The organism is Clostridium sp. (genome assembly GCF_050717635.1).
Classification (GTDB): Bacteria; Bacillota; Clostridia; order Clostridiales; family Clostridiaceae; genus Clostridium_AD.
This window is the reverse complement of record NZ_JBOITO010000037.1, coordinates 1-92,189: the sequence shown is the minus strand read 5'-3', so window position 1 is coordinate 92,189 and position 92,189 is coordinate 1. Positions and strand designations below refer to the sequence as shown.

Below are 92,189 nucleotides of genomic sequence, written 5' to 3'. Positions count from 1 at the left end.
ATTGGATTAACAACTATCCCAGAAGGATTTTTAACGGTTTATCTGCTAATATGATGGAACAGAAAACCTTTACAGCTTAACATTATTTTTTCTTGAAATTTTCGGACATTTTATATTGCAATCTACACTTTTTAAGACTATGCATAATTAATGTTGTTTATACGTATTAAAAAGTATATAATTATAAAGGTAGAATTCTTCAAAAAACCACTTTAGAGTGGTTTTTTGAGTTATTAAAAATAAATTAAGCTAAAAGTGATTTTTATATGACATTATTGTTTAAAATAAAGATATCAAAGTTTATTACTGGTGGGGGTGTATTTATGGCAAAGCTTAAAAATTTATTTATATGCCAAGAATGTGCATATAAATCACCTAAATGGTTAGGGAAATGCATTAGCTGTAATAATTTGAATACAATGGTTGAAGAGTTTAAAGAAACAATATTTATAAAATAGGGAGAAAAATATGAGAGAAGATAAAAGTAAGGAACTTATGAGTATATTAAAAATAATGGCTCCTGGGACTTCGCTTAGAGAAGGCCTTGAAAATATTTTAAGAGCTAAAACCGGTGGGCTTATTGTACTCGGAGATTGCATTGAAATATTAGACATTGTAGATGGTGGGTTTGGAATAAATTCAGACTATAGTCCAGCTTCTGTATATGAACTAGCAAAGATGGATGGAGCTATAATAATAAGCAATGATTTAAAAAAAATATTATATGCTAATACTCAACTTATGCCAAGTCCTACAATCCCAACTTTTGAAACTGGAACAAGGCACAGAACAGCTCAAAGAGTGGCTAAACAAACAGGTTATGTGGTTGTTGCTATATCACAACGAAGAACTATAATAACTGTATATAAAAATGATATAAAATATGTTCTGAGAGATAGTAGTGTAATTTTAGCAAGGGCAAATCAAGCTATCCAGACGTTGGAAAAATATGGATTTGTACTTGAGCGAGTAGTAAGGAATTTAAACCTTTTAGAAATACAAGATTTGGCTACTCTATTTGATGTAATAACTGCATTACAAAGAACAGAAATGGTTATGCGAATAGTTGGAGAAATAGAAAGGTATATATGCGAACTTGGGAATGAGGGTAGATTAATTTCAATGCAATTAAGTGAGCTCGTAAAAAGCGTAGAAGAGGATGGAATACTATTAATAAGGGATTATTGTCAAAGTGGTATGGATTATACTGAGGTTTATATGCAGATAGAAAATATGAGCTCCGAAGAATTAGTAGATTTAGATTTTATTTCTAAAATCATTGGATATATAGGTGTTCCACTAGTTGATACCTTAATTTCACCAAGAGGATATAGGATGTTAAATAAAATACCTAGAATACCTGCAAATGTTATAGAAAATTTAGTTGTGCACTTTAAAGAATTAAAAGCTATAATGGAGGCCTCTTTTGAACAACTTGATATGGTAGAAGGTATTGGTGAAGCCAGGGCCAAGGCTATTAAAAATGGCCTTAGAAGATTAAAAGAGCAATTTATGTTGGACAAACAAATATAAACACAAAATAAGTTTCGACTTATTTTGTGTTTATATTTTATCTCATAGTATATTTGCCCAAAGTGTTAATTTTGTCATATTCTTTTAAAAGAACATCATATAGATTAAGGTCCAAAAGGTTGCATAGTGAAGTAATATAAAAAAGATTATTTCCCAGTTCCCTTTCTAGTACTTCTCTACAGTTTTCACAAAGTTTACCGTCCATATGAGTATCAAGTGAGGCACTAAGCGTGTCTAAATCTAGATCATCTATATTTTCAGGTGAGTACTGTTTTTTTGCATCAACTTTAATACAACCACAATTAGTAACTGATTTTACAACAGCTCTACTGACCCTTGCCTCAGACTCTTGAAGTTTAGTAATTATATCTAAAATACTTCTATGGCGTAATAAAGATTCATCCACAGAATTTTGAAAATTATCAAATATACAATCTTTCATCAAATTCAACTCCTTGTAAAAATTTAAATAACTATACTATCTTAATTATAGGTTTTACAATAGCTTTTTGTCAATAATTAAGTACGAATTTTAGCTTATGAATATATAATAAATCAATAAGAGTTTTTTTAATAGGGGGATGGTTATGTTAAATATTGGTGAGAAAATATTCGTAGCAGATTATGGTGCTGGTTATATACAAGAAATAGATAGTAAAGAATTATCACATATAAAATGTGAATATATAAATATATATCTTTTATTAGATGATATGAATTTTATGATTCCATTAAATAATATACAAAATTATATGATAAGAGACCTTTTAAGTGAAATAGAATTAGAAAAAATATTGAAGACAATAGAAAATGATTGTGATTATATAGAAAGCAATTGGAATAATAGATATAGAATTAATAAGAAAAAAATTCAAAGTGGAAATACACTAGAAATGTGCGAGGTGATTAGGGATTTGTACTGTTTAAAGAAAAAAGATATGCTTCCGCCTGGAGAAGTAAAGATATTAGAACGAGTTGAAGGCATGGTAGCTAGTGAAATAATGTTAGTTTTAGGAGTGAAAATGGAGGAGGCATTACACAAAATACGTAATTTAATTTAATAAATTGTTAATTGTATGACTTATTTCATTGAAATACAGAAATATATAGTATATATTATATAATAACAGGATATAAAATCAAATAAGTGTTAATAATTTAAAGGGAGGTGAAATTTTTTGCTAAAAAAAATTTTAAGAGGACTTTTTACAATCATAGGACTAATTATAGGGTACTTAATTGCTGAGATGCTTTTAAGCACAAGTTATTTATCTGAACTTAATTATTTTAAAGGTGGTAATATTCAAGGAATAATATTTATTATTTTTTCTATTTTAATTTTTGGAGTTATATTATTTCTATTGTCTCCTATAATCGTATCTTTAATAATGAAGTTTATGGATTATGTGGAGAAAAGTACACAAAAGATGCCAACTGCTCAAATTATTTTTGGAACAGGTGGTGCAGTATTAGGTCTCGTAATTGTTTCTTTATTTACTGGATTATTTAAATACCAATCTCCTTTATGGAGTGCCATTGTAGCTATTTTATCAGTTATATTGGCAGCTCTAGGTGCGGATATTTGTGCTAGAAAAAGAGATGATATACTTTCATTTTTTACAAGTATTAAAAGAAAAGATGGATTCAAAGATAAAAAAACAAAGGGGTATACTAATGAAAACCCTAAAGTGCTAGATACATCCGTAATAATAGATGGCAGAATATTTGATATCTGTCAAACAGGATTTGTTGAAGGACCACTTATAATTCCAACTTTTGTATTAGAAGAGCTTAGACATATTGCTGATTCGTCAGATGGGCTAAAAAGGAATAGAGGAAGAAGAGGTCTGGATATACTGAATAAAATTCAAAAGGAATTAAACATTGAAGTTGAAATATGGGAGAAGGATTTTCCTGATATTGCAGAAGTAGATAGCAAACTTTTGAAATTAGCTCAAGTTTTAAATGGAAAGGTAGTTACAAATGATTTTAACCTAAACAAGGTAGCTGAATTCCAAGGGGTTCCAGTTTTAAATATTAATGAACTTGCAAATGCAGTAAAGCCCGTAGTTCTTCCTGGAGAAGAAATGAAAATTCAAGTTATGAAAGACGGAAAAGAATCAGGCCAAGGAATAGCCTATTTAGATGATGGTACAATGATTGTTGTTGAAGGTGGAAGACGGTATATTGGTGAAAATATAGTTGTTATTGTAACATCAGTACTTCAGACAGCAGCAGGTAGAATGATTTTTGCTAAAAATAAAGATACTGTTGTAAAGAGTTAGTTATTTAGGTAAGTGAGGTTTTTTATGAGTAAAAACTGTGCCATAATTTTAGCTGGAGGTAAGGGAAGCCGAATGGGAAAACCTATTAATAAGCAATACTTAAATATTAACGGTTATCCTATTTTGTATTATACTTTAAAAGCTTTTACGGAGTGCAAATGTATAGACGAGATTATAGTTGTTGTTGCAGAAGGTGAAATGGATTATTGTAAGGAAGAAATAATTAAAAAATATAGTTTTATAAAAGTTAAACAGATAGTTATTGGTGGAAAAGAAAGACAAGATTCTGTTTTAAATGGTCTAAAGGCACTAATAAATTGTGAGATTGTACTTATTCATGATGGGGCTAGACCTTTTATAGATGAATCTATTATTAGAAATGCTATTATTTATGCTGGTTTATATGGAGCGGCTGCTTGTGGGGTAGAACCTAAGGATACTATTAAGATTAAGGACTCTTTCGGATTTTCTGTGGAAACGCCTGAAAGAAAAACACTTTTTTGTGTTCAAACACCTCAAGCATTTAAGTATGATCTAATATTAGATTGTCACAGAAAAATTAAAAAAGATAGTATTAAGGTTACTGATGATACTATGGTGGTTGAGAGGTTCGGTAATAAGGTATATCTTTATGAAGGCAGCTATAATAATATAAAGGTTACAACACCAGAGGATTTAGAAATTGGAAAACAAATATTAGAGAGATTTTAATTTTGACAGGATTAAATTTAATGTGTATACTAATTAATAGTCATAAACAAAATTTTCATAAATTAAATAGTAGGCAATGATGAAGAATAGTAGAAACCACACTACAGAGAGAAAATACTAGGTTGAGATATTTTTAAAGGTTTTGAACCAACTTTGGAGCTGTAGAAAAACTACCGGTAGTATATACCGTTAAAAAATGAGTGCAAATTTAGGTGGTACAGCGATATAATTCGCCCTAAAATAGGGCGGATTTTTTTATTTTTTTGTAAGCTATATGTAAAACATAAATTATTAAAGATATGTAAGGAGGAATATTTATGAAATTATCAAAAATGCTAATAAGTACACTAAGAGAAGTACCAGCTGAGGCGGAAATAGACAGTCATAAACTAATGTTAAGAGCTGGTATGATGAGGAAAATGGCTTCAGGAATATATAATTATATGCCATTTGGAATAAGAGTCATAAAAAAAATTGAAAATATTGTAAGGGAGGAAATGGATGGCGCAGATGCACAAGAGTTTTTAGCATCAGCATTAATTCCATCAGAACTATGGATAGAATCTGGTAGGTGGGATGCTTATGGGGAAGAGATGTTTAGATTAAAAGATAGAAGTCAAAGAGAATTCTGTTTAGGACCTACACATGAAGAAGTATTTACAGATATAGCTAGAAATGAAATTAAATCTTATAAGCAATTACCGCTTAATTTATATCAAATTCAAACAAAATATAGGGACGAGAGAAGACCAAGATTTGGTGTTATGAGATCAAGAGAATTCATAATGAAAGATGCTTATAGTTTCGATGCAAACAATGAGGGGCTGGACATATCTTACAACAAAATGTATGATGCCTATAATAATATTTTTAAAAGATGTGGCCTTAAATGTAAGGCTGTGGAGGCTGATTCTGGAGCAATGGGTGGTTCGGGTTCAGCAGAATTCATGGTTAAATCTGAAGTTGGTGAAGATGAGGTAGTTTTTTGCAGTTCTTGTAGCTATGCAGCTAATATGGAGAAGGCATCAGGAACTCCGGAACCGCTTAAAAAACAGGAGTTTAAAGAACTTAATAAAATACTAACGACCGATGTAAAAACTATAGAGGATTTAGAGAAGTTCTTTAATACTACAGCTAAAAATTTTGCAAAAACACTTATATGTAAAGCAGATGACAAAGTAATTGCTGTTGTGATAAGAGGAGACAGACAAGTAAACGAAACTAAAGTAAAAAATGCAATAGGTGGAGCTGGGTCATTTGAAATGGCAGATGCAGAGACTGTAATGTCATCAACTTCAGCGGCAGTAGGATTTGCAGGGCCAATTGGTATTACGTGTGACGTACTCTTAGTAGATTCTGAAGTTTCTAATATGTATAATTTTATAATTGGAGCAAATGATACAGGATATCATTATGAAAATGCTAATTATGGAAAAGATTTCGAAGGTGTGGTTGGCGACTATAGGAAGGCGACTGAAGGTGATAAATGTCCTAAGTGTGGAGCACCAATTACTATTGCTAGAGGGGTAGAGGTAGGACATATATTTAAATTAGGGACTAAATATTCAGAGGCTATGGGTGCAACATTTCTTGGAAAGGATCAAAAAAAACAACCTTTAGTTATGGGATGTTACGGTATAGGTATCAATAGAACAATGGCAGCTATTATAGAGCAGCACCACGATGAAAATGGCATAAAATGGCCCATGTCAGTAGCTCCATATCAAGTTGTAGTAGTACCAGTAGCTATAAAAGATGAAAATCAGATGAAAATTGCTGAAGAAATTTATAATGATCTAAAAGCAATAGGTGTAGAGGTTCTTATGGATGATAGAAATGAGAGAGTTGGGGTTAAATTTAAGGACTTAGATTTAATCGGAATTCCAATTAGAATTACTGTAGGTAAAAAAAGTCCTGAAGGTCAAATCGAGTTTAAACTCAGACATGAGATAGATAATGAAATAGTAGAAACATGCTCAGTTATTGATAGGGTAAGAGAAGAATTTAAAAACAACAAAATAACATTGTAATATTTAAAAGGGAGAATAATAATGGAATTTAATATGTTAAAAGGTAAATTTACAACAGAGCAAGTTAAACAGTTAAACCCACTAGTTCTTGCCATAGTTGGAGATGCAGTTTATGAGGTATTTATTAGAACTTACCTTGTAGAAAAAAATAGAGATATGAATGCTCATAAGATTCATATTAAAGCAGTTTCATATGTAAAAGCACATGCACAAAGTGAGTATATGAAATTCTTTATTGAATATTTAGATGAAGAAGAATTAAGCATATTTAAAAGGGCTAGAAATTCTAAAAGTGGCACCATACCTAAAAATGCAGATTTGACTGAGTATAAATGGGCAACAGGGTTTGAAGCTTTAGTAGGTTTTTTATATTTAAGTGAAAAGAATGAAAGATTAAACTATGTATTTGAGAAAATCATAAACTATGATTTAGGAGAGAAGTAATTATACTGAGAAGAAATTTTTGTAAGCTCTATGAATTGTGTTCAAAAGGAGTATAATCAGTTAGTAGCGATATTATATGAAAATAAATTAAACGATGAACAAATCAAACAAAATAATATATAATTCTTCAAGATAAATGGAGAATAAGGTTGATATTAAAAAATAATTTGCAATGAAATAGATAGAATGAGAGAGGTATTTAAAATGAGTGATAACAAAAAATATCAAGGTAATAAAGTAAGCAATGGATTTTCAAAGAGCAAAGAAGATAAAAGTGGAGCGGGTTCTAGAAAAGCTAGAATCGGTGATCATGGATCAAAAGAAAGCAGAGGATTTTCAACCAGTAGAGACGGTAAGAAAAGAGTGGGTAATACTAAAACTAGACAAGGACAAGAAAATTCAGTGGAAAATAAAAAATTTCTTAGACCCAAAGTTGAAGGAAATGCTTCTACCAAAATTGTAAATGAAGAAAGTGAAACTAAACTTTTAAGAGATGATGTAATCGAAGGAAGAAATGCAGTTATAGAGGTGTTAAAATCAGATAGGACTATAGAATATATTCTTATTGCAAAAGGTGATATGGTAGGATCTATAAGCGTAGTGATAGCATTAGCCAAAGAAAATGGAATTGTTATAAAGGAAGTAGACAGAAGAAAGCTAGATGAAATGTCCCAAACAGCGTCACATCAAGGAGTTATTGCAATAGTAACACCATATAAATACTTTGGAATAGATGACATATTTAAAGCGGCAGAGGAAAAGGGAGAAAAACCTTTTATAATAATACTAGATGAAATTCAAGATCCTCATAATTTTGGTTCTATCATAAGAACTGCTGAGGTGTGTGGAGCTCATGGTATAATAATACCCAAGAGAAAAAATGTAGGCGCTACGCCAACTGTGTATAAAACCTCAGCTGGTGCAATTGAACATATGAAAATAGCAAAAGTAACTAATATAAATGCAACTATTGATGCAATTAAAGAGCGTGGGGTATGGGTCTATGGTGCTGATATGGATGGTGAAAATTATATCTTTGACACAGATTTAACGGGTGCAGTGGCCATTGTTATCGGAAGTGAAGGCAGAGGAATATCTAAACTTACAAAAGAAAAATGTGATGTGCTAGTAAAAATACCTATGGTTGGGAAAATAACTTCTCTAAATGCATCTGTTGCTAGTGGCATAATAATGTATGAAATTATGAAACAAAAAATCAGATGAGGTAAACAGTGAAAACAGTTTTTGTAGATGGTTATAATGTTATTAATAGTTGGCCAAATCTTAAAGAAATTAAAGAGTATAGCTATGAATCTTCCCGGCAGCAACTTATTGATACTCTACAAAGCTACTCTGAATTTAAAGCTTATAAATTGTTTGTAGTTTTTGATGCGCATATGGTTAAGGGTAGCGTTGAAAAGAAAGAAAGGCTAGGTAATATAGTTGTAGTTTTTACAAAAGAAAGTGAAACAGCAGATAGTTTTATTGAAAAGACGGTAAATAATATGGGGCGAAAATCTGAAATATGTGTTGTTACATCTGATTCTTTAGAGCAACAAGTTACCTTTCAAAGAGGTGCAACTCGAATGTCTTCTATAGAATTCTATCATGAAGTAATGGGCGTTGAAAAAAAAATTAAAATAAAGACAGAAAAGAAATATTTGGAAAACAAAAATTGGTTACAAGACAGATTAGATGAGAAAACATTGGAAAAACTTGAAAAAATACGTAGAGGTCGTTGAAATCTCTTGACTATAGAAATTCCTCTAAGGTATAATCATCTATATGACTCATGTTTGGTGTGGAGGGGATATTGTTGGAAAAAATTATTAGAGCCGGTGTGGAAGATTTATGCTTTGAAGAGAGATTGGATGAAGAAGTAGTTATTGAAGCACAAAAGAAGAACGTTAGAGCGCAAGAATATTTAATTAATAAGTACAAAAACTTTGTTAAAGCCAAGGCAAAGTCCTATTTTTTAATTGGAGCTGATAAAGAAGATATTTATCAAGAAGGAATGATAGGTCTGTATAAGGCTATTAGAGATTTTAAAGCAGATAGATTATCTTCCTTTAGGGCTTTTGCAGAAATTTGTGTTACAAGGCAGATAATTACAGCAATTAAAACAGCCACACGCCAAAAACACATTCCTCTTAATACATATATCTCTTTAAATAAACCAATATATGATGAGGAATCAGACAGGACATTATTGGATGTGTTATCAGGGGCTAAGATCACTGATCCAGAAGAATTAGTGATAAGCCGAGAAGAAGTAATAAGCATTCAAAATGAAATTGGGGAAGTCTTATCTGAGCTCGAGATGGAAGTACTTATGTCATACTTAGATGGTAAATCTTATCAGGAAATTGCTTGTGATTTAGATAGGCATGCGAAATCTATTGATAATGCATTGCAAAGAGTAAAAAGAAAATTAGAAAAATGTCTAAGTAAAAGATGAAAATGTATTGACAAGAAGAACAAACAATAGTAAAATTTATAACTGGTGTATAACTTTTAGTTGTACTTCAGCGGGAGTAGCTCAGTGGTAGAGCACCAGCTTCCCAAGCTGGGTGTCGCGGGTTCGATACCCGTTTCCCGCTCCAATACTAAGTGCCCATATAGCTCAGTCGGCAGAGCGTCACCTTGGTAAGGTGGAGGTCACCGGTTCAATCCCGGTTATGGGCTCCATAATTATTAAGGCTTTATAACACACTAGGATAAGTTTACTTGCACAAAAGTGTAATTATTTAAATAAGGAGGAATACAAAATGGCAAAAGCAAAATTTGAAAGAAGTAAACCACATGTTAACATTGGAACAATAGGACATGTAGATCACGGCAAGACGACCCTTACAGCTGCAATAACTGCAGTACTTGCAACAAAAGGATTAGCACAAGCATCTAAATTTGACCAAATAGACAAAGCACCAGAGGAAAGAGAAAGAGGAATTACAATTAATACAGCACATGTTGAGTATGAAACAGAAAATAGACATTATGCACATGTTGATTGCCCAGGACATGCAGATTATGTAAAGAACATGATTACAGGAGCAGCACAAATGGACGGAGCAATCCTAGTAGTTAGTGCAGCAGATGGTCCAATGCCTCAAACAAGAGAGCATATACTATTAGCAAGCAGAGTTGGAGTAGGATATATAGTAGTATTCTTAAACAAAGCAGATATGGTAGATGATCCAGAATTATTAGAACTAGTTGATATGGAAATCAGAGAACTACTAAGTGAGTATGACTTCCCAGGAGATGACATTCCAGTAATAACAGGATCAGCATTAAAAGCATTAGAAAATCCTACAGATCCTGAAGCATCAAAATGCATATATGAATTAATGGATGCAGTAGATAGCTATATCCCAACACCAGAAAGAGCTACAGATAAACCTTTCTTAATGCCAATAGAAGATGTATTTACAATAACTGGACGTGGAACAGTAGCAACAGGAAGAGTTGAAACTGGAATACTTAAAGTTGGAGAAGAAGTAGAAATCGTTGGACTAAGTGAAGATAAGAGAAAAGTTGTATGTACAGGAGTTGAAATGTTTAGAAAGCTTCTAGATCAAGCAATGGCTGGAGACAACATTGGAGCATTATTAAGAGGTGTACAAAGAGCTGATATTCAAAGAGGTCAAGTACTTTCAAAACCAGGTTCAATTCACCCACATGATAAATTTGTAGGTCAAGTATATGTACTTAAAAAAGAAGAGGGCGGAAGACATACACCATTCTTTGACGGATATAGACCACAATTTTACTTTAGAACAACTGATGTAACAGGATCAATTAAATTACCAGACGGAATGGAAATGGTAATGCCAGGAGACCACATTGACATGAATGTTGAATTAATCACTCAAGTAGCAATGGATGAAGGATTAAGATTCGCAATCAGAGAAGGCGGAAGAACTGTTGGTTCAGGAGTTGTTACTTCAATAGTTAAATAATGCTGTGAAGTATAAAATAAGATTAGGAGTTGCTTAATGCTTCTAAAAAAAAGATATCCATTGAGAATTAGAAGTAAAAGTAACGTTTAATGAAAAGTCATCTTAAACTAATTTATTGACATATGTATTAAGTTGTGATAAATTGTTTAAGTGAAATAAAATAATGCTAAAGATGGTATAATGCTTATTAAGCATGAGCTTTCTTAAATAGATGAAAAACCGGGAGGTGTAGATTGTGAGAGTAAAAGTAACTTTAGCATGTACTGATTGTAAGCAGAGAAATTACAATTCAATGAAAAACAAAAAGAATAACCCAGATAGAATAGAAATGAAAAAATACTGTAAGTTCTGCCACAAACATACACTTCATAAAGAAACAAAATAATACAGCATAAGCACAAAACGTTGGGGGATGTGAATAAAATGGCTGTTAATGGGAATCTTAAAGCGAAGAACAAACCAAACCAAAAAGGATTAGTAAATTTTTTCAAGGAACTTAAAGCAGAGGCGAAAAGAATAACTTGGCCTGCAAAAAAAGATATTAAAAAAACAACCATTGCAGTTGTAGGTTTTTCTTTTCTTTTTGTAGTATTTGTGGCTTTGTTGGATTATGGTTTTAATAACCTCTATAAACTAATCTTTAATTAAGGTAAAGGAAGGAGGTAGGGGACGGATTAGTCCACCCTTGAGATATGGCAGATAAAGCTAAATGGTATGTTGTACATACATATTCTGGTTATGAGAATAAAGTTAAAGTTAACCTAGAAAAAGCAATTGAAAATAGAAATCTTGAAGAGTTTGTACACGACATTCAAGTTCCTATGGAAGAGGTTGTAGAAGAAAAAGATGGTAAACAAAAAATAACTTTTAAAAAAGTGTTTCCGGGATATGTAATGGTTAAAATGCTTATGACGGATGAATCATGGTATATAGTCAGAAATACTAGAGGGGTAACTGGATTTGTAGGACCAGGATCTAAACCGGTTGCTCTTACTGAAGAAGAAGTTAGAACTATGGGAATAGCAGAAAAAAATATAGTTTCTAATTACGAAATAGGTGAGAACATCCAAGTTACTTTTGGACCTCTAGAAGGATTTGTTGCACTAATACAAGAAATTCATTTAGAAAAGCATAAAGTTAAAGCACTTATAAATATGTTTGGCAGGGAAACTCCAGTTGAACTAGAATTTAATCAAATACAAAAATTAGACTAGGTACTAAGTGGGAGGATTTTTAATCCGCATTACCACAATATAGGAGGTATAAACTCATGGCTAAGAAAATAACAGGAATGATAAAACTTCAACTTCCTGCAGGAAAAGCAACTCCAGCACCACCAGTTGGACCAGCACTTGGACAACACGGTGTTAATATCATGGGATTCTGTAAAGAATTCAATGCAAAAACTGCTGATCAAGCAGGTATGATAACACCAGTAGTTATAACAGTATATCAAGATAGATCTTTTAGTTTCATACTAAAAACTCCACCAGCAGCTATATTATTAAAGAAAGCAGTTGGACTTGAAAGTGGTTCTGGTGTTCCGAACAAAACTAAGATCGCTACAGTTTCTAAAGAAAAAGTAAGAGAAATAGCAGAACTTAAGATGCCAGACTTAAATGCAGCAACAATTGAAGCTGCAATGAGTATGATAGCAGGAACAGCAAGAAGTATGGGAATACTTGTAGAAGAATAATTTTTCACTAATCAGGTGGGAGGTAAAAACCGTTATTACCACGAAGGAGGATATTAATATGGGAAAAAATTACATAGAGAGCGCTAAACTTATTGATAAGACTGCTCTATATACACCAGCAGAAGCTATGGAACTTGTAGTAAAAACATCTAAAGCTAAATTTGATGAAACTATAGAACTTGCTGTAAGCCTTGGTGTTGATCCAAGACATGCAGATCAACAAGTTAGGGGTGCAGTAGTGCTTCCTCATGGAACAGGTAAAGTAGTTAGAGTATTAGTTTTCGCTAAAGGCGAAAAAGCTAAAGAAGCAGAACTTGCAGGAGCTGATTTTGTTGGAACTGATGAATTAGTTGAAAGAATCCAAAAGGATAATTGGTTTGGATTTGATGTTGTTGTTGCTACTCCAGATATGATGGGTGTAGTTGGTAAATTAGGTAGGGTGCTTGGACCTAAGGGATTAATGCCAAATCCAAAATCAGGAACAGTTACATTTGATGTTTCTAAAGCAATAGCTGAAATCAAAGCTGGTAAAGTTGAGTATAGAGTTGATAAAACTTGTATAGTTCATGTACCACTTGGTAAAAAATCTTTTGGCGCTGAAAAATTAGTTGAAAACTTCCATGCATTAATGGAAGCAGTAGTTAAAGCTAAACCATCAGCAGCTAAGGGCCAATACTTAAAATCAGTAACAGTTTCAAGTACTATGGGACCTGGAGTAAAGGTTAACCAATCTAAAGTGTTAGACTAGCATTGACAAATCAATTTAGGCATGATACAATGCTTAAAGTAAAATAGATTTTATTCCGTAGATAGTAGGTGCGAAAGCGTAAAAGACAACATGCCTACCGAGGATTCCAATAAATGTACTTTTGTACGGATATTAGGTCTCTTCGTTTCTGCGGAGGGACCTAATTTTTTATATAAAGCAGTTAAAAACTGTAAGGAGGTGGATACACAGTGATAAGTAATAATAGACAATTAAAAGAAGCAAAAGTAGCAGAGATAAAAGAAAAATTAGAAAAAGCCCAAGGATTAGTACTTAGTGAGTATCAAGGACTAAATGTAGAAGATGATACATTATTAAGAAAAAGTCTTAGAGAAGCTGGAGTAGAATATAAAGTTTACAAAAATACTTTAGTTATTCTTGCAGCTAGAGAATTAGGAATTGAAGGTATTGTAGAACATCTTCAAGGACCTATATCAATAGCTTTTGGATATGAAGATCCAACTGCTGCAGCTAGAGTTTTAAATGAGTTTGCAAAAACACATAAAAAATTAGAGCTTAAAGCAGGTATAATTCAAGGTCAAGTATTTGATGGCGCTAAGATTAATGAATTAGCAGCAATACCACCAAGAGATGTTCTTATTGCAAGATTACTTGGAAGCTTCAAAGCTCCATTATCAAATTTTGCTTACCTATTGAACTCAATTAAAGAACAAAAAGAATTAGCTGAGTAAGATTTTAAGTATTAGGCTGAATACATAGTAGTTTATTTTAATTGATTCCAATATAGCCTTTTGTGAAGGCTAAGATATATATATATGAAAAAAATTCGGAGGTGCATTTATAATGACAAGAGAAGAAATTATTCAAGCTATAAAAGATATGAGTGTTTTAGAATTAAATGAATTAGTAAAAACTTGCGAAGAGGAATTTGGCGTAAGTGCTTCAGCACCAGTTGCTGCTGCAGGAGCTGCTACAGCTGCTGTTGAAGAAAAAACTGAATTTGACGTTATTTTAACTAGTGCAGGCCCTAACAAAATTAAAGTTATTAAAGTTGTTAGAGAATTAACTGGACTAGGACTCAAAGAAGCTAAAGATGTAGTTGATGGAGCTCCTAAAGCAGTTAAAGAAGGTATAACTAAAGATGACGCTGAAGCAATGAAAGCTAAGATAGAAGAAGTTGGCGGCGGCGCAGAAATAAAATAATTATATTTAAAAATAGGGGCACTTTTACATAAAAGTGCTCTTTTTTTCAAAATGTTATATTGACAGACAATTATAATTATGTTAATATATCATAATGCATGGAAATTCAGTAGTTTAGCAAATAAATGTGAATAAAATTAACAATTTTGGTTAGAATGATATGAAGAAATGTGTGAATCCAGAAACACAAAGTCCTAGGGGAAGGTGTGTTTTTGGTTATTTTAGTTTATGCAAGGGGTGAAAGCTGATGGTACATCCTGTCCAATTAGGTAAAAGAACAAGAATGAGTTTTTCTAAAATAAGAGAAGTAACTGATATGCCAAATTTAATTGAGATACAGTTAGACTCTTATAAATGGTTTCTAGAAGAGGGACTTCAAGAGGTTTTTGATGATGTAAATCCTATTCAAGATTATACGGGAAATCTCGTTCTGGAGTTTGTAGGATACAAACTTGACAAGGATAATATTAAGTACTCTGAAGAACAATGTAAGGAAAGAGATACAACTTATGCAGCACCTTTAAAAGTTAAGGTTAGATTGCGTAACAATGAAACTGGTGAAATCAAAGAGCAAGAAGTCTTTATGGGAGATTTCCCGCTTATGACAGACCAAGGGACATTTGTTATCAATGGTGCAGAAAGAGTTATAGTAAGTCAATTGGTTAGGTCACCAGGGGTTTACTACAACTATTCCGTTGATAAAACAGGAAAGAAACTTTACTCTGCAACGGTAATTCCAAATAGAGGAGCTTGGCTTGAGTATGAAACAGATTCTAATGATATTGTGTATATTAGAATTGACAAGACAAGAAAACTTCCTATAAGTGTTTTGGCTAGAGCTATGATGGATAATGGTAGTGATTTAGACTTACATGAGTTATTAGGTGAAGAAGAAAGATTAAATGCATCAATTGAAAAAGACAACACTAAAACAAGAGAAGAAGCATTAATAGAAATATATAAGAGATTAAGACCGGGTGAACCACCTACAGTAGATAGTGCTGTATCTCTCATTGATTCATTATTTTTTGATGCGAAAAGATATGATTTGTCAAGAGTTGGTAGATATAAATTTAATAAGAAGCTAGCAATTAATCACAGAATTGCAAACCAAATTTCTGCTGAGAATATTGTGAACCCTGTAACTGGTGAAGTTATAGTTGAAAAAGACCAAAAGATAGACAGAGAAATTGCTCTAGATATTCAAAATTTGGGAATTAATGTAGTAGATCTTCAAGTTGAGGATAAAGTGATAAGAGTTATAGGTAACAATTTTGTTAACATCAACAAAGTAATAAACTTTGACATTTCTGACCTTAAAATAAGAGAAATGGTTCATTATCCAACATTAAAAGAGATATTAGATAATAATACTGATGAAGAATCAATTAAAGAACAAATAAAAATTAATAAAAGTAGATTAATACCAAAACATATAATTAAAGATGATATGTATGCTACAGTGAGCTACGAGTTAGGACTAACTTATGATATCGGTTATATTGATGATATTGATCATTTAGGAAATAGAAGAATTAGATCTGTAGGAGAACTTTTGCAGAACCAATTTAGAATTGGCTTGTCTAGAATGGAAAGAGTTGTAAAGGAAAGAATGACAATTCAAGACCAGGAAGGCATAACACCACAAGCCCTTATAAACATAAGGCCAGTAGCTGCGGCTATAAAAGAATTTTTTGGAAGTTCGCAACTATCTCAATTTATGGATCAAACAAATCCATTATCAGAACTTACCAATAAAAGAAGATTATCTGCACTAGGACCAGGTGGGCTTTCTAGAGAACGTGCTGGGTTTGAAGTTAGAGATGTTCATTACTCACACTATGGCAGAATGTGTCCTATAGAAACGCCAGAAGGACCCAATATAGGACTTATTAACTCACTTGCAAGTTACGGTAAAGTTAATGAATATGGCTTTATTGAAACTCCTTATAGGGTTATAGATAAGAAAACATCAATAGTTACAAACGTAATTAGGTATATGACTGCGGATGAAGAGGATAATTACTTAGTAGCACAGGCTAGTGAACCAATTAATGAAGATGGTACTTTTACAGATAAAAAAATTACTGTAAGAGCTAAGCATGAAGTAATGGTTGTTCCAAGAGAAGAAGTAGACCTTATGGATATATCACCAAGACAGATAGTTTCAGTTGCTACAGCAATGATTCCCTTTCTTGAAAATGATGATGCCAGTCGTGCATTAATGGGATCTAACATGCAACGTCAAGCAGTACCGCTACTTAAAGCACAAGCACCATATGTAGCTACTGGTATAGAATACAGAGCCGCAGTAGATTCAGGTGTTCTTCCTAAAGCCAAAAATGCAGGTGTGGTTGAGTATGTAAGTGCTAATGAAGTTAGGGTAAGAAGAGATTCAGACAATGAATTAGATGTTTATAAAATACTTAAGTTTAAAAGGTCTAATCAAGGTACATGTATAAATCAACGACCTATAGTTAATAAAGGTGAAAAGGTTGAAGTAAATAGTGTTATAGCTGATGGACCTTCAACAGATCTTGGAGAAATAGCATTAGGTAAGAATATCCGTATTGGGTTTGTAACTTGGGAAGGTTATAACTATGAGGATGCAATGCTAATATCTGAGGAACTTGTTCGTGATGATATATTTACTTCAGTTCATATTGAAGAATATGAATCTGATGCAAGAGATACAAAGCTTGGACCAGAAGAAATTACAAGAGATATCCCAAACGTTGGAGAAGATGCACTTAAAGACATAGATGATCGTGGAATAATAAGGATAGGTGCAGAAATACGAGCTGGAGATATCTTAGTTGGAAAAGTAACTCCTAAGGGTGAAACAGAACTTACCGCTGAGGAAAGATTATTAAGGGCTATATTTGGTGAAAAAGCAAGAGAAGTAAGAGATACGTCCCTTAGAGTGCCACATGGCGAAGCTGGAATAATAGTTGACGTTAAAGTGTTCACTAGAGAAAATGGTGACGAACTTCCACCAGGTGTAAATGAACTAGTTAGATGTTATATAGCTCAAAAAAGAAAAATATCTGTAGGTGATAAGATGGCCGGAAGACATGGTAATAAAGGGGTTATCTCAAGAGTATTACCAATAGAAGATATGCCGTTTTTACCTGACGGAAGGGCACTTCAAATTTGCCTAAATCCACTAGGAGTTCCATCACGTATGAATATAGGTCAAGTATTAGAAGTCCACTTAGGATGGGCAGCTAGTGAGCTTGGATGGCATATTGCAACACCAGTATTTGATGGTGCACAAGAAGAAGAAATTGAAGCGTGCCTTGTAAAAGCAGGATATGATGCAGATGGAAAAACTGACTTATATGATGGTAGAACAGGAGATGCATTTGATAGCAGAGTAACTGTTGGATATATGTATATCTTGAAGTTACATCATTTAGTAGATGATAAAATACATGCTAGATCCACAGGACCATATTCGCTAGTAACTCAACAACCATTAGGTGGTAAAGCACAGTTTGGTGGTCAAAGATTTGGTGAGATGGAAGTTTGGGCATTAGAAGCATATGGGTCAGCTCATACATTACAAGAAATTCTAACGGTTAAGTCTGATGATGTCGTAGGTAGAGTTAAAACATATGAAGCTATAGTAAAAGGTGAGAATATTCCAGAACCTGGTGTACCTGAATCTTTTAAAGTTCTTATAAAAGAATTGCAAGCACTGTGTTTAAATGTTAAAGTACTTACTGATGAATTAGAGGAAATTAAATTAAAAGAATCCGTTGATGATGAAATAGAAGAGTTAAATTTAAATGTTAACATTGAAGGTTCAGAAGATGTAGTTCCTGAAACTCCAACGGAAGAGTACGTTGAACTTGCAGATGAAGACGAAGAAACAGATGTTGATATTAATTACGATGAGATACCGTTAGAAGAGTTTGGTGAAGATTTAGAATTAAATGATTTTAATGATGAACATTAATATGAAGGGAGGATGAACCCTTGTTTGAATTTAATAATTTCGATGCTATTCAAATAGGATTAGCATCACCAGAGCAAATCAGAGAATGGTCAAAAGGTGAAGTTAAAAAACCTGAAACTATAAATTATAGAACTTTAAAACCAGAAAGAGACGGACTCTTTTGTGAAAGAATATTTGGACCAATTAAAGATTGGGAATGTCACTGTGGTAAGTATAAGAGAGTAAGATATAAGGGAATAGTTTGTGATAGATGTGGTGTTGAAGTTACGAAATCTAAAGTTAGACGTGAAAGAATGGGGCATATTGAACTTGCTGCCCCAGTATCTCACATTTGGTATTTCAAAGGAATACCATCTCGTATGGGACTAATATTAGATATGTCACCTAGATCCCTTGAAAAAATTCTTTATTTTGCTTGCTATGTAGTATTAGATCCAAAAGAAACGTCTTTACTTAAAAAACAAATCCTTAGTGAAAAAGAATTTAGAGAAGCTATTGATAAATTTGGTAGCGATAGTTTTGTAGCTGGTATGGGTGCGGAATCTGTAAAAGTACTCTTAAAAGATATAAATTTAGAAGAATTATCTAAGGAACTTAAAGAAGATTTAAAAACTAGTTCAGGACAAAAGAGAATTAGAAGTATAAGAAGACTTGATGTGTCAGAATCATTCAGAAAATCTAAGAACAAACCTGAATGGATGATTATTGATGTAATTCCAGTAATACCTCCTGATTTAAGACCAATGGTACAACTTGACGGAGGAAGATTTGCTACTTCTGATTTGAATGATTTGTACAGAAGGGTAATAAACAGGAACAATAGACTTAAAAAGCTTCTAGACTTAGGGGCTCCAGATATAATTGTTAGAAACGAAAAAAGAATGCTTCAAGAAGCTGTAGATGCATTGATTGATAATGGAAGACGAGGACGACCAGTTACGGGACCAGGAAATAGACCTCTAAAATCATTATCTGACATGTTAAAAGGAAAGCAAGGAAGATTCAGACAAAACTTACTTGGAAAACGTGTTGATTACTCAGGACGTTCAGTAATAGTTGTTGGTCCAGATTTGCAAATGTACCAATGTGGACTTCCAAAAGAAATGGCTTTAGAATTATTTAAGCCTTTTGTTATGAAAAAACTAGTAGGAAGCGGAGTAGCTCATAATATTAAAAGTGCTAAGAGAATGGTAGAGAGAGTTATGCCTCAGGTATGGGATGTACTTGAAGAAGTAATAACTGACCATCCAGTGCTGCTAAATCGTGCGCCTACACTTCATAGACTAGGAATTCAAGCTTTCCAACCTGTACTTGTTGAAGGAAGAGCAATTAAATTACATCCGCTAGTATGTACGGCTTATAATGCTGACTTTGATGGAGATCAAATGGCGGTACACGTGCCACTATCTGTTGAAGCGCAGGCTGAATCTAGATTTTTAATGCTTGCTGCACATAATATTATGAAACCATCTGATGGTAAACCAGTTTGTGTGCCAACACAAGATATGGTTTTAGGCGCTTATTATCTGACCATCGATAAAGATGGTGCTAAGGGCGAGGGAAGAGCATTCTCATCACCAGATGAAGTAATAATGGCTTATTCAGTAAAGGATATTGATATACATGCAAAAATTAAAGTTAAGATGACTGGTATCGTTAATGGTGTTAGTATGACTGGGATTATAGATACTACTCCAGGAAAATTAATTTTTAACGAAACAATACCTCAGGATTTAGGCTTTATTGATAGAAGTATACCTGGGAATGAATTGAAATTCGAGATAGACTTTTTGGTAAGTAAAAAAAATCTTGGTAGTATTATTGATAAATGCTACTTGAAATATGGACCTTCAGAAACATCTAAGATGTTAGATTTAATAAAAGCTAAAGGATATCATTATTCAACTATTGGCGCAATTACAGTTGCTACATCTGATATGGTGGTTCCAGAGGCTAAAAAAGCACTTCTAAAAGATGCAGATGAAACTGTTGATAAAATTGAAAAAATGTATCGAAGAGGGTTTATATCCGAGGAAGAAAGATACCAAAGAGTAATAGAAAAATGGACTAAGACTACAGAAGATGTAGCAAATGCATTAATGGATAGTTTGGATAAGTTTAATCCGATATTCATGATGGCAGATTCAGGAGCCAGAGGATCTAAGAGTCAGATTAAGCAATTAGCTGGTATGAGAGGCCTTATGGCTAATCCATCTGGTAAGATAATAGAGTTACCTATTAGAGCATCTTTTAGAGATGGGCTAGACGTATTGGAGTATTTCATTTCAACACATGGAGCTAGAAAAGGTAACGCAGATACTGCTCTTAAAACCGCTGACTCAGGATATCTGACAAGAAGACTCGTTGATGTATGTCAAGATGTTATTGTAAGACACGAAGATTGTGGAACAACTGAAGGTTTTGAAGTTTCAGAAATTCGTGATGGAAGTGAAGTAATTGAACAATTAATTGAAAGGCTTACTGGGAGATATACCGCCGAAGATATTATTCATCCAAAAACAGGCAAGATTATAGTTTCTAAAAATGAATATATGGATATTCATTTAGCAGAAGAAGTTCAAAATGCTGGTGTAAAAAAAGTTATGATTAGATCAGTATTTACATGTAAAGCTAAAATTGGAGTTTGTGCACACTGTTATGGAATGAACATGGCGACTTCACAAAAAATTAATATTGGTGAAGCAGTAGGTATAATTGCAGCTCAATCAATAGGTGAGCCAGGAACACAACTTACAATGAGAACGTTCCATACTGGTGGAGTAGCGGGGTCAGATATAACTCAAGGTCTACCAAGGGTTGAGGAATTATTTGAAGCTAGAAAACCAAAAGGGCTTGCAATAGTAAGTGATGCAAATGGTTCTGTCAAAATGGAAGATACTAAGAAGAAGAGAGTAGTAATTGTAATCTCTGATTCAGGAGAAGAATTTAGTTATGATATACCGTTTGGTTCAAGATTAAAAGTTGCAAATGGTGATAAAATTGAAGCTGGAGATGAAATAATTGATGGTTCAGTTAATCCACATGATATTTTAAGAATCAAGGGTGTCAATGGAGTTAAAAATTACCTATCCTCAGAAGTGCAAAAAGTTTATAGACTTCAAGGTGTTGACATCAATGATAAACATTTAGAAGTTGTTGTAAGACAGATGACAAGGAAAGTAAAGGTTGAGGAATCTGGAGATACTGAACTACTTCCAGGTAATTTAGTAGATATTTTTGCTTTTGAAGATGCTAATGCAAAAGTTGAAGCTGAAGGTGGCGTTCCGGCACAGGGTAAAATTTCTCTGCTAGGTATAACCAAGGCGGCACTTGCAACAGATTCATTCTTGTCAGCAGCGTCATTCCAAGAAACAACAAGAGTACTTACTGATGCAGCTATTAAAGGCAAAATTGATCCATTGCTTGGATTAAAAGAAAATGTAATAATTGGTAAACTAATACCTGCGGGTACTGGTATGACAAGATATAGGACAATAAAAATCAATACTGAAGATGATGAGAAAGTAGAAATTGAAAATGATTTAGAAGTATAAGTAGTTTAACTAGTTGACAGGGTGCTACTAAAATGATAAAATACCTTGTGTATGATTTTAATCGACTAGATACATCTAAATTAGATAAATCTTGCGGTTATAATTATTAGGGAGGTTATGGATGGTAGATAAAATTGTAGGACAGAAGGTCGTTGGAGTTAAGCAGACACTAAAAGCATTAAAGAATAATCAAGGTAGAGTTTTATATGTAGCCAAAGATGCGGACAGTAATATGACTGAACCTATTATAAAATTAGCCGGAATTAATTCCCTGAAAATAATATTTATAGACACAATGAAAGAACTAGGTAGTCTTTGTGGTATAGACGTTGCTTCGGTAGCGGCATTATCTCTTGAAGATTAAAGTATTGCTTGAAACTATACAATATAGATATATCATGCTGTAACATAGCCCTTTTGGTGTGTTACACCGCATTGATATAAATGAATGTCAGCTTATAAAAATGAGGGGGTGAAAACATGCCAACTATTAATCAATTAGTAAGAAAAGGCAGAAAGACATTAGTAACTAAATCTGGTTCACCAGCATTAAAAGAATGTCCACAAAAAAGAGGCGTTTGTACTATAGTTAAAACAACGACTCCTAAAAAACCTAACTCAGCATTAAGAAAAGTTGCAAGAGTTAGACTTACAAACGGATATGAAGTTACTGCTTATATTCCAGGTGTAGGCCACAATTTACAAGAACATAGTGTTGTACTTATAAGAGGTGGAAAAGTTAAGGATTTACCAGGAGTTAGATACCACATTATCAGAGGAACATTAGATGCTGCTGGAGTTGCAGGTAGACTACAAAGTAGATCTAAGTATGGAGCTAAAAGACCAAAGGTAAAAAAATAATACTTTGAGTTAAAGTTAGGGTGCAATGTCTTCAGCATTTATTTATATGATAATTTATATATTCACATATATTTACATAAATTTGCAGGAGTACAGAGCATTTTGCGGTAGAGATATCGAGTACCTATGAGTTAATTAAAATTGTTAAGGAGGGAAGAAAGATGCCGAGAAAAGGATATATTGCAAAAAGAGATGTATTACCAGATCCTATGTACAATAGCAAAGTTGTTACAAAGTTAATAAACAATGTAATGGAAGATGGGAAAAGAGGAGTAGCACAAAAAATATGCTATGAAGCTTTCGACATAATCAAAGAAAAAACAGGTAAGGAACCATTAGAGGTTTTTGAATTAGCACTAACTAATATTATGCCGTTACTTGAGGTAAAAGCTAGAAGAATAGGTGGAGCTAATTATCAAGTGCCTATCGAAGTTAGACCTGAGAGAAGACAGACATTAGGACTTAGATGGTTACTTGTTGCTACTGATAAAAGAGGCGAGAAGTATGCAAGAGAAAAACTTGCTAATGAATTAATTGATGCTTCGAACAACACAGGAGCAGCTGTTAAAAAGAGAGAAGATACTCATAAAATGGCTGAAGCCAATAAAGCTTTTGCTCATTACAGATATTAACAAAAAACTGTTTTGGCTTTGCCAAGACAGTTTTGTCAAATTTTAAATCACTCGTTGAGAGGAGGACATATAGTGGCCAGAGAATATTCTTTAGATAAATTCCGTAATATAGGTATTATGGCTCATATTGATGCTGGTAAAACAACAACAACTGAGCGTATATTATTTTATACAGGTAAGACACATAAGATTGGTGAGGTTCATGATGGTGGAGCCACAATGGATTGGATGGTACAAGAGCAAGAAAGAGGTATAACAATAACATCTGCAGCTACAACATGTTTTTGGAAAGGTTATAATATTAATATTATAGATACGCCAGGACACGTAGACTTTACAGTTGAAGTTGAAAGATCACTAAGAGTTCTTGATGGTGCAGTTTCTGTATTCTGTGCAAAAGGTGGAGTTGAACCGCAATCCGAAACAGTGTGGAGACAAGCTGATAAGTATAATGTCCCAAGAATGGCATATGTCAATAAAATGGATATAATGGGTGCAGATTTTTATAGAGTTGTAGCAATGATGAGAGATAGACTTCATGCAAATGCAGTTCCAATACAACTACCAATAGGAAAAGAAGATGTATTCCTAGGTATTATAGATTTAGTTAGAAATGTCGCAGAAGTTTATAAAGATGATTTAGGAACACAAATAGAAGAAATAGAAATTCCAGAAGATATGAAAGAATTAACAGTAGAGTATAGAGCAGCTATGATTGAAGCAATAGCTGAACTAGACGAAGAACTTATGATGAAATATCTTGATGGTAAAGAGATAAGTGAAGACGAATTAAGAGCAGCACTTCGAAAAGGTGTAATAGCTAATGAAATAGTACCTGTAATTTGTGGTTCTTCATACAAAAACAAAGGTGTGCAAATGATGATAGATGCTGTTATAGAATACATGCCGTCACCACTGGATATTCCAGCTATCAAAGGACAGGATGTAGACAATGGCGAACCTATGGAAAGACACCCAAGTGATGATGAACCAATGGCAGCATTAGCATTCAAAATCGCTACAGATCCTTTTGTTGGTAGACTTTGTTTTGCAAGAGTTTACTCAGGCATAATGAAAATTGGTACATATGTATTAAATGCTAACAAAGGTAAAAAAGAAAGAGTTGGTAGACTTGTTAAAATGCATGCTAATCACAGAGAAGAAGTTGAAGAATTACGTGCAGGAGAATTAGGTGCAATAATAGGTCTTAAAAATACAACTACTGGAGAAACATTATGTGATGAAGATAATCCAATACTATTTGAAACAATGAACTTTCCAGATCCAGTTATTCATGTAGCTATTGAGCCAAAGACAAAAACTGGTCAAGAAAGAATGGGTATGTCACTTGCAAAACTTTCTGAAGAAGATCCAACTTTTAGAACTCATACTGATCAAGAAACAGGTCAAACAATAATTGGTGGTATGGGCGAGCTTCATTTAGAAATCATTGTTGATAGACTTCAAAGAGAATTTAAAGTTGAGTGTAATGTAGGTAAGCCACAAGTTGCATACAAAGAAACAATACGTAAGCAAGTTAAAGCTGAAGGTAAGTATATTAAACAATCAGGTGGACGTGGACAATATGGCCATTGTTGGATAGAATTAATACCAACTAAAGAAGCTTATTCTTTTGAAAATGCTACTGTTGGTGGATCTATTCCAAAAGAATTTATATCTCCAATAGAAAATGGAATTAAAGAAGCATCAAAAACTGGTATTCTTGGTGGATATCAAGTTCTTAACTTCAAAGTTAAAGTTGTTGATGGATCATACCATGATGTTGACTCAAACGAAATGGCATTTAAGGTTGCGGGATCTATGGCATTCAAGAACGCTATGGCAAAAGCAGATCCAGTTTTACTTGAACCTATTATGAAGGTTGAAGTAACTGTGCCAGATGAGTATATGGGAGACGTTATGGGCGACATTAACTCAAGAAGAGGAAGAATAGAAGGAATGGAAGCTCAATCTGGAGCTCAAATAATTAGAGCAATGGTTCCATTATCAGAAATGTTTGGATATTCAACTACACTTAGATCAAGAACTCAAGGTAGAGGAGTATACAGTATGGAATTTGCAGCTTATGAACCAGTTCCAAAGAGTATACAAGAACAAATTATAGGTGAAAAAAAATAATAATAATGTAAATTTAAGGAGGAATACAAAATGGCAAAAGCAAAATTTGAAAGAAGTAAACCACATGTTAACATTGGAACGATAGGACATGTAGATCACGGCAAGACGACCCTAACAGCTGCAATAACAGCAGTACTTGCAACAAAAGGCTTAGCGCAAGCATCTAAATTTGACCAGATAGACAAAGCACCAGAGGAAAGAGAAAGAGGAATTACAATTAATACAGCACATGTTGAGTATGAAACAGAAAATAGACATTATGCACATGTTGATTGCCCAGGACATGCAGATTATGTAAAGAACATGATTACAGGAGCAGCACAAATGGACGGAGCAATCCTAGTAGTTAGTGCAGCAGATGGTCCAATGCCTCAAACAAGAGAGCATATACTATTAGCAAGCAGAGTTGGAGTAGGATATATAGTAGTATTCTTAAACAAAGCAGATATGGTAGATGATCCAGAATTATTAGAACTAGTTGATATGGAAATCAGAGAACTACTAAGTGAGTATGACTTCCCAGGAGATGACATTCCAGTAATAACAGGATCAGCATTAAAAGCATTAGAAAATCCTACAGATCCTGAAGCATCAAAATGCATATATGAATTAATGGATGCAGTAGATAGCTATATCCCAACACCAGAAAGAGCTACAGATAAACCTTTCTTAATGCCAATAGAAGATGTATTTACAATAACTGGACGTGGAACAGTAGCAACAGGAAGAGTTGAAACTGGAATACTTAAAGTTGGAGAAGAAGTAGAAATCGTTGGACTAAGTGAAGATAAGAGAAAAGTTGTATGTACAGGAGTTGAAATGTTTAGAAAGCTTCTAGATCAAGCAATGGCTGGAGACAACATTGGAGCATTATTAAGAGGTGTACAAAGAGCTGATATTCAAAGAGGTCAAGTACTTTCAAAACCAGGTTCAATTCACCCACATGATAAATTTGTAGGTCAAGTATATGTACTTAAAAAAGAAGAGGGCGGAAGACATACACCATTCTTTGATGGATACAGACCACAATTTTACTTTAGAACTACTGATGTAACAGGATCAATAAAATTACCAGACGGAATGGAAATGGTAATGCCAGGAGATCACATTGATATGAATGTTGAATTAATCACTCAAGTAGCAATGGATGAAGGATTAAGATTTGCAATCAGAGAAGGCGGAAGAACTGTTGGTTCAGGAGTTGTTACTTCAATAGTTAAATAATATATCAAAATGTATTTTTAACAATCGATTGATTATGTTTTATGATAATAAAAGCTTTTATTATTAAGGAGAAGGGGACGCTCTTCTCCTTTTGTATGCAATGAAATTTACATAAAAATAAAAGGTTTAATCAGAAATATAAAAAATATAAAATAATAGTGAAAAAATACTTGTCAAAGCAAATAAAATGTTGTATACTTTAGTAGTTGTATTATGTAACAGCGATGAGGTAAGAGGTTGCCGGACTTCCGGGTTATTCTTCACCGAGCATGTCTCGATCTTGAATCGGGCGACGGAGTTGCTGAAATTGTTCCATTCATTTATTTCATGCAACACCCGGAACAGTTTACAGAACATCCGCTGTTGCACGTAAGAAGTAAAACGTGCGATGAAAAGGAGGAAATATTAATGGTAAAACAAAAAATCAGAATACGATTAAAGGCGTTTGATCACAATATACTTGATCAATCTGCAGAAAAAATTGTTCAAACAGCTAAAAGCACAGGAGCTAAAGTAGCTGGTCCAGTGCCACTACCTACAGAAAAAGATGTAATCACTGTTTTAAGAGCTCCACACAAGTATAAAGATGCAAGAGAGCAATTTGAAATAAGAACACACAAAAGACTAATAGATATAATTAGTCCATCACCTAAAACTGTTGATGCTCTAATGAGACTCGACTTGCCAGCTGGTGTTGATATCGAAATTAAACTATAGGCGTACATATAAGTGCGATAAGCGTATAAGTGTAACTCACTAGTACGTAAGTAATAGATAACTATTACTAGCTATTATGATCATTATGTGGTCCGCTAATAAGTAGGAGGTGTATTTTCATGAAAAAAGCAATAATGGGTAAGAAGCTTGGTATGACTCAAATATTTGATGAGAATAGAAGAGTTGTTCCAGTAACGGTTGTTGAAGCAGGTCCATGTGTTGTTATTCAAAAGAAAACTATTGAAAATGATGGTTACAATGCAATTAAAGTTGGTTTTGGTGAGATAAGAGAAAAATTAGTTAACAAACCAATGCAAGGACAATTTGCTAAAGCAGGAACATCTTTAAGAAGATTTGTAAAAGAATTTAGATTAGATGATATAAGTGCTTATGAAGTAGGTCAAGAATTTAAAGCAGATATATTTGTTGCTGGAGATAAAATTGACGTATCAGGAATTTCTAAAGGAAAAGGCTTCCAAGGTGTAATTAAGAGATGGAATGCAGCTGTTGGACCAATGAGTCACGGATCTAAATTCCATAGAGCCCCTGGATCAATGGGAGCATCTTCCGATCCATCAAAAACATTCAAAAACAAACATATGCCAGGTCACATGGGTAATGTTAGAAGAACAGTAATAAACCTTGAAATAGTTAGAGTAATGCCTGAAAAGAACATTATTTTAGTTAAAGGTGGTATACCGGGACCTAACAAAGGCACAGTTGTAATAAGAAACGCTGTTAAAGCTTAACTTTAAAAGAAAGGAGGATGCAGAATGCTTACATTAGATTTATTTAATAAAGAGGCACAGAAAGTTGGAGATATTCAACTTAATGAAAACATATTTGGAGTTGAAATTAATACAGATGCTATGCACCAAGTTGTAGTAGCACAACTTGCAAATAAGAGACAAGGAACTCAATCAGCTAAAACTAGAGCTGAAGTTCGAGGCGGTGGAATTAAGCCTTGGAGACAAAAAGGAACTGGTAGAGCAAGACAAGGTTCCATTAGAGCACCACAATGGATACATGGTGGTATAGTATTTGCTCCAAAGCCAAGAGATTACCGTATGTCAGTACCTAAAAGTATGAGAAGAGTTGCTTTTAAGTCAGCTTTATCATGTAAAGTAGCAGAAAATGAAATGATAATTATAGATAATTTAGAATTTGATTCACCAAAAACTAAAGCAATGATAGAGCTTTTAAACGCTTTTGACGCTAAGAAAACTTTAATAGTTGTTGAAAAATCAGATGAAAATATCTATAAATCAGGAAGAAACATACCAGGAGTTCGAGTAACGCCGGTTAATAACTTAAATGTTTATGACATACTTAAGTATGAAAAATTCATTATTACAAAGGATGCTGTATCTAAAATTGAGGAGGTGTATATATAATGAAGTTAACTAGCCATGATATTATAAGGAAACCTGTAATTACAGAAAAAAGTATGGCTGTAATGGCTGAAAAAAAATACACCTTTATAGTTGATATTCATGCAAATAAAACTCAAGTTAAAAAAGCTGTAGAAGAAGTATTTGGAGTTAACGTTGAAAATGTAAGAACACTAAGAAATATAGGTAAAACTAAAAGAGTTGGAGTTCACATTGGAAAAAGAGCTGACTTCAAAAAAGCTATTGTTACTTTAACAACAGAAAGTAAGACAATTGAGTTTTTTGATGGAATTTAATTATTAAGCAGGTATTGGCTGAAGCCAGATAAGCGAGAAAGAAGGAGGGAAATCTAATGGCTATTAGAAAATTTAGACCGACCACACCATCAAGAAGAAATATGACTATGTCTGATTTTAAAGAAATAACTACAGATAAGCCACTAAAATCACTTCTTGTAAGTACTAAGAGGTCAGGCGGTAGAAACAACCAAGGTAAGATAACTGTTCGTCACCGTGGTGGTGGAGCAAAACAAGCTTACAGACTAATAGATTTTAAAAGAAATAAAGATGATATTCCAGCAAAAGTTTCCACAATTGAGTATGATCCAAATAGATCTGCTTACATAGCTCTTGTTGTATATGCTGATGGTGAAAAAAGATATATAATTGCTCCAGTTGGCTTAAAAGTTGGAGATGTAATTGTATCTGGACCTGATTCAGACATAAAAAATGGTAATACTCTTCCAATACTGAATATACCAATTGGTTCTACAATTCATAACGTAGAGCTACAGGTTGGAAAAGGAGCTCAACTTGTAAGGTCAGCAGGTTCTTCAGCACAGCTTATGGCTAAAGATGGAGACTATGCGCAAGTAAAACTTCCAAGTGGAGAAGTAAGATATATTAGAATTAAATGTAGAGCTACTATAGGAACAGTATCTAATGTAACACATGATATTGTTAACATAGGTAATGCAGGTAAAAAGAGACATTTAGGTTTCAGACCAACAGTAAGAGGGTCTGTAATGAACCCTAACGATCACCCACACGGTGGTGGAGAAGGTAAATCACCTATAGGTCACGCTAGTCCAATGACTCCTTGGGGCAAACCAGCACTTGGATATAAGACTAGAAAAACTAATAAATATTCTGACAAATATATTGTCAAGGGTAAAAATAGGAAATAGTTTGGAGTTAATCTAGATTATCTTTGAACTATCATTATGTTGTATGAAGGGAGGCCACAAAAGTGAGTAGATCAGTAAAAAAAGGACCTTATGTACAAGAAGTTCTGTTAAACAGAATTAATGAGATGAATAAAGTTGGCGAGAAAAAAGTAATAAAGACTTGGTCAAGAAGTTCTACTATTTTTCCGCAAATGATAGGTCATACTATCGCAGTACATGATGGAAGAAAACACGTACCAGTTTATGTTTTAGAAGATATGGTAGGACATAAATTAGGCGAATTCGCATTAACTAGAACATTTAAAGGACACATTAATAAAGAAAAAACAAGTAAAGTAAGATAGTGTCGGAAGGAGGAAACAATCATGGAGGCTAAAGCTATAGCTAAATATGTGAGAACGTCCTCAATGAAAATCGGGATTGTTCTTGATTTAATAAGAGGAAAAAATGTAAATGAAGCTTTTGCTATATTACAATACACTCCAAAAAATGCAGCTGAAGTAGTGACTAAAGTACTTAAATCAGCTGTAGCAAATGCAGAAAATAATTTAAACTTAGATGTTACTAGATTATACGTTGTTAAGGCTTATGCATGTCAAGGTCCAACTCTTAAAAGATTTAGACCACGTGCACAAGGAAGAGCTTATAGAATTAAAAAAAGATCTAGTCATATAACTATAATGGTTACAGAAAGAGTATAAGAAGGAGGGATATAGCGTGGGACAAAAAATACATCCACACGGCTTTAGGGTTGGTGTTATAAAAGATTGGGATTCTAAATGGTATGCTGATAAAAAGAACTTTGCAGATAATCTTGTTGAAGATTTTAAGATTAGAGAATTCTTAAAAAGTAAGCTTTATACAGCTGGAATTTCTAAAATTGAAATTGAAAGAGCTGCTAAGAGAGTCAAAATTAATATACACACTGCTAAACCAGGAATGGTTATTGGTAGAGGCGGTTCTGGAATAGAAGTTATAAAGCAAGATATGAAAAAACTTGTAATAGATAAAAATGTTTTAATTAACATAGTGGAAGTAAAACAAGCTGAGAATAACGCTCAACTAATGTCAGAAAATATTGCTTCCCAATTAGAAAAAAGAATTTCTTTTAGAAGAGCTATGAAACAAACAATACAAAGAGCTATGAGAAGTGGCGTAAAAGGAGTTAAAACTGCTTGTGCAGGAAGACTTGGCGGCGCTGAAATAGCTAGAACAGAACACTATCATGAGGGAACAATTCCACTACAAACATTGAGAGCTGATATAGACTATGGATTTGCAGAAGCAAACACAGTATATGGTAAAATAGGCGTAAAAGTTTGGGTATATAGAGGAGAAGTTCTTCCTACAAAGAAAATAGTTAAGGAAGAGGTAACCGCGTAGAAGTGTAAGGAAGGAGGAATAAGACATGTTAATGCCTAAGAGATCTAAACATCGTAAGGTTCAACGTGGTAGGATGAAAGGAAAAGCTACAAGAGGAAACTTTATTGCATACGGAGATTATGCATTACAAGCTATGGAATGTGGTTGGGTTAAAAGTAATCAAATAGAATCTGCCAGAGTTGCTATCAATAGATATGTTAAAAGAGGAGGAAAGGTTTGGATAAAAATCTTCCCTGATAAGCCAGTAACTGAAAAGCCGGCTGAAACTCGTATGGGTTCAGGTAAAGGATCAGTAGAATATTGGGTAGCAGTTGTTAAACCAGGTAGAGTCTTATTTGAAATTGCTGGAGTAACAGAAGAAGCAGCTAGAGAAGCAATGAGACTTGCTTCACACAAACTTCCAATTAAAACTAAGTTTGTAACTAGAAAAGATTTTGAGGAAATAGGCGGTGAAGTCAATGAAGGCTAATGATTTAAAAGAATTAAGAGAAAGTAATCCTCAAGATTTGCAAGTAAAAATGTCTGATTTAAAGACAGAATTATTTAATCTTAGATTTCAGTTAGCTACAGGCCAGTTAGAGAACCCTATGAGAATAAAACAAGTAAAAAAATCTATAGCCCAAATTAAGACCATCCTTAGACAAGAAGAAATTAGGGCTTTTGAACAGTAAAACTGAAAGGAGGTTACCCTTGTGGAAAGAAACAACAGAAAGACAAGAATAGGTAAAGTAGTTTCTGATAAAATGGATAAGACAATAGTTGTAGCAATTGAAAGAAAAGTTCGTCATCCATTATACGGAAAAATAATAAATACAACAACTAAACTTAAGGCTCATGATGAGAATAATGAAGCTAAAGTTAATGATAAAGTTTCAATTATGGAAACAAGACCATTATCTAAAGATAAAAGATGGAGAATTACTGGAATAGTTGAAAAGGCTAAATAGTATTTCGTTTTAACGATTGAAAGGAGGGTATTTGATATGATACAACAGCAATCAAGATTAAAGGTTGCAGATAATTCTGGCGCTAAAGAAATCATGTGTATTAGAGTATTAGGTGGTTCCCATAGAAAATGGGGAAATATAAGTGATACTATAGTTGCCAGTGTTAAAAGTGCAACACCAGGTGGAGTTGTTAAAAAAGGCGAAGTAGTTAAAGCAGTTATAGTTAGAACTGCTAAAGGCTTAAGACGAGCTGATGGAACATATGTTAAATTTGATGATAATGCAGCTGTTATTATTAAAGATGACAAAAACCCAAAAGGAACTCGTATATTCGGACCTGTTGCTAGGGAGTTAAGAGATAAAGACTTTAGTAAGATATTATCACTAGCGCCTGAAGTTCTATAAGATAGGAGGTGTCTAATATGGCAGTTAAAAAAGTACACATAAGAAAAAAGGATACAGTAATGGTTATATCAGGTAAAGATAAAGGTAAAATAAGCGAAGTCTTAGCTGTATACCCTAAAACTGGAAAAGTATTAGTGAAAGATGTTAGTGTAGTTACAAAACATCAAAAACCAAGTAAACAAAACATGCAGGGTGGAATAACTCACAGAGAAGCAGCTATAAATAGTTCTAAAGTTATGTTATATTGCACAAAATGCAAAAATGTAACAAGAATAAACAGTAAAATTTTAGAAGATGGAACTAAAGTTAGAGTTTGCAAGAAGTGTGCAGAAACATTTTAAGTCCTGAAAGGAGGTTTAACATATGAGTTCAAGACTACAAGAAAAATATAAAAATGAAGTAGTTCAAGCATTAATGGAAAAATTCGGTTATAAAAATATAATGGAAGTACCTAAGCTTGAAAAGATTGTCTTAAATATGGGAGTTGGAGAAGCTAAAGATAATACTAAAGTATTAGATTCAGCTATCAGTGACATGCAAATTATAGCAGGTCAAAAACCAATTATGACAAGAGCAAAAAAATCTATAGCTAACTTCAAACTAAGAGAAAATATGCCAATAGGTTGTAAAGTTACATTAAGAAAAACTCAAATGTTCGAATTTGCTGATAAATTAATGAACGTTGCATTACCTAGAGTTAGAGATTTTAGAGGAGCTTCTTCTAAAGCATTTGATGGTAGAGGAAATTATGCTATAGGTGTTAAAGAACAACTTATATTCCCTGAAATAGAATATGATAAAATTGATAAAATAAGAGGAATGGATATAATATTCGTTACCACTGCAAAGACAGACGAGGAAGCAAGAGAGCTATTAAGATTCCTTGGAATGCCATTTGCTCAATAATAAGGAGGTAAACATATGGCACGTAAGGCATTAATAGAAAAATGGAAAAAAGAACCTAAATTCACAACTAGAGCTTATACTAGATGCAGACTATGTGGAAGACCACATTCTGTATTACAGAAATTTGGTATATGCCGTATCTGCTTTAGAGAACTTGCACACAAGGGAGAAATTCCAGGTTGCAGAAAAGCAAGTTGGTAATTAGAATATTCTAATGAAAGGAGGCACGAAAAATGGTTATGACTGACCCAATCGCAGATTTGCTAACACGCGTAAGAAACGCAAATGTTGTTAGACATGAAATAGTAGAAGTACCTTCTTCAACTATAAAGAAGGAAATTGCAAATATAATGCTTCAAGAAGGATACATTAAAAATATTGAAGAATATAATGATGGTGTCGTTCCTATGATGAGACTTGCAATGAAATATGGTCAAAACAAGGAAAGAGTTATCACAGGACTTAAAAGAATATCTAAACCAGGTTTAAGAGTATACTCTAAAAATGAAGATATTCCAAAAGTATTAAACGGTCTAGGAGTTGCTATAATATCAACTTCAAAAGGGCTCGTTGCAGATAGAGAAGCTAGAAAATTAGGTTTAGGTGGAGAAGTTATTTGCTACATTTGGTAGTATAGTGATTTTTATACATAACAAATTTGATAGTTAAAGAAAAATATAGACTAAACAATTAATAATTGGATAGTACTTAAAAGGAATATAAGAAACATAGCAATTAATGATTGTTACGTATCTAAAAAGAACACAGGAGGTGTAAGTATGTCAAGAATCGGAAGGCTTCCAGTAGTTATACCTAATGGAGTAACTGTTGCAGTTTCAGAAGCAAATGTTGTAACTGTAAAGGGTCCAAAAGGTGAGTTAACTCAGAACATGAGCCCTAAAATGATCATAGCTATAGAAGATAACACTTTGGTAGTATCAAGACCAAGCGATGTAAAAGAACATAGAGCTCTTCATGGACTTACAAGATCATTAATAAACAATATGGTTATTGGCGTAACAGAAGGATACCAAAAAACTCTTGAGTTAGTTGGTGTTGGTTACAGAGCTCAGTTAAAGGGATCTAAAATAACATTAAGTCTTGGATATTCACATCCAGTTGAAATAGATGCAGTTGCAGGAATCCAATTTGAAATACCAGATGCTAACAAAATAATAGTAAAAGGTATTGATAAACAATTAGTTGGAGCTGTTTCAGCAGAAATAAGAGCTTGGAGAAAACCAGAACCTTACAAAGGAAAAGGAATTAAATATTCTGATGAAATTATAAGACGTAAGGAAGGTAAAACAGGTAAATAAAGTCGGAAGGAGTGAATGATTTGTTCAAGAAAGACGATAGACAAAAATCAAGAGTTAAACGTCATCTTAGAGTTCGTAATAAGATTTCTGGTACAGCACAAAGACCAAGACTCGCTGTATATAGAAGTGATAAGAATATATATGCTCAAATAATAGATGATGTAGCACGAATCACATTAGTTTCTGCTTCAAGTATAGATAAAGCTTTCGAACCAAAATTAGGTGGCAATAAAGAAGCAGCTAAGTTAGTAGGAAAAATGATTGCTGAAAGATCACTTGAAAAAGGGATAGAAGAAGTAGTATTTGATAGAGGCGGATATGTATACCACGGTAGAGTACAAAACCTCGCTGAAGGAGCAAGAGACGCTGGACTGAAATTCTAAGAAAAGGAGGAAAACACATGAAAATAGATCCTAACACATTAGACCTTAAAGAAAAAGTAGTTAACATAAACAGAGTAGCTAAGGTTGTTAAAGGTGGAAGAAACTTCAGATTTAGCGCATTAGTTGTTGTTGGAGATGAAAACGGACACGTTGGCGTTGGAATGGGTAAATCTGTAGAAATTCCTGAAGCAATCAGAAAAGGAATAGAAGATGCTAAAAAGAATTTAGTAACAGTAGCTATGGTTGGATCAACTATTCCTCATACTATTGATGGTAAGTTTGGTACTTCAGTTATACACATAATGCCTGGTGTAGAAGGTACAGGAGTATTAGCTGGTGGACCAGTTAGAGCAGTTCTAGAATTATCAGGATTAAAGGATGTTAGAGCTAAGTCTTTAGGTTCTAGTAATCCAAGAAATGTGGTTAATGCTACTATTGATGGTTTAGCAAGATTAAGAACACTAGAACAAGTTGCTAAATTAAGAGGCAAGACTGTAGAAGAAATATTAAGATAGGAGGGGAAAACCTTGGCTAGAGTTAAAATAACTTTAATAAAGAGTTTAATAGGTAGAAAAAAATCACATATTGCTACGGTTAATTCTTTAGGATTAAGAATAATAGGAAAAAGTGTTGAGCACGAGGAAACTCCTCAGATCAGAGGTATGATTAATAAAGCTATTTATCTACTAAAAGTAGAAGAAGTATAGAAGAGGAGGTGTTTAGATGAAACTTCATGAGTTAAGACCTGCACAAGGTTCAAAAAAATCTCCTAAGAGAATTGGTAGAGGTACTGGTTCAGGCTGGGGAAAAACTGCAGGAAGAGGTCAAGACGGACAAAACTCTAGATCGGGTGGAGGAACAAGACCAGGATTTGAAGGAGGTCAGATGCCTTTATACAGAAGATTACCTAAAAGAGGATTCACAAATATTTTTGCAAAAGAATATGCTTGTATAAATGTGGATAGACTTAATATCTTCGAAAATGGTACTGAAATTACACCAGAATTGCTAATAGAGAGAAGAGTTATAAGAAAGCTTTATAACGGAGTTAAAATACTTGGTAATGGTAATTTAGAAAAAAGTTTAACTGTTAGTGCATCAAAATTCTCTAAAGCAGCAGCTGAAAAAATTGAAGCAGCTGGAGGAAAAGTTGAGGTGATATAAATGTTATCAACCCTACGTAATGCCTGGAATGTTCCAGATCTAAGAAAACGTATGATATTCACACTGCTTATGGTTGTAATTATTAGAATGGGTATTTTTATTCCTGTTCCTGGTGTAGATCCGAGTAAGCTTTCTGGCTTAGTCAGTGGTGGAGGCACATTATTTAGTTTTTATGATATGCTTTCAGGTGGTGCCTTTGGTAAGTTTAGTATTTTTGCTATGGGCGTTGGTCCTTACATAAATGCATCAATTATAATGCAATTACTTGTTATAGCAATCCCATACTTAGAGCAACTTTCTAAAGAGGGTGTTGAAGGACGCAAGAGGATACAAGATTTTACTAGATATGGTTCCATAGTCCTTGGGGCGCTTCAAGCATTTGGTATGTATGCAATTATCTCAAGTACTGGAGCATTTCCAAATACAACTAGTTTAACCATATTTTTAGTGGTACTAACGATGACAACTGCATCAACATTTTTGGTGTGGATAGGTGAACAAATCACAGGTCATGGTATCGGTAACGGTGTTTCATTAATAATATTTATTAATATTATCTCTGGATTACCTGGTATAATGTATAAAATTTCTGGACTTCAGAAGGCAGGAGAAGTAAATTTTGTAGAGGTTATAATGTTTATTGCAGTATTAGTAGCTTTATTAGTAGCAGTAGTAATAGCAAGTTTAGGCGAAAGAAGAATTCCTGTTCAATATGCTGGGAAATCAGTTGGAAATAAAGTATTTAAAGGACAATCAACTCATATACCAATTGGTGTGACAGCATCTGGAGTTATCGGTATAATTTTTGCAATGTCAGTAATGACTTTCCCAGAAACAATAGCACAAATTAAACCTGCATCTGGATTTGCAAACTTTATTCAAAATAGTCCATGGAGTATTTTTGAAAGAAACAGCTGGAAATATGCAACGGTGTACTTTGTATTAATAGTATTCTTTACATGGTTTTATACTCAGGTAACATTTAAACCAGATGAAATGGCTGAAAATATGCATAAATCATCAGGTTTTATACCAGGAATAAGACCGGGAGAGAATACAGCAAATTATATCGATAGGGTATTGACTAAAGTATCAATACTTGGAGGAGCTTTTGCGGGTCTTATAGCAATCTTCCCTATTATTGTTGAGGGAACTACTCATTTTAAAGGAATATACTTTGGAGGTACAATGTTACTGATACTGGTAAATGTTGCCATTGAGACGTTGAGACAACTTGAATCACAATTAGTAATGCGTCACTACAAAGGGTTCCTAAGATAAACTTTTACCAGGAGATGATACTATGAGAATAATCTTATTAGGTCCTCCAGGAGCCGGAAAAGGAACGCAAGCAAAATCTATAAGTAATAAATTTTCCATACCGCATGTATCAACTGGAGATATATTTAGAAAGAATATTTCTGAAAAAACTCCGCTTGGAATCGAAGCTAAGAAACATATTGATAAGGGGCACTTAGTCCCTGATGGACTTACTATAGATATAATTGTGGATAGATTAAATAATGAAGATTGCAAGAATGGATTTTTACTAGATGGCTATCCTAGGACTGTTAAGCAGGCTGAAGTTTTAGAAACACTATTAGAAGAAAAAGGTCATTCACTTGATACGGCACTTTTAATAAAGGTTCCTAGAGAATTTATTCTAAATAGGATGACTGGTAGAAGAGTTTGTCTTACCTGTGGTGCTAGCTATCATATTAAATTCAATCCACCACAAGTTGATGGAAAGTGTAATTTATGTGGATCAGCTCTTGTACAAAGAGCCGATGACAGCGAAGATACAGTTAGCGAGCGGTTAGACATTTATGATGCTCAAACTGAGCCGCTAATAAAGTATTATGGTGACGAAAACTTATTATCAGTAGTTGATGGAACGAAAGCAATTAACAGTGTATTTAAAAGCATCTGTGGTATCTTAGGAGAGGTAAACAAGTGATAAACATAAAAAGTGATATGGAAATTCAATATATGAGAGATGCAGGTAAAGTGGTTTCTGGAGTGCTTGCATTAATTGAACAGGTAATAAAACCTGGAATAACCACGGAAGATTTAGATAAACTAGCTGAAGAGTTCATAATAAAACAAGGTGCTAAACCATCTTTTAAGGGATATTGTGGATTTCCGGCTTCAATATGTACATCTGTTAATAACGAAGTGGTTCATGGAATTCCAACTAACCGGATTTTACTTGAAGGAGACATAATTAGCATAGATTGTGGGGCCGTATTAAATGGCTATCACGGGGATGCTGCTAGAACTTTTCCAGTAGGGAAAGTATCTGATGAAGCTGCAAGGCTCATTGAGGTTACTAAAAATAGTTTCTTTAAAGGCATTGAAAAAGCTGTAATCGGTAATAGATTATCAGATATATCTTCTGCAATTCAATGTTATGCGCAGGAGCATGGATACTCTGTAGTTAGGGATTATGTAGGTCATGGAATTGGAACGTCAATGCATGAGGATCCAGAGGTACCTAATTATGGGACTCCAAGTAAAGGCCCTAAGTTAGTTCATGGTATGGTACTTGCAATTGAACCTATGATAAACATGGGAAAGCATCATGTGAAGGTAGAACCTAATAGATGGACAGTGGTAACAAGAGATGGCAGTTTATCTGCACATTATGAAAACACTGTTGCTATTATAAAAGAAGGTCCTGAAATACTAACTTTGAACTAATTGAGGTGAAAGATTTGGAACAAAATAGCCTTTTAGGTAAGGTAGTGAATTCTAAAGCAGGAAGGGATATGCATAGAAATTTTATTGTGGTAGGTATATTAAACAGTGAATATGTGTATATTTCTGATGGACAGTTAAGAAAGATTGAAAAGCCTAAAAAGAAAAAGGTTAAACATCTTAATTTTACTGAAACAATAGCTGAAGAAATTAGAGTTATGATCCTATCTAAAAAGCAGGTTACTAATTCTAAAATTAAAATATTTTTAAAGTCAGTAGATATTGTTAAGGAGGTTTGATTACCTTATGTCAAAAGATGATATAATAGAAATGCAAGGCGTAGTTGTAGAAACTTTGCCAAATGCAATATTTCAAGTTGAACTTGAAAGTGGGCATAAAATATTAGCTCATATATCGGGTAAGCTAAGAATGAATTTTATACGAATACTACCAGGTGATAAAGTTACAGTAGAACTTTCTCCATACGATTTAACTCGTGGGAGAATAACTTGGAGAGATAAGTAATGAGGAGGGTTTGCTATGAAGGTAAGACCATCAGTTAAACCTATGTGTGAAAAATGCAAGGTCATTAAAAGAAAAGGAAGAGTAATGGTTATCTGTGAAAATCCTAAGCATAAACAAAAACAGGGTTAATAGGTTTTATTTACAAATGGTTTAATAAGTAGTAATATAAATGGAATAACAAAGTACCTAGGAGGTGTAAACAGCATATGGCAAGAATAGCAGGTATTGACCTACCAAGAGAAAAGAGAATAGAAATAGGATTAACATATATATTTGGTATAGGATTATCAAAGTCACAAGGAATTATTAAGGAAACAGGAGTAAATCCTAATACTAGAGTTAAGGACTTAACAGAGGAAGAAGTTAATGAGTTAAGAACTTATATCAATAAGAATTTTATAATCGAAGGTGACTTAAGAAGAAAAGTTGCATTAGAAATAAAAAGATTAATGGAAATTGGATGTTACAGAGGAATTAGGCATAGAAAAGGTCTTCCAGTAAGAGGACAAAAAACTAAAACTAATGCAAGAACAAGAAAAGGCCCTAAAAAAACAATGGCGGGTAGGAAGAAATAGTAAGGAGGGAATAAAATGGCTCAAAAAGTTAAAAGAAGTAGAAGAAAAAAAGAAAGAAAAAATGTTGAGCACGGTTGTGCACACATAAAGTCTACTTTCAATAATTCCATCGTTACACTTACAGATGTAGCTGGTAATGCTTTATCTTGGTCTAGTGCAGGTGGATTAGGTTTTAGAGGATCAAGAAAAAGCACTCCATTTGCTGCTCAAATGGCTGCAGAAGCTGCTACTAAAGCTGCAATGGAACATGGATTAAAGAGTGTTGACGTATTCGTTAAAGGACCTGGAGCTGGTAGAGAAGCTGCTATTAGATCACTTCAAGCGGCTGGATTAGAAATCACATTAATCAAAGACGTTACTCCAATTCCACATAACGGATGTAGACCACCAAAAAGAAGAAGAGTATAGTACAGTTAAGAAAACAGGAGGTGTAATTGAATGGCAAGATATACTGGAGCTACTTGTAGACTCTGTAGAAGAGAAGGTATGAAGCTGAACCTTAAGGGTGATAGATGCTTTACAGATAAGTGTGCATTTGCAAGAAGAGGTTATGCACCAGGACAACACGGACAGAGCAAGAAAAAAATGTCTAACTATGGATTACAATTAAGAGAAAAACAAAAAGCTAAGAGAATATATGGAATACTTGAAAGTCAATTCAGAAAATACTATGATAAAGCTGACAAGTTAAGAGGAATTACAGGTGAAAACCTATTAAGACTTCTAGAAGTAAGACTTGATAACGTAGTTTATAGATTAGGTTACGGAAATTCAAGACAAGAGGCTAGGCAACTAGTAACTCACGGACATTTTACTGTAAATGGTAAAAAAGTAGATATTCCTTCATACAGCTTAACAGCAAATGAAGTAATATCACCATGTGTAAAGAGCAGAGCTACTGAGAAATTCAAAGTATTCGCTGAAAATCCTAAAACATTACCAAACTGGTTATCAGCTGATGCAGAGAAGTTTGAAGGAAAAGTTTTAGCACAACCAAATAGAGAAGATATAGATGTTCCTGTTAATGAGACGTTAATCATCGAGTTATACAGTAAGTAGTCATAAAATAGAATCAGTTGCCCTCATAATAGGTTGCCAATAAAAAAAAAGGAGGGTTTATTATGTTAGAAATAGAAAAGCCAAAAATAGAATGTGTAGAAACTGCTGAAGATAGTTCTTACGGTAAATTCGTAATTGAACCATTAGAAAGAGGTTATGGTATAACTTTAGGTAATGCATTAAGAAGGATTCTTCTTTCTTCATTGCCAGGAGTTGCTACAAATTCAGTAAAAATTGACACAGTACTTCACGAATTCTCTACTGTTAAAGGTGTGAAAGAAGATGTTACAGAGTTAATCTTAAACATCAAAAGTTTAGCATTAAAAATGGTTGGAGAAGGTCCTAGAACAATATATATTGATGCTAAGGGACCAGGAGTAGTTACTGGAGCAGATATTAAATCTGATGGAGATTTGGAAGTGGTTAATGGGGATTTACATATAGCAACATTAGACGAAGGTGCTAAACTATATATGGAACTAACTGTTAATAGAGGAAGAGGATATGTTTCTCATACTAAAAATAAAACAGATGATTTACCAATTGCTACAATACCAGTAGACTCAATTTATACTCCTGTTAAAAGAGTGAATTTTTCTGTAGAAAATACTAGAGTAGGCCAGATTACTGACTATGATAAATTAACTATTGAAATTTGGACCAATGGAACAATTAGACCAGATGAAGCTATTGGGTTATCAGCTAAAATTCTTATTGAACACTTTAAGCTATTTATGACGCTAACAGATCATGCTGACAACGTTGAAATAATGGTTGAAAAAGAAGAAGATAAGAAAGAAAAAGTACTTGAAATGACTATTGAAGAATTAGATCTCTCTGTTAGAAGCTATAATTGCTTGAAAAGAGCTGGAATTAATACAGTTCAAGAATTAACAGAAAGATCAATGGACGATATGATGAAGGTCAGAAACTTAGGTAAAAAATCACTTGAAGAAGTTGAACAAAAACTTCAAGCACTGAGCTTGAATTTAAAGCTAAGTGAAGAGTAAGGAGGTAAACACATGGCAATGTATCGTAAGTTAGGACGATCCACTGATCAAAGAATTGCAATGTTCAGAAGTCTTTCAACTAATTTGTTGAAATATGGTAGAATTGAAACTACAGTCACTAGGGCAAAAGAAACTAGAAAATTTGCAGAAAGAATGATAACTCTTGGAAAAAGAGGAGATCTTCATGCTAGAAGACAAGCACTTTCATTCATAACAGAAGAGAGCGTAGTTAAAGATTTATTTGATAATATTGCACCAAAATATGCTGAGAGAAACGGCGGTTATACTAGGATAATGAAAGTAGGACCAAGAAGAGGCGATGCAGCAGAACTCGCTATAATAGAATTAGTATAGTTTGAGCAAAGGGGGATTAAGTTGTAACAAACTTAATCCCCATTTTCTTTAGAGATCCAAATGATATAGGGAGTGACGCTTGTGGGTGAGAAAATGGTTATATGTAATAAACTTGTTTATAAATACCCTCAAAGTGAAGGTGAGAAGTCTAAAGTTGCTATAGACGGATTAGATTTAGAGGTTACTAAGGGCGAATTTTTAGTAGTACTCGGTCATAATGGCTCAGGAAAATCAACCTTTGCTAAACATATAAACGCACTGTTAATACCTACTGAAGGTGAAGTCTATGTAGATGGACTTAAGACTTCATTAGAGGGTAATCTATGGGATATTAGGAATGTAGCTGGAATGGTATTTCAAAATCCGGACAATCAAATTGTTGCAACCATTGTAGAAGAAGATGTAGCATTTGGTCCAGAAAATTTAGGGTTAGATCCTAAAGAAATAAGAATTAGAGTTGATGAATCATTAAAAAATGTTGGAATGTATGAATATAAAAAGCATGCTCCACATTTACTTTCAGGTGGTCAAAAACAAAGAGTAGCTATTGCTGGTATTCTTGCTATGAGGCCGAAATGTATTGTATTTGATGAACCTACTGCAATGCTTGACCCATTTGGAAGGAAAGAAGTTATTCGTACTATAAAAGAAATAAACAAAAGATATGGAATAACAATAATTCTAATAACTCATAATATGGAAGAAGCAGTGGAAGCTGATAGAATTGTAGTTATGAATAATGGAAAAATAGTAATGAATGGAAAACCTAGAGAAATATTTGAAAATGTGAGCCTTATGAAAAAAATAGGTTTAGACGTTCCACAGGTAACTGAACTTGCTTATGAACTTAAGCAAAGTGGTATTAATATAGGAACAGATATATTAACTATAAATGAGATGGTGAATGCATTATGTCAATTAAAATAGAAAATTTAACGCATATTTATATGCCAAAAACTCCTTTTGAGAAAAAAGCTATAGATAATATTTCTGTAGAAATAAAACAGGGAGAGTTTGTGGCACTAATTGGGCATACAGGCTCAGGCAAATCCACACTAATACAACATATAAATGGGCTTTTAAAACCGACTTCGGGTACTATAATAATAGATGAACTAGATATCACAATGAAAAAAGCAAAACTTACAGACATAAGAAAAAAAGTTGGCCTGGTATTTCAATATCCTGAATATCAACTTTTTGAAGAAACTATTGAAAAAGACATTGCTTTTGGACCGCATAATTTAGGTCTGAATAATGATGAGATAGACAAGAGAGTTCAAAGAGCAATGAAAACCGTTGGACTTGACTACGAAGAATATAAAGATAAATCACCTTTTGAAATAAGTGGTGGCCAAAAACGGAGAGTTGCAATTGCAGGTGTAGTGGCTATGCAGCCAAAGATTTTAATTCTTGACGAGCCAACGGCAGGACTTGATCCAAAGGGAAGAGACGATATATTAAATAAAATTGTTGAGTTATATAAACAGCAGGATATGACTATAATTTTAGTATCGCATAGTATGGAAGATGTTGCAAAAGTTGCAAATAGAATTATAGTAATGGATGAAGGGACCTGTATTCTAGATGGAACACCTGAGAAGATATTTAAGGAAATAGAAACATTGGAGAGGGTTGGACTTGCGGTTCCGCAAGTAACTTATCTAATTAGAGAACTACGAAGCAAAGGATTTAATGTGTCGGAGGATACATTTACCGTAGAAAAAGCTAAGCATGAATTGCTTAGAGTATTAAGAGCGGACTAGTATAAATTTTCTATCTAAGTAAGACATCATATATAGCAGTAGTATATGTGTTTTATAATACATTGGAGGAATTTGTATGATTAAAGATATTACAATAGGTCAATATATGCCAGGAGAGTCTTTTGTACATAAATTAGACCCAAGATTCAAGATACTAATATCTCTTTTATTTATTGTTAACCTATTTTTAGTGAATAATTTTCTAGGCTATTTATTTATATTTATATTTATTTTGTCAACAATATATATATCTAAGTTGTCACCTAAGTATATATACAAGGGGCTAAAGCCTATTTTTATATTGCTACTGATTACAGCAGTATTGAACATTTTTATGACTAGTGGGAATGAGGTACTCTTTAAATGGAAATTTATAACCATATATAAAGAAGGTTTAATAATTGCAGCCTTTATGATAATCAGATTGGTATTTTTAATTATAGGAACATCAATTCTAACTCTCACAACGTCTCCTATAGAACTAACTGATGGCATAGAAAGACTTTTAAATCCGTTTAAGAGAATAGGTGTCCCAGCTCATGAACTAGCAATGATGATGACTATTGCACTGAGATTCATTCCTACTCTTATGGATGAGACTGATAAAATCATGAAAGCACAAATGGCAAGAGGTGCTGATTTTGAGTCTGGTAATTTAATAAGTAGAGCTAAAAGTCTAATACCTATTTTAGTGCCTTTATTTATAAGTTCTTTTAGACGTGCAGATGAACTTGCAATGGCTATGGAATCAAGATGTTATAAAGGTGGAGAAGGAAGAACTAGAATGAAAGAGTTAAAGATAACAAGAAAAGATTATATTGCAAGTTTTGCGTTCACATTTCTATTTGTTATTACTATTGTTAGTAGAACATAATATTATGTTTTCTATAAATACAAAAGGATGTGAATTCTTGAGAAATATAAAACTTATAATAGAATATGACGGAACGAATTACTCGGGATGGCAGAGACAAAATAATGCCATAACTATTCAAGAAAAAGTAGAGAGGGCTATTGAGAAAATTACAGGTGAAGAAACTAAAATCACAGGTTCTAGTAGAACGGATGCAGGAGTTCATGCAAGAGGCTATACAGGTAATTTTTATACCGATAGCATTATATCTGTGGAAAAGTTTACAGGAGCTATTAATAGTAAACTTCCGCTAGATATTGTGATTTTACATTGTTTTGAGGTTCCGCTTGAATTTCACTCAAGATATAACTCTACAGGAAAAATCTATAGTTATTCTATACTTAATAGGCGTGAGTCTGTTGCAGTAGGGCGTAATTATATATATCATCATAAAAATGTATTAGATGTAGTGGCTATGAGTGGCGCCACAAAATATTTTATGGGTACCCATGATTTTTCGGCATTCAAAAATCTAGGTAGTTCTGTAAAAACTTCTGTTAGAACTATTACAAGGCTAGATATTATAAAAAATGGGGATTTAATAGAAATATATATTGCCGCTGATGGTTTTTTATACAATATGGCTAGAATAATAGTAGGGGCGCTAATTAGAGTTGGCGAAGGAAAAATTAAACCTAATGAAATTCAAGGTATTATTGAATCTAAGCAACGAGAAAGGGCTGGAAAATCAGCACCAGCCTGTGGATTGTGCTTGGAAGAAGTTTTTTATTAAAAAAAACATAAAAACCAGAAGTATCCTTTGTAAAAGCATTGACACACCCGGTAGAATGTATTATACTTATTAATGTTTGTATATGTTATCGTGTAATAAGATCCACTAGCCCCGGATCTTTAGCATAGAAATTCAATTGTTAAAAGTTCAGGGAGGGAAAATAATGAAATCATACTTAGCAAAACCGTTAGAAGTAGAAAGAAATTGGTTCGTTGTAGACGTAGAAGGATTAGTTTTAGGAAGAGCAGCTAGTCAAATAGCTTCAATTTTAAGAGGAAAGCATAAACCAACATTTACACCAAGTGTTGATACAGGTGACTTTGTCATTGTATTAAATGCTGAAAAGATCGTTTTAACTGGTAAGAAATTAGACCAAAAGATGTTAAGACATCACTCTTTTTATCCAGGTGGATTAAAAGAAGTTCCATATAGAATAGCAATGGTTAAAAAACCAGAGTTTATATTTGAAGAAGCAGTAAGAAGAATGCTTCCAAAGGGACCATTAGGCCGTCAAACAATTAAAAAAATGACAGTATACAGAGGACCAGAACATAAAAACCAGGCACAAAATCCACAAACACTAGTTCTTAAATACTAATCAATTTAGAGGGGAGGAAATATAATGGCAAAGGTTCAATATATAGGAACAGGAAGAAGAAAGAAATCAGTTGCTAGAGTTAGACTTATACCTGGCGAAGGTAAAATAGTTATAAATAAAAGAAACATAGAAAACTATTTCGGATTAGAAACTTTAATGCTTATAGTTAATCAACCACTAGTACTTACAGGAACTAAAGATAAATTTGATATTTTAGTAAATGTACACGGTGGTGGATATACAGGTCAAGCCGGAGCAATAAGACACGGAATTTCTAGATCACTTCTTAAAGCTGATGAAACACTAAGACCAGAACTTAAAAAAGCAGGATTTTTAACAAGAGATCCAAGAATGAAAGAAAGAAAGAAATATGGTCTTAAAAAAGCAAGAAAAGCATCTCAATTTTCAAAGAGATAATAGTCTTGTACATAGGAAGGAATATACACTTGCAAAAGTTGTATATTCCTTTTTTCATTTGTATAATTTCATAAAATCAGAACACAAGTTCCTAATAATAATAAAGTCAAAAAGTAAAGGGTCCCAATGTTATGTTTGTGTTAAGAATAATAAAGTCTATGTTAAATATGATATTAATTACTTAACATAGACTTTAAATTTATAGTATTATGTATATGTATTGATAAGATATTTGAAAGAGGTAAAAATAGTTATAAATGTGGAGGGATTATATGTATGTTATAAATATGGTCATAGGTCTTTTTGGGGGATTAGGGTTATTTCTATATGGAATGAAACTTATGGGCGATGGATTAGAGAATGCTTCGGGTGAAAAACTTAAAAAGATATTTGAGAAAATAACTTCTAATCCAGTAAAAGGAGTAGCTACAGGTGCTATAATAACAACAGTTATCCAAAGTAGTAGTGCAACCACGGTAATGGTAGTGGGTTTTGTTAATGCAGGACTTATGAACCTTTATCAAGCAGCAGCGGTTATTATGGGAGCTAATATTGGAACTACTGTAACTGCGCAGTTAATTGCATTTAGGCTTGATGCTGTAATACCAGTGTTTTTAGGGATAGGATCTTTAACAATACTGTTTTCAAAAGGTAAGAGATCTAGAGAAATAGGTAATATTATACTAGGTTTTGGTATTTTATTTCTAGGCATGGAACTTATGAAGAATACTATGGCTCCTCTAGCGGAGTCCGCAGCTTTTGCAACTTTGATTATGAAATTAGAAGGCAATGTTATTTTTGGAATATTAACAGGTGCCTTGATGACAGCAGTAATCCAAAGTTCGTCAGCATCCACAGGTATTTTGGTAGCATTATCATCTACAGGAGCACTTCCACTAGGAGTAGCGGTGCCAATTTTATTTGGTAATAATATAGGTACATGTATAACAGCTTTATTATCAAGTATAGGAACCTCTAGAACTGCTAAAAAAGCAGCACTAATACATATATTCTTTAATATATTTGGAACAATAATTTTTATACCATTAATAAATCCTTTAATACAACTTGTACAATCTATATCTCCAGGTGGAGCTTCAGAGGTGAAAAGACAAATAGCAAATGCTCATACTATATTTAACATAGCAAATACAATAATTATGGTTCCATTTATAAGATATTTTGTCTTACTTGTTAATAAGATAATACCTGGAGAAGATGAAATACATACAATAGGTGTTCAGTATATAGATGACAGATTATTAGAAACACCAGTTATTGCAGTTGGTCAAACTACAAAAGAAGTTGTTAGAATGGCTAATTTAGCAAAAGATAATGTAAAGCTTGCTATGATGTGTTTTGTAAATAATGATGAAAAGAAGTTAAAAACTGTTTATGAAAATGAAAAATTAATAAATTTACTTGAAGACGAAATTACTTCATATTTGGTAAAACTCTCCACGACTCAATTATCAGAGAAGCAGACTATAATAGTAACCTCTATGTTTAATGTTGTAAATGATATAGAACGCATAGGAGACCATGCTGAAAATATAGCAGATATGACTAGTGAAAAACTTCAAAAGAATTTAGAGTTCTCTAAAGAGGCTTTAGATGAGCTAGATGGAATGTTTAAATATGTAGTGAATGCGTTAGAATTTAGTATTGAGAGTTTTGAGCATAATGATATTAAAAAAGCAGAATCTATGGTTGCAATAGAAAAGAGGATTGATAGCTTAGAAAAAGAGCTAAGGGCATCCCATATAAGAAGATTAAATAATCATGTTTGTGGTGCTACGGTTGGGACTATGTTTCTAGACCTCATTAGTAATTTTGAGAGAATAGGAGACCATTCAACCAATATAGCTGAAGTAGTATTATACAAATAAAAAAATTAAATATATAAATAAAAACACCAACTAACTTTTTAGTTGGTGTTTTTATTGTACCTCGAAACGTGGATTTAAACTCCAGTCTGAATATAAATAATAATAATTTATGTGTGACTTGAATAAAATTAAGGAGAGCAATAAATAAAAGGGTGGGTAGATTGAAATATAGAAATAATAAATTAACAGCTATTGTGGTAGTAATTATTTTAGCGATGGCAAGCTTTATAGGTGTAAATATAAGTCTTTCAAAATCAGCTATGAATACTAACAGAAGATTACAAATAGGTATTAAAAGAATACTTATTGATGCTGGTCACGGAGGGATGGATGGTGGAACAAGCTCTAAAAATGGTACTGTAGAAAAGAACATAAATTTAAGTATAGCAACAAAACTTAAAGTTTACTTACAAAAATCCGGTTATGAGGTAATTATGACAAGAGAGGATGACGCAGGACTTTATTTAAATAATGGAACAATAAGAGGTAAATACATTGAAGACTTAATGAACAGGTGTAACTTAAAGCAGTCCAGTAATTGTGATATGTTTATTAGTGTTCATCTAAATTATTTTACACAGAGTAAATATTATGGCGCACAAGTATGGTATTCGGAGTATAAGGACAGTGTAATACTTGCCAGTATAATTCAAAAGAACTTGAGGGAGGATTTAGATTGTAGTAATAAGAGAGTGCAAAAACCTGCCAAAAATGCTTATAAGATATTAAGAGAAAATGATAGTATGGCAAGTGTACTGGTGGAATGTGGATTTTTATCAAATTACGAAGAAGAACAAAAATTAAAGTCTGATATATATCAAGAAAAAATAGCAGAATCCATAAGTAAATCTGTAGGGGAATTTTATATTAATAGTACTACTGAGTAAATAGTTGAATAATATCTATAGTAAAAACACATATTATATAAATAATATGTGTTTTCTTTTTAATTGGACTTTGTATACAGTGCCAATTTGTAGCGCGTTATTAATCATAGGCCACAGAGCGGTCTTTATTAACAAAAATCCACCATGTTGCACCGGGATTCAGCAAAACTTCACCACCGGTTTCAGTCTTAAGACTTGTTTCAGAAAATTTTTGACTAGACCATTTAACTTTCGCCACCGTTCCACCACAAAAAAGTAGTCCGTCACCGTAATTATCAGAGAGTGTTAGTGTTTCATCATTAGTAATGTTGCCATTAATAAATTGCACTATAACATTAGTAAGCTTTATAGGGGTATTATTATCATTATCCATTTGAAGTCCCCTATAATGGTAGTATTGTCCATTTTCATATAAAAAATTTGAGGAAGCATCTTCATTAAAAGTTATAAAGATTGAAGTTGCATTGCTATTACTAGCGGGTGGGATTAAAGCATCTTTTGAAAAATTGAATTTCGGAAGATGCGAATTAGAATATTCGTCTAGGGTAACTCTGGAACTTATATTTTTGGCTGCATTCTCATTAAATATAGCTTTATAAGTAATTCCATAAGAGTCACTTAGAAACTCAAGAATTACATCTGCACTGCTAAGGCCCACACTATAGTGGTCATTATTAGCGTTTTGGTAAGTTGCTATTTTTGAAGGTTTAACATTGTAATCATTATAGACTTTCTTCACATTATATTTTGATGAAGTTAATTCACCATTTGCCTTTAAATTAGTGTTATTTGTAATGATTCTATAAATAAATAATGAAAGGGTTAACACCAAAATAGAACTTAAAATATATATAATAACAGAGAAATTTTTATTTGCCATAAGGGCCTCCTTTGCATTTATATATTATTCTAATACTATTTATTTAAAATTATAACCATAAAGTGAAAACCTATAACATAACTTTTCATAAAAAAATGAAAACCTTATCATAATAGGTCGTAATAGCATTATACATAAGAATAAGCTAGATAATGAAGCGTAACTCACTTAAAACGCTAGAAACAGTAACAAACACTCCACAAGGGATATTGATGTGTATTGGACCATATGGTATTATGTATATAGATGGATTAGTCCATTAATCCAATTTGCTTAGAGGTGGTTTCTATTAATATCGAATTAGATAAAAAAAGTGGAGTTCCGCTTTATATTCAAGTTAGAAAACAGATTAGAAATGAAATAAAAAAAGGAGTTCTAAGCGTTGGAACAAAAATGCCTACAGAACGAGAATTGTCTCAAAGGTTAAAAGTAAGTAGAAATACTGTAAGTGCAGCATATAATGATTTGGAACAAGATGGGGCACTTAAATCTTACCAAGGTAAGGGAACTTTTGTAGTTGAAGAAACTGATGTCTTAGAAAATCAAGACATAAAAAATAAGATATTGAAATTTGTTGATTTAGGGCTAGAGCAAGCTTTTGAAACTGGGATGAATCCAGAAGAATTCTTAGATTTAGTAACTCAAAGGGTAAATGAAAAAAAAGAAATGATGGAAAAAATTGAAGCAATATATATAGAGTGCAATATAGAACAAGCTAGAGTATTTAGTAAGCAACTTAGTATTAATAGCAATATGAACGTAATGGCATTAACCATTACAGATTTAATACAGATGAGTGAAGAAACGAAAGAAAAGATTGAATCCTCTGAGTTTATAATAACCACTTTTAATCACATTAACGAGGTTACAAATTTAACAATTGGTCTTAATAAAGAAATTTTAGGAGTTGCTATAACTCCAGATTTGCAACCGATAGTTAAAATTGCTAGATATGGTAATAACACAAAGTTTGGATTTGTGTGCATATCTAAAGAATTTATGATAAAAATAAAAGGAGCATTAGAGAAGGCCGGATTATCCGAAATTCAAATAGAGTACTCCAATACTATTGATCATAATGAGATTGTAGATTTAATACAAAGATCGGATGTTATGATAGTATCGCCAGGTAGATATAAAGATGTTAAAAGTTTAAATTCTAGTAATAAAGAAATGGTTAAATTTTTATATAGTCTAGATGATGGCTCAGTAAAAGCCCTTAAATCAAAGATTATTGAAATAAAGTTCAAAAAATAATTCGCCAAAATCATTTACCAAAAAAACATTTAGGAGGCTTTTTAAAAATGGAAAAAAAGACTTTAATTCTAGGAGTAATAGGATCAGATTGTCATGCTGTTGGTAATAAGATTTTAGATTATGCTTTAACGGAAGCTGGTTTCAACGTTATAAACATAGGAGTTCTTTCTCCACAAGAAGATTTTATAAATGCAGCTGTGGAAACTAATGCAGATGCAATAATAGTATCTTCGTTATACGGACATGGAGAAATTGATTGCAGAGGCATGAGAGATAAATGTGACGAAGCAGGATTAAAAGGTATATTGCTACTTGTTGGTGGAAATATAGTAGTAGGAAAACAAAATTGGGAAGAAGTTTATAATAAATTCAGCGCAATGGGATTTGACAGAGTATATCCACCAGGTACTACACTTGAAACAACAATACATGATTTAAAAGAAGCATTAGGATTATTATAAAATAGTTGGGAGTGATATAGGTGGATGCATATTTACTTATAGATTTTGGTAGTACATATACAAAGTTAACTGCAGTAGATATAGAAAAAGAAGAAATAATTGCTACTGCTAAAGATATAACTACAATTGAGGATGACATAATGATAGGTGTTGAAAAGGCCTATTCAAAAATTAAACAAATTTTAAAAGACAAAAATGTTAATTTTATTAACAAATTGGCATGCTCATCGGCTGCAGGAGGTCTTAAAATGATAGCTATTGGCCTAGTGCCAGATTTAACTGCAGAGGCTGCCAAAAGAGCGGCACTTGGAGCTGGTGCTAGAGTGTTAAAGGTATATAGCTATGAATTAACACTTACTGAAATTCAGGAAATTAAAAATTCCGATTTAGACATTATATTACTTGCAGGTGGAACTAATGGTGGTAACAAGGAATGCATAGTGCATAATGCAAAAATGTTAGCCCAAAATGAGGTTAAATTACCAATAGTAGTAGCAGGGAACAAAGTAGCAACTGATGAGATAAGAGAAATATTCACTGATGCTAAAATGTATTTCAGTATTACTGAAAATGTAATGCCTAAGCTAAATGAAGTAAATGTAGAACCAGCAAGGGAAGAAATCAGAAAAGTCTTTATGGATAGAATAGTAGAAGCCAAGGGTCTAGGAAATGCAGAGAAATTTGTAAAAGGTGTTTTAATGCCAACACCTGCAGCAGTTCTAAAGGCTGCAAGATATCTAAGCATTGGTAGTGATGAAGAAAGCGGACTAGGTGATTTGATAATTATTGACATTGGTGGAGCTACCACAGATGTACATTCAATTGCAGCTGGTGAACCTACTAAGTCCGGCGTCAATGTACGCGGCCTTGAAGAACCTTTTGCTAAAAGAACAGTTGAAGGTGATCTTGGTATGAGATATTCTGCAGTTTCATTAAGAGAAGCAGCTGGTAGCAGGAAAATGAGAAAATATTTAGGCGACACAGAAAGAAAAATTGACATAGATGAAAATTGCAAATATAGAATAGAACATGTAATGATGATTCCAGAAACTTTGGAAGAGATTCATTTTGATGAGGCTATGGCAAAAGTAGCCACGGAAATATCTATGGAACGACATGTGGGTACTATTGAAAGTGCATATACTCCTATGGGAGCTATGTATACTCAAACAGGAAAAGACCTTATGGAAGTTAAATATGTCATAGGTACAGGTGGCGTATTAGTACATAGCGATAATCCAAAAGAAATTTTAGAAGCAGGTGCCTTTAGTGCAGAGAATCCAGTGTATTTAAAGCCACGTGATGCAATGTATTTTATCGATAAAACTTATATATTATCTGCTATGGGTTTATTGTGTGAAGATTATCCAGATAAAGCTGTTAGAATTATGAAAAAGTATTTAGTCAAAGTATAATTACTAGGAGGAATACCAATGGAATTAAAAAATCAAAAATGGACCAATGATGAGTTCTTTGAGGTTAGAAAAGAAGTATTAAACCAATGGCCTACAGGAAAAGAAGTGGATCTAGAAGAAGCTATAGAATACAATAAGAAGATTCCTGCTCACAAAAATTTCGCGAAAAAATTAATAAAAGCTAAAGAAGAAGGCATAACATTAGCACAACCAAGAGCTGGTGTTGCATTAGTAGAAACTCATATTGAACTTCTAAACTTCTTAGAGCAAGTAGGTGGAGCAGATTTACTACCATCAACAATAGATAGTTATACAAGACAAAATAGATATGATGAATGTGAAATAGGAATTAAAGAAAGCATAAAAGCAGGAAGATCTCTTTTAAACGGATTTCCAGGAGTTAATCATGGTGTAAAAGGCTGTAGAAAAGTTTTTGAAGCAGTAAATGTTCCATTGGAAGCAAGACATGGAACTCCAGATGGAAGACTACTCGCCGAAATTACTCATGCTTCTGGTTGGACATCAAATGAAGGTGGAGGTATTTCTTATAATATTCCATATGCTAAAAGTGTAACTTTAGCAAAAACAATTTTAGATTGGCAGTATTGTGATAGACTTGTTGGATTTTATGAAGAAAATGGGATATCAATAAACAGAGAACCTTATGGACCACTTACTGGAACATTAGTTCCACCTAGTACATCAAATGCAATTGCAATAATTGAATCTTTACTTGCAGCAGAGCAAGGAGTTAAAAACATAACAGTTGGATATGGTCAGTGTGGAAACTTAATACAAGACGTAGCAGCTATAAGAGCTTTAGAAGAACAATGTAACGAGTACTTAAAAGCTAATGGATATAGTGATATATATCTAACAACAGTAATGCATCAATGGATGGGAGGCTTCCCAGCAGATGAAGCAAAGGCTTATGGTGTAATATCCACAGGATCAGCAACAGCAGCACTTGCTGGAGCAACAAAAGTAATAGTTAAAACTACTCATGAAGCTATAGGAATTCCTACTAAAGAAGCGAATGCTCAAGGAATAAAAGCTACAAAGATGACTTTAAACTTATTACAAGGTCAAAGAATGCCAATGTCTCCAGAACTTAAAACAGAGATAGAAGTAATTAAAGCTGAAACAAAGTGCATGATAGATAAGATATATGAAATAGGAAAAGGTGATTTAGCAATAGGATCTGTTAAAGGATTTGCTATGGGAATTATTGATGTACCATTTGCACCAAGTAAATATAATGCTGCTAAAATGATGCCTGCAAGAGACAATAAAGGAGCAATAAGATACTTAAAATTCGGTAATGTTCCATTTACACAGGAACTTATAAATTTCAATACCAGAAAACTTTCAGAAAGAGCCAATTTTGAAAATAGAGAAATAAGTTTTCAAATGACTATAGATGATATATTTGCAGTAGGAAAAGGAGTACTTATAGGAAGACCAGAAAAAAAATAAACAAATGATCAAATCGCATTACAAATTTAAAGAAGGATAGGTGTTTAATATGAAAATTATTGATGTAGTATGTTCAACAGGAAGAACTGGATTTTATTTTGATGACCAAAGAGCTATAAAAGCTGGAGCAGAACATGATGGTCTTACATACGTAGGTAAACCAGTAACAGAAGGATTTAAAACGATTAGACAAGCGGGAGAATCAATATCAGTAATGATTATACTTGAAGATGGTCAGGTTGCTTACGGAGATTGTGCAGCAGTACAATATTCTGGAGCAGGCGGAAGAGATCCATTATTCCTTGCAAAAGATTTTATACCAATAATAGAAAAAGAAATAGTACCAAAATTAATAGGTAGAGAACTAAACAGCTTTAAAGAAATGGCAGAAGAATTTGACCATATGCAAGTTAATGGTAAAAGACTTCATACAGCAATAAGATATGGAGTAACTCAAGCTATCCTTGATGCTGTAGCAAAAGCTAAAAAAGTAACTATGGCAGAAGTTGTACGTGATGAATACAAAACAGGCGTAGATATTAAGAGAATTGATATTTTCACACAATCAGGTGATGATAGATATAATAGTGCAGATAAAATGATAATAAAAGGTGCAGACGTAATGCCTCACGCATTAATAAACAATGTAGAAGAAAAATTAGGACTTAAGGGTGAGAAATTACTTGCTTATGTTCAGTGGTTAAGTGCTAGAGTATTAAAACTTCGAACTGATAAAAACTATAATCCAATATTCCACATAGATGTATATGGAACAATCGGAGTTGCTTTTAATAATGATATAAAAGCTCAGGCAGATTATATAGCAACTCTTGAAGAAGCTGCTAAACCATTCAAGCTTAGAATTGAAGGACCAATGGATGTTGAGCACAGAGAAAGACAAGTTGAAGCACTAGCTGCATTAACTGCTGAACTCGATAATAGAAAAATAAATGTAGAACTAGTTGCAGACGAATGGTGTAACACATATGAAGACGTAGTATTATTTGGAGATAAGAAAGCAGGTCATATGCTTCAAATAAAATCTCCAGATTTAGGTGGAGTTAACAATATAATTGAAGCAGTATTGTATTGTAAAAAACTAAAAGTTGGAGCATACGTTGGTGGAACATGTAATGAAACTAACAGATCCGCAGAAGTTTGCACAAACATAGCTATGGGTTGTGGGGCAGATCAATGTCTTGCTAAACCAGGTATGGGCGTAGATGAAGGATACATGATAGTAAACAATGAAATGAATAGAGTTGTAGCTTTAGTTAATAGAAAAAAATAAATGAAAGAAAAATTTGGGAGGTTACTTTAAGGCGGTTTATTTAAACTGCCTTTTCCCATATTGAAACAAAAAGGAGAATAACAATGAGAGAAATAAATGTATCTGAAATAACAAAAACCATTAAAAAATTATGTATAGATGCTAATTATTATCTTCCAGATGAAATGAAAAGCGGAATATCAAAGTCCAGAGAAAAGGAAACGTGGGACATAGCAAAAGGTGTTCTAGATAAGATTTTAGTAAATGCAGATATAGCAGCTACTGAAAGAATGCCAATGTGTCAAGATACAGGAATGACTTGTGTTTTTATAGAGATTGGGCAAGATGTTCATATAATAGGCGGAAGCTTAGAGGACGCCATTAATAGTGGTGTAGCAGCAGGATATGAAGAGGGATATTTAAGAAAGTCAGTGGTTAAAGATGCCCTTAATAGAGTGAATACAAATGATAACACTCCAGCAGTTATATATTATGATATAGTTGTAGGAGATAAATTCAAAATAACTGTAGCTCCAAAGGGATTTGGTTCAGAGAATATGAGCCAAATTAAAATGTTAAAACCTTCAGATGGGCTTAAAGGTGTTAAAGAATTTATTTTAAAAGTAGTAAAAGAAGCTGGACCTAACCCATGTCCACCAATAGTTGTAGGAGTAGGAATAGGTGGTACTTTTGATAAGGCGGCGAATCTTGCTAAAAGAGCAGCAGTTAGAGAAATTGATAAAGCAAATTCAAATCCTTACTATGCAAATCTTGAAAGTGAACTTATAGAAGAAATAAATAAGTTAGGTATAGGACCTCAAGGGTTTGGAGGAAAAACAACAGCTTTAGGTGTTAATATTGAAACTTATCCAACCCATATAGCTGGTTTACCTGTGGCAGTAAATATAAATTGTCATGCTGCAAGGCATGCGAAAGCAGAATTATAGTACCATAGGTGATAGCAAATAAGGAGGGAAATGTTATGGAAAAAAGAATAACTACGCCACTTACTAAAGATGTAATTAAGGATCTAAAAGCAGGAGATAGCGTTCTATTATCTGGAGTTATATACACAGCTAGGGATGCAGCTCATAAAAGACTAGTTGATCTTATTGATAGTGGAGAAAAGCTTCCTATAGATGTTGTGGATGCAGTTATATATTATGTGGGACCAACTCCAGCGAAACCTGGAAATGCATTAGGATCAGCAGGTCCAACTACTAGTTATAGAATGGATGCTTATGCACCACAGCTTTTAGAAAAAGGCTTAAAAGGAATGATAGGTAAAGGACTTAGATCACAAGAAGTTGTAGATTCCATGATTAAAAATGGTGCTGTATATTTTGCAGCTATTGGTGGAGCAGGAGCACTAATAGGCAAATGTGTAAAAAAAGCAGAAATAGTAACTTATGAAGATTTAGGATCTGAAGCTATAAGACGACTTGAAGTTGAAGATTTACCTATAGTTGTAATAATAGATAGTGAAGGTAACAATTTATATGAACAAGGACAAAATGCTTATTTAGAAAGTTTAAAATAAATATAACTGAAGTTAGTGTGAGGTGATACCATGGAAATAAATAAACCATCCAAAGCTGGAACGATGGAATCTAACGATATATATGTAATGCTAATGCCAAACCCTAAGGGCGGTATTGAAATAAATCTTCAAAGTATCGTTATGAAACAGTTTGGACAAGAAATAGAAAGAGTAATGCTAGAGGAATTTAAGGAACTTGGAGTAGAAAATGTTATAGTAACTGCACAAGATAAAGGTGCATTAAATTATACAATAAAAGCTAGAATAGAAACTGCCACAAAAAGGGCTCAGTAAGAGGTGATTAATATGAAAAGGTTAAGAAGAACAATGCTTTTTATGCCTGGAAATAATCCAGGAATGCTTCAGAATGCAGGAATTTTAGGTGCAGACTCAATTATATTAGATTTAGAGGATGCTGTAAGTCTAACAGAGAAGGATAGCGCTAGAATTTTGGTAAGAGAAGCAATGAAAATTGTAGATTATAGTAATGTAGAACTAGTAGTAAGGGTAAATCCATTTACTACTGAATATGCCATGGAGGATATTGATGTAATTGCAAGGGTAAAACCTGATGCATTAATGATACCAAAGGCTACAGAAGAAGAACTAAAAGCTATAGATGAAATGCTTATAAAGATTGAAATAGAAGAAGGCTTTCAAAAGGGAAGTATAAAATTAATTCCCATAGTGGAAACAGCTTACGGCCTTGAAAATGTTTATAGCATAATAAAATCCTCTGATAGAATAGTAGCGGTTTTACTTGGAGGAGAGGATTTGACTTCAGATTTAGGAATTGTTAGAACAAAAGAAGGCGAAGAAGTCTTCTATGCAAGAAATAGAGTAGCAGTTGCATGTAGAGCTATGAAGGTGGATTCTATAGATACTCCATTTACAGATACCAATGATTTTGAAGGTTTAGAAAAAGACACTAGGAAAGCTAAAAGCTTAGGTCTTACAGGTAAAGCTGCCATAAATCCAAGACAAACTGATACCATTCATGATGTGTATGCGCCAACAACGGATGAAATAAAATACGCAAAGAGGGTTCTTGAGTCTATGGAAGAGGCAGAAAGTGAAGGAAAAGGAGTATTCTCCTTAGATGGTAAGATGGTAGATGCGCCAGTTATAAATAGAGCTAAAAATACAGTAGAACTTGCAAAGCTTTTAGGTCTTGTATAAGAGTATATTTAAAAATTGTGAGTTTTGCTACTTTAGTTAATTGAGGTGATATTAATGAAAAATATATTAGGAAAAGAAATACCCGAATACATAGAAGGCTACGGCACGGTGACTCCTTTTGAAGGTGCATTTAAGCATAATGGCGTGAAAGTAAAAAGGGAAGTAAAAGTAAATTCAGTAACTCCAAATGATAAAAAAGTTTTAGAAAGCATAGAGGAAGTTTTAGACAAGGTAGCACTTAAAGATGGGATGACTGTATCTTTTCATCATCATTTAAGAAATGGTGACTATGTACTAAATTTAGTCCTAGAAGCTATTGCATTTAGAGGTATAAAAAACATTACTGTTGCAGTAAGTTCTATCTTCCCAAATCATTCACCACTTATTCAGCACATAAAAAATGGTGTAGTAACTAAAATATACACAAATTATATGTCAGGTCCTGTGGCGCAAGAAATTTCAAGGGGACTATTAAAAACACCAGTGACAATGCATACCCATGGTGGACGTGCTAGGGCAATAGAAAGTGGCGACTTACATATAGATGTAGCTTTCATTGCAGCCCCTACAGCAGATACTTATGGAAACATTAATGGTTTGTATGGTAAGTCGGCTTGTGGAGCACTAGGTTATGCGGTAGCAGATGCCGAGTATGCAGACAGGGTTGTAGCAATAACTGATAATTTAGTTCCCTACCCAACTTGCCCAATAGAAATTAGTCAGATATATGTAGATTATATAGTAAAAGTAGATTCCATTGGAGATCCAGCTGGAATAGTATCTGGAACTACACAAATTACTAAGGATCCGGTAGGACTTAAAATAGCTAAAATGGCATCTGATGCTATGGTAGCAACAGGTCTTGTTAAAGACGAGATGTCTTTCCAAACAGGTGCGGGTGGAATTTCACTAGCTGTAGCTGCAGAACTTAGAATTTATATGAAAAAGAATGGCATAAAAGGAAGCTTTGCATCAGGCGGAATAACTGGATATATTGTAGATATGTTTAAAGAGGGACTATTCAGAAGTTTATTTGATGTACAGTGTTTTGATTTACAGGCAGTGCAGTCTTATGTAAGTACTCATAAACATCAAAGAATGTCTGCTTCAATGTATGGAAATCCAAATAACAAAGGTGCAGTTGTAAACAACTTGGACATAGTTATCTTAGGTGCTACAGAAATAGATACTAACTTTAATGTTAATGTAACTACTGGATCAGATGGCGCTATTATGGGTGGCTCAGGCGGACATAGTGATACAGCAGCAGGAGCTAAGCTCACAATAATTGTTACGCAACTCACGAAAGCGAGACTTCCAATTATAGTGGACAATGTAACTACTATAACAACTCCAGGAGAGAGCATTGATGTTATTGTAACAGAAAGAGGAATAGCGGTTAATCCAAGAAGACAGGATATAATCGAAAAATTAAAGAAAACAAATCTTCCTATAATGACTATTGAGAAGCTTAAAGAAATAGCTGAAAATATGACAGGTAAACCAAAGGCAATCGAACTATCAGATCAAATAGTTGCAGTTATAGAATACAGAGATGGTTCTGTAATTGATGTAGTTAGAAAACCCTTATAAGATATAGGATAAAGCTGAAAATAAAATTTTCAGCTTTATTTTATTTTACTTATTATTGTAAAAAACGTGGTAATGGTAAAACTATATATATATTAGCTTTTGTGTAACAATAAATATATAATATATATAATAAGTAATTTAACAGTTGGAGGCTTTGTATGTATGAACTTAACGTTGAAAGAATTAATCTAAAAGATGAAGATAGAGTTAAAGAAGTAAAAGATTTTTTGCGAACATTCCAGTTAGAACTTGATGATAACGTAGATTATACTATAGTTATTAGGCAAAGCGGTGAAATTAAGGCCACTTGTTCCAAAGCTAAAAGTGTTTTTAAGTGCTTTGCAGTATCAGATGATTTAAGAGGAGAAGGGGTATCCTCTATGCTTATGGGAGCAGTATCGGATAGGCTTTTTGAGGAAGAAATTTATCATAGTTTTATATTTACTAAGGTAAGAAACATAGATATATTTTCGTCTCTTGGGTACAACCTCATACAGAAAGTGGAAAATGTAGCCCTTCTTGAGAGTGGAATATATGATATAAGAAAAAAACTAGAGGATATGAAAGTGGAATATAATATAGATAAGACCACTGAAAAATCAGCTTTAGTTATGAATTGTAATCCCTTTACTTTAGGGCACAAGTATTTAATAGAAGAAGCTGCATCAAAAGGTAAAGAGGTATTAGTATTTATAGTAGAAGAAGATAAATCATCATTTCCATTTAACTATAGATATGCAATGGTTAAAGAAGGCGTTTCTCATCTGCCTAATGTGAAAGTAATAAAAGGCGGCGAGTATATAATTTCAGCTGCTACTTTCCCATCCTACTTTTTAAGAGTGGAAGATGAAAGACTAAAGGCGTATACAACACTTGATGCAACAATTTTTGGAAGATATTTTTGTGAAACGTTAAATATAACAAAAAGATTTATAGGAGAAGAGCCTTATTGTAAAGTTACAAATGCTTATAATGACGCTTTGAAGGGAATACTACCTACCTATGGAGTAAAGGTTGTAGAAGTAAAGAGAAAGGCTTTAATGGGTGATATTATAAGTGCTTCAAGGGTTAGAGAATTTATTAAAGAAGATAAAATATCAGAAATTGAAAATATAGTTCCTAGTTCAACATGGAAATTTTTAAATACTAAAGCAGGAAAGGAGATAATGGGGGAAATAAGGTTTAGCGATTCTCCACATTAATATAATATGTATACAGCAGAAGATATATTTTTAGAGAGAGAAAGAAGAATTGAATATCAAGAAAAATTATTGGAACAATTTAAAATGCCTCTACTGGTTATTAGGGTTAACTATCCGGGTATAAACAAAGATAACCGTTTTTCACAAGGGATAACAAAAGTTATAGAGCGCGCTATTTGTGAAACTTTTTGTGAGTCTATTCATAATAAAATAATTACAACAACGGCAGAAGGTCCCCTTGTGATCATGTCTATAAACAAAAACGCAAGAGATATAAAATTAATTACGCTGGGTGTAGAAGAAAAACACCCTTTAGGAAGATGTGTAGACATAGATGTATATGATGGGTCAGGTAGAGGTATTAGTCGTAGTGATTTCAATTTAGGTATGAGAAAATGTTTTTTATGCGATGACATAGCTCATAATTGTGTAAGAAGTGAAAAGCATAGTAAAAAAGAAGTGGAAGAATTTATTAAAATAAGGTTCACAGAATATATGGAGAAAGTTTATGGGAAATAAATATATAATATCAAAAGAAGCTTTTATTATAGCAGGCTATGCAATAGAGGCGATGCTATGTGAAGTGGCTGCATATCCGTCACCTGGACTAGTATCCTCTATATCAAAAGGAGCTCACAAGGATATGGATCATTACTGTTTTATTAAAAGTACCTCTATTCTAAGTAGGTATATGGTTTTATTTGCGCAGGAGGGGTACTCAGATAAAACTCCTAAAGAAATATTTATGGCCATTAGAAATATAGGAATAGAAGCAGAAAATGAAATGTTTATAGGTACTAAGGGTGTAAACACTCATAAAGGCATGATTTTTCTTTTGGGTATTAGCTGCGCAGCTGTGAGCAAAGCTATTTATGATAAGAAAAATTTCAGTGAAATACAAGACTTAATAAGAAAAATGACTAGAGGGCTTGTTCAAAATGAACTAATCTATATGAATAAAGATAAAGCCACAAGCTATGGAGAAAAATTATTTGTAAAATATAAAATAGAGGGAATAAGGGGTCAAGTAGAAAAAGGTATTCCACTTGTTTTTGACTACGCTACTTTGGTGTATAAAGAAAATAAATCTTTGAATTTAAATGATAGGTTAATTCATACACTTGTATCTCTTATGCAGTATTGTGAGGATTCTAATGTTCTTCACAGACATTCAATGGAAACATTAAAAGAAGTACAACAAAAGGCAACTAACATAATTTCTTTAGGCGGAATGACTACAAAAATTGGAAAAGATGCAATAGAGAACCTTGATAGTGAATTTATAAAACAAAATATAAGCCCAGGAGGATCAGCAGACCTCCTAGCGGTAACTGTATTTTTTAATTTAGTAGAGGAATATTTCAGTACTTATAAACATTAGTGCACTATTTCTGTGGATGAATCCATTTTATAATTTAAATTGTGGATAACTTTAGAACTCGAAAGCATCGTTTAGTCGGTTAGAAAAGTATATATTACGTAAATTGCATTCGAACAAGCTTTAGAATTACTTAGCGAAGTGAGACGCAATTGTAGTAATATATACTTTTTTTATCACTATTGATTTTTTAAAACGTATAGAAAGTAGGAATAAAATATATTTTAGGGGGGCGGGGGATGAAAGTGCAGGAAGACTCAAATCTAATTCAAAGCATATTAGACGGAAATATTGATAGCTTTAATATATTAGTTAATAAGTATGAAGTTATAGTTTTGAGATTTATTTATAACATGATAAAGGATAAAGAAGCAGCAGAGGATATAACTCAAGAGGTATTTATTACTATATATAACAAGCTATATCTTTATGATAAAAACCATAAGTTTTTAAATTGGATGCTTCAAATTTCTAAAAATAAATGTATTGATTACATACGTAAATATAAAAGAGTGTATGAGTCGAACATAGAAGATATACCAAACGTTACATCAAAAGAGATGTCACCAGAAGAGGCAACAGAATTTAAGGAAACTAAAGGATATATAGAAGCTTACTTAAGTAGTTTGAGTGAGATAGATAGGCAAATATTAATTATAAGATATTCGCAAAATCTAACATTTCATGATCTTGCTGAAATTCTAGAAATTACAGAATCTAATGTGAAACGTAGATATTATAAGAGCAGACAAAACTTCAAAATTTTCATTTCTAAAGTGGAAAAGGGGTGTGAACAATGAATTGTAATATATTTAAAAACAGATTAGAGGATTATGTATTAGGAAATATTTCAAATGATCTTAAAATTGCACTAGAGAATCACATGGATGGATGTGAAAGCTGTAGGCTGATGTATGAAGAAGAGTCTAGAATAGATTCATCATTTAAGATGGCTTTATCAATACAGGGTATTGAGTTTAATAGCTCAAGAACGAATATAATTAATGCAATAGATAAAAATAGATATAGTAAAAAGACATCAAATAAGATCTTATATAATTTTAAAAGATATAAGAACAAGTATTTATCTTATGCAGTGGCAGTTATAGCTATGATAGTATTCATTCCAATTTTATTGAATAATTTTCCAGGGAAGGCCTATAAGAGTGGAAGTGTAGCTGAAAATAAAACAGCGTTATATAAGGCAGATCGAGATATAGGTGATGGAACTAGTATGGAAAAAAGCACCCAAGACAATGCCAAAGAGGATATAGTAAATAATAAGAATGCTCTTAAATATGAGAATCCTCTAATGGAGTTTAAGAGTACAGTGGTCACAAATAAGGAGCTTCCGGATTATAATATGGTTTGGAAAAATTCTGTTGATGGCGAAAATTCCGCGGCTATAGATGTAAGCGGAGAACAAGATGATAGTTTTGGGTTACATGTAATTTACATCAAAAATATAAAAACTAATAAAATAGTAAGACACGAAATTGTTAATAATGATGCACAATACACACCAAGAAATATAGAATGGTGGGATAATGATAATTTAATAGTTGTTACAGGATATGCATACGGTACGGTAGCTAGGGGCTCTGACGTATATAGTTTAGATGTTAATAAAGGCGAGTTTACTCCGTTATATCAAGTTAAAGATCAAAAACAACAAATAGTTACGGTGGAAAAAGTTAAAAATGATTTAATACTTCAACTTTTAATATATGAGGATGATAACTATAATATTTATCATAGTGCCGTGGGTAAAATGACCTTGCTAGAACCTTCTAAACCAGTAGATATGGAAATTATAAGTGAAGAGAAAAAATAATTTCTTTAATTTTAACAGTTAAGAAAAGTACATGTCTGAGCACACAACAATTGAGAATTGTTGTGTCCCCATGAGGAATACTAAGGGGAAAGCGAGTTTGTACTTTTTAGCATCTTTCATTAAAATTATTTTAGAATTACTCAGCGAAGTGAATGAACTTGTAGTAATATATACTTTTTAAAGTTTATGTTATAATAGGTTAAGCATAAATAATAAGAAATAAAAGGTGAGAACGTGGATAAATCAGGAAAAATATATGTAAAAGCAATGAATAAATATAATGATGGCTATATAGATAAATCAATAGCTCTTTGCGAAAAGTGTATTGCTATAAATATTACAAACGCTGCAGCTCTAAATTTAATAGGTATTTTATATTATCTAAAAGGTGACTTAGAAAACGCTAAAAAAATGTGGAATATAAATTATAAAAGAAACCATGATGAAGTATCGAAAAAATACCTAAAGGATAGTATAAAAGATGTGGAGAAATTACATCTGTACCACAATGCCTTGGATCTAATAGTGGAGTTTAATATATCTGGAGCTTTGGATATACTAAAACAATGTGAAAATAGTCACTTTAATTTTATAAACGTGAATAACAGTATTAGTCTTTGTTACATAAAATGTGGAGAATATGATAAATCACTACATCATATAAACGAAGTTTTAAAAGTAGATAAAAAAAATATGCAGGCTATTACAAATAAAAAAACATTAATAGAATATGGTAACATAAAACGGGATATAGATTATAAAAAGAGTTTTATAATTGCTGGGAGTATATTTTTAGCTATAACTATTTTATTCTTAGGTAAAACATATTGGCCCAAGGTACATAATGATTCAACAACTGCTATAAAAAAAGAACAACCGAAAGTAGAGTTAAATAAGAATAAAGACAAAGTAGAAATTGTAAATGAAGTAAAAACGGATACTCAAGAGAAATTTTCACAAGAGCAATTTGTGGAGAGTATAAAAAACAACAATATGGAGAAAATAATTGAATATGTAAACCTGTGGAAAGATGCAAAGTATGCTAATTTAGAAATTAATGATAAACTACTCCTGGCAGAAGGTGAAAAAATCATTAAAAAGGATGGAATAGTATATTTTTATGAGAAAGGTATGAGCTATATGCATAGTGAAAACTATACGCAGGCACAGAAATATTTTTTATACGCTTTGCCTTATTCTAAAGATAATTATTTGGACCAACATATTATTTATATGTTAGCACTGTGTTACAAAGGTAATTCGGATTTCGAAAATGCTATTAAATACTATGAATACACTCTAGATAAGTTCCCTAGTGGAATTTACACTGAAGAGACGTTATATAATCTTATTCTTATAAATAAAGATGTAGATTTAAATAGTGCAAAAGATTATGCGAAAAAACTGGCTAAACAGTTTCCTGATTCAGAGTATAATAACAGTATAGTTAAAAGCATTGTGGATTTCTAAAAAAAATTAAAATATATCGTATTGACTAGTCACATAATATGGTATACAATAATAGTATAAAGTATACCCTATAGGGGTATAAAAACTGGAGGTAATAATATGATTAAAGAAGTTAATGATAAAAATTTTAAAGAGGAAATTACAAACTCAGATAGCATAGTGGTAGTTGATTTTTGGGCACCTTGGTGTGGACCTTGTAAAATGTTAAGTCCAGTAATTGAAGAATTAGCTAAGGAAATGGGTAAAGAAGTTAAGTTTGCAAAAATAAATGTAGATGAAAGCCCAATGACATCATCTAAATATAGAATTGCAAGTATTCCAACTGTTATGGTGTTTAGTAAAGATAAAGTAAAAGATACTATGGTAGGATTTAGACCTAAAGCGGACATAAAGAAAATAATTCAAAAGCATTTATAAAATTGTAAAATAATCTGGGTATTAAATTAAATGTTTTAGAGATAGTTATTTTAAATTTTTATAATTTAAATAACTATCTTTGTTTTGTTTTATTTATTATAAGATAAAAAAGGTAGTAACAGATAATAATTTTCAAATATAATAGAAGTTTGATAGGGAGTGGAAATAATGAGTGAAAGATATGATATTGCTATAATCGGAACAGGCCCAGCGGGACTTGAAGCAGCTATTAATGCTAAAATTAGAAATAAAAACATAATACTTTTTGGGAATAAAGAGCTAAGTTCTAAACTTGTAAAAGCACCAAAAGTAAATAATTTTTTAGGCTTTTATAATATTACAGGAAAAGAACTTAAAAACAAGTTTGCATCTCATATAAAAGCAATGGGGATAAGTATTATACCTGAGAGAATAAATAACGTTTATGCTATGGGAGAATATTTTGCTCTGATGGTTAATGATAAGATTTATGAAGCTAAATCAATAATTTTAGCTACGGGCATAGAATATAGCAAACCATTAAAAGGGGAAGAAAAATTTTTAGGAAGTGGAGTAGGGTACTGCGCTACTTGCGATGCTCCATTATATAAAGGGAAAACAGTAGTTATAGTTGGGTATAACAAAGAAAGTGAAGAAGAAACTAATTATGTAAGTGAACTTACGTCTAAAACATATTATATTCCTATGTACAAAGGTGAATATAATTTAAACCCCAGTGTAGAGATAATAAAGCACAAGCCAGTAGAAATAGTTGGTGACGACAGAGTAACTAAGATAATTTTAGAACATGGTGAAATAATTACAGATGGGGTTTTCATGTTAAGGGATAGTTTATCCCCAGATAAGTTAGTGCCAGGCCTTCAAATAGAAGATGGACATATAAAAGTAGACAGAAACATGAAAACTAATATAGAAGGATGCTATGCAGCTGGAGATTGTGTTGGTAAACCATATCAGTATATTAAGGCGGCAGGTGAAGGTTTGGTAGCTGCCCTTAGCGCAGTTTCATATTTAGACAAAAAATAAAAACATGAAGCTAACCCTCGTTAATTTTAATAATGGTTAGCTTCATGTTTTTATTTAACAACAAAAAATACATGATTTCCTATAGTTTTTATGTTGGCCTTTTTTATATCCTTCATCCACTTAGAAGTGGCTATCTCAGGATTATAAAAGAAAACAGCCTTATAGGTAGGATCTTTACCTTTTAATGCATCTAATACTGCGGTGTAGCTAGAAGAATCTGGAATTATATTCGCCTTACCACCATGAAATACCTTCCCTTCTTTAACACAAGAAAAGGCATTCTTCTGATTAATAACACCAGAAATTGATTTTGGAAAACCTGCATGGTTAGCACGATTTAGTATAACAGAAGCTACAGCAAGTTTTCCGTTATAAGTTTCACCACAGCTCTCAGCATATACCACTTGGGCCATTAAATAAACATCGTCGTCAGTAACATAAATTGAGTCGTTTGCATTGTTAAACACAGCTACTGCCTCTATTTGTTCATTATATAGATTCTTATCTTCTGAATCTAGTGGATTTAAAGACGCTCCGTTTACACTTAAACTAGGTAATATTGTGAGTAACATTAAAATACAGGACAAAAAAGCAAATTTTTTAATACTATCCTCTCCTTTTGCCTACGGAGTTAGCTGACGGGTTCGGAAAAGGTCTAACCTACACTAATAGTGATTCACCCCAAATGCTTGGTTCCTCCGCGTTTTTTTACTTAGGCTAATAGTAGTGTTACCAACAGTGTAAAAAAAATACACTATTTTTTTATCGTATACATAAAAACCCAATATAGTAATGGATAGTTACTTATAATTTTGAAGTTCGATATAGACTTTAATAAAATTATTATAGGAAGTTTCTACTTCATTAAATTTTGCATTAGATGATTCATATAGTGCATCAAGTGTAGCTGAATCTACTCCCGTACTTAAGATTTGAATTTTTTCACTTGTCAAAGCCTGCTTGAAATCAGTTAAATAACTTTCATATAGCTGAAATAGTGGTCGGAAAGTTTCATAAGTAGGAATAGCAAGGCTTGGTACAGAAAAATTTTTACTGAAATCCATTTTTAAACTATTTAATTCTGAATAACTATCGTTAATAAGTGACAAAAGTGCATTATAGATCATTTCATTTTCTCTTACTTTTATTGCGTAGGAGTAATAATTAGTTTTAATATTTAGAAAATCATTGGACAAGATACCGATTTTGTTAATAAAATCTTGAACTTGAAGGTTTTTAATATCTACTTCTTTTCTTATCATAAAGGCACTGTAACTGTAATTAAGCAGGTTATCAATAAATGATAGTGAAGTTTGAGGTAGTGTTATTTTAGTATCAGCGATATTTATCGCTCTGTAAAAATCTATGCAATCATCCCTATAGGTTTTAAGGCTTTTTATAGAAGCTTCTACATCACCACCAGAAGGATTATTCAAAACAACTAGAGCTCGTCTATACATTAATAGGTTATTATCTAGGCCAGACTTAAGGCTTTCATGTTGCTTTTGGTATTTTGAGATAGGTTCTGAAACCTCCAATTGAGTTCTAAGAGTAGATAAACTTTCGATAATATTAGGTAACTTTTCTTTTGCATAGTCAACATCTATTGTTTGGTTACTATTAAATATAGCTATAGTTTTATTAACTTTAGTTATATTATTCATGTTATTTAGTAAGGAATCTTCATAAGAATTGTATACCTTATTTATAGAGGCATAGTAGCTAGTTGCAAAAATACCTATGGAGGCTATGGCAATAGATAAAAAAAGTATAATTCTGAATTTTTTCCTATTCTTATGAGCATTTACAATATGTTTTTCTTCACTCAAAACAACTCACTCCCTTGTTATTCATTTTATAAAAATTGGTGTAAAATCATGTCTTTTTATGTTAGTGGGTATAAACGTGTGGAATTTTTATATAAATAAAGTATATATTAGCTTAACATACACTATATTCTAGATAATATATTAAATTAATCGGATTAGAGTTAGTTTATGTAAAACTATATTATATTATTCCCATAAATGTAATAAACCTCTTATCAATATAAGAGGTATTGTTTATAATAAAATTACTTATAATGTGTACTAATAAAGCACTGTATAGTGTATAATTGTAGATAGGAGTTATAGCAGGAGGTTGTGAGAACTATGGAAGTAATTAAGTTAATGTTAAGTACAACTAAGAACATAAGTATATTTTCGATTTTAGATATATTAGCGGTAGCGTTCATATTCTATAAAAGTTACATGTTAATTAAAGAGACAAGAGCTGAACAATTATTAAAAGGAATAGTTCTTATATTTTTACTTATTCCAATAAGTGAATTGCTTAATTTGACAGTATTAAATTGGATATTAGTTAAGACAATAACAATTGGTGTTTTGACTATTGTTATTATTTTTCAACCGGAAATAAGAAGGGCTTTAGAGCATATAGGAAGAACAGCGTTTACGGATAAACACATGTTTGTAGATGAAGAGACAATGGAGAGGGTTATAACAGAAATTGTTAATGCTGTTGAAAATTTAGCGAAAGAAAGAACAGGAGCACTGATAGTAATAGAACAAAGAACAGGTATAGGAGAAATAATCAAAACAGGAACTATTCTAGATTCCGTAATATCAGCAGCATTACTAGAAAATATATTTGTAGTAAACACCCCTCTTCACGATGGGGCTACAATAATTAGAAATGATAGAATAATAGCAGCGGGTTGTTTTCTGCCTCTGACAAACAATGATAAAATAAGCAAGAAACTAGGAACGAGGCACAGAGCAGCAATAGGAATAACGGAAAGTTCAGATGCACTAACCATAATAGTATCAGAAGAAACAGGAAATATATCACTAGCTGTTAATGGGAGACTTGTAAGAAACTATGACAGGGATAAGCTCAAGAGAATACTTGTCCAAATAATTAAAAGCAGACAGAGTAAAAAATTAACTATAAAGGAGAGAGTAAAGTCATGGATAAAGGCAGAAAACAAGAATTTATAATTAGAGTATGCTGTATAATAGCTGCCTTTGTATTATGGCTTTTTATAACAAGTACAGAAAATCCCATGACTGATTACAAGATTAAAAATATACCTGTGCAACTTGTTAATATGGAGGCATTATCCGATTCGAATTTAATCATAGAGCCAGGGCAAGATTTAAATATAGACCTAAGTATTAAAGGCGCTAATACTAGCATACTTTTAGATAAGAAAGCAGAAGATTTTACAGTGGTGGCAGATTTAAGTGCATATGCGCTTAAGGTAGGTGAACAAAAAATTCCTATCGAAATAAGAAGAAGTCCTGATAATATAAATGTATTAAACAGTGATAGTCTTTTTATAAAGGTAAGTGTAGATAAACTCGCCCAAACTAAGCTGCCTATAAAATGTAATATAAGTGGAGAGCCAAAACAAAGTTTTTATGCATCTAAACCAAAATTATCAAAAGAATCTGCTATAGTTACAGGCGGCTCAAAGTTTGTAAATACAGTAAAAGAATTAGTAATATCAGAGAATATACAAGACGCTGATAGTGACATTATAAAAAGTTACAAGATAATGCCTGTAGACTCAAAGGGTAAAGAAGTAAATGAAGTTACTGTAAAGCCTTCTAGTATAGATGTTACTATTCCTATAAGAAAAACTAAAGCTGTAGGTGTAAAAGTAAAAACTATAGGAAAATTAAAACCGAGTCTTCTTCTAGGCAGTATAAAAGTGCTACCAGAAAGATTTGATATAACGGGAAGTGCAGATGCACTTAATAATATAGAAACTTTAAATACGGAACCAATTGATTTAAGCAAAGTAAGTGAAACAACTACAATAGACGCAAAAGTGACTATTCCTGACGGGTTAAGTTTGGTCAGCAATAATAGCAATGCTCTAGTTAAGGTTGAAATAAATGTGACAAAATTAGTGCAAAAGAGTATAAGTATTGAAACTAAAAATGTTAACTTGGACACAAATTATGAAGTTGTGCTTGCCAATAACAAGAGTCAATTAGTTATTTCAGCGCCTGAAGCAGTTATTAATTCTCTAGATTTAAGCAAATTTAGCGCTACGGTAGATTTAATTAATTTGGTTGAAGGGGAACACACTATTGCTGTAGTAGTGACCATGCCAGATGGCATAAAGCTCATATCACAGACTCCAGATAAAATATTAGTAACTATTACAAAGAAACAAACGGAGGTAACTAATAAAAATGACAATACAAGTGAATAATATAGTTTTAGATATAGATGAAAATATAGAGGATGTTAAAATAAAGGCAGCAAGAAAAATGAGAGTCTCTGGAAACGAAATAAAAGAGTTTAGAATCGATAAAGAATCCATAGATGCTAGGAAGAAAAATAATATTAAGTTTAATTATTCTGTACTTATTAAAATGGATAATGAAATAAAAGTAGTTGCATCTGCAGATGATAAGGATGTTAAACTACAAAAAGTTAGATATGATTCTGAATTTGAATTTGGGACCACCGCAATGAATCATAGACCTGTAATTGTAGGAATGGGGCCAGCAGGCATGTTTGCTGGCCTTCTTATGGCCCAGAAGGGATATAAGCCACTAATCATAGAAAGAGGAGAACAGGTAGAGCGTAGGACAAATAGTATAAATAAATTTTGGACTAGAGCAGTATTAAATACAGAATCTAATGTGCAATTTGGTGAAGGTGGAGCTGGAACATTTTCAGACGGGAAGTTAACAACAAGAATAAAAGATACTAGATGTGACTACATATTAGAAGAATTTGTTAAGGGTGGGGCTCCTCCTGAAATATTATATATGGGAAAGCCTCATATAGGTACCGATGTACTAAAAGAAGTTGTGAAAAATATAAGAGAAACTATTATTAAGCTAGGCGGAGAAGTAAGATTTAATAGTAAACTTTGCGATATAAAAATTAAAGATAAAAAGATAAAATGCATAGTAGTAAATGGGGAAGAAATACCCTGTGATAATTTAATATTAGCACCGGGGCACAGCTCTCGGGATACTTATGAAATGTTATATGAAAAAGGTATTTTCATGTCAAGTAAGCCATTTGCAGTGGGAGTCCGAATAGAACATCCACAAGATATGATTAATGAAAACCAATATGGAAAATATGCAAACCACGAAAGATTAAGTGCAGCAGATTACAAACTTACATATACAAGCGTAAAATCAGGTAGATCGATGTATAGTTTTTGCATGTGCCCAGGTGGAGAAGTAGTTGGGGCTGCATCGGAGAAGGGTCACTTAGTAATAAATGGAATGAGCGAATATAAGAGAGATAAGCACAATGCAAACTCCGCTCTCGTGGTATCAGTAGGACCTAGTGATTTTGAGACTAATAGTCCCCTTTCTGGTATAGAATTTCAAAGACATTATGAGGCGCTAGCTTACACTAGTGGAGGATCAAACTATAACGCACCAGTACAACTTGTAGGTGATTTTCTAAAAGGAAATGTAAGTAGTAAGCTTGGCAGTGTAAAACCAAGCTATAAACCGGGCTATGAATTTGCTGATCTTACTAAGTGTTTGCCCAGTTTTGTAACGGAGGCTATAAAAGAGGCGTTGCCTAAATTTGATCATAAAATAAATGGTTTTGCAGGTGGCGATGGAGTTATGACTGGAATTGAAACTAGAACGTCAGCACCAGTAAGAATCGATAGAAATGAGAAATTACAAAGCATATCTCTAGAAGGATTATATCCAGCAGGAGAAGGAGCAGGATATGCTGGTGGAATAATTTCTGCAGCTGTGGATGGATTAAAGGTTGCAGAGTGCATAATGAAAGAGTGGAAACAAATCAAATAAATCTTATTAACTATTGCATTAAAATAAGGGAGATGTTTAAATGAATACAAAAGGATATATATTAGTAGTCAATCCTGGTTCTACATCAACTAAATTATCAATATTTAAAAATGAAGATCTTATAGTAACAACAAATCTGACTCATAATTCTAATGACATTAAAAAATTCGAAAAAATTTATGACCAAAAGGACATGAGAATTAAACTGATTTTAGAGTGGTTAGAGAAAGAAAATATAGACCTTAAAGATTTAATAGCAGTGGTTGGTAGAGGCGGATTATTAAGACCAATGCCTGGTGGTACATATACAATATCTAAAAAGATGCTTGAGGATTTAAAAATAGGGTTTCAAGCTGAGCATGCTTCTAACTTAGGTGGAGTCATAGCAGATGAAATTGCAAAAAAAGTTAATATACTAGCATTAATAGTAGACCCTGTAGCAGTAGATGAAATAGTGGACGTTGCAAGAATATCGGGACTCCCAGAGATTGAAAGACGTTCTTTGGTTCATGCACTAAATATAAAAGCAGTAACAAGAAGAGTTTGTACTAAACTAAATAAAAGTTTTGAAAATAGCACTTATGTAGTTGCACATATTGGTGGAGGAATTTCTGTGTCACCGGTTAAAAATGGAAGAATTTTAGATGTAAATAATGCTAACGAGGAAGGTCCTTTTTCACCTGAGAGAACAGGAGGACTTCCGGTAGGAGATTTAGCTAAACTTGCTTTCAGCGGGGAATATACTCTTAAGGGGTTAAAGAAAAAGTTAACAGGTGAGGGCGGTCTTGTAGCTTATCTAGATACTAATGATGGAAGAATAGTTGATAAGATGATAGACGATGGGAACACTAAAGCAGAGCTTGTTTTTAAAGCTATGGCATACCAAATAGCTAAAGAAATAGGTGCTATGGCAACAGTGGTTAGCGGAAAAATAGATGCAATAATTCTTACAGGAGGACTTGCTCATAACAAGAGACTTACAATGTTGATAAGTGATATGGTGCGCTTTATAGCCCCTGTTGAATTAGTGCCAGGAGAAGATGAAATGTTAGCTTTAGCACAGGGTGCTCTGAGAATAATAAATGGAGAAGAGAAAGCAAAAGTATATGAGGAAGAAATAAACTAGTTAGAAAAGGAGTGTAATAAAATGAGTAAAACTTTGAGTGAAGTATTAATTGCAGTAAAGACACTAAGTATGAAAACTGTAGTAGTAGCTGTTGCACAAGATTTACCAGTACTTGAAGCGGTGCGAGATGCTAAGGAAAACGGTATAGCAAATGCAATATTGGTAGGAGACAAAGAAAAAATAATATCAATTGCAAGCAGTATAGGTATGAATATAGACGAATATGAAATTATAGATGAGAAAAACGTTAACAGCGCGTCTCTTGCTGCAGTTAAGCTTGTATCAAAGGGAAGAGCTGATATGCTTATGAAAGGACTTGTGGATACAGCAACCTTCTTAAGAGCAGTACTCAACAAAGAAGTAGGCCTTAGAACTGGAAAAAGAATGTCTCACGTAGCGGTATTTGAAGTGCCAGGGTATGATAGATTGTTATTCTTAACAGACGCTGCCTTTAATATGTATCCAGAACTAAAAGAAAAAATAGATATAATAAATAACTCCGTATCAGTTGCAAAAGCTTGTGGTATTGAGATTCCTAAAGTTGCAGCAGTTTGCGCAGTAGAAATTGTAAATACAAGCATGCCAGCGACGCTCGATGCAGCGATGCTTTCAAAAATGAGTGATAGAGGGCAAATAAAAGATTGCATTGTTGACGGGCCACTAGCTTTAGATAATGCACTATCAGAAGAAGCTGCGAAGCATAAAAAAATTGAAGGTCCAGTAGCAGGCAAAGCGGATATTCTTTTAATGGCAAATATTGAAGCTGGGAATGCTATATATAAATGCTTAACGTATACTACGAAAGCTAAAAGTGGAGCACTACTTGTAGGTACTTCTGCTCCAGTTATAGTAACTTCTAGAGCAGATACTCCTGAAACAAAATTAAATTCTATAGCACTTGCTTCATTAGTTGCAGAATATAATAAGGTAACTGAAGAATAATAAATAACGCATTCAATTATTATCTATTACCATAAGGAGGACTAATATGTCATATAAATTGTTAATGATTAACCCTGGTTCAACTTCTACTAAAATAGGTGTATATGAAGATGAAAAAGAAGTTTTAGTAGAAACATTAAGACACTCATCTGAAGAAATAGGGAAATTTGAAAGTATATTTGAACAGTTTAATTTCAGAAAAGAAGTTATACTAAACCTACTTAAAGAAAAAAACTTTGATATAAAGGCTTTGGATGCTATAGTAGGCAGAGGTGGGCTTTTAAAACCTATTGAAGGTGGTACATATGCAGTAAATGAAGCTATGCTTAATGATTTGAAAATTGGAGTGCTAGGTCAGCATGCTTCAAATTTAGGTGGAATAATTGCAAACGAAATTGCTGAATCTTTAGATATACCAGCATTTATAGTTGATCCAGTAGTTGTGGATGAAATGATGGATGTGGCTAGAATATCAGGTATGCCAGAGATAGAGAGAAGAAGTATTTTTCATGCGCTTAATCAAAAGGCAGTAGCTAAACGGTATGCAAAAGAGAACAGTAAAAAATATGAAGATATTAATCTAATAGTAGCACATATGGGCGGTGGAATCTCAGTAGGAGCTCACAAGGCTGGAAAAGTTATTGATGTTAATAATGCACTAGATGGAGAGGGTCCATTTTCACCAGAAAGATCTGGGGGACTTCCAGTAGGTGATTTAGTTAAAATGTGCTTTAGTGGAAAATATACAATAGAGGACATTGTGAAAAAGATAAATGGGAAAGGTGGCTTTGTTGCTTATCTTAATACCAACGATGCTAAAGAAGTAGAGGATAAAGCAGAAGCTGGCGATGAAAAATGCAAATTAATTTTTGAGGCTATGGCATATCAAGTTGCCAAGGAAATTGGGAAATGCGCAGCAGTCCTTAAAGGTGACGTAGATGCTATAATTTTAACCGGTGGAATAGCTTATGGAAAGCCTATGGTAAGTTACATAAAAGAAAGAGTAGAGTTTATATGTCCCGTAGTAGTATATCCAGGTGAAGATGAACTACTAGCGTTAGCTCAGGGAGGCCTCAGAGTCTTAAGTGGCGAAGAAAAGGTAAGAGAATATAAATAGTATTTTAGAAAGGAAAGAGTGATGTGATGAGTAGGATTAGAGTATTTACAGGTCATTTTGGTTCAGGAAAAACGGAAATAGCAATAAATTATGCAATAAATCTTGCAAAAGAAGGAAAAAAAGTTGTGATAGTTGATTTAGATATAGTAAATCCCTATTTTTGTGTAAGAGATGTTAGAAAACAATTAGAACAGCAGGGAATAAGAGTTATAGCATCGAACCCAGAGCTAGTCAATGCGGAACTTATGGTAGTCCCAGCAGAAATAAGAGCTGTGTTTAATGATAAAAGTTATGAGGTTGTAATGGATGTAGGTGGAGATGACTCAGGCTCAATAGCTCTTGGTCAGTACAATAAATATTTTAATGAAGAACCTTATGATATGTTTTTTGTTATAAACACCAATAGACCATTTACGCAAGAACCTATTGCTATTGTGGATTATATTAAAGCAATAGAAAGAGCTTCAAGGCTTACAGTATCACATTTAGTCGCAAATACTAATTTGTCTTATGAAACTGTGCCACAGCATATAATTGATGGAGATAAAGTAGTTGCAAAGCTGTCTAAAGAATTAAATTTACCACATGCATATACCGTTTGTAGTAAAGATTTAATGGGAGAATTGAGTGGAAAGTTGCAAGGTGACATATTTGGGATTGATATACATATGTTACCCCCTTTTAGATAGAAGGAATAGAGTCAATGGAATAACCTTGTTGACAGGTTCTCCTTCAAGGGGTAGAATTAAAGAGTAAACGTTTAAATTCTATAAAAACAGAATTTTTAAGGAGGTTTAAACATGCCAAGAGTGAGTTTTAGAGAAGACAGATGTAAAGGGTGTGGACTTTGTATAAATGTATGCCCTAAGAAAATCATAAGTTTTTCAAAAGGATTAAACATAAAAGGATATCATCCAGCAGCGATTACAGAGGAAAAGATGAAAGAGTGTATAGGTTGTGCATCTTGCGGGAAAATGTGTCCTGATTGTGTAATAACAGTTGAAAAGTAAAGAATAGGAGGATGTACTTATGAGTGGAAAAGTGTTAATGAAAGGTAATGAAGCAATAGGAGAAGCGGCTATTAGAGCTAACTGTCTAGGCTTTTTTGGGTATCCAATAACACCTCAAACAGAGATATCTGCATATTTATCAAGAAAAATGTGTAAAATTGGAAGAGTTTTCTTGCAAGCAGAAAGTGAAGTTGCAGCTATAAATATGGTGTACGGTGCTGCAGGCACAGGAGCTAGGTGTATGACATCTTCAAGTTCACCAGGAATAAGTTTAAAAGCAGAAGGAATATCATATATAGCAGGAGCTGAGCTTCCTTGCGTTATTGTAAATATAGTTAGAGGTGGCCCAGGGCTTGGTAGTATTCAACCAGCTCAATCAGATTATTTTCAAGCAACAAAAGGTGGATCACATGGCGATTTTAATATGCCTGTATATGCGCCTGCATCAGTACAAGAAATGGTTGACTTAGTTCAAGATGCGTTTGACACTGCAGATATGTATAGGACTCCCGTAATGGTAATGGGAGATGGAATGCTTGGACAAATGATGGAACCAGTTGAGTTCAAAGAAAGAAAGCCGAAGTTATTACCAGAAAAGACTTGGGCAGCAAATGGTCTAAAAGGTAGAGCAAAGCATAATGTTATAAATTCACTTTATCTTAAATCAGAAGATTTAGAAAAGCATAATATGAAATTACAAGCAAAATATTTAGAGATAAAGAAAAATGAAACAAGATATGAATTGTACAAATGTGATGAAGAAGTTGATTTAATAATGGTTGCATATGGGACTACATCAAGAATATGTAAAAATGTTGTTAAAATGGCTGAAGAAGAAGGTATAAAACTAGGACTTATAAGACCAATTACACTTTGGCCTTTCCCACTAGAAGCTTTTGAGAAAACACTAAGTTCTACTAAACATGGATACATATCAGTAGAAATGAGTTGTGGTCAAATGGTTGAAGATGTTAGATTATCTGTTGAAGGAAGAAAGCCGGTTTATTTCTACGGAAGAACAGGTGGAATGGTTCCTCATCCAGAAGATATATTAAATAAAGTTAGAGAAATAGTAGGGGGTGCAAAATAATGGCAATAGTATTTAAACCAACTAAGGCATTATTAGATGTTCCTACTCATTATTGTCCAGGATGTACTCATGGATTAATTCATAGACTAGTAGGAGAAGTACTTGAAGAACTAGATATAATAGATAAAACAATAGGAGTAGCTCCAGTTGGATGTTCAGTTTTAGCATATGACTATTTTGCTTGTGATATGTTTGAAGCAGCTCATGGAAGAGCACCTGCAGTTGCTACAGGTATTAAGAGAACTAATCCGGATGCAGTAGTATTCACATATCAGGGAGATGGAGATCTTGCAGCAATAGGTACGGCTGAAATAGTTCATGCTGCAACGCGTGGAGAAAATATGGTTACTATATTCGTTAATAACTGTATTTATGGTATGACAGGTGGGCAAATGGCTCCAACTACACTTCCAGGTCAAATAACAGAAACTACACCTTATGGAAGAGATGTAAAAGTGCAAGGACACCCTATTAGAGTATCAGAGATGTTATCAACTTTAGATGGCGCTTGTTATGTAGAAAGAGTAGCGGTAGACAGTGTTCCTAATGTTAATAAAGCTAAAAAAGCAATTAAAAAAGCTTTCCAAAATGCAATTGATGGAAAAGGATTCTCAATGGTAGAAGTACTATCAATATGCCCAACTAATTGGGGATTATCACCTGAGGAGTCTATGGTATGGCTCAGAAATAACATGATGCCATTTTATACTCTTGGAGTTAAAAAAGATACAACTGCGGAGGTGGAATAAAATGGGGACGCAACAAATGATATTTGCAGGATTTGGTGGTCAAGGTACACTTTCCATGGGGAAATTTTTAGCATATGCAGGTATGGATGCTGACATGAATGTTTCTTGGCTTCCATCCTATGGACCAGAAATGCGTGGAGGTACAGCTAACTGTGCGGTTATACTTTCTGATGAGTTAGTAGGTTCTCCTATAGTTACAGAGCCAAATACTCTTGTAGTTATGAATAGACCTTCCCTTGATAAATTTGAAGATAGTTTGTCTAAAGGTGGAATATTAGTAATGGATTCTGATCTTGTAGACAGAATGCCTAGTAGAGGTGATATTGAAGTAATAAGTATTCCAGCTCAAACAGAGGCTATGAAAATTGGAAGCAAACAGATTGCTAACATGGTGCTACTGGGAGCTTTAGTAAAAAGAACTGGAATAGTATCTATGGAAGCAATACTAGCTGCTTTAAAAGATCATGGTAAAGAAAAATTCTTTGAGGTAAATAAAAAGGCTCTGGAAGTTGGAGCGTCATACGTGAAATAGAATATAAAAGAGTATGTATTACTGCACCTTGCTCAAATGAAGGCTACGTAATACATACTCTTTTTTGCGTCTTAAAAACAAAGGCTTGAAAGTTCATCTTAAGTTCATATTGGGATTTTATAATACCTCTATAATCTAAATTTATGGAGGTGTTAATTATGGCTAAGAATAAAAAGAAAAGTAAAAGTGGTTTAGTAATAGGAATAGTAGTAGCGGTTGTTATAGTTGGTTTGATTGTAATTCCTATGATTACAAATAAAGCAAATCTTTATACGGAGCAGACGGTGAAGAAAGATAGCATAAATACATACTATACTTTTTCCGGTAATGTAGAAAGTAAGAACACACAAAACGTAATGGCTGAAAAGATAATGCAAATTTCTGATATTAAAATTAAAGAGGGAAATAAGGTAGCAAAAGATGATATCTTATTTAAGACATCCCAGGGAGATGAGATAAAAGCAAAAGTTGCCGGAACTATTTCAAAGATAAATGTGGACGAAGATGAATCTGTGATGGCAGGAGCGAAGCTTTGCGATATTATTGATTTTGATAATTTAAAGGTAACTGTAAAGGTAGATGAGTATGATTTATCATCCATTGAAAAAGATAAAGAGGTGTCTGTAACAATTGGTGCCATAAACAAAGAGATAACAGGTAAAGTTTCTTCTGTTTCAGATACCGCAATTAATGAAAATGGCGTAGCTTATTTTACAGCAACTTTGGATTTAACTGTGGAAAAAGATATAAAAGTTGGAATGAGCGCGGAAGCAAAAATACTTAATAAGAGTGCAAATAATGTGTTGACTGTTTCTATGAAAACTTTGCAATTCGATGAAAATGATAAACCATATGTGTATATAAAAGGCGATAAGGAGATTCCTACTAAACGGGCTGTAAAAATTGGAATTAATGATGGAAAAACAATAGAAATAGTTGAAGGTCTTACAGAGGGACAAACAATAATGTACTTAAAGTCTACATCATCATCTGATAATAGTGGTAGGGGTGGAGTAGTTCCTCCAATGCCTGGAAGGTAGGGGGTGGATATATATGAAAATATTAAATATGAAAAACATTGTGAAGAGCTATCATATGGGAGAAGAAGAACAAACGGTGCTTAAGAAAATTAATCTCGTTATAAATAAGGGTGAGTTTGTCTCTATACTAGGCCCATCAGGCTCAGGAAAATCAACATTAATGAACATTATCGGATGCCTTGACGTACCAACAAGTGGAGAATACATTTTAAATGAATATGAAGTGGATGATTTAGATGAATCAGAACTTGCGCAAATTAGAAATAGTGAGATTGGCTTTGTGTTTCAACAGTTTCAGTTGCTGCCGAGATTAACTGCACTTCAGAATGTTGAGTTACCACTTATTTATGCAGGTGTTCCAGCGAAAGATCGCATTCGAAAAGCAAAAGAGATGCTTTGCAGAGTTGGTCTTTCGGACAAGTTAAGGAATAAGCCAAATCAACTCTCAGGTGGTCAACAACAACGTGTTGCAATTGCAAGAGCTATGGTAACACAACCTACCATCCTTCTGGCAGATGAACCAACGGGTGCTCTTGATCAAAAGACTGGACAACAAATTATGGAGCTTTTTGCTAAACTTCATAGCGAAGGTAAAACAATTATTATGATTACTCATGATGAAAAGATAGCAGCGCATGGAAGTAGAAAAGTAGAAATTTTAGATGGAGAGTTAAGCGAGGTGAAGGCACATGTTTAAAGAGAGCATAATCATGTCGTGGCAAAATATAATTCACAACAAAATGCGCTCATTCTTAACGATACTTGGAATAGTCATTGGTGTCGCTTCAATTATTGCACTAATCACAATTGTGCAGGGTGTAACAGAGAGTGTAACATCAACCGTTTCTGATATGGGTGCTAACAAGATAACGGTTCAGATAAAGGGAACGCCACTTAAACAAGGGCTTTCAGATAATGATGTTAAAGCTATGGCCGCAATAGATAACATAAAGGGAGTTTCCCCCACTGTAAGTGGTAAATCGAGTATCGTTTATGATAGAACTGTTTTGGAAGATATAATGGTTCAGGGTAAAAATCAAGTGTATTTTGCAAATACAGAGGACTTAATTGAAACAGGCAGGGCAATTAATATAATAGATACTGATAGCAAAAACCGCGTTTGTTTAATTGGACAAAATATTGAGGATGAATTTTTCGTAGCTGAGAATCCTATTGATAAAGAGATTGTTATTAATGGAGTTACCTACACTATTATTGGTACATTACAAAAATCTGACGGTTATTCAATGAGTAGTAACGACGATGCTGTAATTATTCCATACACAACCGCTATGAGTTTAATGGGAGTTAAAAACATTAGTTCCGTTGATGTATATATGGTAGATGAGTATTTATCAGAAACTACCACATCAGATATTGAAATAGTACTAAATACTGCATTTAACTACAATGATGAAGGATTTTCTGTTTCGAATATGAAAAGTATTATAGATAAAGTTTCTCAAATGACAGGAATGATGACGTTAATGCTTGTTGGTATTGCCTCTATTTCTCTTATAGTTGGTGGAATAGGTATTATGAATATGATGTTAGTTTCTGTAACAGAAAGAACTACAGAGATTGGACTTAGAAAAGCACTTGGAGCAGAGCCAAAGAGAATTGAGCAGCAATTTTTACTTGAAGCAATATTTTTGTCCTTATTCGGTGGTATTGTGGGACTGGTATTTGGAGTAATTATTGCATATATTGGTTGCTTTGCATTAGGATGTCCATTTATTCTAGATGCATCAACAACTATATTGGCTATTGGATTTTCAGTTGCAATCGGTGTAATATTTGGACTTGCTCCTGCGAAAAAGGCTAGTAAATTAAACCCAATTGATGCATTAAGAAGTGTTTAAAAAAACAAAATTTTATGGTTTAATATATATAAAGGATGGTGAGCGATGTGTTTAATATCTTAGTGTGTGAGGATGATAAAAATATAAGGAAACTTATGTGTGAATACCTTAAGTGGGAAAATTATAATATTTATGAGAGTGAAAATGGTGAAGTTGCACTGGAGATATTAGACACCGCTCACATTGATCTACTTATAACCGATATTATGATGCCAAAGCTTGATGGCTTCATCCTTTCAAAGAATTTACGGGAAGCAGGCTATGAGATGCCTATTTTAATGATTACTGCAAAGGAAGCTATAGAAGATAAAAAAACAGGCTTTTCAGCCGGAGCGGACGATTATATGGTAAAGCCAATTGACATGGACGAAATGATTATGAGAGTATTGGCACTGCTGCGAAGAGCAAAAATTGCAAGCGATAAAAAGTTGATAGTTGGAACAACCGTCTTTGATTATAACAATTTTATGGTAGCAATAAATAATGAGAATTTTGATTTACCTAAAAAAGAATTTCAACTTGTTTTTAAGCTATTATCACAGCCTAGCAGAATTTTCACAAGACATCAGCTAATGGACGAGATTTGGGGATATGAAGTGGAGAGTGATGAGCGCACCGTTGATGTTCATATTAAAAGGCTGAGAGAAAAATTTTGCAATAATAGTGACTTTAAACTGGTTACAGTTCGGGGTCTTGGATATAAGGCGGTAAAGCTATTATGATTAAGAAAATGCTATACTCAATGTATACAAGGTTTGTTGCATATTTTTTAGGAGCTTTTTTCATTTCCATTTTAGTGGCAGTTTTGTTTGTGTCCTTTACACAACTAGAAGCAATAAAAGCTTCTGTAAGCACTGCCATAGAAGATAGAGCGAACAATATAAAGGCACTTGTAAAAGAGGAAAACGTTTCTGTTTTGGATGCTTGCACTTATGTATCTACTGGCGATGTAAATATATCTGTTTACTCTACAATTGATAAAATCAGTGTTTATTTTTCGGAAGAGGAATTAAATAAGATTAAAACTGGTGAAACGGTTATTACATTCAAACCAAATAGAAACACACACGTTTTAGCAGCATTAAGATTAGATGAAAAGTATATAGTTATCACTCCGAGTCTTATGAATAATCCCATAAATCAGTTTATGACACTTCAAAAAACAATATTTTTTGTTCCGATTATTATTGGTACAATACTTATTATATTTGCTGTGGCAATGGTATTAAGACCTATAAAGGAAATATCGGCCGCATCAAAACAGGTTGCCATGGGCAACTTCAATACAAAAGTTAAAGTTCGTGGGAATGATGAGATTGCTGTTTTAACGCGAAATTTTAATTTGATGGTAAGTGAACTCGCGACTAATGAATATCTCCATAAAGATTTTGTAAGCAACGTGTCTCATGAGTTTAAAACGCCGATAACATCTTTAAAAGGATATGCAAAACTGTTAAAAAAAGATGATATAACAGAGACGAAAAGACAGGAATATGCGGATGTTATTATTTCTGAAAGCGAAAGACTTTCTAATTTATCTTCCAATTTACTGAGACTTTCGAAGCTTGATAATGAAGTTATTAAACATAAAAATGATAAATTTTCACTTGCAGAGCAAATTAGAGATGCAATTTTACTTATGCAAAATGGGTGGGAAAAGAAAAATTTGGAACTAGATTTAAGTTTAGATGAAGTGGAGTTTGAGGGTGATAAAGAACTATTGTATCAGGTGTGGATTAATCTAATTTCAAACGCCATTAAATATTCTGTGGATAATGGAACACTAAAAATTACTCTTAGAAAAACAGATAAAGTAATAGTGGAGATTATCGATAACGGAATTGGAATGACACTAGAAGAGCAGGATAAAATTTTCTTGAGATTTTATAAAGCGGATAAATCAAGAAACACCAGTGGTACAGGACTAGGACTATCTATTGTAAAGAAAATTGTTGAACTTCACTACGGTACTATAAGTGTAGAAAGTGAGGTGGGCAAAGGCAGTAAGTTTGAAGTAGTTATATGACGTAAAAAATTAGAATATTAAAGCGTAAAAAGGCTACTGATAATTAGTAGCTTTTTTAGTTTTAAGAAAAATTGGTATGTTTAAGTTTTTTATATTTACAACGTAACAATGTTATGTTACACTATATATAATGCTTTTATATAATCCAAAATAATAAAGGAGGGACAATATGGGGGAAGATTTAATATCGAAAAAAGAATTGCTTGAAATCACTAATGTTTCCTATGGACAGTTGTATAGATGGAAGAGAAAAAATCTTATACCAGAAGAATGGTTTATAAAAAAATCTAGCTATACAGGTCAAGAAACTTATTTTCCTAGGGAGAAAATACTAGATAGAATAGAAAAAATTATTGGAATGAAAGAGGATGTATCCTTAGATGACCTTGCACTAATGTTCTCACCACAACTTGCAGATGTATTTTTAAATGAAGATGAGTTACTTAAAAAGAACATTGTTAGGTCGCAGACATTGATAATGCATAAAGAAATCTATGGCGAAATAAAAACATTTTCTTTTGAAAAAATATTATATATTTCATTATTAGAAAAGAGCTTAGAATCCGGTAATGTGTCATTAGATGAAGGCAAGCTTATAATACAGACTTTAGAAGAAAATCATAAGTCGCTAGAAGGAAAGAATTGCGAGATGATTTTTTTAAGGAAATTTGGGATGGCGTTATGTTTTTTAATTACTATGCCCAATGAGATTTATATAGATAAGTGTGCGAAAATAATATTAAGGCTTAATATTTCGCAGTGTATTGAAGAACTTAAAATTAAGATTTAATAATATAAAAACAGGAGGAGGTTTAACATGGAAAAGATGAATAATAATGATATAAAAATAACGGGGTCAGGAAGTGCAAATGGTGGGACATATAATAATGTAATTATAAGTGGCTCAGGAAAAATAAACGGTAATTTAGAGTGTGTAGACTTCAAAACTAGTGGATCATCAAAAGTTGCGGGTAATTTAAAAGCAGAAAATATAAAAATCAGCGGGTCTGCAAAAATTGAAGGTGATGTAGAAGTAGAAGATATGAAAGTAAGTGGATCCTCACATGTAACAGGCAATGTTAAAAGTCAAAGCATAAAAATAAATGGATCAACTCATATAGAGGGAAGCCTATATGGAGAAGAAATTATTATAGCTGGCTCAGTTCATATAGAAAAAAATTGTGAAGCAGAATGTTTTAAGGCTAGTGGTAGTTTTAAAATACAAGGATTATTAAATGCAGGAAATATAAATATAAATATAGGTGGAAACTGTGCTGTAAAAGAAATTGGTGGAGAGCATATTGAAATAAGGGTGAGCCCTCTAAATAATTCCTTATTTAGAAAAGCAATTGACAAAATGTTTAATTCTAGAAGTGAGGTAAATACTGAATTAATAGAAGGCGATGATATATACATCGAAAATACTAATGCAAAAATAGTAAGGGGAAATAATATTACTATAGGCAATGGTTGTAATATAGGACTTATAGAATATAGCGAGGAGATTAATATTTCTAGAGAATCCATAGTTCAAGAACAAAAGAAAGTATAAGTGAATTTTATATCACAGAATTAAATATATTGAATATACTAGAAGTGATGTTATAATATTTTAATATTGATATTATTAATATTTAAATTAAGATAATCAATACATAGGAAGAAAATATTCGAATATATTGATTTGTATATTGATTATTTCAATGCATGGTAATATAATGAATATAAAGAAAGGTGGTGTATAAATGACTTATAAAATATTGTGCAAATGTCCAGTATGTAACTCTAAATTAAAAGCAACAAGACTTAAATGTGATGAATGTAATACAGTGGTGGAAAATGAATTTGAATTATCAAAATTTGATTACTTGAATAATGAACAACTATACTTTATTGAAATATTTTTAAAGTCTAGGGGAAACATTAAGGATGTAGAAAAAGAACTTGGCATATCATACCCAACCGTTAGAGCAAAGTTAGACGAGGTTATTACAGCAATGGGGTATAATGTTATAAAGCAAAAACCTTCCGTTGATAAAAAGGATGTAATAGATATGTTGGAAAAAGGTGAAATCACTGCTGATGAGGCATTAATCATGTTAAATGGTAAATAATTAAGCTGTATATTTGGAGCGACCAGCTTTAGAAAAGGAGGAATTATAATGAATGAAGAAATGTTGAAGATATTAAAAATGGTCCAAGAGGGTAAAATTGATTCAGAGAAAGCTATGCAGCTTATAGAAGCTCTAAAAGGAGAAAATAAAGAACCATTTACTTTAGAAAAAACACTATATAATACGAGTAGTAAGAAGAATCCAAAAATGCTAAAAATAAGAATAAGATCTACAGAGAATGATATTTTAAATATTACTCTTCCACTAAAGTTTGTTAGTGGGATGATAAGAACCTTTGGGAGGATTCCAAGCCTAAATGTAGATGGTATGGAAGGTGTAGATATAGATGAAATGACTCAATCAATATTAGAAGCTATAGATGGTGGAATGGATGGAAAAATAGTAGATATAAAAAGCGGAAATGGAGACATAATTGAGGTTGTTATAGAATAGCGATAAGTTTAAATCCGTTGTAGTCTATAATTAATGAATTCCTTTTGAATAATGTATAATGGGGAGCATAAAATGGGGGCAAGTGAATGGAAGTTTTAGAAGAAACTATTATTGAAGAAAACACTGAAATAAGAAAATCTTCCAGTAAATTATGGACTATAAATTTTTTCCTGTTGTGGCAAGGTCAAATTGTTTCGGCGCTAGGAGATGTAGTTTATGAGATTGCGCTGGGTTTCTGGGTTCTTGCAGTAACAGGTTCAACAGGGCTTATGGGAATACTTATGGCTGCATCTGCTTTACCTAGAATATTAATAGCTCCCTTTGCAGGAGTTATGGTTGATAGATGTAATCGAAGAAATATGTTGGTACTAATGGACTTAATAAGAGGCATTGCGATTACAACAGTGGGCGTAGCTGCATTATTAGGTTTTGTTCAAATTTGGATGGTCTTTGCAGCGGGGGTTATTTTAGGGGTATGCGCAGCGTTTTTTAATCCTACGGTAGGTTCTGCTATTCCAGATATTGTTCCAAGAGATAAGCTTATTCAAGCCAATTCAGCTCTTAACATGGTGGGGACTGGAGTAAGTATTTTTGCTAACCCTCTAGGAGGGGTAATGTATCAGCTATTAGGAGCTCCAATAATGTTTTTTACAAATGGGATTTCGTATCTTGTCTCAGCATTTACAGAGATATTTATAAAGATACCTAAAATAGAGAGAAAAGTTAATGCAGAAGATGCTGTGAAGAGCACTGGGGAAAGTTTTAAACAAGATTTGAAAGAAGGGTTTAAATTTGTATGGAATTTTAAAGGCCTTAGGTACCTTATAATTACAGCAGCTTTTCTAAACTTTTTTGCTAATATGGGAATTGTTTTAATCTTACCGCTATTTCAAAGAACTCAGTTACTTGGAGCAGGTAAATATGGAGTGGCAATAGCAATGCTAACTGGAGGTATGTTTGCAGGGATGGCTTTTACTTCAATTGTGAAAATACCTTATGAAAAGAGACTGCGTATTTTTGTGGGTTCAGGTGTAATATTCTCTGTAGGTTTTGCAGTATTCCCTTTAATTAGTTTTAAATATATGTTATTGTTATTATTCATAGCAGGCTTCTTTAATGCTATTGTAAACACACTTATAAGTGCCACACTTCAGCTAACAGTTCCGCAAGATATGAGAGGAAAGGTTTTCTCTATTATGAACACTGTATGTGGAGGATTAGTTCCAGTAGCTATGGCTGTTGGAGGTATCCTTGCTGAACTTATAGCAATAAAGTATATAATTTTTACTTGTTTTTTACTATCAGGAATGTTAATAATTCCACTGGGATTTATAAAAAAATTTAAACATTTTATTAACTTTAATCCTGACTTTCAAAGTTTACAAGACATAATATAATAGTAGTATTATACTTATCATTAAAAATAACCAAATTCATTCAGTTTGGTTATTTTTTGTAGTGAAAATAGCAAAACACTAGGGTCTTTTTACAAAATCTTGTTAATGTAGTATAATTATTATTGTAGATTATTTAGCTAATAGCTTTATAAATTGGGAAATTAAATTATTGTGAAAAAAATAGATAAATTTAGGTTCCAAAAGCAAAATACTAGTATTTTGCTTTTGGAAGCCCTGAAATAACTCTATAAAATATTGAGAAAGAGGTAGAAGATATGAGTAGAATGTTCGGGACAGATGGAGTACGTGGTATAGCAAATACAGAATTAACAGGTGAGCTTGCATATAAACTCGGAAGATCAGGAGCTTTTGTGTTAACAGAAGCAGCTCATAAACCTAAAATAATAGTAGGAATGGATACAAGAATTTCAGGAGATATGTTAGAATCTGCATTAGTTGCAGGGATTTTATCTGTAGGGGCGCAGGCTATATGCCTTGGAGTAATACCTACACCAGCTATAGCTTATTTAACTAGGGAATATGGGGCAGATGCGGGAATTGTTATTTCAGCGTCTCACAACACAGTAGAATATAATGGCATAAAATTTTTTAATAGTCAAGGTTTTAAGTTGTCTGATGAACTTGAGGATACTATACAAGCAGTTATAGAAAATGATTTTGAGGGTGTTCCCTCTCCTATAGCAGGGGATTTAGGTAAAAAATTAGTTGTTAATAATGGAATAGAAGATTATATAGAATTTGCTAAATCCACTATTAAGGGAGATTTAAAAGGACTTAAAATTGCATTAGATTGTGCTAATGGGGCTTCCTATGTTACCTCAGTAAAAGCTGTAAGAGAACTTGGAGCAGAGGTTTTAGTTATTAACAATGATCCAGATGGCATAAATATAAATAAAGATTGTGGATCTACTCATCCTGAGCATTTAATGGCTTTTGTCAAAGAAAATCATTGTGATTTAGGACTAGCTTTTGATGGTGATGCAGATAGGTGTTTAGCTGTAGATGAAAAGGGAAATCTTATAAATGGAGATTTTATGATTGCTATTTGTGCCAAACACTTAAAAGGTATGGGTAAATTAACTAAAGATGCAGTAGTAGTAACAGTTATGAGTAATTTGGGCCTTGATATTGCAATGAAGAGTGAAAATATAACTACAGTGAAAACTAAAGTAGGAGATAGATATGTACTTGAAAAAATGAGAGAAGAAGGTTATAGCCTTGGAGGAGAGCAGTCTGGTCATGTAATATTCCTGGATTTTAATACTACAGGGGATGGACTTGTATCAGGAATTCAATTAGCTACTGTAATTAAAGAGTCAGGAAAGAAGCTTTCAGAGCTTGCAGCAATGATGACAGAACTTCCACAAATATTAGTTAATGCAACAGTGCCTAATGATAAAAAGGACATACATGAAACTGATAGTGAAATAGTAGAAGAAATTAAAAAAATGGAAGCAAAACTTAATGGCTGTGGAAGAGTACTTATAAGGCCATCAGGTACTGAACCACTAGTAAGAGTAATGCTAGAGGGAAAAGTACAGTGTGAGTTAGATGAAATGGCACATGCTCTTGCAAAAATCATTCAAGAAAAAGCAAATAAGTAGGTTCGGAAAAGGACTTTTTAAACTTTGGCTATGTTTAATAAAGATGTTGAAAATGTATGTATTTTGAAAAATATGGTACAATAAGACTATATTAATGATTACGGAGGTCTTATTATGCCAAGTGTAGAGTCGGTAAAAATGGATTTAGAGGCTTTAGGAACAACTGGACAGGAAGAAATATTAGCCTATCTTGAAGAAGTTATTATATTAGGTTCATTTGCTACTGAGGTTACAACCGAAGTTAAAGAGAATAGATTTTCCAAGGGAAAGGTCTGTCCATGTTGTGGGCATGATGAAGTATCAAGATATGGGAAGTTCAATGGTAAGCAACGATATATGTGCAAGTCCTGCCGAAAGACGTTCACTGACTTTACACGTTCCCCTTGCTACAATAGCAAGAAAGACATTAAAAAGTGGATATTATATTCTAAATGTATGATAAATGGCTATTCAATAAGGAAATGTGCAGAGATAGTTGAGATTAGTGTGCCTACATCTTTTTATTGGAGACATAAATTTTTAGACGCTATCAGAGTGTATATGGGAATTGGGAATGTTGGTGGAGTTATAGAAGTTGATGAAGCATTTTTCAGGTTATCAATACCTAATTTAAAATAATGTTGAAAAATAAGAGAGGGTATATATTATACATGTATAATATATACCCTCTCTATGCAACCTATTTATAGTTTATTTATAATTTTTTACTTAA

At 33.0% G+C, this 92,189-nt stretch carries 110 protein-coding genes, 2 tRNA genes, 1 riboswitch and 1 other annotated feature; of the genes, 108 read left to right on the top strand and 4 right to left on the bottom strand.

Annotated features, from left to right (window positions below):
• Positions 1-323 precede the first annotated feature (323 nt).
• Both ACREWB_RS18565 and disA read left to right on the top strand, forming a co-directional pair.
• Complete coding sequence (locus ACREWB_RS18565; protein ID WP_431548952.1) at positions 324-458, top strand: hypothetical protein; 135 nt, start codon at positions 324-326, stop codon at positions 456-458.
• Positions 459-468: 10 nt separating this feature from the next.
• Positions 469-1,533: a DNA integrity scanning diadenylate cyclase DisA gene (gene disA, locus ACREWB_RS18560; protein WP_431548951.1), complete on the top strand. Its 1,065-nt coding sequence runs from the start codon at positions 469-471 to the stop codon at positions 1,531-1,533.
• A gap of 37 nt (positions 1,534-1,570) precedes the next feature.
• On the opposite strand, the gene ACREWB_RS18555 is transcribed toward disA, so the two are convergent.
• Complete coding sequence (locus tag ACREWB_RS18555) at positions 1,571-1,975, bottom strand: nucleoside triphosphate pyrophosphohydrolase family protein (protein ID WP_431548950.1); 405 nt, start codon at positions 1,973-1,975, stop codon at positions 1,571-1,573.
• A 145-nt stretch (positions 1,976-2,120) separates the two neighbouring features.
• Between ACREWB_RS18555 and ACREWB_RS18550 the strand changes: the two genes are divergently transcribed.
• From ACREWB_RS18550 to cwlD, 65 genes are all read left to right on the top strand, one after another.
• A complete protein-coding gene (locus tag ACREWB_RS18550) occupies positions 2,121-2,594 on the top strand; it encodes a CarD family transcriptional regulator (protein ID WP_431548949.1) in 474 nt (157 codons plus the stop codon).
• Positions 2,595-2,711: 117 nt separating this feature from the next.
• Entirely contained in the window at positions 2,712-3,818 is a 1,107-nt protein-coding gene (locus tag ACREWB_RS18545) for a PIN/TRAM domain-containing protein (RefSeq protein WP_431548948.1), read from the top strand.
• 24 nt (positions 3,819-3,842) lie between these two features.
• Positions 3,843-4,529 carry a 2-C-methyl-D-erythritol 4-phosphate cytidylyltransferase gene (ispD, locus tag ACREWB_RS18540; protein WP_431548947.1) on the top strand — a complete coding sequence of 229 codons (687 nt, stop codon included), beginning with the start codon at positions 3,843-3,845 and terminating at the stop codon, positions 4,527-4,529.
• A 317-nt stretch (positions 4,530-4,846) separates the two neighbouring features.
• Positions 4,847-6,559, top strand: a complete 1,713-nt coding sequence (locus ACREWB_RS18535) for a proline--tRNA ligase (protein ID WP_431548946.1) — start codon at positions 4,847-4,849, stop codon at positions 6,557-6,559.
• Positions 6,560-6,580: 21 nt separating this feature from the next.
• Positions 6,581-7,003 (top strand): Mini-ribonuclease 3, encoded by a 423-nt coding sequence (locus tag ACREWB_RS18530; RefSeq protein WP_431548945.1) that lies wholly within the window; start codon positions 6,581-6,583, stop codon positions 7,001-7,003.
• A 456-nt stretch (positions 7,004-7,459) separates the two neighbouring features.
• Positions 7,460-8,227 carry a 23S rRNA (guanosine(2251)-2'-O)-methyltransferase RlmB gene (gene rlmB, locus ACREWB_RS18525; protein ID WP_431548957.1) on the top strand — a complete coding sequence of 256 codons (768 nt, stop codon included), beginning with the start codon at positions 7,460-7,462 and terminating at the stop codon, positions 8,225-8,227.
• Between the two features lie 8 nt (positions 8,228-8,235).
• Positions 8,236-8,745, top strand: a complete 510-nt coding sequence (locus ACREWB_RS18520; protein ID WP_431548944.1) for an NYN domain-containing protein — start codon at positions 8,236-8,238, stop codon at positions 8,743-8,745.
• A 50-nt stretch (positions 8,746-8,795) separates the two neighbouring features.
• Positions 8,796-9,461: an RNA polymerase sporulation sigma factor SigH gene (gene sigH / locus ACREWB_RS18515; RefSeq protein ID WP_431548943.1), complete on the top strand. Its 666-nt coding sequence runs from the start codon at positions 8,796-8,798 to the stop codon at positions 9,459-9,461.
• Between the two features lie 70 nt (positions 9,462-9,531).
• Positions 9,532-9,606, top strand: a tRNA-Gly gene (locus ACREWB_RS18510).
• Between the two features lie 9 nt (positions 9,607-9,615).
• Positions 9,616-9,691 (top strand) — tRNA-Thr (locus tag ACREWB_RS18505).
• 80 nt (positions 9,692-9,771) lie between these two features.
• Positions 9,772-10,965, top strand: a complete 1,194-nt coding sequence (gene tuf, locus ACREWB_RS18500) for an elongation factor Tu (RefSeq protein ID WP_431548932.1) — start codon at positions 9,772-9,774, stop codon at positions 10,963-10,965.
• Positions 10,966-11,200: 235 nt separating this feature from the next.
• On the top strand, positions 11,201-11,350 hold the full coding sequence (rpmG, locus tag ACREWB_RS18495; protein WP_216301266.1) for a 50S ribosomal protein L33: 150 nt from the start codon (positions 11,201-11,203) through the stop codon (positions 11,348-11,350).
• Between the two features lie 38 nt (positions 11,351-11,388).
• Entirely contained in the window at positions 11,389-11,613 is a 225-nt protein-coding gene (gene secE, locus ACREWB_RS18490) for a preprotein translocase subunit SecE (protein WP_431548956.1), read from the top strand.
• A 44-nt stretch (positions 11,614-11,657) separates the two neighbouring features.
• Entirely contained in the window at positions 11,658-12,179 is a 522-nt protein-coding gene (nusG, locus tag ACREWB_RS18485) for a transcription termination/antitermination protein NusG (protein ID WP_431548942.1), read from the top strand.
• 56 nt (positions 12,180-12,235) lie between these two features.
• Complete coding sequence (gene rplK, locus ACREWB_RS18480; protein WP_431548941.1) at positions 12,236-12,661, top strand: 50S ribosomal protein L11; 426 nt, start codon at positions 12,236-12,238, stop codon at positions 12,659-12,661.
• Between the two features lie 58 nt (positions 12,662-12,719).
• Positions 12,720-13,409, top strand: a complete 690-nt coding sequence (gene rplA / locus ACREWB_RS18475) for a 50S ribosomal protein L1 (protein WP_431548940.1) — start codon at positions 12,720-12,722, stop codon at positions 13,407-13,409.
• Positions 13,410-13,446: 37 nt separating this feature from the next.
• Positions 13,447-13,585: a sequence feature (ribosomal protein L10 leader region), on the top strand.
• A 36-nt stretch (positions 13,586-13,621) separates the two neighbouring features.
• Positions 13,622-14,119: a 50S ribosomal protein L10 gene (gene rplJ, locus ACREWB_RS18470; RefSeq protein ID WP_431548955.1), complete on the top strand. Its 498-nt coding sequence runs from the start codon at positions 13,622-13,624 to the stop codon at positions 14,117-14,119.
• A 112-nt stretch (positions 14,120-14,231) separates the two neighbouring features.
• Entirely contained in the window at positions 14,232-14,591 is a 360-nt protein-coding gene (rplL, locus tag ACREWB_RS18465) for a 50S ribosomal protein L7/L12 (RefSeq protein ID WP_431548939.1), read from the top strand.
• A 247-nt stretch (positions 14,592-14,838) separates the two neighbouring features.
• Positions 14,839-18,552 (top strand): DNA-directed RNA polymerase subunit beta, encoded by a 3,714-nt coding sequence (rpoB, locus tag ACREWB_RS18460; protein WP_431548938.1) that lies wholly within the window; start codon positions 14,839-14,841, stop codon positions 18,550-18,552.
• 20 nt (positions 18,553-18,572) lie between these two features.
• Positions 18,573-22,106 carry a DNA-directed RNA polymerase subunit beta' gene (gene rpoC / locus ACREWB_RS18455; protein ID WP_431548937.1) on the top strand — a complete coding sequence of 1,178 codons (3,534 nt, stop codon included), beginning with the start codon at positions 18,573-18,575 and terminating at the stop codon, positions 22,104-22,106.
• A gap of 121 nt (positions 22,107-22,227) precedes the next feature.
• Positions 22,228-22,470 (top strand): ribosomal L7Ae/L30e/S12e/Gadd45 family protein, encoded by a 243-nt coding sequence (locus ACREWB_RS18450; RefSeq protein ID WP_431548936.1) that lies wholly within the window; start codon positions 22,228-22,230, stop codon positions 22,468-22,470.
• 116 nt (positions 22,471-22,586) lie between these two features.
• Positions 22,587-22,967 carry a 30S ribosomal protein S12 gene (gene rpsL / locus ACREWB_RS18445; RefSeq protein WP_431548935.1) on the top strand — a complete coding sequence of 127 codons (381 nt, stop codon included), beginning with the start codon at positions 22,587-22,589 and terminating at the stop codon, positions 22,965-22,967.
• 161 nt (positions 22,968-23,128) lie between these two features.
• Entirely contained in the window at positions 23,129-23,599 is a 471-nt protein-coding gene (gene rpsG / locus ACREWB_RS18440; RefSeq protein ID WP_431548934.1) for a 30S ribosomal protein S7, read from the top strand.
• 72 nt (positions 23,600-23,671) lie between these two features.
• Positions 23,672-25,738: an elongation factor G gene (gene fusA, locus ACREWB_RS18435; RefSeq protein WP_431548933.1), complete on the top strand. Its 2,067-nt coding sequence runs from the start codon at positions 23,672-23,674 to the stop codon at positions 25,736-25,738.
• Between the two features lie 30 nt (positions 25,739-25,768).
• On the top strand, positions 25,769-26,962 hold the full coding sequence (gene tuf, locus ACREWB_RS18430) for an elongation factor Tu (protein WP_431548932.1): 1,194 nt from the start codon (positions 25,769-25,771) through the stop codon (positions 26,960-26,962).
• 408 nt (positions 26,963-27,370) lie between these two features.
• Entirely contained in the window at positions 27,371-27,679 is a 309-nt protein-coding gene (gene rpsJ, locus ACREWB_RS18425) for a 30S ribosomal protein S10 (RefSeq protein WP_431548931.1), read from the top strand.
• 119 nt (positions 27,680-27,798) lie between these two features.
• Positions 27,799-28,428: a 50S ribosomal protein L3 gene (gene rplC / locus ACREWB_RS18420; RefSeq protein ID WP_431548930.1), complete on the top strand. Its 630-nt coding sequence runs from the start codon at positions 27,799-27,801 to the stop codon at positions 28,426-28,428.
• Between the two features lie 24 nt (positions 28,429-28,452).
• A complete protein-coding gene (gene rplD, locus ACREWB_RS18415) occupies positions 28,453-29,073 on the top strand; it encodes a 50S ribosomal protein L4 (protein ID WP_431548929.1) in 621 nt (206 codons plus the stop codon).
• Positions 29,073-29,366: a 50S ribosomal protein L23 gene (gene rplW / locus ACREWB_RS18410; protein WP_431548928.1), complete on the top strand. Its 294-nt coding sequence runs from the start codon at positions 29,073-29,075 to the stop codon at positions 29,364-29,366. Before rplD ends, rplW begins: the two co-directional genes overlap by 1 nt.
• Before the next feature lie 56 nt (positions 29,367-29,422).
• The gene (rplB, locus tag ACREWB_RS18405; RefSeq protein WP_431548927.1) at positions 29,423-30,256 is read left to right on the top strand and encodes a 50S ribosomal protein L2; all 834 of its coding nucleotides are present in this window, start codon (positions 29,423-29,425) and stop codon (positions 30,254-30,256) included.
• Between the two features lie 62 nt (positions 30,257-30,318).
• Complete coding sequence (gene rpsS / locus ACREWB_RS18400) at positions 30,319-30,600, top strand: 30S ribosomal protein S19 (RefSeq protein ID WP_431548926.1); 282 nt, start codon at positions 30,319-30,321, stop codon at positions 30,598-30,600.
• Between the two features lie 21 nt (positions 30,601-30,621).
• Entirely contained in the window at positions 30,622-30,957 is a 336-nt protein-coding gene (gene rplV / locus ACREWB_RS18395; protein ID WP_431548925.1) for a 50S ribosomal protein L22, read from the top strand.
• 16 nt (positions 30,958-30,973) lie between these two features.
• Positions 30,974-31,639, top strand: a complete 666-nt coding sequence (gene rpsC, locus ACREWB_RS18390) for a 30S ribosomal protein S3 (RefSeq protein ID WP_431548924.1) — start codon at positions 30,974-30,976, stop codon at positions 31,637-31,639.
• 25 nt (positions 31,640-31,664) lie between these two features.
• Positions 31,665-32,108, top strand: a complete 444-nt coding sequence (gene rplP, locus ACREWB_RS18385) for a 50S ribosomal protein L16 (protein ID WP_431548923.1) — start codon at positions 31,665-31,667, stop codon at positions 32,106-32,108.
• On the top strand, positions 32,098-32,310 hold the full coding sequence (gene rpmC, locus ACREWB_RS18380) for a 50S ribosomal protein L29 (RefSeq protein WP_431548922.1): 213 nt from the start codon (positions 32,098-32,100) through the stop codon (positions 32,308-32,310). The genes rplP and rpmC overlap by 11 nt, the downstream gene beginning before the upstream one ends.
• 21 nt (positions 32,311-32,331) lie before the next feature.
• Positions 32,332-32,586 (top strand): 30S ribosomal protein S17, encoded by a 255-nt coding sequence (gene rpsQ, locus ACREWB_RS18375; RefSeq protein ID WP_431548921.1) that lies wholly within the window; start codon positions 32,332-32,334, stop codon positions 32,584-32,586.
• Between the two features lie 36 nt (positions 32,587-32,622).
• The gene (gene rplN, locus ACREWB_RS18370; RefSeq protein ID WP_431548920.1) at positions 32,623-32,991 is read left to right on the top strand and encodes a 50S ribosomal protein L14; all 369 of its coding nucleotides are present in this window, start codon (positions 32,623-32,625) and stop codon (positions 32,989-32,991) included.
• A gap of 17 nt (positions 32,992-33,008) precedes the next feature.
• Positions 33,009-33,332 carry a 50S ribosomal protein L24 gene (rplX, locus tag ACREWB_RS18365; protein ID WP_431548919.1) on the top strand — a complete coding sequence of 108 codons (324 nt, stop codon included), beginning with the start codon at positions 33,009-33,011 and terminating at the stop codon, positions 33,330-33,332.
• Between the two features lie 22 nt (positions 33,333-33,354).
• Positions 33,355-33,897 (top strand): 50S ribosomal protein L5, encoded by a 543-nt coding sequence (gene rplE, locus ACREWB_RS18360; protein ID WP_431548918.1) that lies wholly within the window; start codon positions 33,355-33,357, stop codon positions 33,895-33,897.
• Between the two features lie 15 nt (positions 33,898-33,912).
• A complete protein-coding gene (locus ACREWB_RS18355) occupies positions 33,913-34,098 on the top strand; it encodes a type Z 30S ribosomal protein S14 (protein WP_165414248.1) in 186 nt (61 codons plus the stop codon).
• A 32-nt stretch (positions 34,099-34,130) separates the two neighbouring features.
• Entirely contained in the window at positions 34,131-34,529 is a 399-nt protein-coding gene (gene rpsH, locus ACREWB_RS18350) for a 30S ribosomal protein S8 (protein WP_431548917.1), read from the top strand.
• A gap of 147 nt (positions 34,530-34,676) precedes the next feature.
• Entirely contained in the window at positions 34,677-35,216 is a 540-nt protein-coding gene (gene rplF / locus ACREWB_RS18345) for a 50S ribosomal protein L6 (protein WP_431548916.1), read from the top strand.
• A gap of 20 nt (positions 35,217-35,236) precedes the next feature.
• Positions 35,237-35,599, top strand: a complete 363-nt coding sequence (rplR, locus tag ACREWB_RS18340; RefSeq protein WP_431548915.1) for a 50S ribosomal protein L18 — start codon at positions 35,237-35,239, stop codon at positions 35,597-35,599.
• A 17-nt stretch (positions 35,600-35,616) separates the two neighbouring features.
• A complete protein-coding gene (gene rpsE / locus ACREWB_RS18335; RefSeq protein ID WP_431548914.1) occupies positions 35,617-36,114 on the top strand; it encodes a 30S ribosomal protein S5 in 498 nt (165 codons plus the stop codon).
• 12 nt (positions 36,115-36,126) lie between these two features.
• The gene (gene rpmD / locus ACREWB_RS18330; RefSeq protein ID WP_431548913.1) at positions 36,127-36,306 is read left to right on the top strand and encodes a 50S ribosomal protein L30; all 180 of its coding nucleotides are present in this window, start codon (positions 36,127-36,129) and stop codon (positions 36,304-36,306) included.
• A gap of 16 nt (positions 36,307-36,322) precedes the next feature.
• Positions 36,323-36,763 carry a 50S ribosomal protein L15 gene (rplO, locus tag ACREWB_RS18325; protein ID WP_431548912.1) on the top strand — a complete coding sequence of 147 codons (441 nt, stop codon included), beginning with the start codon at positions 36,323-36,325 and terminating at the stop codon, positions 36,761-36,763.
• Positions 36,764-38,044: a preprotein translocase subunit SecY gene (gene secY / locus ACREWB_RS18320; protein ID WP_431548911.1), complete on the top strand. Its 1,281-nt coding sequence runs from the start codon at positions 36,764-36,766 to the stop codon at positions 38,042-38,044.
• 22 nt (positions 38,045-38,066) lie between these two features.
• Positions 38,067-38,720 (top strand): adenylate kinase, encoded by a 654-nt coding sequence (locus ACREWB_RS18315; protein WP_431548910.1) that lies wholly within the window; start codon positions 38,067-38,069, stop codon positions 38,718-38,720.
• Positions 38,717-39,463 carry a type I methionyl aminopeptidase gene (gene map, locus ACREWB_RS18310; RefSeq protein WP_431548909.1) on the top strand — a complete coding sequence of 249 codons (747 nt, stop codon included), beginning with the start codon at positions 38,717-38,719 and terminating at the stop codon, positions 39,461-39,463. Before ACREWB_RS18315 ends, map begins: the two co-directional genes overlap by 4 nt.
• A gap of 14 nt (positions 39,464-39,477) precedes the next feature.
• Positions 39,478-39,759 (top strand): RNA-binding protein, encoded by a 282-nt coding sequence (locus ACREWB_RS18305; protein ID WP_431548908.1) that lies wholly within the window; start codon positions 39,478-39,480, stop codon positions 39,757-39,759.
• Between the two features lie 7 nt (positions 39,760-39,766).
• A complete protein-coding gene (gene infA, locus ACREWB_RS18300) occupies positions 39,767-39,985 on the top strand; it encodes a translation initiation factor IF-1 (RefSeq protein WP_071614608.1) in 219 nt (72 codons plus the stop codon).
• Positions 39,986-40,000: 15 nt separating this feature from the next.
• On the top strand, positions 40,001-40,114 hold the full coding sequence (gene rpmJ, locus ACREWB_RS18295; protein ID WP_021122033.1) for a 50S ribosomal protein L36: 114 nt from the start codon (positions 40,001-40,003) through the stop codon (positions 40,112-40,114).
• A gap of 77 nt (positions 40,115-40,191) precedes the next feature.
• Positions 40,192-40,560 carry a 30S ribosomal protein S13 gene (gene rpsM, locus ACREWB_RS18290; RefSeq protein WP_431548907.1) on the top strand — a complete coding sequence of 123 codons (369 nt, stop codon included), beginning with the start codon at positions 40,192-40,194 and terminating at the stop codon, positions 40,558-40,560.
• Between the two features lie 15 nt (positions 40,561-40,575).
• The gene (rpsK, locus tag ACREWB_RS18285; protein WP_216149130.1) at positions 40,576-40,968 is read left to right on the top strand and encodes a 30S ribosomal protein S11; all 393 of its coding nucleotides are present in this window, start codon (positions 40,576-40,578) and stop codon (positions 40,966-40,968) included.
• A 30-nt stretch (positions 40,969-40,998) separates the two neighbouring features.
• The gene (rpsD, locus tag ACREWB_RS18280; protein ID WP_431548906.1) at positions 40,999-41,619 is read left to right on the top strand and encodes a 30S ribosomal protein S4; all 621 of its coding nucleotides are present in this window, start codon (positions 40,999-41,001) and stop codon (positions 41,617-41,619) included.
• A 62-nt stretch (positions 41,620-41,681) separates the two neighbouring features.
• Positions 41,682-42,629 (top strand): DNA-directed RNA polymerase subunit alpha, encoded by a 948-nt coding sequence (locus ACREWB_RS18275; protein WP_431548905.1) that lies wholly within the window; start codon positions 41,682-41,684, stop codon positions 42,627-42,629.
• Between the two features lie 12 nt (positions 42,630-42,641).
• On the top strand, positions 42,642-42,983 hold the full coding sequence (rplQ, locus tag ACREWB_RS18270; protein ID WP_431548904.1) for a 50S ribosomal protein L17: 342 nt from the start codon (positions 42,642-42,644) through the stop codon (positions 42,981-42,983).
• Positions 42,984-43,076: 93 nt separating this feature from the next.
• Entirely contained in the window at positions 43,077-43,910 is an 834-nt protein-coding gene (locus ACREWB_RS18265; protein WP_431548954.1) for an energy-coupling factor transporter ATPase, read from the top strand.
• Complete coding sequence (locus ACREWB_RS18260) at positions 43,895-44,749, top strand: energy-coupling factor transporter ATPase (protein WP_431548903.1); 855 nt, start codon at positions 43,895-43,897, stop codon at positions 44,747-44,749. Before ACREWB_RS18265 ends, ACREWB_RS18260 begins: the two co-directional genes overlap by 16 nt.
• 76 nt (positions 44,750-44,825) lie before the next feature.
• Positions 44,826-45,623 carry an energy-coupling factor transporter transmembrane component T family protein gene (locus ACREWB_RS18255; protein ID WP_431548902.1) on the top strand — a complete coding sequence of 266 codons (798 nt, stop codon included), beginning with the start codon at positions 44,826-44,828 and terminating at the stop codon, positions 45,621-45,623.
• 37 nt (positions 45,624-45,660) lie between these two features.
• Positions 45,661-46,395 carry a tRNA pseudouridine(38-40) synthase TruA gene (gene truA / locus ACREWB_RS18250; protein ID WP_431548901.1) on the top strand — a complete coding sequence of 245 codons (735 nt, stop codon included), beginning with the start codon at positions 45,661-45,663 and terminating at the stop codon, positions 46,393-46,395.
• A 163-nt stretch (positions 46,396-46,558) separates the two neighbouring features.
• On the top strand, positions 46,559-46,993 hold the full coding sequence (rplM, locus tag ACREWB_RS18245; protein ID WP_431548900.1) for a 50S ribosomal protein L13: 435 nt from the start codon (positions 46,559-46,561) through the stop codon (positions 46,991-46,993).
• A 24-nt stretch (positions 46,994-47,017) separates the two neighbouring features.
• Positions 47,018-47,410, top strand: a complete 393-nt coding sequence (gene rpsI, locus ACREWB_RS18240; RefSeq protein ID WP_291641582.1) for a 30S ribosomal protein S9 — start codon at positions 47,018-47,020, stop codon at positions 47,408-47,410.
• Positions 47,411-47,682: 272 nt separating this feature from the next.
• Positions 47,683-49,299: a Na/Pi cotransporter family protein gene (locus tag ACREWB_RS18235; RefSeq protein ID WP_431548899.1), complete on the top strand. Its 1,617-nt coding sequence runs from the start codon at positions 47,683-47,685 to the stop codon at positions 49,297-49,299.
• 161 nt (positions 49,300-49,460) lie between these two features.
• Positions 49,461-50,186, top strand: coding sequence for an N-acetylmuramoyl-L-alanine amidase CwlD (gene cwlD, locus ACREWB_RS18230; RefSeq protein ID WP_431548898.1), 726 nt, complete (start codon positions 49,461-49,463; stop codon positions 50,184-50,186).
• A gap of 100 nt (positions 50,187-50,286) precedes the next feature.
• Here the strand turns inward: cwlD and ACREWB_RS18225 are convergent, their stop codons facing one another.
• On the bottom strand, positions 50,287-51,066 hold the full coding sequence (locus tag ACREWB_RS18225; RefSeq protein ID WP_431548897.1) for a DUF3048 C-terminal domain-containing protein: 780 nt from the start codon (positions 51,064-51,066) through the stop codon (positions 50,287-50,289).
• A 279-nt stretch (positions 51,067-51,345) separates the two neighbouring features.
• On the opposite strand from ACREWB_RS18225, the gene ACREWB_RS18220 reads away from it, so the two are divergent.
• The 18 genes from ACREWB_RS18220 to ACREWB_RS18135 all read left to right on the top strand — a co-directional run bounded on the left by ACREWB_RS18220 (position 51,346) and on the right by ACREWB_RS18135 (position 68,584).
• On the top strand, positions 51,346-52,323 hold the full coding sequence (locus ACREWB_RS18220) for a GntR family transcriptional regulator (protein WP_431548896.1): 978 nt from the start codon (positions 51,346-51,348) through the stop codon (positions 52,321-52,323).
• Between the two features lie 47 nt (positions 52,324-52,370).
• The gene (gene glmS / locus ACREWB_RS18215) at positions 52,371-52,784 is read left to right on the top strand and encodes a methylaspartate mutase subunit S (protein WP_431548895.1); all 414 of its coding nucleotides are present in this window, start codon (positions 52,371-52,373) and stop codon (positions 52,782-52,784) included.
• A gap of 20 nt (positions 52,785-52,804) precedes the next feature.
• Positions 52,805-54,199 (top strand): methylaspartate mutase accessory protein GlmL, encoded by a 1,395-nt coding sequence (gene glmL / locus ACREWB_RS18210; protein WP_431548894.1) that lies wholly within the window; start codon positions 52,805-52,807, stop codon positions 54,197-54,199.
• A gap of 18 nt (positions 54,200-54,217) precedes the next feature.
• Positions 54,218-55,675: a methylaspartate mutase subunit E gene (locus tag ACREWB_RS18205; RefSeq protein WP_431548893.1), complete on the top strand. Its 1,458-nt coding sequence runs from the start codon at positions 54,218-54,220 to the stop codon at positions 55,673-55,675.
• A gap of 49 nt (positions 55,676-55,724) precedes the next feature.
• Complete coding sequence (locus ACREWB_RS18200) at positions 55,725-56,966, top strand: methylaspartate ammonia-lyase (protein WP_431548892.1); 1,242 nt, start codon at positions 55,725-55,727, stop codon at positions 56,964-56,966.
• 83 nt (positions 56,967-57,049) lie between these two features.
• Entirely contained in the window at positions 57,050-57,892 is an 843-nt protein-coding gene (locus ACREWB_RS18195; RefSeq protein ID WP_431548891.1) for a fumarate hydratase, read from the top strand.
• A 35-nt stretch (positions 57,893-57,927) separates the two neighbouring features.
• Positions 57,928-58,485 (top strand): Fe-S-containing hydro-lyase, encoded by a 558-nt coding sequence (locus ACREWB_RS18190; RefSeq protein ID WP_431548890.1) that lies wholly within the window; start codon positions 57,928-57,930, stop codon positions 58,483-58,485.
• Positions 58,486-58,515: 30 nt separating this feature from the next.
• Positions 58,516-58,779, top strand: coding sequence for a citrate lyase acyl carrier protein (gene citD / locus ACREWB_RS18185; RefSeq protein WP_431548889.1), 264 nt, complete (start codon positions 58,516-58,518; stop codon positions 58,777-58,779).
• A 12-nt stretch (positions 58,780-58,791) separates the two neighbouring features.
• Positions 58,792-59,664, top strand: coding sequence for an HpcH/HpaI aldolase/citrate lyase family protein (locus ACREWB_RS18180; protein WP_431548888.1), 873 nt, complete (start codon positions 58,792-58,794; stop codon positions 59,662-59,664).
• 54 nt (positions 59,665-59,718) lie between these two features.
• The gene (gene citF / locus ACREWB_RS18175) at positions 59,719-61,257 is read left to right on the top strand and encodes a citrate lyase subunit alpha (RefSeq protein ID WP_431548887.1); all 1,539 of its coding nucleotides are present in this window, start codon (positions 59,719-59,721) and stop codon (positions 61,255-61,257) included.
• 158 nt (positions 61,258-61,415) lie between these two features.
• Complete coding sequence (citC, locus tag ACREWB_RS18170; RefSeq protein WP_431548886.1) at positions 61,416-62,459, top strand: [citrate (pro-3S)-lyase] ligase; 1,044 nt, start codon at positions 61,416-61,418, stop codon at positions 62,457-62,459.
• 6 nt (positions 62,460-62,465) lie between these two features.
• The gene (gene citX / locus ACREWB_RS18165; RefSeq protein WP_431548885.1) at positions 62,466-62,978 is read left to right on the top strand and encodes a citrate lyase holo-[acyl-carrier protein] synthase; all 513 of its coding nucleotides are present in this window, start codon (positions 62,466-62,468) and stop codon (positions 62,976-62,978) included.
• Positions 62,968-63,840 carry a triphosphoribosyl-dephospho-CoA synthase CitG gene (gene citG / locus ACREWB_RS18160; RefSeq protein ID WP_431548884.1) on the top strand — a complete coding sequence of 291 codons (873 nt, stop codon included), beginning with the start codon at positions 62,968-62,970 and terminating at the stop codon, positions 63,838-63,840. The genes citX and citG overlap by 11 nt, the downstream gene beginning before the upstream one ends.
• 236 nt (positions 63,841-64,076) lie before the next feature.
• Positions 64,077-64,637 carry an RNA polymerase sigma factor gene (locus ACREWB_RS18155; RefSeq protein WP_431548883.1) on the top strand — a complete coding sequence of 187 codons (561 nt, stop codon included), beginning with the start codon at positions 64,077-64,079 and terminating at the stop codon, positions 64,635-64,637.
• A complete protein-coding gene (locus tag ACREWB_RS18150; RefSeq protein WP_431548882.1) occupies positions 64,634-65,671 on the top strand; it encodes a DUF4652 domain-containing protein in 1,038 nt (345 codons plus the stop codon). Before ACREWB_RS18155 ends, ACREWB_RS18150 begins: the two co-directional genes overlap by 4 nt.
• A gap of 234 nt (positions 65,672-65,905) precedes the next feature.
• The gene (locus ACREWB_RS18145) at positions 65,906-67,141 is read left to right on the top strand and encodes a tetratricopeptide repeat protein (RefSeq protein WP_431548881.1); all 1,236 of its coding nucleotides are present in this window, start codon (positions 65,906-65,908) and stop codon (positions 67,139-67,141) included.
• A gap of 78 nt (positions 67,142-67,219) precedes the next feature.
• Positions 67,220-67,558: a thioredoxin gene (trxA, locus tag ACREWB_RS18140; protein ID WP_431548953.1), complete on the top strand. Its 339-nt coding sequence runs from the start codon at positions 67,220-67,222 to the stop codon at positions 67,556-67,558.
• 168 nt (positions 67,559-67,726) lie between these two features.
• Positions 67,727-68,584 carry an NAD(P)/FAD-dependent oxidoreductase gene (locus tag ACREWB_RS18135; RefSeq protein ID WP_431548880.1) on the top strand — a complete coding sequence of 286 codons (858 nt, stop codon included), beginning with the start codon at positions 67,727-67,729 and terminating at the stop codon, positions 68,582-68,584.
• A 50-nt stretch (positions 68,585-68,634) separates the two neighbouring features.
• On the opposite strand, the gene ACREWB_RS18130 is transcribed toward ACREWB_RS18135, so the two are convergent.
• Positions 68,635-69,156, bottom strand: coding sequence for a cell wall hydrolase (locus tag ACREWB_RS18130; protein WP_431548879.1), 522 nt, complete (start codon positions 69,154-69,156; stop codon positions 68,635-68,637).
• Positions 69,157-69,190: 34 nt separating this feature from the next.
• Positions 69,191-69,313, bottom strand: a riboswitch (cyclic di-AMP (ydaO/yuaA leader).
• 71 nt (positions 69,314-69,384) lie between these two features.
• Positions 69,385-70,413, bottom strand: a complete 1,029-nt coding sequence (locus ACREWB_RS18125) for a hypothetical protein (RefSeq protein WP_431548878.1) — start codon at positions 70,411-70,413, stop codon at positions 69,385-69,387.
• 324 nt (positions 70,414-70,737) lie between these two features.
• Here ACREWB_RS18125 and cdaA point away from each other — a divergent pair, with 324 nt between their 5' ends.
• The 23 genes from cdaA to ACREWB_RS18010 all read left to right on the top strand — a co-directional run bounded on the left by cdaA (position 70,738) and on the right by ACREWB_RS18010 (position 92,095).
• A complete protein-coding gene (cdaA, locus tag ACREWB_RS18120; protein WP_431548877.1) occupies positions 70,738-71,586 on the top strand; it encodes a diadenylate cyclase CdaA in 849 nt (282 codons plus the stop codon).
• A complete protein-coding gene (locus tag ACREWB_RS18115; protein ID WP_431548876.1) occupies positions 71,556-72,812 on the top strand; it encodes a CdaR family protein in 1,257 nt (418 codons plus the stop codon). Before cdaA ends, ACREWB_RS18115 begins: the two co-directional genes overlap by 31 nt.
• Positions 72,793-74,394 carry an NAD(P)/FAD-dependent oxidoreductase gene (locus ACREWB_RS18110; protein WP_431548875.1) on the top strand — a complete coding sequence of 534 codons (1,602 nt, stop codon included), beginning with the start codon at positions 72,793-72,795 and terminating at the stop codon, positions 74,392-74,394. The genes ACREWB_RS18115 and ACREWB_RS18110 overlap by 20 nt, the downstream gene beginning before the upstream one ends.
• Positions 74,395-74,434: 40 nt before the next feature.
• A complete protein-coding gene (buk, locus tag ACREWB_RS18105; RefSeq protein WP_431548874.1) occupies positions 74,435-75,520 on the top strand; it encodes a butyrate kinase in 1,086 nt (361 codons plus the stop codon).
• A 21-nt stretch (positions 75,521-75,541) separates the two neighbouring features.
• Complete coding sequence (gene ptb / locus ACREWB_RS18100) at positions 75,542-76,462, top strand: phosphate butyryltransferase (protein WP_431548873.1); 921 nt, start codon at positions 75,542-75,544, stop codon at positions 76,460-76,462.
• A 46-nt stretch (positions 76,463-76,508) separates the two neighbouring features.
• Positions 76,509-77,579: a butyrate kinase gene (buk, locus tag ACREWB_RS18095; protein ID WP_431548872.1), complete on the top strand. Its 1,071-nt coding sequence runs from the start codon at positions 76,509-76,511 to the stop codon at positions 77,577-77,579.
• 26 nt (positions 77,580-77,605) lie between these two features.
• Complete coding sequence (locus tag ACREWB_RS18090) at positions 77,606-78,268, top strand: nucleotide-binding protein (RefSeq protein ID WP_431548871.1); 663 nt, start codon at positions 77,606-77,608, stop codon at positions 78,266-78,268.
• A gap of 111 nt (positions 78,269-78,379) precedes the next feature.
• Positions 78,380-78,589, top strand: coding sequence for a 4Fe-4S binding protein (locus ACREWB_RS18085; protein ID WP_431548870.1), 210 nt, complete (start codon positions 78,380-78,382; stop codon positions 78,587-78,589).
• Between the two features lie 19 nt (positions 78,590-78,608).
• On the top strand, positions 78,609-79,679 hold the full coding sequence (locus ACREWB_RS18080; RefSeq protein WP_431548869.1) for a 3-methyl-2-oxobutanoate dehydrogenase subunit VorB: 1,071 nt from the start codon (positions 78,609-78,611) through the stop codon (positions 79,677-79,679).
• On the top strand, positions 79,679-80,428 hold the full coding sequence (locus ACREWB_RS18075; RefSeq protein ID WP_431548868.1) for a thiamine pyrophosphate-dependent enzyme: 750 nt from the start codon (positions 79,679-79,681) through the stop codon (positions 80,426-80,428). The genes ACREWB_RS18080 and ACREWB_RS18075 overlap by 1 nt, the downstream gene beginning before the upstream one ends.
• Before the next feature lies 1 nt (position 80,429).
• Entirely contained in the window at positions 80,430-80,960 is a 531-nt protein-coding gene (locus ACREWB_RS18070) for a 2-oxoacid:ferredoxin oxidoreductase subunit gamma family protein (protein WP_431548867.1), read from the top strand.
• Between the two features lie 158 nt (positions 80,961-81,118).
• Positions 81,119-82,000: an efflux RND transporter periplasmic adaptor subunit gene (locus ACREWB_RS18065; protein ID WP_431548866.1), complete on the top strand. Its 882-nt coding sequence runs from the start codon at positions 81,119-81,121 to the stop codon at positions 81,998-82,000.
• 13 nt (positions 82,001-82,013) lie between these two features.
• The gene (locus tag ACREWB_RS18060) at positions 82,014-82,697 is read left to right on the top strand and encodes an ABC transporter ATP-binding protein (protein WP_431548865.1); all 684 of its coding nucleotides are present in this window, start codon (positions 82,014-82,016) and stop codon (positions 82,695-82,697) included.
• Entirely contained in the window at positions 82,690-83,862 is a 1,173-nt protein-coding gene (locus ACREWB_RS18055) for an ABC transporter permease (protein ID WP_431548864.1), read from the top strand. Before ACREWB_RS18060 ends, ACREWB_RS18055 begins: the two co-directional genes overlap by 8 nt.
• 47 nt (positions 83,863-83,909) lie before the next feature.
• A complete protein-coding gene (locus tag ACREWB_RS18050; RefSeq protein ID WP_431548863.1) occupies positions 83,910-84,584 on the top strand; it encodes a response regulator transcription factor in 675 nt (224 codons plus the stop codon).
• A complete protein-coding gene (locus ACREWB_RS18045) occupies positions 84,581-85,888 on the top strand; it encodes a HAMP domain-containing sensor histidine kinase (protein ID WP_431548862.1) in 1,308 nt (435 codons plus the stop codon). The genes ACREWB_RS18050 and ACREWB_RS18045 overlap by 4 nt, the downstream gene beginning before the upstream one ends.
• Positions 85,889-86,057: 169 nt before the next feature.
• The gene (locus tag ACREWB_RS18040; RefSeq protein WP_431548861.1) at positions 86,058-86,678 is read left to right on the top strand and encodes a YhbD family protein; all 621 of its coding nucleotides are present in this window, start codon (positions 86,058-86,060) and stop codon (positions 86,676-86,678) included.
• 27 nt (positions 86,679-86,705) lie between these two features.
• On the top strand, positions 86,706-87,440 hold the full coding sequence (locus ACREWB_RS18035; protein ID WP_431548860.1) for a polymer-forming cytoskeletal protein: 735 nt from the start codon (positions 86,706-86,708) through the stop codon (positions 87,438-87,440).
• Between the two features lie 193 nt (positions 87,441-87,633).
• Positions 87,634-88,002 (top strand): DUF2089 domain-containing protein, encoded by a 369-nt coding sequence (locus tag ACREWB_RS18030; RefSeq protein WP_431548859.1) that lies wholly within the window; start codon positions 87,634-87,636, stop codon positions 88,000-88,002.
• Positions 88,003-88,050: 48 nt separating this feature from the next.
• On the top strand, positions 88,051-88,455 hold the full coding sequence (locus ACREWB_RS18025) for an SHOCT-like domain-containing protein (protein ID WP_431548858.1): 405 nt from the start codon (positions 88,051-88,053) through the stop codon (positions 88,453-88,455).
• An 86-nt stretch (positions 88,456-88,541) separates the two neighbouring features.
• Positions 88,542-89,852: an MFS transporter gene (locus ACREWB_RS18020; RefSeq protein ID WP_431548857.1), complete on the top strand. Its 1,311-nt coding sequence runs from the start codon at positions 88,542-88,544 to the stop codon at positions 89,850-89,852.
• Between the two features lie 275 nt (positions 89,853-90,127).
• A complete protein-coding gene (glmM, locus tag ACREWB_RS18015) occupies positions 90,128-91,477 on the top strand; it encodes a phosphoglucosamine mutase (protein WP_431548856.1) in 1,350 nt (449 codons plus the stop codon).
• A 114-nt stretch (positions 91,478-91,591) separates the two neighbouring features.
• Entirely contained in the window at positions 91,592-92,095 is a 504-nt protein-coding gene (locus ACREWB_RS18010; protein WP_431548855.1) for an IS1/IS1595 family N-terminal zinc-binding domain-containing protein, read from the top strand.
• The last annotated feature ends 94 nt before the right edge of the window (positions 92,096-92,189 follow it).

Bases quoted from the DNA above. Each gene is read 5' to 3' on its own strand.
- ACREWB_RS18565 (WP_431548952.1), top strand. From the start codon at position 324: ATGGCAAAGCTTAAAAATTTATTTATATGCCAAGAATGTGCATATAAA.
- disA (WP_431548951.1), top strand. From the start codon at position 469: ATGAGAGAAGATAAAAGTAAGGAACTTATGAGTATATTAAAAATAATG.
- ACREWB_RS18555 (WP_431548950.1), bottom strand. From the start codon at position 1,975: ATGAAAGATTGTATATTTGATAATTTTCAAAATTCTGTGGATGAATCT.
- ACREWB_RS18550 (WP_431548949.1), top strand. From the start codon at position 2,121: ATGTTAAATATTGGTGAGAAAATATTCGTAGCAGATTATGGTGCTGGT.
- ispD (WP_431548947.1), top strand. From the start codon at position 3,843: ATGAGTAAAAACTGTGCCATAATTTTAGCTGGAGGTAAGGGAAGCCGA.
- ACREWB_RS18535 (WP_431548946.1), top strand. From the start codon at position 4,847: ATGAAATTATCAAAAATGCTAATAAGTACACTAAGAGAAGTACCAGCT.
- ACREWB_RS18530 (WP_431548945.1), top strand. From the start codon at position 6,581: ATGGAATTTAATATGTTAAAAGGTAAATTTACAACAGAGCAAGTTAAA.
- sigH (WP_431548943.1), top strand. From the start codon at position 8,796: ATGTTTGGTGTGGAGGGGATATTGTTGGAAAAAATTATTAGAGCCGGT.
- tuf (WP_431548932.1), top strand. From the start codon at position 9,772: ATGGCAAAAGCAAAATTTGAAAGAAGTAAACCACATGTTAACATTGGA.
- secE (WP_431548956.1), top strand. From the start codon at position 11,389: ATGGCTGTTAATGGGAATCTTAAAGCGAAGAACAAACCAAACCAAAAA.
- nusG (WP_431548942.1), top strand. From the start codon at position 11,658: ATGGCAGATAAAGCTAAATGGTATGTTGTACATACATATTCTGGTTAT.
- rplK (WP_431548941.1), top strand. From the start codon at position 12,236: ATGGCTAAGAAAATAACAGGAATGATAAAACTTCAACTTCCTGCAGGA.
- rplA (WP_431548940.1), top strand. From the start codon at position 12,720: ATGGGAAAAAATTACATAGAGAGCGCTAAACTTATTGATAAGACTGCT.
- rplL (WP_431548939.1), top strand. From the start codon at position 14,232: ATGACAAGAGAAGAAATTATTCAAGCTATAAAAGATATGAGTGTTTTA.
- rpoB (WP_431548938.1), top strand. From the start codon at position 14,839: ATGGTACATCCTGTCCAATTAGGTAAAAGAACAAGAATGAGTTTTTCT.
- ACREWB_RS18450 (WP_431548936.1), top strand. From the start codon at position 22,228: ATGGTAGATAAAATTGTAGGACAGAAGGTCGTTGGAGTTAAGCAGACA.
- rpsL (WP_431548935.1), top strand. From the start codon at position 22,587: ATGCCAACTATTAATCAATTAGTAAGAAAAGGCAGAAAGACATTAGTA.
- rpsG (WP_431548934.1), top strand. From the start codon at position 23,129: ATGCCGAGAAAAGGATATATTGCAAAAAGAGATGTATTACCAGATCCT.
- tuf (WP_431548932.1), top strand. From the start codon at position 25,769: ATGGCAAAAGCAAAATTTGAAAGAAGTAAACCACATGTTAACATTGGA.
- rpsJ (WP_431548931.1), top strand. From the start codon at position 27,371: ATGGTAAAACAAAAAATCAGAATACGATTAAAGGCGTTTGATCACAAT.
- rplC (WP_431548930.1), top strand. From the start codon at position 27,799: ATGAAAAAAGCAATAATGGGTAAGAAGCTTGGTATGACTCAAATATTT.
- rplD (WP_431548929.1), top strand. From the start codon at position 28,453: ATGCTTACATTAGATTTATTTAATAAAGAGGCACAGAAAGTTGGAGAT.
- rplW (WP_431548928.1), top strand. From the start codon at position 29,073: ATGAAGTTAACTAGCCATGATATTATAAGGAAACCTGTAATTACAGAA.
- rplB (WP_431548927.1), top strand. From the start codon at position 29,423: ATGGCTATTAGAAAATTTAGACCGACCACACCATCAAGAAGAAATATG.
- rplV (WP_431548925.1), top strand. From the start codon at position 30,622: ATGGAGGCTAAAGCTATAGCTAAATATGTGAGAACGTCCTCAATGAAA.
- rplP (WP_431548923.1), top strand. From the start codon at position 31,665: ATGTTAATGCCTAAGAGATCTAAACATCGTAAGGTTCAACGTGGTAGG.
- rpmC (WP_431548922.1), top strand. From the start codon at position 32,098: ATGAAGGCTAATGATTTAAAAGAATTAAGAGAAAGTAATCCTCAAGAT.
- rplN (WP_431548920.1), top strand. From the start codon at position 32,623: ATGATACAACAGCAATCAAGATTAAAGGTTGCAGATAATTCTGGCGCT.
- rplX (WP_431548919.1), top strand. From the start codon at position 33,009: ATGGCAGTTAAAAAAGTACACATAAGAAAAAAGGATACAGTAATGGTT.
- rplE (WP_431548918.1), top strand. From the start codon at position 33,355: ATGAGTTCAAGACTACAAGAAAAATATAAAAATGAAGTAGTTCAAGCA.
- ACREWB_RS18355 (WP_165414248.1), top strand. From the start codon at position 33,913: ATGGCACGTAAGGCATTAATAGAAAAATGGAAAAAAGAACCTAAATTC.
- rpsH (WP_431548917.1), top strand. From the start codon at position 34,131: ATGGTTATGACTGACCCAATCGCAGATTTGCTAACACGCGTAAGAAAC.
- rplF (WP_431548916.1), top strand. From the start codon at position 34,677: ATGTCAAGAATCGGAAGGCTTCCAGTAGTTATACCTAATGGAGTAACT.
- rpsE (WP_431548914.1), top strand. From the start codon at position 35,617: ATGAAAATAGATCCTAACACATTAGACCTTAAAGAAAAAGTAGTTAAC.
- rplO (WP_431548912.1), top strand. From the start codon at position 36,323: ATGAAACTTCATGAGTTAAGACCTGCACAAGGTTCAAAAAAATCTCCT.
- secY (WP_431548911.1), top strand. From the start codon at position 36,764: ATGTTATCAACCCTACGTAATGCCTGGAATGTTCCAGATCTAAGAAAA.
- ACREWB_RS18315 (WP_431548910.1), top strand. From the start codon at position 38,067: ATGAGAATAATCTTATTAGGTCCTCCAGGAGCCGGAAAAGGAACGCAA.
- infA (WP_071614608.1), top strand. From the start codon at position 39,767: ATGTCAAAAGATGATATAATAGAAATGCAAGGCGTAGTTGTAGAAACT.
- rpmJ (WP_021122033.1), top strand. From the start codon at position 40,001: ATGAAGGTAAGACCATCAGTTAAACCTATGTGTGAAAAATGCAAGGTC.
- rpsM (WP_431548907.1), top strand. From the start codon at position 40,192: ATGGCAAGAATAGCAGGTATTGACCTACCAAGAGAAAAGAGAATAGAA.
- rpsK (WP_216149130.1), top strand. From the start codon at position 40,576: ATGGCTCAAAAAGTTAAAAGAAGTAGAAGAAAAAAAGAAAGAAAAAAT.
- rpsD (WP_431548906.1), top strand. From the start codon at position 40,999: ATGGCAAGATATACTGGAGCTACTTGTAGACTCTGTAGAAGAGAAGGT.
- ACREWB_RS18275 (WP_431548905.1), top strand. From the start codon at position 41,682: ATGTTAGAAATAGAAAAGCCAAAAATAGAATGTGTAGAAACTGCTGAA.
- rplQ (WP_431548904.1), top strand. From the start codon at position 42,642: ATGGCAATGTATCGTAAGTTAGGACGATCCACTGATCAAAGAATTGCA.
- ACREWB_RS18265 (WP_431548954.1), top strand. From the start codon at position 43,077: ATGGTTATATGTAATAAACTTGTTTATAAATACCCTCAAAGTGAAGGT.
- ACREWB_RS18260 (WP_431548903.1), top strand. From the start codon at position 43,895: ATGTCAATTAAAATAGAAAATTTAACGCATATTTATATGCCAAAAACT.
- ACREWB_RS18255 (WP_431548902.1), top strand. From the start codon at position 44,826: ATGATTAAAGATATTACAATAGGTCAATATATGCCAGGAGAGTCTTTT.
- rplM (WP_431548900.1), top strand. From the start codon at position 46,559: ATGAAATCATACTTAGCAAAACCGTTAGAAGTAGAAAGAAATTGGTTC.
- rpsI (WP_291641582.1), top strand. From the start codon at position 47,018: ATGGCAAAGGTTCAATATATAGGAACAGGAAGAAGAAAGAAATCAGTT.
- ACREWB_RS18235 (WP_431548899.1), top strand. From the start codon at position 47,683: ATGTATGTTATAAATATGGTCATAGGTCTTTTTGGGGGATTAGGGTTA.
- ACREWB_RS18225 (WP_431548897.1), bottom strand. From the start codon at position 51,066: ATGGCAAATAAAAATTTCTCTGTTATTATATATATTTTAAGTTCTATT.
- glmS (WP_431548895.1), top strand. From the start codon at position 52,371: ATGGAAAAAAAGACTTTAATTCTAGGAGTAATAGGATCAGATTGTCAT.
- ACREWB_RS18205 (WP_431548893.1), top strand. From the start codon at position 54,218: ATGGAATTAAAAAATCAAAAATGGACCAATGATGAGTTCTTTGAGGTT.
- ACREWB_RS18200 (WP_431548892.1), top strand. From the start codon at position 55,725: ATGAAAATTATTGATGTAGTATGTTCAACAGGAAGAACTGGATTTTAT.
- ACREWB_RS18195 (WP_431548891.1), top strand. From the start codon at position 57,050: ATGAGAGAAATAAATGTATCTGAAATAACAAAAACCATTAAAAAATTA.
- ACREWB_RS18190 (WP_431548890.1), top strand. From the start codon at position 57,928: ATGGAAAAAAGAATAACTACGCCACTTACTAAAGATGTAATTAAGGAT.
- citD (WP_431548889.1), top strand. From the start codon at position 58,516: ATGGAAATAAATAAACCATCCAAAGCTGGAACGATGGAATCTAACGAT.
- ACREWB_RS18180 (WP_431548888.1), top strand. From the start codon at position 58,792: ATGAAAAGGTTAAGAAGAACAATGCTTTTTATGCCTGGAAATAATCCA.
- citF (WP_431548887.1), top strand. From the start codon at position 59,719: ATGAAAAATATATTAGGAAAAGAAATACCCGAATACATAGAAGGCTAC.
- citC (WP_431548886.1), top strand. From the start codon at position 61,416: ATGTATGAACTTAACGTTGAAAGAATTAATCTAAAAGATGAAGATAGA.
- citX (WP_431548885.1), top strand. From the start codon at position 62,466: ATGTATACAGCAGAAGATATATTTTTAGAGAGAGAAAGAAGAATTGAA.
- citG (WP_431548884.1), top strand. From the start codon at position 62,968: ATGGGAAATAAATATATAATATCAAAAGAAGCTTTTATTATAGCAGGC.
- ACREWB_RS18155 (WP_431548883.1), top strand. From the start codon at position 64,077: ATGAAAGTGCAGGAAGACTCAAATCTAATTCAAAGCATATTAGACGGA.
- ACREWB_RS18150 (WP_431548882.1), top strand. From the start codon at position 64,634: ATGAATTGTAATATATTTAAAAACAGATTAGAGGATTATGTATTAGGA.
- ACREWB_RS18135 (WP_431548880.1), top strand. From the start codon at position 67,727: ATGAGTGAAAGATATGATATTGCTATAATCGGAACAGGCCCAGCGGGA.
- ACREWB_RS18130 (WP_431548879.1), bottom strand. From the start codon at position 69,156: ATGTTACTCACAATATTACCTAGTTTAAGTGTAAACGGAGCGTCTTTA.
- cdaA (WP_431548877.1), top strand. From the start codon at position 70,738: ATGGAAGTAATTAAGTTAATGTTAAGTACAACTAAGAACATAAGTATA.
- ACREWB_RS18115 (WP_431548876.1), top strand. From the start codon at position 71,556: ATGGATAAAGGCAGAAAACAAGAATTTATAATTAGAGTATGCTGTATA.
- ACREWB_RS18110 (WP_431548875.1), top strand. From the start codon at position 72,793: ATGACAATACAAGTGAATAATATAGTTTTAGATATAGATGAAAATATA.
- buk (WP_431548874.1), top strand. From the start codon at position 74,435: ATGAATACAAAAGGATATATATTAGTAGTCAATCCTGGTTCTACATCA.
- ptb (WP_431548873.1), top strand. From the start codon at position 75,542: ATGAGTAAAACTTTGAGTGAAGTATTAATTGCAGTAAAGACACTAAGT.
- buk (WP_431548872.1), top strand. From the start codon at position 76,509: ATGTCATATAAATTGTTAATGATTAACCCTGGTTCAACTTCTACTAAA.
- ACREWB_RS18090 (WP_431548871.1), top strand. From the start codon at position 77,606: ATGAGTAGGATTAGAGTATTTACAGGTCATTTTGGTTCAGGAAAAACG.
- ACREWB_RS18085 (WP_431548870.1), top strand. From the start codon at position 78,380: ATGCCAAGAGTGAGTTTTAGAGAAGACAGATGTAAAGGGTGTGGACTT.
- ACREWB_RS18080 (WP_431548869.1), top strand. From the start codon at position 78,609: ATGAGTGGAAAAGTGTTAATGAAAGGTAATGAAGCAATAGGAGAAGCG.
- ACREWB_RS18075 (WP_431548868.1), top strand. From the start codon at position 79,679: ATGGCAATAGTATTTAAACCAACTAAGGCATTATTAGATGTTCCTACT.
- ACREWB_RS18070 (WP_431548867.1), top strand. From the start codon at position 80,430: ATGGGGACGCAACAAATGATATTTGCAGGATTTGGTGGTCAAGGTACA.
- ACREWB_RS18065 (WP_431548866.1), top strand. From the start codon at position 81,119: ATGGCTAAGAATAAAAAGAAAAGTAAAAGTGGTTTAGTAATAGGAATA.
- ACREWB_RS18060 (WP_431548865.1), top strand. From the start codon at position 82,014: ATGAAAATATTAAATATGAAAAACATTGTGAAGAGCTATCATATGGGA.
- ACREWB_RS18055 (WP_431548864.1), top strand. From the start codon at position 82,690: ATGTTTAAAGAGAGCATAATCATGTCGTGGCAAAATATAATTCACAAC.
- ACREWB_RS18045 (WP_431548862.1), top strand. From the start codon at position 84,581: ATGATTAAGAAAATGCTATACTCAATGTATACAAGGTTTGTTGCATAT.
- ACREWB_RS18040 (WP_431548861.1), top strand. From the start codon at position 86,058: ATGGGGGAAGATTTAATATCGAAAAAAGAATTGCTTGAAATCACTAAT.
- ACREWB_RS18035 (WP_431548860.1), top strand. From the start codon at position 86,706: ATGGAAAAGATGAATAATAATGATATAAAAATAACGGGGTCAGGAAGT.
- ACREWB_RS18030 (WP_431548859.1), top strand. From the start codon at position 87,634: ATGACTTATAAAATATTGTGCAAATGTCCAGTATGTAACTCTAAATTA.
- ACREWB_RS18025 (WP_431548858.1), top strand. From the start codon at position 88,051: ATGAATGAAGAAATGTTGAAGATATTAAAAATGGTCCAAGAGGGTAAA.
- ACREWB_RS18020 (WP_431548857.1), top strand. From the start codon at position 88,542: ATGGAAGTTTTAGAAGAAACTATTATTGAAGAAAACACTGAAATAAGA.
- glmM (WP_431548856.1), top strand. From the start codon at position 90,128: ATGAGTAGAATGTTCGGGACAGATGGAGTACGTGGTATAGCAAATACA.
- ACREWB_RS18010 (WP_431548855.1), top strand. From the start codon at position 91,592: ATGCCAAGTGTAGAGTCGGTAAAAATGGATTTAGAGGCTTTAGGAACA.